Source organism: Pseudooceanicola sp. (genome assembly GCF_041987405.1).
In the GTDB taxonomy this organism is placed as follows: domain Bacteria; phylum Pseudomonadota; class Alphaproteobacteria; order Rhodobacterales; family Rhodobacteraceae; genus Pseudooceanicola.
This window is the reverse complement of sequence record NZ_JBHIWR010000002.1, coordinates 547,501-659,045: the sequence shown is the minus strand read 5'-3', so window position 1 is coordinate 659,045 and position 111,545 is coordinate 547,501. Positions and strand designations below refer to the sequence as shown.

General features: G+C 64.5%; 105 protein-coding genes, 2 tRNA genes and 2 rRNA genes (2 of these 109 only partly in view). 49 read left to right on the top strand and 60 right to left on the bottom strand.

Annotation, left to right across the window (positions count from 1 at the left end):
• Positions 1-317, top strand: partial view of a ketopantoate reductase family protein gene (locus ACFC2Y_RS08005; protein WP_375173784.1) — the 3' end only. It extends 616 nt beyond the left edge of the window; the window shows 317 of its 933 coding nt (coding positions 617-933); its start codon lies beyond the left edge, outside the window; it ends in the stop codon at positions 315-317.
• 4 nt (positions 318-321) lie between these two features.
• On the opposite strand, the gene ACFC2Y_RS08000 is transcribed toward ACFC2Y_RS08005, so the two are convergent.
• From ACFC2Y_RS08000 to leuB, 3 genes are all read right to left on the bottom strand, one after another.
• Positions 322-1,275, bottom strand: a complete 954-nt coding sequence (locus ACFC2Y_RS08000) for a DMT family transporter (protein ID WP_375173785.1) — start codon at positions 1,273-1,275, stop codon at positions 322-324.
• A gap of 145 nt (positions 1,276-1,420) precedes the next feature.
• A complete protein-coding gene (locus ACFC2Y_RS07995; RefSeq protein ID WP_375173786.1) occupies positions 1,421-1,831 on the bottom strand; it encodes a cupin domain-containing protein in 411 nt (136 codons plus the stop codon).
• Between the two features lie 62 nt (positions 1,832-1,893).
• Positions 1,894-2,997: a 3-isopropylmalate dehydrogenase gene (gene leuB, locus ACFC2Y_RS07990; RefSeq protein ID WP_375173787.1), complete on the bottom strand. Its 1,104-nt coding sequence runs from the start codon at positions 2,995-2,997 to the stop codon at positions 1,894-1,896.
• A gap of 175 nt (positions 2,998-3,172) precedes the next feature.
• Here leuB and ACFC2Y_RS07985 point away from each other — a divergent pair, with 175 nt between their 5' ends.
• The gene (locus ACFC2Y_RS07985; protein ID WP_375186426.1) at positions 3,173-4,513 is read left to right on the top strand and encodes a protoglobin domain-containing protein; all 1,341 of its coding nucleotides are present in this window, start codon (positions 3,173-3,175) and stop codon (positions 4,511-4,513) included.
• Positions 4,514-4,541: 28 nt separating this feature from the next.
• On the opposite strand, the gene ACFC2Y_RS07980 is transcribed toward ACFC2Y_RS07985, so the two are convergent.
• Positions 4,542-5,453 carry a LysR family transcriptional regulator gene (locus tag ACFC2Y_RS07980; RefSeq protein ID WP_375186425.1) on the bottom strand — a complete coding sequence of 304 codons (912 nt, stop codon included), beginning with the start codon at positions 5,451-5,453 and terminating at the stop codon, positions 4,542-4,544.
• 102 nt (positions 5,454-5,555) lie between these two features.
• On the opposite strand from ACFC2Y_RS07980, the gene ACFC2Y_RS07975 reads away from it, so the two are divergent.
• A complete protein-coding gene (locus ACFC2Y_RS07975) occupies positions 5,556-6,458 on the top strand; it encodes an epimerase (RefSeq protein WP_375173790.1) in 903 nt (300 codons plus the stop codon).
• Here ACFC2Y_RS07975 and ACFC2Y_RS07970 read toward each other — a convergent pair.
• The 6 genes from ACFC2Y_RS07970 to ACFC2Y_RS07945 all read right to left on the bottom strand — a co-directional run bounded on the left by ACFC2Y_RS07970 (position 6,419) and on the right by ACFC2Y_RS07945 (position 12,153).
• Positions 6,419-7,330 carry an endonuclease/exonuclease/phosphatase family protein gene (locus tag ACFC2Y_RS07970; protein ID WP_375186428.1) on the bottom strand — a complete coding sequence of 304 codons (912 nt, stop codon included), beginning with the start codon at positions 7,328-7,330 and terminating at the stop codon, positions 6,419-6,421. The two genes, ACFC2Y_RS07975 and ACFC2Y_RS07970, sit on opposite strands and share 40 nt — an antisense overlap.
• A gap of 113 nt (positions 7,331-7,443) precedes the next feature.
• Positions 7,444-8,286 carry a hypothetical protein gene (locus ACFC2Y_RS07965; RefSeq protein WP_375186424.1) on the bottom strand — a complete coding sequence of 281 codons (843 nt, stop codon included), beginning with the start codon at positions 8,284-8,286 and terminating at the stop codon, positions 7,444-7,446.
• A 296-nt stretch (positions 8,287-8,582) separates the two neighbouring features.
• Entirely contained in the window at positions 8,583-9,188 is a 606-nt protein-coding gene (leuD, locus tag ACFC2Y_RS07960) for a 3-isopropylmalate dehydratase small subunit (protein ID WP_375173792.1), read from the bottom strand.
• Positions 9,189-9,432: 244 nt separating this feature from the next.
• Positions 9,433-10,125 (bottom strand): DUF429 domain-containing protein, encoded by a 693-nt coding sequence (locus tag ACFC2Y_RS07955; RefSeq protein ID WP_375173793.1) that lies wholly within the window; start codon positions 10,123-10,125, stop codon positions 9,433-9,435.
• Positions 10,125-11,528: a 3-isopropylmalate dehydratase large subunit gene (gene leuC / locus ACFC2Y_RS07950; RefSeq protein ID WP_375173794.1), complete on the bottom strand. Its 1,404-nt coding sequence runs from the start codon at positions 11,526-11,528 to the stop codon at positions 10,125-10,127. The genes ACFC2Y_RS07955 and leuC overlap by 1 nt, the downstream gene beginning before the upstream one ends.
• Before the next feature lie 220 nt (positions 11,529-11,748).
• A complete protein-coding gene (locus ACFC2Y_RS07945; RefSeq protein WP_375173795.1) occupies positions 11,749-12,153 on the bottom strand; it encodes a hypothetical protein in 405 nt (134 codons plus the stop codon).
• Between the two features lie 117 nt (positions 12,154-12,270).
• Here ACFC2Y_RS07945 and ACFC2Y_RS07940 point away from each other — a divergent pair, with 117 nt between their 5' ends.
• The 6 genes from ACFC2Y_RS07940 to ACFC2Y_RS07915 all read left to right on the top strand — a co-directional run bounded on the left by ACFC2Y_RS07940 (position 12,271) and on the right by ACFC2Y_RS07915 (position 19,084).
• The gene (locus ACFC2Y_RS07940; protein ID WP_375173796.1) at positions 12,271-13,596 is read left to right on the top strand and encodes a mechanosensitive ion channel family protein; all 1,326 of its coding nucleotides are present in this window, start codon (positions 12,271-12,273) and stop codon (positions 13,594-13,596) included.
• A gap of 175 nt (positions 13,597-13,771) precedes the next feature.
• Entirely contained in the window at positions 13,772-14,134 is a 363-nt protein-coding gene (gene rsfS, locus ACFC2Y_RS07935; protein ID WP_375173797.1) for a ribosome silencing factor, read from the top strand.
• Positions 14,135-14,149: 15 nt separating this feature from the next.
• Positions 14,150-14,620, top strand: coding sequence for a 23S rRNA (pseudouridine(1915)-N(3))-methyltransferase RlmH (gene rlmH, locus ACFC2Y_RS07930; RefSeq protein ID WP_375173798.1), 471 nt, complete (start codon positions 14,150-14,152; stop codon positions 14,618-14,620).
• Positions 14,621-15,084: 464 nt separating this feature from the next.
• A complete protein-coding gene (gene gpmI / locus ACFC2Y_RS07925; RefSeq protein WP_375173799.1) occupies positions 15,085-16,602 on the top strand; it encodes a 2,3-bisphosphoglycerate-independent phosphoglycerate mutase in 1,518 nt (505 codons plus the stop codon).
• On the top strand, positions 16,599-17,744 hold the full coding sequence (locus ACFC2Y_RS07920) for a murein hydrolase activator EnvC family protein (protein WP_375173800.1): 1,146 nt from the start codon (positions 16,599-16,601) through the stop codon (positions 17,742-17,744). The genes gpmI and ACFC2Y_RS07920 overlap by 4 nt, the downstream gene beginning before the upstream one ends.
• A 5-nt stretch (positions 17,745-17,749) precedes the next feature.
• On the top strand, positions 17,750-19,084 hold the full coding sequence (locus ACFC2Y_RS07915; protein ID WP_375173801.1) for a S41 family peptidase: 1,335 nt from the start codon (positions 17,750-17,752) through the stop codon (positions 19,082-19,084).
• 175 nt (positions 19,085-19,259) lie between these two features.
• Here ACFC2Y_RS07915 and ACFC2Y_RS07910 read toward each other — a convergent pair whose 3' ends face one another.
• Both ACFC2Y_RS07910 and hemN read right to left on the bottom strand, forming a co-directional pair.
• On the bottom strand, positions 19,260-20,081 hold the full coding sequence (locus ACFC2Y_RS07910; RefSeq protein WP_375173802.1) for a PhzF family phenazine biosynthesis protein: 822 nt from the start codon (positions 20,079-20,081) through the stop codon (positions 19,260-19,262).
• Positions 20,082-20,147: 66 nt separating this feature from the next.
• Positions 20,148-21,503: an oxygen-independent coproporphyrinogen III oxidase gene (gene hemN, locus ACFC2Y_RS07905; protein WP_375173803.1), complete on the bottom strand. Its 1,356-nt coding sequence runs from the start codon at positions 21,501-21,503 to the stop codon at positions 20,148-20,150.
• A 66-nt stretch (positions 21,504-21,569) separates the two neighbouring features.
• Between hemN and fnrL the strand changes: the two genes are divergently transcribed.
• A complete protein-coding gene (gene fnrL, locus ACFC2Y_RS07900) occupies positions 21,570-22,316 on the top strand; it encodes a transcriptional regulator FnrL (protein ID WP_375173804.1) in 747 nt (248 codons plus the stop codon).
• A gap of 6 nt (positions 22,317-22,322) precedes the next feature.
• Here the strand turns inward: fnrL and ACFC2Y_RS07895 are convergent, their stop codons facing one another.
• Together ACFC2Y_RS07895 and ACFC2Y_RS07890 are read right to left on the bottom strand one after the other, a co-directional pair.
• Entirely contained in the window at positions 22,323-22,697 is a 375-nt protein-coding gene (locus tag ACFC2Y_RS07895) for a DUF1428 domain-containing protein (RefSeq protein ID WP_375173805.1), read from the bottom strand.
• A gap of 59 nt (positions 22,698-22,756) precedes the next feature.
• On the bottom strand, positions 22,757-23,596 hold the full coding sequence (locus ACFC2Y_RS07890; protein WP_375173806.1) for a universal stress protein: 840 nt from the start codon (positions 23,594-23,596) through the stop codon (positions 22,757-22,759).
• 201 nt (positions 23,597-23,797) lie between these two features.
• Between ACFC2Y_RS07890 and ccoN the strand changes: the two genes are divergently transcribed.
• From ccoN to ccoP, 4 genes are all read left to right on the top strand, one after another.
• Positions 23,798-25,408 carry a cytochrome-c oxidase, cbb3-type subunit I gene (gene ccoN / locus ACFC2Y_RS07885; RefSeq protein ID WP_375173807.1) on the top strand — a complete coding sequence of 537 codons (1,611 nt, stop codon included), beginning with the start codon at positions 23,798-23,800 and terminating at the stop codon, positions 25,406-25,408.
• A gap of 75 nt (positions 25,409-25,483) precedes the next feature.
• Positions 25,484-26,212, top strand: a complete 729-nt coding sequence (gene ccoO, locus ACFC2Y_RS07880; RefSeq protein ID WP_375174410.1) for a cytochrome-c oxidase, cbb3-type subunit II — start codon at positions 25,484-25,486, stop codon at positions 26,210-26,212.
• Between the two features lie 9 nt (positions 26,213-26,221).
• Positions 26,222-26,413, top strand: a complete 192-nt coding sequence (locus ACFC2Y_RS07875; protein ID WP_375173808.1) for a cbb3-type cytochrome c oxidase subunit 3 — start codon at positions 26,222-26,224, stop codon at positions 26,411-26,413.
• Between the two features lies 1 nt (position 26,414).
• Entirely contained in the window at positions 26,415-27,281 is an 867-nt protein-coding gene (ccoP, locus tag ACFC2Y_RS07870) for a cytochrome-c oxidase, cbb3-type subunit III (RefSeq protein WP_375173809.1), read from the top strand.
• A 135-nt stretch (positions 27,282-27,416) separates the two neighbouring features.
• On the opposite strand, the gene ACFC2Y_RS07865 is transcribed toward ccoP, so the two are convergent.
• Positions 27,417-28,118, bottom strand: coding sequence for a class I SAM-dependent methyltransferase (locus tag ACFC2Y_RS07865; protein ID WP_375173810.1), 702 nt, complete (start codon positions 28,116-28,118; stop codon positions 27,417-27,419).
• Between the two features lie 64 nt (positions 28,119-28,182).
• Positions 28,183-29,040 carry an N-formylglutamate amidohydrolase gene (locus ACFC2Y_RS07860; protein ID WP_375173811.1) on the bottom strand — a complete coding sequence of 286 codons (858 nt, stop codon included), beginning with the start codon at positions 29,038-29,040 and terminating at the stop codon, positions 28,183-28,185.
• 146 nt (positions 29,041-29,186) lie between these two features.
• Here ACFC2Y_RS07860 and ACFC2Y_RS07855 point away from each other — a divergent pair.
• From ACFC2Y_RS07855 to ACFC2Y_RS07840, 4 genes are all read left to right on the top strand, one after another.
• Positions 29,187-29,261: transfer RNA gene (locus ACFC2Y_RS07855), tRNA-Val, on the top strand.
• 82 nt (positions 29,262-29,343) lie between these two features.
• Entirely contained in the window at positions 29,344-29,469 is a 126-nt protein-coding gene (ykgO, locus tag ACFC2Y_RS07850) for a type B 50S ribosomal protein L36 (protein WP_007255499.1), read from the top strand.
• Between the two features lie 197 nt (positions 29,470-29,666).
• Positions 29,667-30,638 (top strand): FG-GAP repeat protein, encoded by a 972-nt coding sequence (locus ACFC2Y_RS07845; RefSeq protein ID WP_375173812.1) that lies wholly within the window; start codon positions 29,667-29,669, stop codon positions 30,636-30,638.
• Entirely contained in the window at positions 30,635-30,964 is a 330-nt protein-coding gene (locus ACFC2Y_RS07840) for a hypothetical protein (protein WP_375173813.1), read from the top strand. Before ACFC2Y_RS07845 ends, ACFC2Y_RS07840 begins: the two co-directional genes overlap by 4 nt.
• A gap of 68 nt (positions 30,965-31,032) precedes the next feature.
• Here the strand turns inward: ACFC2Y_RS07840 and ACFC2Y_RS07835 are convergent, their stop codons facing one another.
• The 7 genes from ACFC2Y_RS07835 to ACFC2Y_RS07805 all read right to left on the bottom strand — a co-directional run bounded on the left by ACFC2Y_RS07835 (position 31,033) and on the right by ACFC2Y_RS07805 (position 37,810).
• The gene (locus ACFC2Y_RS07835) at positions 31,033-32,250 is read right to left on the bottom strand and encodes a phenylacetate--CoA ligase family protein (protein ID WP_375173814.1); all 1,218 of its coding nucleotides are present in this window, start codon (positions 32,248-32,250) and stop codon (positions 31,033-31,035) included.
• A gap of 37 nt (positions 32,251-32,287) precedes the next feature.
• Positions 32,288-33,112 carry an ABC transporter ATP-binding protein gene (locus tag ACFC2Y_RS07830; RefSeq protein ID WP_375173815.1) on the bottom strand — a complete coding sequence of 275 codons (825 nt, stop codon included), beginning with the start codon at positions 33,110-33,112 and terminating at the stop codon, positions 32,288-32,290.
• Positions 33,113-33,187: 75 nt separating this feature from the next.
• A complete protein-coding gene (locus ACFC2Y_RS07825; protein WP_375173816.1) occupies positions 33,188-34,474 on the bottom strand; it encodes an ABC transporter substrate-binding protein in 1,287 nt (428 codons plus the stop codon).
• A gap of 86 nt (positions 34,475-34,560) precedes the next feature.
• On the bottom strand, positions 34,561-35,637 hold the full coding sequence (locus ACFC2Y_RS07820) for a branched-chain amino acid ABC transporter permease (protein ID WP_375173817.1): 1,077 nt from the start codon (positions 35,635-35,637) through the stop codon (positions 34,561-34,563).
• Between the two features lie 4 nt (positions 35,638-35,641).
• On the bottom strand, positions 35,642-35,857 hold the full coding sequence (locus ACFC2Y_RS07815) for a hypothetical protein (protein WP_375173818.1): 216 nt from the start codon (positions 35,855-35,857) through the stop codon (positions 35,642-35,644).
• A 4-nt stretch (positions 35,858-35,861) separates the two neighbouring features.
• Positions 35,862-36,848 carry a branched-chain amino acid ABC transporter permease gene (locus ACFC2Y_RS07810; protein ID WP_375173819.1) on the bottom strand — a complete coding sequence of 329 codons (987 nt, stop codon included), beginning with the start codon at positions 36,846-36,848 and terminating at the stop codon, positions 35,862-35,864.
• Positions 36,849-36,991: 143 nt separating this feature from the next.
• The gene (locus ACFC2Y_RS07805) at positions 36,992-37,810 is read right to left on the bottom strand and encodes an ABC transporter ATP-binding protein (RefSeq protein ID WP_375173820.1); all 819 of its coding nucleotides are present in this window, start codon (positions 37,808-37,810) and stop codon (positions 36,992-36,994) included.
• Positions 37,811-37,988: 178 nt separating this feature from the next.
• Here ACFC2Y_RS07805 and ACFC2Y_RS07800 point away from each other — a divergent pair, with 178 nt between their 5' ends.
• Positions 37,989-38,732: a VPLPA-CTERM sorting domain-containing protein gene (locus ACFC2Y_RS07800; protein ID WP_375173821.1), complete on the top strand. Its 744-nt coding sequence runs from the start codon at positions 37,989-37,991 to the stop codon at positions 38,730-38,732.
• 74 nt (positions 38,733-38,806) lie between these two features.
• Here the strand turns inward: ACFC2Y_RS07800 and ACFC2Y_RS07795 are convergent, their stop codons facing one another.
• On the bottom strand, positions 38,807-40,780 hold the full coding sequence (locus ACFC2Y_RS07795) for an AMP-binding protein (RefSeq protein ID WP_375173822.1): 1,974 nt from the start codon (positions 40,778-40,780) through the stop codon (positions 38,807-38,809).
• A 202-nt stretch (positions 40,781-40,982) separates the two neighbouring features.
• On the opposite strand from ACFC2Y_RS07795, the gene ACFC2Y_RS07790 reads away from it, so the two are divergent.
• The 3 genes from ACFC2Y_RS07790 to ACFC2Y_RS07780 are packed head-to-tail and all read left to right on the top strand — an operon-like array spanning position 40,983 to position 44,274.
• Positions 40,983-42,881 (top strand): PAS-domain containing protein, encoded by a 1,899-nt coding sequence (locus ACFC2Y_RS07790; RefSeq protein WP_375173823.1) that lies wholly within the window; start codon positions 40,983-40,985, stop codon positions 42,879-42,881.
• Positions 42,878-43,582: a response regulator transcription factor gene (locus tag ACFC2Y_RS07785; protein ID WP_375173824.1), complete on the top strand. Its 705-nt coding sequence runs from the start codon at positions 42,878-42,880 to the stop codon at positions 43,580-43,582. The genes ACFC2Y_RS07790 and ACFC2Y_RS07785 overlap by 4 nt, the downstream gene beginning before the upstream one ends.
• The gene (locus ACFC2Y_RS07780; RefSeq protein WP_375173825.1) at positions 43,573-44,274 is read left to right on the top strand and encodes an alpha/beta fold hydrolase; all 702 of its coding nucleotides are present in this window, start codon (positions 43,573-43,575) and stop codon (positions 44,272-44,274) included. Before ACFC2Y_RS07785 ends, ACFC2Y_RS07780 begins: the two co-directional genes overlap by 10 nt.
• A 388-nt stretch (positions 44,275-44,662) precedes the next feature.
• Here ACFC2Y_RS07780 and ACFC2Y_RS07775 read toward each other — a convergent pair whose 3' ends face one another.
• From ACFC2Y_RS07775 to ACFC2Y_RS07755, 5 genes are all read right to left on the bottom strand, one after another.
• Entirely contained in the window at positions 44,663-45,865 is a 1,203-nt protein-coding gene (locus tag ACFC2Y_RS07775) for a hydantoinase/carbamoylase family amidase (RefSeq protein ID WP_375173826.1), read from the bottom strand.
• Positions 45,866-45,937: 72 nt separating this feature from the next.
• The gene (locus tag ACFC2Y_RS07770; RefSeq protein WP_375173827.1) at positions 45,938-46,264 is read right to left on the bottom strand and encodes a DUF3775 domain-containing protein; all 327 of its coding nucleotides are present in this window, start codon (positions 46,262-46,264) and stop codon (positions 45,938-45,940) included.
• A gap of 62 nt (positions 46,265-46,326) precedes the next feature.
• Positions 46,327-47,058: an SDR family NAD(P)-dependent oxidoreductase gene (locus tag ACFC2Y_RS07765; protein ID WP_375173828.1), complete on the bottom strand. Its 732-nt coding sequence runs from the start codon at positions 47,056-47,058 to the stop codon at positions 46,327-46,329.
• A gap of 58 nt (positions 47,059-47,116) precedes the next feature.
• Positions 47,117-47,854, bottom strand: coding sequence for a DUF1365 domain-containing protein (locus ACFC2Y_RS07760; RefSeq protein WP_375186117.1), 738 nt, complete (start codon positions 47,852-47,854; stop codon positions 47,117-47,119).
• A gap of 26 nt (positions 47,855-47,880) precedes the next feature.
• Positions 47,881-49,182, bottom strand: a complete 1,302-nt coding sequence (locus tag ACFC2Y_RS07755) for an NAD(P)/FAD-dependent oxidoreductase (RefSeq protein ID WP_375173830.1) — start codon at positions 49,180-49,182, stop codon at positions 47,881-47,883.
• Between the two features lie 262 nt (positions 49,183-49,444).
• On the opposite strand from ACFC2Y_RS07755, the gene ACFC2Y_RS07750 reads away from it, so the two are divergent.
• Both ACFC2Y_RS07750 and ACFC2Y_RS07745 read left to right on the top strand, forming a co-directional pair.
• Positions 49,445-49,951, top strand: coding sequence for a sigma-70 family RNA polymerase sigma factor (locus ACFC2Y_RS07750; RefSeq protein ID WP_375174411.1), 507 nt, complete (start codon positions 49,445-49,447; stop codon positions 49,949-49,951).
• A gap of 5 nt (positions 49,952-49,956) precedes the next feature.
• Positions 49,957-50,604, top strand: a complete 648-nt coding sequence (locus ACFC2Y_RS07745) for a ChrR family anti-sigma-E factor (RefSeq protein ID WP_375173831.1) — start codon at positions 49,957-49,959, stop codon at positions 50,602-50,604.
• A gap of 120 nt (positions 50,605-50,724) precedes the next feature.
• On the opposite strand, the gene ACFC2Y_RS07740 is transcribed toward ACFC2Y_RS07745, so the two are convergent.
• Complete coding sequence (locus ACFC2Y_RS07740; protein WP_375173832.1) at positions 50,725-51,960, bottom strand: DNA recombination protein RmuC; 1,236 nt, start codon at positions 51,958-51,960, stop codon at positions 50,725-50,727.
• Complete coding sequence (mutL, locus tag ACFC2Y_RS07735; RefSeq protein WP_375173833.1) at positions 51,957-53,894, bottom strand: DNA mismatch repair endonuclease MutL; 1,938 nt, start codon at positions 53,892-53,894, stop codon at positions 51,957-51,959. The genes ACFC2Y_RS07740 and mutL overlap by 4 nt, the downstream gene beginning before the upstream one ends.
• A gap of 182 nt (positions 53,895-54,076) precedes the next feature.
• Here mutL and ACFC2Y_RS07730 point away from each other — a divergent pair, with 182 nt between their 5' ends.
• Genes ACFC2Y_RS07730 through ACFC2Y_RS07720 form a run of 3 tightly spaced genes read left to right on the top strand, consistent with a single transcriptional unit; the run spans position 54,077 to position 55,737 of the window.
• Positions 54,077-54,886: a division plane positioning ATPase MipZ gene (locus ACFC2Y_RS07730; protein WP_375173834.1), complete on the top strand. Its 810-nt coding sequence runs from the start codon at positions 54,077-54,079 to the stop codon at positions 54,884-54,886.
• Positions 54,887-54,943: 57 nt separating this feature from the next.
• Positions 54,944-55,462 (top strand): DinB family protein, encoded by a 519-nt coding sequence (locus tag ACFC2Y_RS07725; RefSeq protein ID WP_375173835.1) that lies wholly within the window; start codon positions 54,944-54,946, stop codon positions 55,460-55,462.
• Positions 55,462-55,737 (top strand): hypothetical protein, encoded by a 276-nt coding sequence (locus ACFC2Y_RS07720; RefSeq protein WP_375186423.1) that lies wholly within the window; start codon positions 55,462-55,464, stop codon positions 55,735-55,737. Before ACFC2Y_RS07725 ends, ACFC2Y_RS07720 begins: the two co-directional genes overlap by 1 nt.
• A 9-nt stretch (positions 55,738-55,746) precedes the next feature.
• Here the strand turns inward: ACFC2Y_RS07720 and ACFC2Y_RS07715 are convergent, their stop codons facing one another.
• The 8 genes from ACFC2Y_RS07715 to ACFC2Y_RS07680 all read right to left on the bottom strand — a co-directional run bounded on the left by ACFC2Y_RS07715 (position 55,747) and on the right by ACFC2Y_RS07680 (position 64,080).
• Entirely contained in the window at positions 55,747-56,499 is a 753-nt protein-coding gene (locus ACFC2Y_RS07715) for an SDR family NAD(P)-dependent oxidoreductase (protein WP_375173837.1), read from the bottom strand.
• Positions 56,500-56,553: 54 nt separating this feature from the next.
• Positions 56,554-57,159, bottom strand: a complete 606-nt coding sequence (locus tag ACFC2Y_RS07710; protein WP_375173838.1) for a nucleoside triphosphate hydrolase — start codon at positions 57,157-57,159, stop codon at positions 56,554-56,556.
• Complete coding sequence (locus tag ACFC2Y_RS07705) at positions 57,160-57,801, bottom strand: DUF1523 family protein (protein ID WP_375173839.1); 642 nt, start codon at positions 57,799-57,801, stop codon at positions 57,160-57,162.
• 12 nt (positions 57,802-57,813) lie between these two features.
• Positions 57,814-58,086 (bottom strand): hypothetical protein, encoded by a 273-nt coding sequence (locus tag ACFC2Y_RS07700; RefSeq protein ID WP_375173840.1) that lies wholly within the window; start codon positions 58,084-58,086, stop codon positions 57,814-57,816.
• 1 nt (position 58,087) lies between these two features.
• On the bottom strand, positions 58,088-59,461 hold the full coding sequence (locus ACFC2Y_RS07695; protein ID WP_375173841.1) for a DUF6638 family protein: 1,374 nt from the start codon (positions 59,459-59,461) through the stop codon (positions 58,088-58,090).
• Between the two features lie 181 nt (positions 59,462-59,642).
• Positions 59,643-61,580 carry an ATP-binding protein gene (locus tag ACFC2Y_RS07690; protein WP_375173842.1) on the bottom strand — a complete coding sequence of 646 codons (1,938 nt, stop codon included), beginning with the start codon at positions 61,578-61,580 and terminating at the stop codon, positions 59,643-59,645.
• Positions 61,581-61,631: 51 nt separating this feature from the next.
• Positions 61,632-62,753, bottom strand: a complete 1,122-nt coding sequence (locus ACFC2Y_RS07685; protein ID WP_375173843.1) for a hypothetical protein — start codon at positions 62,751-62,753, stop codon at positions 61,632-61,634.
• A gap of 253 nt (positions 62,754-63,006) precedes the next feature.
• On the bottom strand, positions 63,007-64,080 hold the full coding sequence (locus tag ACFC2Y_RS07680) for a hypothetical protein (protein WP_375173844.1): 1,074 nt from the start codon (positions 64,078-64,080) through the stop codon (positions 63,007-63,009).
• A 182-nt stretch (positions 64,081-64,262) separates the two neighbouring features.
• On the opposite strand from ACFC2Y_RS07680, the gene ACFC2Y_RS07675 reads away from it, so the two are divergent.
• On the top strand, positions 64,263-64,820 hold the full coding sequence (locus ACFC2Y_RS07675; RefSeq protein ID WP_375173845.1) for a hypothetical protein: 558 nt from the start codon (positions 64,263-64,265) through the stop codon (positions 64,818-64,820).
• A 91-nt stretch (positions 64,821-64,911) separates the two neighbouring features.
• Here ACFC2Y_RS07675 and polA read toward each other — a convergent pair whose 3' ends face one another.
• The 3 genes from polA to ACFC2Y_RS07660 all read right to left on the bottom strand — a co-directional run bounded on the left by polA (position 64,912) and on the right by ACFC2Y_RS07660 (position 69,449).
• Positions 64,912-67,719 (bottom strand): DNA polymerase I, encoded by a 2,808-nt coding sequence (gene polA, locus ACFC2Y_RS07670; RefSeq protein ID WP_375173846.1) that lies wholly within the window; start codon positions 67,717-67,719, stop codon positions 64,912-64,914.
• 76 nt (positions 67,720-67,795) lie between these two features.
• Positions 67,796-69,001 carry an MFS transporter gene (locus ACFC2Y_RS07665; protein ID WP_375173847.1) on the bottom strand — a complete coding sequence of 402 codons (1,206 nt, stop codon included), beginning with the start codon at positions 68,999-69,001 and terminating at the stop codon, positions 67,796-67,798.
• Between the two features lie 271 nt (positions 69,002-69,272).
• Positions 69,273-69,449 carry a zinc-finger domain-containing protein gene (locus tag ACFC2Y_RS07660; RefSeq protein WP_375173848.1) on the bottom strand — a complete coding sequence of 59 codons (177 nt, stop codon included), beginning with the start codon at positions 69,447-69,449 and terminating at the stop codon, positions 69,273-69,275.
• Between the two features lie 161 nt (positions 69,450-69,610).
• Here ACFC2Y_RS07660 and ACFC2Y_RS07655 point away from each other — a divergent pair, with 161 nt between their 5' ends.
• On the top strand, positions 69,611-70,696 hold the full coding sequence (locus ACFC2Y_RS07655) for a CaiB/BaiF CoA transferase family protein (protein WP_375173849.1): 1,086 nt from the start codon (positions 69,611-69,613) through the stop codon (positions 70,694-70,696).
• A gap of 63 nt (positions 70,697-70,759) precedes the next feature.
• Positions 70,760-71,932 (top strand): MFS transporter, encoded by a 1,173-nt coding sequence (locus ACFC2Y_RS07650; protein ID WP_375173850.1) that lies wholly within the window; start codon positions 70,760-70,762, stop codon positions 71,930-71,932.
• Positions 71,933-72,053: 121 nt separating this feature from the next.
• Here ACFC2Y_RS07650 and ACFC2Y_RS07645 read toward each other — a convergent pair whose 3' ends face one another.
• Positions 72,054-73,532, bottom strand: a complete 1,479-nt coding sequence (locus ACFC2Y_RS07645) for an NAD-dependent succinate-semialdehyde dehydrogenase (RefSeq protein WP_375173851.1) — start codon at positions 73,530-73,532, stop codon at positions 72,054-72,056.
• Positions 73,533-73,596: 64 nt separating this feature from the next.
• Entirely contained in the window at positions 73,597-74,586 is a 990-nt protein-coding gene (locus ACFC2Y_RS07640; protein WP_375174412.1) for a P1 family peptidase, read from the bottom strand.
• 226 nt (positions 74,587-74,812) lie between these two features.
• Between ACFC2Y_RS07640 and ACFC2Y_RS07635 the strand changes: the two genes are divergently transcribed.
• From ACFC2Y_RS07635 to ACFC2Y_RS07620, 4 genes are all read left to right on the top strand, one after another.
• Positions 74,813-76,576, top strand: a complete 1,764-nt coding sequence (locus ACFC2Y_RS07635; RefSeq protein ID WP_375186422.1) for a SulP family inorganic anion transporter — start codon at positions 74,813-74,815, stop codon at positions 76,574-76,576.
• A gap of 142 nt (positions 76,577-76,718) precedes the next feature.
• Complete coding sequence (locus ACFC2Y_RS07630; protein ID WP_375186421.1) at positions 76,719-77,288, top strand: 2-dehydro-3-deoxygalactonokinase; 570 nt, start codon at positions 76,719-76,721, stop codon at positions 77,286-77,288.
• 90 nt (positions 77,289-77,378) lie between these two features.
• Positions 77,379-78,368, top strand: a complete 990-nt coding sequence (gene deoC, locus ACFC2Y_RS07625) for a deoxyribose-phosphate aldolase (RefSeq protein WP_375173854.1) — start codon at positions 77,379-77,381, stop codon at positions 78,366-78,368.
• A gap of 41 nt (positions 78,369-78,409) precedes the next feature.
• Positions 78,410-80,752: an aldehyde dehydrogenase family protein gene (locus ACFC2Y_RS07620; RefSeq protein WP_375173855.1), complete on the top strand. Its 2,343-nt coding sequence runs from the start codon at positions 78,410-78,412 to the stop codon at positions 80,750-80,752.
• A 307-nt stretch (positions 80,753-81,059) separates the two neighbouring features.
• Here ACFC2Y_RS07620 and ACFC2Y_RS07615 read toward each other — a convergent pair whose 3' ends face one another.
• The 9 genes from ACFC2Y_RS07615 to ACFC2Y_RS07575 all read right to left on the bottom strand — a co-directional run bounded on the left by ACFC2Y_RS07615 (position 81,060) and on the right by ACFC2Y_RS07575 (position 89,285).
• The gene (locus ACFC2Y_RS07615) at positions 81,060-81,380 is read right to left on the bottom strand and encodes a YciI family protein (protein WP_375173856.1); all 321 of its coding nucleotides are present in this window, start codon (positions 81,378-81,380) and stop codon (positions 81,060-81,062) included.
• 42 nt (positions 81,381-81,422) lie between these two features.
• Positions 81,423-81,902, bottom strand: a complete 480-nt coding sequence (locus ACFC2Y_RS07610; protein WP_375173857.1) for an SRPBCC domain-containing protein — start codon at positions 81,900-81,902, stop codon at positions 81,423-81,425.
• A complete protein-coding gene (locus tag ACFC2Y_RS07605) occupies positions 81,899-82,231 on the bottom strand; it encodes an ArsR/SmtB family transcription factor (RefSeq protein WP_375173858.1) in 333 nt (110 codons plus the stop codon). Before ACFC2Y_RS07605 ends, ACFC2Y_RS07610 begins: the two co-directional genes overlap by 4 nt.
• Positions 82,232-82,290: 59 nt before the next feature.
• Entirely contained in the window at positions 82,291-83,157 is an 867-nt protein-coding gene (gene serB / locus ACFC2Y_RS07600; RefSeq protein WP_375173859.1) for a phosphoserine phosphatase SerB, read from the bottom strand.
• Between the two features lie 293 nt (positions 83,158-83,450).
• Positions 83,451-84,242 (bottom strand): heme ABC transporter ATP-binding protein, encoded by a 792-nt coding sequence (locus ACFC2Y_RS07595; protein ID WP_375173860.1) that lies wholly within the window; start codon positions 84,240-84,242, stop codon positions 83,451-83,453.
• Position 84,243: 1 nt separating this feature from the next.
• Positions 84,244-85,320 carry a FecCD family ABC transporter permease gene (locus ACFC2Y_RS07590; RefSeq protein ID WP_375173861.1) on the bottom strand — a complete coding sequence of 359 codons (1,077 nt, stop codon included), beginning with the start codon at positions 85,318-85,320 and terminating at the stop codon, positions 84,244-84,246.
• A complete protein-coding gene (locus ACFC2Y_RS07585; RefSeq protein ID WP_375173862.1) occupies positions 85,321-86,175 on the bottom strand; it encodes a hemin ABC transporter substrate-binding protein in 855 nt (284 codons plus the stop codon).
• Entirely contained in the window at positions 86,172-87,221 is a 1,050-nt protein-coding gene (locus ACFC2Y_RS07580; RefSeq protein WP_375173863.1) for a hemin-degrading factor, read from the bottom strand. The genes ACFC2Y_RS07585 and ACFC2Y_RS07580 overlap by 4 nt, the downstream gene beginning before the upstream one ends.
• A gap of 78 nt (positions 87,222-87,299) precedes the next feature.
• Complete coding sequence (locus tag ACFC2Y_RS07575) at positions 87,300-89,285, bottom strand: TonB-dependent receptor domain-containing protein (protein ID WP_375173864.1); 1,986 nt, start codon at positions 89,283-89,285, stop codon at positions 87,300-87,302.
• A 317-nt stretch (positions 89,286-89,602) separates the two neighbouring features.
• On the opposite strand from ACFC2Y_RS07575, the gene ACFC2Y_RS07570 reads away from it, so the two are divergent.
• The 4 genes from ACFC2Y_RS07570 (at position 89,603) to ACFC2Y_RS07555 (ending at position 93,259) form a co-directional block, all read left to right on the top strand.
• Positions 89,603-90,181 carry a rhomboid family intramembrane serine protease gene (locus tag ACFC2Y_RS07570; RefSeq protein ID WP_375173865.1) on the top strand — a complete coding sequence of 193 codons (579 nt, stop codon included), beginning with the start codon at positions 89,603-89,605 and terminating at the stop codon, positions 90,179-90,181.
• Between the two features lie 289 nt (positions 90,182-90,470).
• Complete coding sequence (locus ACFC2Y_RS07565; protein WP_375173866.1) at positions 90,471-91,688, top strand: ABC transporter substrate-binding protein; 1,218 nt, start codon at positions 90,471-90,473, stop codon at positions 91,686-91,688.
• A gap of 82 nt (positions 91,689-91,770) precedes the next feature.
• The gene (locus ACFC2Y_RS07560) at positions 91,771-92,523 is read left to right on the top strand and encodes an ABC transporter ATP-binding protein (RefSeq protein WP_375173867.1); all 753 of its coding nucleotides are present in this window, start codon (positions 91,771-91,773) and stop codon (positions 92,521-92,523) included.
• A complete protein-coding gene (locus ACFC2Y_RS07555) occupies positions 92,516-93,259 on the top strand; it encodes an ABC transporter ATP-binding protein (RefSeq protein ID WP_375173868.1) in 744 nt (247 codons plus the stop codon). The genes ACFC2Y_RS07560 and ACFC2Y_RS07555 overlap by 8 nt, the downstream gene beginning before the upstream one ends.
• A 6-nt stretch (positions 93,260-93,265) precedes the next feature.
• Here the strand turns inward: ACFC2Y_RS07555 and ACFC2Y_RS07550 are convergent, their stop codons facing one another.
• On the bottom strand, positions 93,266-94,120 hold the full coding sequence (locus tag ACFC2Y_RS07550; protein ID WP_375173869.1) for an AraC family transcriptional regulator: 855 nt from the start codon (positions 94,118-94,120) through the stop codon (positions 93,266-93,268).
• Between the two features lie 101 nt (positions 94,121-94,221).
• On the opposite strand from ACFC2Y_RS07550, the gene ACFC2Y_RS07545 reads away from it, so the two are divergent.
• The 5 genes from ACFC2Y_RS07545 to ACFC2Y_RS07525 are packed head-to-tail and all read left to right on the top strand — an operon-like array spanning position 94,222 to position 98,588.
• The gene (locus ACFC2Y_RS07545) at positions 94,222-95,112 is read left to right on the top strand and encodes a branched-chain amino acid ABC transporter permease (RefSeq protein ID WP_375173870.1); all 891 of its coding nucleotides are present in this window, start codon (positions 94,222-94,224) and stop codon (positions 95,110-95,112) included.
• Position 95,113: 1 nt separating this feature from the next.
• Complete coding sequence (locus ACFC2Y_RS07540) at positions 95,114-96,097, top strand: branched-chain amino acid ABC transporter permease (RefSeq protein ID WP_375173871.1); 984 nt, start codon at positions 95,114-95,116, stop codon at positions 96,095-96,097.
• Positions 96,084-96,917, top strand: coding sequence for a phosphoenolpyruvate hydrolase family protein (locus ACFC2Y_RS07535; RefSeq protein ID WP_375173872.1), 834 nt, complete (start codon positions 96,084-96,086; stop codon positions 96,915-96,917). The genes ACFC2Y_RS07540 and ACFC2Y_RS07535 overlap by 14 nt, the downstream gene beginning before the upstream one ends.
• A 19-nt stretch (positions 96,918-96,936) precedes the next feature.
• A complete protein-coding gene (locus ACFC2Y_RS07530; RefSeq protein ID WP_375173873.1) occupies positions 96,937-97,386 on the top strand; it encodes an SRPBCC family protein in 450 nt (149 codons plus the stop codon).
• Positions 97,383-98,588, top strand: a complete 1,206-nt coding sequence (locus ACFC2Y_RS07525) for a Tm-1-like ATP-binding domain-containing protein (protein ID WP_375173874.1) — start codon at positions 97,383-97,385, stop codon at positions 98,586-98,588. The genes ACFC2Y_RS07530 and ACFC2Y_RS07525 overlap by 4 nt, the downstream gene beginning before the upstream one ends.
• Positions 98,589-98,875: 287 nt before the next feature.
• Here the strand turns inward: ACFC2Y_RS07525 and ACFC2Y_RS07520 are convergent, their stop codons facing one another.
• Both ACFC2Y_RS07520 and ACFC2Y_RS07515 read right to left on the bottom strand, forming a co-directional pair.
• Positions 98,876-99,337: a hypothetical protein gene (locus ACFC2Y_RS07520; protein WP_375173875.1), complete on the bottom strand. Its 462-nt coding sequence runs from the start codon at positions 99,335-99,337 to the stop codon at positions 98,876-98,878.
• Between the two features lie 152 nt (positions 99,338-99,489).
• Complete coding sequence (locus ACFC2Y_RS07515) at positions 99,490-100,833, bottom strand: plasmid recombination protein (RefSeq protein ID WP_375173876.1); 1,344 nt, start codon at positions 100,831-100,833, stop codon at positions 99,490-99,492.
• Between the two features lie 277 nt (positions 100,834-101,110).
• On the opposite strand from ACFC2Y_RS07515, the gene ACFC2Y_RS07510 reads away from it, so the two are divergent.
• The 4 genes from ACFC2Y_RS07510 to ACFC2Y_RS07495 all read left to right on the top strand — a co-directional run bounded on the left by ACFC2Y_RS07510 (position 101,111) and on the right by ACFC2Y_RS07495 (position 104,221).
• Positions 101,111-101,923 (top strand): hypothetical protein, encoded by an 813-nt coding sequence (locus ACFC2Y_RS07510; RefSeq protein WP_375186118.1) that lies wholly within the window; start codon positions 101,111-101,113, stop codon positions 101,921-101,923.
• The gene (locus ACFC2Y_RS07505) at positions 101,904-102,611 is read left to right on the top strand and encodes a pentapeptide repeat-containing protein (RefSeq protein ID WP_375186420.1); all 708 of its coding nucleotides are present in this window, start codon (positions 101,904-101,906) and stop codon (positions 102,609-102,611) included. The genes ACFC2Y_RS07510 and ACFC2Y_RS07505 overlap by 20 nt, the downstream gene beginning before the upstream one ends.
• 612 nt (positions 102,612-103,223) lie before the next feature.
• Positions 103,224-103,775, top strand: coding sequence for a hypothetical protein (locus tag ACFC2Y_RS07500; protein ID WP_375173879.1), 552 nt, complete (start codon positions 103,224-103,226; stop codon positions 103,773-103,775).
• Entirely contained in the window at positions 103,772-104,221 is a 450-nt protein-coding gene (locus ACFC2Y_RS07495) for a hypothetical protein (RefSeq protein ID WP_375173880.1), read from the top strand. Before ACFC2Y_RS07500 ends, ACFC2Y_RS07495 begins: the two co-directional genes overlap by 4 nt.
• A gap of 232 nt (positions 104,222-104,453) precedes the next feature.
• Here ACFC2Y_RS07495 and ACFC2Y_RS07490 read toward each other — a convergent pair whose 3' ends face one another.
• A complete protein-coding gene (locus tag ACFC2Y_RS07490) occupies positions 104,454-105,353 on the bottom strand; it encodes a hypothetical protein (RefSeq protein WP_375173881.1) in 900 nt (299 codons plus the stop codon).
• A gap of 498 nt (positions 105,354-105,851) precedes the next feature.
• On the opposite strand from ACFC2Y_RS07490, the gene ACFC2Y_RS07485 reads away from it, so the two are divergent.
• Positions 105,852-106,262, top strand: a complete 411-nt coding sequence (locus ACFC2Y_RS07485; protein WP_375173882.1) for a recombinase family protein — start codon at positions 105,852-105,854, stop codon at positions 106,260-106,262.
• Positions 106,259-107,956: a recombinase family protein gene (locus ACFC2Y_RS07480; RefSeq protein ID WP_375173883.1), complete on the top strand. Its 1,698-nt coding sequence runs from the start codon at positions 106,259-106,261 to the stop codon at positions 107,954-107,956. The genes ACFC2Y_RS07485 and ACFC2Y_RS07480 overlap by 4 nt, the downstream gene beginning before the upstream one ends.
• Here the strand turns inward: ACFC2Y_RS07480 and ACFC2Y_RS07475 are convergent.
• From ACFC2Y_RS07475 to ACFC2Y_RS07465, 3 genes are all read right to left on the bottom strand, one after another.
• Positions 107,935-108,011 (bottom strand) — tRNA-Met (locus ACFC2Y_RS07475). The two genes, ACFC2Y_RS07480 and ACFC2Y_RS07475, sit on opposite strands and share 22 nt — an antisense overlap.
• Positions 108,012-108,112: 101 nt before the next feature.
• A 5S ribosomal RNA gene (gene rrf, locus ACFC2Y_RS07470) occupies positions 108,113-108,227 on the bottom strand.
• A 121-nt stretch (positions 108,228-108,348) separates the two neighbouring features.
• Positions 108,349-111,545, bottom strand: a 23S ribosomal RNA gene (locus tag ACFC2Y_RS07465); it runs 246 nt beyond the window's last position.

Here is a 111,545-nt window from a genome sequence, read left to right as displayed (position 1 = left end):
CGATCCGCGACTGCCCGGAGTCGCGTCAGCTCTTCCGCGACGCGATGCGGGAGGCAGAGGCGGTCGGACGCGCCGTCGTCCCGGATCTGCCGCAGGATACGCTGGCCAAGTCCTGGACCTTCGTGGAGAACCTGCCGCCAATCATGCATGCGTCCATGCTGGACGATTTCCGGAAGTTCAAACCGATCGAGCATGAGTATCTGAGTGGCGATGTGGTGCGCCTTGGGGCGCGTCACGGGGTGCCGACCCCGATCCATTCGGTGCTCTATGCGGCACTGAAGCCGACGGCGGACCGGCTGGAGGCCGCGGCGGGCTGAGCCCTCATCGCGTCCATCCACGCAGGCGCAGGATAGGGCCGATGCGCAGGGCCGCCGGCGTGCCGATGCGCGACCGGGACCGCAGAACCGGGGTGTTTTGCGACACGCCCGCGCGGCTTTCACGGAAGACGATATAGAGGCCCGAGGCGATGACGATACCCGCACCGGCCAGCGTGGTCGTATCGGGGCTCTCATCGAAAAAGAGCGCGCCGAAGAGCAGGGCCCAGAGGATCTGCGAATATTGCATCGGCGCGATCAAGGCGGCCTCGGCGTGGCGGTAGGCGTAGATCATGCAGTTCATCCCGATAAAAGCCAACAAAGCGGTCAGGGCGGTGCGGCCTAGGTCGGAGACCGGCATGGGCTCGTAGACGAAGGGGATCGCCGCGCCCATGACGACGAAATTCGCGACCAGCGGATAGAGGAGGAGGACCACCGAACGTTCCTCCGCCCCGATGCGGCGGACGACGACCGAGGAGAAGGCCCCCCCGATGGCGGCCGTGAGCGCGGCGAGATGGCCGAGGGTCGGAACCGCCTGCCCGGGCCGCAGGACGACAACGATGCCGATCAGCCCGACGATCACCGCCAGGCCCCGGTTGAGGCGCACCTTCTCGCCCAGGATGGGAATGGCGAGAATGGTGATCAGCAGGGGAGAGGCGAAGAGGATGGCATAGACCTCGGCCAGCGGCAGGACACTGAAGGCGTAGAAGGCGCAGATCGTGCCGATGACAGCGGCGAAGGTGCGGGCAGCGACCCACCCCGGGTGGACCGGGCGCAGGGTGCCGGGCGTCGCATCGCGCATCAGCATGATCGAGGCGATCGGGAAGGAGAAGAGGACCGAAAAGAAGATGATCTGGAACGGCGCGTAGACCCCGCCCAGGGATTTCACCACCACGTCATGGGTGGAGAACAGGGCGAACCCCAGAAGGGCGAACAGGATACCGGGCAGCGGTTCGCGCATCGCAACCTCCGTGATATGCCCTCCCTTTGGGGTAGTTTAGGGGGTTGGGGCCGGGGGGCAAGTGGTCGATGGCCCCGGGCGGGTGCGCAATCCGGTTCGCGGGTCCCGCCCATGGCCCGATGCGGCGATCATGTCGCGCCGCAGCTCAGCCGTTGTCGCGAAACCAGTCGACGATCTTGGGCATGTCGCGTTCGAACCCGCCGGGGATGAAGAGGTTCAGCAGGCGCGCTTCGCTGTCGCCCCGGTTGCGAAAGTCGTGGGTGACACCGGCGGGGATGCGGACGAAGGCCCCGGGGGACAGGGTGTGCCAGTCGTCTCCGGTCAGGATATCGGGATTGCCCGACAGGACGAAGAACATCTCGTCGTTGGCGTCATGGCTGTGGGCGCCGACCCCCGGCTGACCGGGCTGCAGAATCCATTCCGAGATGCTGTATCCCGCGTCCGTCTCGTCCTCGTCGGCGAGGAAGCGCGCGGCCAGCAGCCCCATGTCGTACCTGCGGCCGTCCTCCGGTCCACACAGAAGGACGCCGGTCGCGGGCTTGGATATCTTTGTCATTCGGATCTCCCCGTGGTCGCGTCACTGTAGACCACGGGGAGATCCGCGCAATCGCTTGCGGGTCAGAGCGAGGCGTCGAGCGCCTTGAGCACAGCATCGCCCATTTCGGTCGTGGTGGCCGGGGTGATGCCCTCGTCGTTCAGCAGGTCTGCGGTGCGAATGCCCTGCCCCAGCACATCGTTGACGGCCTTTTCCACACGGGTCGCCTCGTCACCCATGTCAAAGCTGTAGCGCAGCGCCATGGCGAAGCTGAGGATGCAGGCGCAGGGGTTGGCCTTGCCCTGCCCGGCGATGTCGGGGGCGGAGCCGTGGACGGGCTCGTAAAGCGCCTTGGGGCGGCCGTTTTCCATCGGCGCACCGAGGGAGGCAGAGGGCAGCATGCCGAGGGAGCCAGTGAGCATGGCAGCGAGGTCCGACAGCAGATCGCCGAAGAGGTTGTCGGTCACGATGACGTCGAACTGCTTGGGCCAGCGGGTCAGCTGCATGGCACCGGCGTCGGCGTACATGTGCGAGAGCTCGACCTCGGGGTAGTCCTTGCCGACCTCGGTCACGACCTCGCGCCAGAGGATCCCGCTCTCCATCACGTTGGCCTTTTCCATCGAACACAGGCGCTTGTCGCGCTTCATGGCGAGGTCGAAGGCGGAGCGTGCGACGCGGTCGATCTCGCTCTCGGTATAGCGCTGCGTGTTGATGCCGACGCGTTCGTTGCCCTCTTCGAAGATGCCGCGCGGTTCGCCGAAATAGACGCCCGAGGTCAGTTCGCGCACGATCATGATGTCGAGGCCGGCGACGACGTCCTTCTTGAGCGAGGAGAAATCCGCCAGCGCGTCAAAACACTGCGCGGGGCGGAGGTTGGAGAAGAGGTCCATCTCCTTGCGCAGGCGCAGCAGCCCGCGCTCGGGCTTCACCGAGAAGTCGAGGGTGTCGTACTTGGGACCACCGACGGCACCGAGGAGGACGGCGTCGACCTCTTGTGCCTTGGCCATCGTGTCGTCGTGCAGGGGTGTGCCGTGCTTGTCGTAGGCGCACCCCCCGACGAGATCCTCGCTGACGTCGAAGGTGATGCCGCGCTTGGCGCCGAACCAGTCGATGATGCGGTTCACTTCGGCCATGACTTCGGGGCCGATCCCGTCACCGGGGAGGATGAGAAGCGAGGGGTTGGTCATTTGGCGGTCCTTCCTGTGCGCGGCGGGCCTTTGGGCCCGTTGCACGCGGCGTAAACCGACCGGCGGGCGGGGTCAAGGAAGGGTGAAACACGGGGGACCGAACGGTGACTTTAGAACCTGGAAAGGGGTGATCGGATAAAGCAGGGGGCGCAATGGACCAGAGATGGAATCGACGATGAAAGTCACCCACGAACAGCGGCTGAAACTGCATGGGATCACGGACGAGATACGCGCCGATCTGCGCCGCGCCGGGGCGATCATCATCCCCCGGATGGAGGAGCTGCTGGAAGGCTTCTATGCCTTCATCAAGGCCGATCCTGCGCTGGTTGAACGATTTCCGAACGCGGACTCCATGCGCCGCGCGCGCAATGCGCAGAAGGCCCACTGGACGCGCATGTTCGCCGGCACGTTCGATGCCGAATACCTCGCCGGGGCGGAACGGATCGGGGAGGTGCATCATCGGATCGGGCTGGAACCCTGCACCTATGTCGCCTTCTACAGTCGGCTTGAGGTGGAGTTGCAGCGCCTGATCCTCGACCACGGGCGGTCGCGGGTCGGGCGCTACCGCATGGCGGAGACGCTATCGGCGCTGCAGGCGATGACGATCGCCAAGAACATGGATATCGAGATTACGGTAACCGCCATGATCGACGCGCAGCACAGGGATTTCGAGATCAAGCTGGCGGAGATGGCCAAGACCTTCGAGGCAAGCATCGGCGGTGTCTCGCAATCGGTGATGGAGGCGGTGACGCATCTCTCCACCTCGGCCGACAGCATGAAGGGCAGCACCGGCACCGCCCTGACGCGGGCCGACAGCGCGGCCTCGGCGGTGCGGGCGGCGGTCAGCAGCCTGATATCGGTCTCCGCCGCGGCGGAGGAATTGCAGGCCTCGATCACTGCGATCAACGAACGCTCGAAGGAGGCCAGCAGCCTGTCCCATCAGGGCGCGGCCCAGGCGGCGGAGACAAACGCGCTGATGCAGGCGCTGAAATCTTCGGGCGATGAAATCAGCGGCGTGGTCGAACTGATCTCCGACGTGGCGTCGCAGACCAACCTGCTGGCCCTCAACGCCTCGGTCGAAGCCGCCCGCGCCGGTATGGCGGGCAAGGGGTTCGCCGTGGTCGCGAGCGAGGTGAAGCAATTGTCCCTGCGCATCTCCGAAGCGACGGAGGATATCAGCAGGCGGATCGGTCGGATGCAGGACGACACCTCCCAGGCGGTGAAGGCGATCCGCTCGATCACCGGCACGCTGGAGAAGATGTCGGATATCTCCTCCGCCATCTCCGTCTCGATCGAGGAACAGCGCCTCGCGACCGAGGATATCGCGCGCAATGTCACGGATACCGCCCAGACGGCGGAGCATTTGACGCAGGACATCGAAGGGGCGGAGACGGTGATCCGCAGCGCCAGCGATTCGACCATGGTCGTGGTCGACGCGACACAGCAACTGTCGCAACACTCCGGCACCCTGAACAGCGAGGTCGGCAAATTCCTGGACGGGTTCCGCGCGGCCTGACTGGCCGCGGACTGGCGCCCCGGCGTGGCTACCCCCGTGCGACGGGGCCGAGGATCGGCGCCAGTTCCTCCTCCAGGATGCGCCAGGCGAGGGCGACGCGCGGGGTGCGCCGCATTGCCTCATGCGCAGCCAGCCAGACCGGCAGGGGCGGGATGGGCAGGTTGGGAAACAGTTCCACCACCTCCGGACATTTGGCGGCCACCGCATGCTGGCCAAAGCCGATGCCATTTCCGGCGCGCACCAGTTCCCAATAGGTCACCTGATCGTCGCAGCGCAGGGCAAAGCTGTCGCGGTCGACCGTCAGACCCATCTGCCGCATGCCGCGCAGGATCAGGTCGGCGCGGTCAAAGCCGATCAGGTCATGCTCCATGATCTCCTCCGGCGTGGTCGGCATGCCACGCCTCTCCAGATAGTTGCGGGCGGCAAAGGCCCCGATGGAGAGGGTGCCGATCTGGCGCGTCACGATATCCAGCTGATCCGACCGGTACATGCGGATGGCGATATCGGCCTCGCGGAACAACAGGTTCTCGCTGCTGTCGGTCGGCAGCAGGACCACGGTCATCTCCGGCGCCTCGGCGCGCATCCGGGCCAGGATAGGCGGCAGGTGGTGATAGGCCACGATTTCGGAGGCGGTGATCCGCAGGGTGCCGGTCAGCCCCCGCTCCTCCCCCGCCATGGCGAGGGCAATCTGGCCGGAGGCCTCCGCCATGCGCCGTGCGGCGGGCAGCAGGGCCCGTCCATGGTCCGTCAGGTCGAGGCCGCGCGGCTGCCGGGCGAAGAGATCGAGACCGGTGTTGTCCTCCAGCTTCCTGATCTGTCGTCCGAGGGTGGGCTGCGACTGCTGCAGCCGCCGGGCTGCGGCCGACAGGGATCCGGTTTCGGCCACGGCCAGGAAGGCCTGCCAGAGAGACCAGTCCAGGGTCTCCGCCTCTTTCACCATGCCATACCCATTCAATATTGAATACCCAATCAACCTTCTTGGTCAATTTATTTATGATAATGAATAGATCATTCTCGATGTCAGAGACAAGGAGACATCGACATGAGCACCGAGAAAACAGTTCTGATTCTGGGCCCGACGGGCAAATTCGGGCGGCACGCCGCCAGGGCCTTCGACGCGCGCGGCTGGACCGTGCGCCGCTTTGACCGGGCGCGGGATGATTTGGCCACTGCCGCCCGAGGGGCGGAGGTGATCGTGATGGGCTGGCACCCCGCCAGCTACAACACCTGGGCGCGGGACCTGCTGCCCATGCATCGTAAGGTGATCGCGGTCGCCAAGGCCGAAGGGGCCACGGTCATCCTGCCCGGCAATATCTACGTCTACGGTGCCGGGTCGCCGCAGATACTGGGGGCGGAGACCCCGCATCGCGCGGCCAACCCGCTTGGCCGAATCCGGATCGAGATGGAGGAGATGTATCGCACTGCGGGGGTCCAAACGATCCTGCTGCGCTGCGGGGATTTCATCGACGACCAACCCAGCGGCAACTGGTTCGACAGGTTCATCACCGCGCGGGCCAGCCGCGGGTCGATCGCCTACCCGGGGCCGCGGGACATTCCCCACGCCTGGGCCTATCTGCCCGACGCGGCGCGGGCGGCGGTGCTGCTGGCAGAGCGGCGGGCAGATCTGGCCACCTTCGAGGATGTGCCTTTCCCGGGATACACCCTCAGCGGTGCGCAGCTGGCCGAGGCGATCGGCTCGGCCCTGAACCGGCCGGTGCGGGCCAAGCCCTTTGCCTGGTGGATCCTGCACCTGCTGCGACCGGTGATGCCGGTGCTGGGGGGCGTGTTCGAGATGCGCTACCTCTGGGACATGCCGCATGAGATCGACGGGGCGAAGCTGCAGGCGCTTGCCCCGGAGTTCACCCCGACACCGCAGTCGGTCGCCCTGCGCTGCGCCCTGGCCCATCAGTTGCCCGCCGCGGGTCGGGTGGCGGCGGTGGCGTGATCCTCGATCTCCACCCAGATGAGCGCATGGCGGCTGGCCTTCGGGTCGGCCGTCATGACCTTTGCCGCGCCCAGGGTCAGATCGGCAGAAGGCAGGATGTAATCGACGCGCAGCGCCCCCGGCCCCGGGTCGGGCCAATCGACCGTCGGCAGGCCCCGCAGCGCGGGCGGATCGGTCAGGCGCGGATCAGTTAACAAAGCGTTAATAGCTGGAGCGCGGCCATCCCCTCCGGCGGGGGCCAGGTTGGCGGCGCCGATTATGACAGGCGCGGGGGGCGGCGGGCCGAAGGCCCCGTCCAGCCGGTGCTTCCAGAACAGGACCTCGTCATGGTTGCGGCGGCCGTTGCGATCCTCCGGCCCGTCGAAGACCGGGGGACCGGCGTGAAAGATCATCATCGTCAGGGGCTGGCCCGAGGGGGTCCGGACCCCAAGTTCAAAATGCGACGTCGAGGAGAGGCGCTGAACCCCCGCGCCGATGGCCTTGGCGCCTTCGCGCCCCTGATGGTCGATCAACAAGCTACCGGGGATGTCGCGCCAGAGCATGGTGGAGTGATCCGGCCCCGGCTCCAGCGGAAATCGCGACAGCACGGCCAGCCCGCCTTGCCCGGCAAATCGTCCGTAGCCCTGTGCATCCGCCGCCCAGCCGAACTCGCCGTCGCCGTTCAGGTCCAGGCCTGTGTCGATCCCGGTATTGGGCCGGGGCGCGAAGAGATGGGGGTAGTCGGGACCGCCGCCCGCGCCAATGGCATCGCGCAGGGCCGTGAGCGTGGCGAGGCCGTGGTCATAATCGAGATCGGCCAGCACCAGAACATCGGCCCGGGCCGCCGCGATGGTATCCACGACGGTGCCAATCTGGTCTTCCCTCTTGAGAATATCGGCAAGCAGTATCCCCGGCCCCTTGCGCGACAGCTCCGTATGCCAGAAGGCCAGGCGCAGCGGTTCGGCCCCGGCGGTCGGGGCGCATAGCAGAAGGACAAGGAAAAGGATCAGACGGCTTGAAGCCCGTCCTCGCTGCTCGCCTCCGCATAGGTGCGGCGGCGCTTTTCTTCGATGATGTCCGCCACGCGGAACAGGGCCACGCCACGAATGATCAGATTGGCCGGAACAAAGGCCCATAGTGTCATCACCCAGATCAGGGTGTGCGGGTTGCCGATCACCGACAAATCCACCAGCGCCCCTGCCAGTTTCACGAATGCTGGCAACAAGAATGGCAGAAGAAAGCCTAAAACGACGTTAATCACCGCATCGCGTTTCAAACGGGTCAGAACATCGCCGCCGCCGGTCGGGTCGAAGAGGGGGAGGTTGATCCAGACGTTGAAGGCGCCGTAGCGCACCGGCCAGGCGTAGATGCGGACCAGCAGGCCAAAGGCAACCAGCCCGGCCAGCGCCAGCACATAGGCGATCCCAGCGGCGTCGCGGACCATGGCGACGGTTTCCGCGGTCGTGTCAGCGGGCAGGGACAGGATGACCAGCCGCACCGGCGAGAAGGGGAAATCCACCGCCTGGGCCATGAGGCTGGCGAGTTTCATCAACAGGATCGCGATCGGGGTTTCCAATGTCGCGCCGGAGAAATGCACCGTCAGCATCAGCACCATGATGAACATGGTGAAATAGCGCAGGCGGTTCACCGGCGGAGCGAAGCGGAATTCGAGGATCGAGGGGAACTGGCAGTAATATTCGGCGAAGGTGAAGGCCCCGGCCGCGAGGGCAACAAGCACCACGACCTGCGCCGTATCCGTCCCGACATCGGGCAGGAGTAACGATGGAGTGGCGATCGCCAATGCGATCAAGAGGGCACGTAAAAACGCACCTGTCAGACGGACGATCACTGCTCTTTCCCCTCAAACTGGTCCGGGGTGATACGTTGCCGCCCCTGTATCCCAACTTGATGCCGCATTTGCGGTGCCTCATTGTTGCCCCATTCTTGCCGCCTTCGCGCCGTGCGCTCAAGACGTGTTCCCATAAGAGGCTGAAAATCAGGCGATTCCTTGGCCTAACTGGTGCGTTCTTGCATCAATCGGGGCACAAAAAGGGGACCAAGAGGCCCCCTTTTACTAAATATTGTGGTTTGTTTGATGTGTTGCCATAGACGCCGCGATTATCGGTCGCCTGACGGAATGTGTCATCACACCCACGGACGGGCCTGGGAAGCACTCTCCTCAAAGGTGTCGATGGCGGAGGCCTTGGCCAGCGTCAGGCCGATGTCATCGAGCCCTTCGAGCAGGCAATGCTTCTTGAAACTGTCGACCTCGAAGGAGAAAGTCTCTCCATCGGAGGTTGAAATCGTCTGCGCCTCCAGGTCGACTTCCATCCGGGCATTGGCGCCCTTCTCGGCATCCTTCATCAGCACGTCCACCTGCTCCTGCGGGAGGACGATGGGCAGCATGCCGTTCTTGAAGCAGTTGTTGTAGAAGATGTCGGCGAAGGAGGTGGAGACGATCACCTTGATGCCGAAATCCGCCAGCGCCCAGGGGGCGTGTTCGCGCGAGGAGCCGCAGCCGAAATTGTCGCCCGCGACGAGGATCTGCGCCTCGCGGTAGGCGGGCTGGTTGAGGACGAAATCGGGGATCTCGTTGCCCTGTCGATCATAGCGCATCTCGTCGAAGAGGTTCACGCCGAGGCCGGAGCGTTTGATCGTCTTGAGGAACACCTTGGGGATGATCATGTCGGTGTCGATGTTGACGAGCGGCATGGGCGCGGCGATGCCGGATACTTTTTCGAATTTTTCCATCTTGGTCCTTCCTGACCGCGGGAAACCGCATCGGTGGCACGTCGGTATTACGTCGGTGCCTTGTCGGTCTGCGGGTCTCCCGAATCCTAACGATTGGTTAAGGTTAATTTTGTGTAAGCGTACGGTGGGGCATCCGGTCGCACGGCGGGGTGGTCGCCATGAGTGCGGATGGATTTGCGTTGGTTTCCATGGGAATTATCCTTCGGTTGGTCGGGGTGGGGTAAAACCCCACCCTACGTGCTGTTCAAGCCAAGATAGCCATTTCCAGCCCCAGTTCATCTCGGTTTGGGGCTATCGGAAATGATTGATGTTCGTTCTTTGATACGCGCAACGCCGACCAGGACAGGATTGCAGCATCGGCTAGGTCATCGGCTTTTGCGGCATGGTTCGCAGGCAACTGTGACGACACCGAAACCAGATCAAAACCTAATTTTGCCAAATGACCGATCCGCGCAAAAAGTCCAGCGGAGGTTTTCTTGCCTGCAAAGATCGGAGCACCGTTCAACACCGCAAATGAAACTTCGGGATGGCCCTCTCGGATAACGTGTTGCCCCAATTTCCGTGCGAGGATATCTGCCTCGACGATTTTCGGGAATATCGACCACGACTGCTTTGAGAGTTTCTTCCCGCTGACGGAATAGTTCATTTCAGACGCTTCAGCATAGGTTTGTTCAGCTAAGGCTTGTCGACAAGGGCTGTTGAATACCGATGAGGACTTACCAACGAGAAGCTTTCTCACTGCTGCCTCAACGTTGCGACCTTCCGGTTTAGAGCTCAGTCCAATTGGAACATCGACGACAGCCGTTTTCACCCCACCTGACTGAATCAGACTCTCCAGACTTTCATTCCACAGCACTTGCGCATCGTTGAAATTGCCGGAGTCGATAACGACAGCAATCCAGCCGCCTTTATAGCCATCCACTCCGGCAACCCGCATTAGATCATCTCCCGCACATCCGTCAGCTTGCCGGTCACCGCCGCCGCCGCCGCCATGGCCGGAGAGACGAGGTGCGTGCGGCCCTTGTAGCCCTGACGGCCCTCGAAGTTCCGGTTGGAGGTGGAGGCGCAGCGCTCGCCCTCGGCCAGCTGGTCGGGGTTCATGGCGAGGCACATGGAGCAGCCCGCGAGGCGCCATTCGAAACCGGCGTCCTGGAAGATCTGGGCGAGGCCCTCTTCTTCGGCCTGGGCGCGGACGAGGCCGGAGCCGGGAACGACCATGGCGCGGAGGCCGTCCTTGATCTTCTTGCCCTTCAGGATCGCAGCGGCGGCACGCAGGTCCTCGATCCGGCCATTGGTGCAGGAGCCGATGAAGACCGTGTCGATCTCGATGTCCGAGAGCTTCTGACCGGGGGTCAGGCCCATGTATTCGATGGACCGGCGGGCGGCGTCGACCTTGCCGCCCTTGAACGACTCGGGTGCGGGGACCACGGCGTCGATCGGCAGCACGTCCTCGGGCGAGGTGCCCCAGGTGACGACCGGTGCGATGTCTTCGCCCTTGATGGTGATGACCTTGTCCCACTGGGCGTCGTCATCGGAATAGAGCGTCTTCCACCAGTTCAGCGCGGCTTCCCATTGGGCGCCCTTGGGCGCATGGGGGCGACCCTTGACGTAGTCGAAGGTCTTTTCGTCCGGCGCGATGAGGCCGGCGCGGGCGCCGCCCTCGATGGCCATGTTGCAGACGGTCATCCGGCCTTCCATCGACAGGTCGCGGATCGCCTCACCGCAGTATTCGATGACGTAGCCGGTGCCGCCGGCGGTGCCGGTTGCGCCGATGACGCTGAGGGTGATGTCCTTGGCGGTCACACCGGGGCGCAGCTTGCCGGTGATCTCGACCTTCATGTTCTTGGACTTCTTCTGGATCAGCGTTTGGGTGGCCAGAACGTGTTCCACCTCCGACGTGCCGATGCCGTGGGCCAGCGCGCCGAAAGCGCCGTGGGTGGCGGTATGGCTATCGCCGCAGACCACGGTCATGCCCGGCAGGGTCCAGCCCTGTTCCGGCCCGACGATGTGCACGATGCCCTGGCGGACGTCGGAGACAGGGTAGTAATGCACGCCGAAGTCCTTGGCGTTGTTGTCGAGGGCTTCGACCTGGATGCGGGATTCCTCGTTCTCGATCCCCTTGGCGCGGTCGAGCGTGGTGGGCACGTTGTGATCCGGAACCGCGATTGTCTTTTCCGGGGCGCGGACCTTGCGGCCAGCCATGCGCAGGCCTTCGAAAGCCTGGGGGCTGGTCACCTCGTGGACGAGGTGGCGGTCGATATAAAGGAGGCTGGTGCCGTCTTCGTCCTCATGGACGACATGGGCATCCCAGATCTTGTCATAGAGCGTTTTGGGGGACATGGCGGTCCTCTCCCGTTCTTAGCTGGTTTGGAAACGTGGCTCGGGGTGCGTCCGCACGAACGGACACGGGGCGCGGGTCATAGAGAGGCCAGCACCGTACGGGCGGCACCGTAGAAGCGCCAGGGCAGGCGCGCGCGGTCGTCCATGTCGAAAATCCGTGTCATGGCGGATGGGATACTACTCCGGACGGTTTCCCGCAAGAGCGGGACGCATGCCGCGCTCACGCCTGGCGCAACCAGTTCAGGGCGGCGTCCCGATCGGTGGCATGGTGCACCTGCAGATGTGGCAGACCATAGGCATGGCCCACGGTCATCCGCGCGATGCCATGGCCGAAGGTGTCGGCATCGGAGAGCAGGGCGATGCGCAGCCTGTCGGGGGTTTGACCTGCCGCGGCGTGTCGGGCGATGCTTCTGTCCAGGTGATGCAGGAGTCCGCGCACATCAGAGGCCTGAAAATCGCTGCGCTCCAGTTCCCGGCAATCGACCAGAAGACGCGCGAAACCGAGGCGCGAGAGGTCGGCCAGCATGGCTGTGTTGAGGACCTGCGCCCGCTCCAGCGACGGTGTTTCAATCACCCGAAGAAGGAGCGCGCGGTCAGCGTCTAACGTCAGCAGCTCGTACTGCATGGGGGTCTCCAGCCACTAAAGGTTAATATTGAGCATATCTTATGTCCAGCTTTGTGACGCAGCCGGGGGTGGACAGGACGGCAGCCGGTGTCAAAGATACCTGCGGGCGGAGGTGGCATGGCGACACAGACAGACACGACGGAACAGGCCGCACATGACATAGCGCAGAACATCTGGCTGCAGGGCGAGGCCTTTGTCAGCGGACTGGTCCGGCCCTGGAACGCCTATCAGCTGCTGATCGCATTGGGCCTGATCCTGTTGGCGCTGCTGGTGTCGCGCTACGTCGGGCGGCATTTTCACGATTGGCTGCGGGCGCGCGACGGCTGGCCCAAGTGGCGGCTGCGCGCGGCGCTGATCGTGCACAAGCGGATGCGGCTGATCGTCTTCGTGGCGCTGATCTGGCCCGTCATCTGGATCATGCGGGAGTTCACCTGGCCTTCACGCTCCTACCTGCTGACGGTGATCGGCAGCCTGGCCTTTGCCTGGCTGGTGATTGCCTTGGCCACGCGGATCATCGCCAACAACGCGCTGCGCGCGGTTGTCCGGCTGGGCGGCTGGATCTGGGTGACGCTGGTGATTCTGGGTCTGACCGACGAGGCGCAGGCGCTGTTCAGCAGCATCGGCATCGGCATCGGCGAGACGCATCTGACGCTGTGGATGGTGATTCAGGCTATCGTCCTGCTGACCGCCCTCTTCACCCTGGCGCGGTTCCTCAGCCATGCGTCGGCGGCGAATATCAGCCGGGTGGAGGATATCAGCCCCTCGATGCGGGTGCTGGTGGTGAAGTTCCTGCAGATGCTGCTCTACGGGATGGCGCTGTTCATCGGGCTGAAGACCGTGGGGGTGGACCTGACCGGGCTGGCGGTGCTGTCGGGCGCGATCGGCGTGGGTCTCGGCTTTGGTTTGCAGAAGGTGGTGTCGAACCTCGTGTCGGGGGTGATCATCCTGCTCGACAAGTCGGTGAAGCCGGGGGATGTGATTTCGCTGGGCGAGACCTTTGGCTGGATCAATTCGCTGGGGGCGCGTTACGTGTCTGTGGTCACGCGGGACGGCAAGGAGTACCTGATCCCGAACGAGGATCTGATCACCGGGCAGGTGGTGAACTGGTCGCATTCGGACGATTTCGTGCGGCTCGATATCTATTTTGGCACGGCCTATGGCGACGATCCACACCTGGTGCGGCGCGTGGCGATCGAGGCGGCACAGAGCGTCAACCGGGTGCTGAGCAACAAGCCGCCGGTCTGCCATATCGTGGGCTTCGGGGACAGTTCGGTGGATTACATCCTGCGGTTCTGGATCCGCGATCCCACGGGCGGGCTGACCAATATCCGCGGCAATGTCTACCTGGCGCTCTGGGATGCGTTCCAGGCCAACGGCATCTCCATCCCCTTCCCGCAGCGCGAGGTCCGGATGCTGAACGACCCTGCAAAAGTGCCGGATTGACGGGCGCTTACCCGCGTTGCCCGCACGGCACAGGTCTGTTTCATTGAAATGACATCGGGCCGATGTTATTTTAGAGGTACGTCCAGCGCCGGGACATTGGTCGGCGCGTCACAAGGAGGACAATGTCCTGTCACTTGAACTTGCTGCGGCGAGCGCCGCTACCAAGGGCGCCGGAATGACGGCGCAATCCCGCTCGATCAGCGCAGAGCTCCTTGAGCTGATCCTGACCTCCCTCAATGACGACAAAGCCGAAGACATCGTGCAGATCGACCTGCGCGGGCGGTCTTCCATGGGTGATTTCATGGTCATCTGCTCCGGGCGTTCGACGCGCCAGGTTGCGGCGATCTCGGAAAAGCTGGTGGACCGGATCAAGCAAAAGTTCGGCTTTACCGCCAAGATCGAGGGCAAGGAGACCGGCGACTGGGTTCTGATCGACACCGGCGATGTGGTGGTTCACGTATTCCGCCCCGAGGTCCGCGACTTCTACCAGCTGGAGAAGATGTGGATGCCCGCCGGAACCGACGCCAACCAGGCGTGATCGGAGCCTGATCGGGTGAAGCTGACGATCTGCGCCGTCGGGCGCCTGCGCAGGGGGCCCGAGGCCGATCTGATTGACGACTATCTGACCCGTGCCGGTCGCACGGGCCGCTCCCTCGGTCTGGGCCCGGCTACGGTGTCCGAGGTCGAAGACAAGAAGGGCGGCGGCAGGACGGCAGAGGCCGCACTGCTGGAGAAGGCCCTGCCGGGCGGGGCCAGGATCATCGCCCTGGATGAACGCGGAAAGCTCATGACATCGCCGGAGTTTGCCAACCTCCTCGCCGGATGGCGGGACGAAGGGGTGTCGGACTGTGCCTTTGTCATCGGCGGTGCGGACGGGATCGACCCGGCGCTGCGGGGGCGGGCGGATGCGAAGCTGTCCTTCGGCAAGATGGTCTGGCCGCATATGCTGGCCCGGGTCATGCTGGCGGAACAGATCTACCGGGCGACGACGATCCTGGCCGGGTCGCCCTATCATAGGGTTTGAGGGACGCGTGTCGGATGGGCGGGCGTCGTCACCGGATTTGATTTGGGGGGCCTGTTGCCATGGGGGATGGCCCTGGCGTGGGAGATCCCCGGGTCAAGCTCGGGGATGACGGGGCGAGGTGGGGGACACACTCTCCCCCTGCCGTTCTGTTTCGTGTGGTTCTCGACGGGATCAAGTCCTTGCCGAGGGCAGCGACCGACCCGAGGGTGGCGCGAAAGCGCCGCCCTGGGGGGCGGGTCGGCGCTGCCCGGCGTTGCCGCCGGGCGGTGCGTTTGATCAGTGTGGCGACAAAATCTTCGAAGACTGAAGCCAATAGACGTCCGACTGCACAAGAGCTTGCGTAGGAACCTTCCACATTAGTCAGAACGGCTGACACACTCTCCCCCCGCCCCCGCGACGAAACCTGCCTTCACCCGCGTCCCCTTCCCCGTTAAACAGGCCGCGACACAGGCCGGAGCAGCATCATGACCACACCCAGACCCGTCGTCCTTTGCATTCTCGACGGATGGGGCCTTTCGGAGCGGACGCAGGACAATGCGCCTTATCTGGCCGAGACGCCGACCTATGACCGGATCATGGCGACCTGCCCGAACGCCACGCTTGTCACCCATGGGCCGGATGTCGGCCTGCCGCGCGGGCAGATGGGCAATTCGGAGGTCGGCCATACCAATATCGGGGCGGGGCGCGTGGTAGCGATGGACCTGGGCCAGATCGACCTGGCGATCGAGGATGGGTCCTTTGTGAAAAACGCCGCGCTGAATGACTTCATCGACCGGCTGAAGGCGTCGGGGGGCACGGCCCATGTCATGGGGCTTTTGTCGGATGGCGGGGTGCATGGGCATATTACCCATATCCAGGCCGCCATTGCCGCCATTGCCGGGGCCGGGGTGCCGGTGGCTTTTCACGCGGTGACCGACGGGCGCGATGTGGCGCCGAAATCGGCCTATGGGTATCTGAGCGATCTGGAAGATGCGCTGCCGGACAATGCCCGCATCGCCACCCTGTCGGGCCGCTATTACGCCATGGACCGCGACAACAGATGGGACCGGGTGGCGGAGGCCTATGGCGCGATGGTGCGGGGCGATGGTCCGCATGCCGCCACCGGTCATGCCGCCGTGACCCGGGGCTATGAAAACGGCGAGACGGATGAATTCATCACCCCGACGGTGATCGGCGATTACGCGGGGGCGCGGGATGGCGATGGCCTCTTCTGTCTGAATTTCCGGGCCGACCGCGCGCGGGAGATCCTGCGCGCCGTGGGCGAGCCGGGGTTTGATGCCTTTGACACGGGGGCGCGGCCCGCCTGGGCCGGGCTGCTTGGCATGGTGGATTATTCCGAGGCCCACAGTGCCTATATGACCACCTGCTATCCCAAGCAGGAAATCGTCAACACGCTTGGCGAATGGGTGGCGAAACAGGGCAGGACCCAGTTCCGATTGGCCGAGACGGAGAAATATCCGCATGTGACCTTCTTCCTCGACGGCGGGGTCGAGGTGGAGAAGGCGGGCGAGGATCGCTACATGCCGCTGTCGCCCAAGGTGGCGACCTATGACCTGCAGCCCGAGATGTCGTCGGAGGAGGTCACCGACCGTTTCGTGGCGGCGATCGAAAAGGGCTATGACCTGATCGTGACCAATTACGCCAACCCGGACATGGTGGGCCATACTGGCGACCTGAAGGCGGCGATGGCGGCCTGTGCGGCGGTGGATCGGGGGCTGGCCCGGGTCGTCGCGGCGCTGGAGAAGGCGGGGGGCGCTATGGTGCTGACCGCCGATCATGGCAATTGCGAGGTCATGGTCGATCCAGAAACCGGCGGGCCACATACGGCGCATACGACAAACCTTGTGCCGGTGGCCTTGATCGGGGGGCCTGCGGGTGCAAGGTTGCGCCCGGGGCGGCTTGCCGACCTGGCGCCCACCCTGCTGGAGCTGATGGACCTGCCCAAACCGGACGAGATGACGGGGGAAAGCCTGATCGCATGATCCGCCTGCTGCGCCTGTGCTGCCTGTTGGCCCCGCTTGCCCTGCCCCTTGTGGCACGGGCCGAGGGGGAGACGGCCCAGGCGGCCCGCGCGGCCATGGCTGCCATCGAGGAGGCGACCGGCATGCTGGACCGGGCGGAGAACGCCCCGGACCGGGTCGAGGCGCTGACCGAAACGACCCGCGCCTTCGAGGAGGGGCTGGCGGCGATGCGCGAGGGGCTGCGGCAGGTATCGGCGCGGGAGGCCGCGCTCTCGGCGGATCTGGCGGCGCGAGATGACGAGATTGCCCGGTTGCTGGGCACGCTGGAGGCCATGGGCGGAACGCAGACGCCTGTGGTGTTCCTGCACCCGTCGGGGGCGGTCGGTACGGCGCGGTCGGCGATGATCGTGGCGGATGTCTCGCGCGCGCTGGATCAGCGGGCGGCGCATCTGCGGGCGCAACTGAACGAGGCGCGGGTGCTGCGCCAGCTGCAGGAGAGCGCGGCGACGACCCTGGCCGAGGGGCTGCGCGGGGTGCAGGAGGCCAGGACGGAGCTGAGCCAGGCGATAGCGGAACGCACCGACCTGCCACGCAAGTTCAGCGAGGATCCGATCAAGACCGCGCTGCTGATCGCCTCGACCGAGACGCTTGGCGCCTTTGCCTCCGGGTTGACGGATATTGCCGAAGACGAGCGGGAGATCGACCTGCCATCGGTCTCAGAGCGCAAGGGCAGCCTGCCCCTGCCGGTCCAGGGCCGTCTGCTGCGCCGCGCGGGAGAGGCCGATGCCGCCGGGATCGCCCGGCAGGGCGTGGTCCTGGCGACGCGGCCCCGGGCGCTTGTCACCTCGCCCACGGCGGCGACGATCCGGTATCGCGGGCCGCTGCTCGACCTCGGGAATGTGATCATCCTTGAACCGGAAAGCGGGATACTGTTTGTATTCGCCGGTCTGGACGTCGTTTATGGTGCCTCCGGTGATATCCTGCCCGCGGGCGCGCCGATCGGGCTCATGGGGGGGGCGGACCCGGATCTCGGGGCGGTCCTTTCGGTGGCGGGAACGCAAGAGGGCTCTGGCAATGGGCGGAGCGAAACGATCTATATGGAAGTCAGACAGGACAATTCTCCGCAGGACCCGGCAGCGTGGTTTCGCGGCATCGAGGAATGAGGCACATGAAAAAGCACATCGTGGCAGGAATCGTCGGCGTGACGGCAGGCCTGCTGGCATCGACGCAGGTCGCCGCGCCCCTTCTGGCGCAGGACAGCGGCCGCAACGCCAATGTCTATGAACAGCTGGACCTATTCGGGGACATCTTCGAACGGATCCGGGCGCAATATGTCGAGGACGTGGAACCTTCGGAGCTGATCGAAGCGGCGATCGACGGGATGCTGACATCCCTCGATCCGCATTCCAGCTATCTGTCGCCCGATGACGCGGCGCAGATGCGGGTGCAGACGCGGGGCGAGTTCGGCGGCCTGGGGATCGAGGTGACGCAGGAAGAGGGCTTTGTCAAAGTCGTGTCGCCGATGGATGGCACCCCGGCGGACGAGGCCGGTGTCGAGGCGGGGGATTTCATTTCCCATGTCGACGGTGAAAGCCTGCTTGGTCTGACCCTGGACGAGGCGGTCGATCTGATGCGCGGGCCTGTCGGGTCGGAAATCGTGGTGACCATCGTGCGCGAGGGCGAGACGGAACCCTTCGACGTGTCGATCATCCGCGACACGATCAAGCTGACCGCCGCGCGGGTGCGGACCCAGGGCAAGGCGGTCGTCGCGCGCGTGACCACCTTCAACGACCAGACCACGCCCAACCTGACCGAGGGGCTTGAGAAGCAGATCGAAGAGGCCGGCGGTCTGGACAAGATCGACGGTGTGGTTCTGGATCTGCGCAACAATCCTGGCGGGCTGCTGACCCAGGCGATCAAGGTGGCGGATGCCTTCCTGGAAAAGGGAGAGATCGTATCCACCCGGGGCCGCAATCCGGAAGACGGCGAACGGTTCAATGCGACCGAGGGCGATATCATCAACGGCAAGCCGATCGTGGTTCTGATCAACGGCGGCTCGGCCTCGGCGTCGGAGATCGTCGCGGGCGCACTGCAGGATCACCGCCGCGCCATCGTCGTGGGCACCAAGTCCTTCGGCAAGGGGTCGGTCCAGACGGTGATGCCGCTGCGCGGGGACGGCGCGATGCGCCTGACCACGGCGCGCTATTACACGCCGTCTGGCCGATCGATCCAGGCGCTTGGCGTGTCGCCCGACATTGTGGTCGCCCAACCGCGCCGCGCGCCTGACGCCGAAGAGGAGGAAGAGACCTCCTCGGCCCGCCGCAACCGGTCGGAGGCGGACCTGCGCGGGGCGCTGAACAACGACAGCCTGACCGAGGACGAGGTCCGGCAGATCGAAGAGGAGCGCGAAGCCGCCGACGCGGCCGCCAAGCTGCGCGACGAGGATTATCAGCTGGCCTATGCGGTCGATATCCTGAAGGGGCTGGTGGCGTTGAAGCCGTAGGGGTTTGGGCCGGGGCGGCTGTGCCCCGGCCTTTTCGCTTGAGCGACCCACAACGGTCCCGGTTTTTTTCGCTTAGCGCAGCGATGTCCCGCGAGGGGGCGTGAAAGCTCCGCCCGTCACGCCAAAGGCGTGCCAGTCTATTTTGGCACACCTTTGGTGCGGCGGAGGCGGGCCCCTACAGCTCCACCGTCCCCCGGATACAGGCCGCGACATCCCCGCCGACCCAGACCTCTCCGCCGTCCTGCGTGACATAGACACGCCCGTCGCGCCCCAGGGCGCTGCCCTGGGCGGCGATGTAATCGCCGCTGGCCACGCCGGTCCGCAACAGCCATTGCCCGACGGAGGCGTTGAGCGACCCGGTCACCGGGTCCTCGTAGCTGCTGGTGAAGGCGCGCAGTTCAAAGTCCCACTCCGCCCCGGAGGGCGCGGGGGCAACGAGGCCAAGTTTCAGACCGCCGAGCGCCGCATAGTCCGGCACCACCGCGCGCAGAACCTCCGCATCCCGCAGCAGCGCGCCGCACCAGCCGGGGCCGTTGTCGATCCATTCCACAGCCTCCAGCGCCGCCGCCGGAATGCCGGTCCCGGCCAGGATGCGCGCGCGGGTTTCCTCCTCCGCCGGGCCGGAACGGATCAGGGGCGGGGCGCGGAAGGCCAGACGCGTGCCATCGCGGCGGATCGGGATGATCCCGGCGGCGCAATGCTGCAGGATCGTTTCGCTCTTCGGCTGCCCGCCTGCCTCCAGCCAGGCCTTGCAGGAGCCGAGGGTCGGATGTCCGGCAAAGGGCAACTCCCGCGAAGGGGTGAAGATGCGCAGCCCGTAGTCCGCGCCTTCGGGCGGTGGCAACAGGAAGGTGGTTTCCGAAAGGTTCGTCCAGTTGGCGAAGGCGGCCATCTGCGCCTCGCTCAGCCCGGCGGCGTCATGTACGACGGCCAGGGGGTTGCCCTTGAGCGGCAGGGCGGAGAATACATCGAGCTGGGAGAAGGGATATTGTGTCACGGGGCCGGTCCTTTGCGGGTCATTCCGGCAAGGTGGCCCGGTCGGTCGCCAGAGGCAAGCCGGCTGTCAGATGGCCGAGGAATGGCGCGCGTCGGCGCTGTCGTAGCGGTCGAAATACCGCGCGATCATCCGGGTCAGGGGCCGGGCCGCGGGCGGGATTTGCAGCCCGGCGGGGGTGACACTCAGAAGATGATCGAAAGCGGCATTGGCCCCTTCGAAGAGCGCGCGGGCGCCGTCGGAGGTGAGGCCGAACTCCGCTACCAGCTCCTTGGTGGAGACGAAGAAATCGCACAACAGCGCCTCGATGATCCGGGCGCGCAGGCGGTCTTCGCCAGTAAAGGCATGGCCGCGCAGGGCAGAGAATCGCCCGTCGCGGATCGCCCCGATATAGGCCGAGGTCGCCGGGGCATTCTGGGTGTAGCCCTGCGGGAAGCGCGAGATCGAGGAGGCCCCGACCCCGATCAGCACGTCGGATGGATCGTCGGTATAGCCCTGGAAATTGCGCCGTAGCCGACCTGCCGTCTGCGCCCGGGCGAGGCCGTCCCCGGGCAGGGCGAAATGGTCGATGCCGATCTCCTGATAACCGTCCCAGACGAAAAGCTGCCGCGCGGTCTCGAACAGATCCAGCCGCTCCGCCGGGGTTGGCAGGGCGTCGGAGGGCAGCATCGACTGACGGCGCGCCATCCAGGGCACATGGGCATAGCCATAGAGGGCCACGCGATCGGGCGAGAGCGACAGGAGCTTCTGGACCGAGTCGGTGATCTTGAGCCGGGTCTGGTGCGGCAGGCCATAGAGGATATCGGCGTTGAGGCTGTAGACCCCGGCCGCGCGCAGGGCCTGAACGGCATCACGGGTCACCTCGTAACCCTGTTCACGGCCGATGCAGGCCTGGATGTCGGGATCGAAGTCCTGCACCCCGATGGAGGCGCGGTTCATTCCCGCCCTGGCCAGCACGGCGAGTCGCGCCTCGTCGATCTCGTTCGGGTCAATTTCGACCGAGAATTCGTACCCTTTGGCAAAGGGGGCGAGGTCGGCGATGGCGCCAAGCAGATCCTGCATCATGGCGGGGCTCAGCAGGGTTGGCGTGCCGCCGCCCCAATGCAGCCGCGCCAGGCGGACGCCCTGTGGCAGGGTCCGACGCAGCAGCGCGAGCTCGGCCTTGAGGACCTCGAGATAGGCGGCGACGGGCGCGTCGCTTTGCGTGCCCTGGGTCCGGCAGGCGCAGAACCAGCACAGGCGGCGGCAGAATGGCACGTGGATATAGAGCGAGATTTCGCTGTCTTCGGGCACGGCACCCACCCAGGTCTCGAACTGCCCCGCCCCGACCGAGGCGTCGAAATGCGGCGCGGTCGGGTAACTGGTGTAGCGCGGCACTTTGACGTCGAAGAGGCCCAGCCGCTGAAGTTGCGTTTTGCCGATCATGAGCTTAGCTTTAGGGGCAGCGTCAGGCCGGTTGCCTTGACGCAGATCAAGCGCGCGAAGTCACATATGCTAGTCAAAGATCAAACGGCCACATTCCACGATTGCGCGGAATGCCCCATCCGCCACCGTGCCGTCTGCGCGCGGTGTGATGCGGATGAGTTGGAGTTGCTGGAAGGTATCAAGTATTACCGCAGCTACGAAGCCGGTCAGCGGATCATCTGGTCGGGCGACCGGATGGAATTCGTCGGCTCCGTCGTGTCCGGCATCGCCTCGCTGACCCAGACGATGGAAGATGGACGGACCCAGATGGTGGGGCTGCTGCTGCCGTCGGATTTCGTCGGGCGTCCGGGCCGGGCCGAGGCGGCCTATGACGTGGTCGCGACCACCGATCTGGTGATGTGCTGTTTCCGCAAGAAGCCCTTCGAACAGCTGATGGAAACCACGCCACACATCGCGCAGCGCCTGTTGCAGATGACGCTGGACGAGCTGGACGCCGCGCGGGAGTGGATGCTGGTTCTGGGGCGCAAGACCGCACGGGAAAAGATCGCCTCGCTGCTGGCGATCATCGGGCGGCGCGACACCTCGCTGCACATGGGCAAGCTGAGCGAGCGGGTCACCTTTGACCTGCCGCTGACGCGGGAGGCCATGGCGGACTACCTGGGCCTGACGCTGGAAACCGTGAGCCGCCAGATGACCGCGCTGAAAAAGGATGGCGTGATCGAGCTGGAGGGCAAGCGGCACGTGGTCGTGCCCGACATGGATCGCCTGCTGGCGGAGGCGGGCGACGACAGCGACGGCGGGCTGCTGGACTGATCGAAGCTACCCGGCCGCTTCGCCACCCTGAAAGATCGGGGTGAACCCGCCAAAGATCATGCGTTTGCCGTCGAAGGGCATCGTCTGTCTCTCTTCCAGCTGCTCCCATCGCGGGTCTGTCTCGGCCGAGGCCATGCAGCGGTCCGACGTGGCCTTGTCCGGCCAGATGATCCAGCTGAAGACGACCACCTCGCCCGCCTTGCGTTTGACCGCCATGGGAAAGGAGGTCAGTTCGCCGTCCGGCACGTCTTCTTCCCAGCATTCCCAGTTCGACAGGGCGCCGTAGTCCTCGAACAGGGCCCAGGCCGCTTTCGCGGCGTCGACATAGGCCTCCTTGTTGGCGGCGGGCACCGCCAGGACAAACCCCGAAACGTAGGCCATTGCGACCCTCCCCTATGACGAGGGGCAGACAGCCCTGCCCCTCGCTGCTTCAATATCCGTCAATGGGCCATGAAGACAGGGATTTTCGCGTCTTCCAGCATGTTGCGCGTTGCCCCGCCGAGGATCGCCTCGCGGAAGCGGGAATGGCCGTAGGCGCCCATGACGATCATCTCCGCCCCCTTGTCGTCGGCCTGACGCTGGATCACGTCCGAGACCTTGGGAAGGGTGCGGGCGATGACGTCTATTTCCGCCCGGATGTCGTGGCGGGCGAGCCAGGAGGCCAGCATGCCACCGGGATCGGAGCGGCCGGGGCCGTGGACCGGCGGGTCGATGATGCAGATGTGCACGGTGTCGGCCTCGCCCAGCAGCGGCAGAGAGGCCTTGATGGCGGCAAGCGATTCGGAGCTTTCGTTCCAGCAGAGCAGGACCGATTTCGGCATCCGGGACAGATCGGCGGCATCCGGTACGATCAGGACGGGCACGCGGCCTTCGAACATAGCTGCCTCGACCACCGGTTCCAGTTCGACCCCGCGGTCCTGGCCATAGGGTTTCGGCAGGACGACCAGATCGGAATAGCGGGCGTGTTGTGCCACCTGACGGCCAAGATCGACCATCTGGGTCACCCCGGTGTCGGTGCCCCAACGGATATCGGTGCGACCGAGCAGCCGTTTGGTTTCGGCCTCGATCTCCTCCGCCTCCTGGCCGGCGCGGGAAATCGCCTCCTGCAGCACCATGGCATTGGCGCCGGCGTAGTAATATTCCATCTGGCTCCGATCGACGCCCAGACACAGGGCGTCGAGATGTGCGTCATGTTTGGCGGCAACGGCGGCCGCGGCCTCGATCACGGATTTGGCGAGGGTTTTTTCCGTGATGACGGTAGAGATAGATTTCAACGACATGTTATTCTCCTAGGAGGTATCCCTGTGCTGGTACGAGGATGACCACCTATAAGATGGGCCGCTTTGACACCGGTCAATAACTCAGGGCCCGTAGATTGACGCAGATCAAAGCCGGTCGGGTCGTGAAAATTTGATAAGCGGCTCGTCTATATGCCTGAAGACGGGGGATTCCCCTGCCAAGGACTGACGAAGGGACGCGAAATGACAAACACAGTTAAGCTCGTCGCGCTTGGCCTGACCGCCCTTTTCGGGGCGATTGCGGCCAATTATGCGCGCGATCTGGCGTATATGGTGAACATGCTGGTGGTCATGCTGACTGCCGCTCTGCTGTTCCTGATTACGCTGAGGAATTCCGGGGAATCGGAACTGACCCCGCAGCCCGACCTGTCGGGTGAGTACATGGACGGGGTCGTGCGCTATGGCGTGATTGCCACGGCCTTCTGGGGGGTCGTCGGCTTCCTGGTTGGGATCGTGATCGCGGCACAGCTGGCCTTTCCGGTTCTCAACTTCGAATGGGCCCAGGGCTATCTCAACTTCGGCCGCCTGCGTCCGCTGCACACTTCGGCCGTGATCTTTGCCTTCGGGGGCAACGCGCTGATCGCCACCTCCTTCTATGTCGTGCAGCGCACCTCGGCGGCGCGCCTCTGGGGCGGGAATGCGGCCTGGTTCGTCTTCTGGGGGTATCAGCTGTTCATCGTCATGGCGGCGCTGTCCTATGTTCTGGGCGGGTCCCAGTCCAAGGAATATGCGGAGCCGGAATGGTACGTGGACCTGTGGCTGACCGTGGTCTGGGTCGTCTACCTTGGCGTCTTCCTGGGCACGATCATCAAGCGGAAAGAGCCGCATATCTACGTGGCCAACTGGTTCTACCTGTCCTTCATCGTCACCGTCGCCATGCTGCATGTGGTCAACAACCTCAGCATCCCGGTGTCGATCTGGGGGTCCAAATCGGTGCAGGTCTTTGCCGGTGTGCAGGATGCCATGACGCAGTGGTGGTACGGCCACAACGCCGTGGGCTTCTTCCTGACGGCGGGCTTCCTGGGCATGATGTACTATTTCGTCCCGAAACAGGCGGGGCGTCCGGTCTATTCCTACAAGCTGTCGATCATCCACTTCTGGGCACTGATTTTCATCTACATCTGGGCCGGTCCGCACCATCTGCACTATACCGCGCTGCCCGACTGGGCCTCGACGCTTGGCATGGTGTTCTCGGTCGTGCTGTGGATGCCGTCCTGGGGCGGCATGATCAACGGTCTAATGACCTTGTCGGGGGCCTGGGACAAGCTGCGCACGGACCCGGTCATCCGGATGATGGTGATCGCCATCGGCTTCTACGGCATGTCGACCTTCGAGGGGCCGATGATGTCGATCAAGGCGGTGAATTCGCTGTCGCATTACACCGACTGGACCATCGGTCACGTGCATTCCGGCGCGCTTGGCTGGAACGGCATGATCACCTTTGGCGCGCTCTACTTCCTGGTGCCCAAGCTCTGGAACCGGGACCGGCTCTATAGCCTGTCGATGGTGTCCTGGCACTTCTGGCTCGCCACGATCGGGATCGTCCTCTACGCGGCGTCGATGTGGGTGACCGGCATCATGGAAGGCCTGATGTGGCGTGAAGTGGATGCGAACGGCTTCCTCGTGAACTCCTTCGCGGACACGGTGGCGGCCAAGTTCCCGATGTACGTGGTGCGTGCGCTTGGTGGCGTGCTGTTCCTCGCGGGGGCGGTCATCATGTGCGTGAACCTGTGGTTCACCGTGACGCGCCAGCCGGCCATCGAGAGCAACAACGGCCTCGTGCCCGCCGAATAAGGAAACAGGACAATGGCTCAAGAAAAAGAACCCCTTCCGGCGTCGGCGACAGGTATCGGAGAGCGTCCGAAACGCATGTCCATCCTCGACCGTCACAAGATCCTGGAAAAGAACGCGACGCTTCTGCTCGTCTTCTCCTTCCTTGTCGTGACAATCGGCGGACTGGTGCAGATCGTGCCGCTCTTCTACCTCGAGAACACGATCGAGGAAGTGGAGGGCATGCGCCCCTACACGCCGCTGGAACTGACCGGCCGGGACATCTACATCCGCGAAGGCTGCTACGTCTGCCACAGCCAGATGATCCGGCCGATGCGGGACGAGGTGGAACGCTATGGCCACTATTCGCTGGCGGCGGAGTCGATGTACGACCACCCGTTCCAGTGGGGCTCCAAGCGGACGGGGCCCGACCTCGCCCGGGTGGGCGGCCGCTATTCGGATGAATGGCACGTCGACCACCTGCGCGATCCGCAGTCGGTGGTGCCGGAATCGGTGATGCCGAAATACGGCTACCTGGAAAACACGCTGATCGACGGCAGGTATATCCAGGACGTCATGGCCACACATGCCTTTGTCGGCGTGCCCTACACGGAGGAGATGCTTGAGAATGCTCGGGCGGATTTCGCCGCGCAGGCCGATCCGGACAGCGACTACGATGGTCTGGTGGAACGGTACGGCGACAAGGTGCAGGTGCGCAACTTTGACGCCCGGCCGGGGATTTCCGAAATGGATGCCATGATCGCCTATCTCCAGATGCTCGGTACGCTGGTCGATTTCTCGACCTTCACGCCCGACGCAAGCCGATAGGGGGGCAACATGGACACCTATTCCATCCTTCGGGAATTCGCGGACAGCTGGATGCTGCTGGCGCTCTTCCTCTTCTTCATCGGCGTGATTGTCTGGGTCTTCCGACCCGGCAGCCGGAAGACCTACGACGACACGGCCAACATACCGTTCCGGAACGAAACCAAGCCCGCGCAAGCGGACCGGGTCACAAAGGAGACCTGAGATGAGCGACCTGAAAGAGCAACATGGCACGACAGGCCATAGCTGGGACGGTATCGAGGAACTCAATACCCCCCTGCCCCGCTGGTGGCTGTGGACCTTCTATGTGACGATCGTCTGGGGGATCATCTACACGATCCTCTACCCGGCCTGGCCGCTGGTGAACCAGGCGACCTCCGGTGTCCTGGGCTATTCGACCCGGGCCGAGGTGGCCGCCGAGATCGAGGCGGTGAACCAGTCCAACGCCGCGATCACCGAAAGGCTGGCCTCGGTCGAGCTGACGGAGATTTCGGCGGATGCGGAGCTGAACAGCTTTGCCCAGAATGCAGGGGCTGCGGTCTTTCTGACCTGGTGCGCGCAGTGCCACGGCTCCGGTGCGGCCGGGGCCAAGGGCTATCCCAACCTGCTGGACGACGACTGGCTCTGGGGCGGTGACATCGAAGCCATCCACGAGACGATCACCGTCGGCATCCGTCAGCCGGCCGATGCGGAAGGCGACTGGCTGCGCCAGTCGGAAATGCCGAAGTTCGGGGCGGATGACCTGCTGGAGGATGCCGATATCGACGCGGTGGTGAACTACGTCATGTCGCTGTCCGGCACGCCGCAGGATGCCGCCCTCGTCGAGGCGGGTGCGACCGTTTTCCAAGAGAACTGCGCCTCCTGCCATGGGGAGGAGGCCATGGGCGACCGTGATCAGGGTGCGCCGAACCTGGCGGATGCGATCTGGCTCTACGGGGGCGACTATGCGTCGATCCACGAGTCGGTCTACAACGCCCGCTACGGCCAGATGCCCGCATGGGACAACCGCCTGACCGAGGCGCAGATCCGCGCCGTGGCGACCTATGTGCACCAGCTTGGCGGGGGGGAATGACCCCCGCGCCGCGTCATCCCCGCCGGATAGGTGGGGAGGCGCCGGCCCGTTCGTCCTGTTCGCGCGTTTCCTGAACGGCCGGTGCCACTGACCGACCCCCCGGAGACATCCGGGGGGTTTTTCTTTGGGCGGGCGTCAGCCCCTGGCGATGAAGCCGCGGATCATGATCGCCTGGAAAAATTCGGTCACCGAGGTGAAGCCGGCAGCGGTCAGGAGGGCGCGGGTTTCCTCCGGCGAAATGACCCCAAGGTTCGCGCGCAACAGCTCCGGCAGGTTTTCCAGCGACTCGGGTGTCGCCCCCATGCGGGATTGCACGCGTTTCCAGTATGTCAGCATCTCGGGATACTCTGGGCTGGTGAGGTCCTGACAGATCTCGGCGGTGACATAGACGCCGCCGGGTTTCACCCGCTCGCGGATGGCGGTGTAGAAGGCCGGGCGATCCTCGCGCCGGATGAAATGCGCCACCAGCACCGACAGGACGACATCGCAGGTGTCGGAGGGGGCGTCCTGCACATAACCTTCGATCAGGTCGCAGCGGTCCATCAGCCCCTCGGCCTGCAGGCGGTCCCGGCAGACGGAGAGCATCGCAGGCGACGGATCCACCCCGATAAAGCGCCAGCCGGGACGCGCGCGGGCCAGCGACAGGATCTCGGCCCCTGTGCCGACACCGACACAAAGGACGCGGGCCCTGTCGGGCAGATCTTCCAGCGCGAGCCGGATCAGGAAATGCATGTTATCGGAGATCGGTGCCAGCGCGCTGTTGCGCGCGTCATAGGCGCTGGCCATCTCGGTATCGAAAGCCACGGAGGGCGCGGCGGGTCGGGTGTCTTGCGGCATGGGATATCCTTCGGGGCGGGATCAGGGATATCGGGTGCCCGGGCCGAGCGATCAACCCGTACGGTTATTCCGCCGCCAGCGGCAGGGCGCGGCCGATCTCGGTCATCTCGGCGACGACCTGGGCCATGAGCGCGCGGAAAGCCTCGAAATCCTCGCGTGGTTCTATCCGGCGTTCGTCCATGTAGAGAGAGCGGTCGATTTCCAGCTGCACCGCGTGCTGGCGGCGCGAGGGGCGGCCGTATTGCTGGGTGACGAAGGCCCCGGCGAAGGGGGCGTTGCGCGCCACGGTCAGGCCCGCGCGGATCAGGATCGCCTCGATCTCGTCCACGACGGCGGCGGAGGCGGAGGCACCGAAGCGGTCGCCCAGCACCACGTCGGGCCGTTTGGCACCGGAGCGGATCACGCAATCCACCGCCTCGCGCGGCATGGAGTGGCAATCGAGCAGGATCGCCTCGCCGAACATCTGATGCGCGCGGTCGAGTTGTTGCTGAAGCGCGGCGTGGTAGGGAAACCAGTAGGTTTCCAGCCGGTGCTTTGCGTCGGCCAGCGTCAGTTTGCCGCGATAGATGGCGCGGCCGTTGGCGACGACGCGGGGGATGACGCCAAGGCCCGAGGCGACGCGGGGATTGTGGCCGTTCCGGCGCACGCCCTCGACAACGGCGGGGTCAAGCTCATCCGCGCCACGGTTCAGGTCGACATAGGCGCGCGGCACCCGGGCCGTCAGCAGCGGCGCGCCGCAGTCCAGCGCGGCCAGAAAGACCTGATCTATGAAGGCATCTTCGGAGGATCGGATCTGATGTGCATCCAGGACCGACTGGTCCAGAAACGACGCCGGATAGTCCCGCCCCGAATGCGGAGAGGAAAAGACGACGGAGGTCGTCAGCCGTTCGGGCAGGTGCAGGTCGAATCCGGGTGTTGTCATCTGTCTTCCATCAGCATGACCATAGCGCGAAAAATTCCGCTTCCAAAAGGCTTGATCCCCCCTGCGACTCTTATTATAGACCAGCGAACCGGCGCGGGACCCCCGCGCCCCTTTTGATTAGGGGGTGCGTCCCGAGACGGTAACATGGGCGGTTAGCTCAGCGGTAGAGCACTTCGTTGACATCGAAGGGGTCACAAGTTCGATCCTTGTACCGCCCACCATGTTTCACCGGCCCCCGGCCACTAAGGCCCCGGGTCATAACGCGAATCAGGCGCTCGCCGCGCCGCGAAGAAGGAGATGGCCATGAAGGTCCGCAACTCGCTCCGCTCGCTCAAGCAGCGCCATCGCGATTGCCGTGTCGTGCGCCGCAAGGGCCGCGTCTATGTGATCAACAAGACGCAGCGCAAGTTCAAAGCCCGCCAGGGCTGAGAGTTTCGAGCATATGCACGAAAAAGCCGTCCTTTGGGGCGGCTTTTGCTTTTGGGCCCGTATGCGCGCCCAAAATACCCCCTAACGTTGCGTCAGTTTCCGATTGCGAAACGCTGCGTCCCCTCTCCTTAAAATTGACACAATTTCGCCAAGAGCGTAGGGTCGTGGACCTGCCATTTATCGGGTAAGAGTGCATAATGACCATGATTTCCAGAACAATCGCCGTGTTTGTCGCGATATTGTCGCTCGTTTCGGGCGCGCAGGCGTTGACCGTACAACCGGACAACCGCGGGGAGAGCTATGGAAATGTGCTGGCGCCCTCTGCCCTGTCCTGGGTTCTGGGTCACAGCCCGAGCAATGCTTTTGCCTTCGACACCTTCGTCCGGACCGCGATCTGCCGTCTGACCACCGGATGCGGTGGCGCGTCGGGTGTCGATCTGGCGCAATCCGGCGCCTTCGGTCTGCTGGAGGACGGCGGGGCCACTTATGTCTTCGACACAGCGACCGGCGATCGTCTGCTGCGCCTGGCGGTGGATGGTGTGGATGACGGCTTCGGGACCTCCGTGTCCGTCGGCGATGATGTGGTCGCGGTTGGCGGTGTCGGCCTGGATGGCGACGGCAATCCGATTTCCGGCGCGGTCTACCTGTTTGATCGCACCACCGGGACGGCCGTGGGCAAATTCACCGATCCCGATGGTACGGGCGGCTCCGGCTTTGGCTATTCCGTCGCGCTCAGCGGGTCGCGGCTGCTCGTCGGCGCGCCCTCCGGTAACGGGTTTGCCTATCTCTTTGACACCGAGACGGGCGATGTTCTTCAGCGCCTGACCCCGCCCGCAGGTCTTGGCCTGGCCGGGTTCGGCGGCGATGTCGGTTTTGTCGACGGGTTCCTGGCCGTGGCGGGTGATGTCCCGCAGGCCGGTGGCGGCACCACGCCCGGCGGTTTCCTGTTTGATGCCAATACCGGTGAATTCGTCGGTCAGGCCACGCCCGGTCAGGTCGCCGCCGCCTTTGGGGGCGGGTCGGGGATCACCTCCGGCGGCAGCACTGCGAATTCGCCCTCCAACGGCCTTGCCGGGAGTTCCCTGCCTGCGGTACCGTTGCCTGCGCCATTTATGCTGCTCTTCGCAGCACTTGGCGGACTGGCACTGGTGCAAAGGAAACATGTATGACACGGCTAATCCTGGGCTCGCTGGCCGCGCTCACTCTCACAGCATCGGTCGCGACGGCCCAAACCGCCGGGCGCTGTTCCCTGGTCGGACAGATGGCAAGCTCCGTCTGGCTGGAGATGATCCAGGCCCTGGGCGACAACAAGGCCCCTGTCGTCGAGTCCGCGATCACCCGTCTGGATGCGCTGACGGCGACCTATGATCGGCTGGATTGCGATCAGGACGCGTTGAATGCAGTCTTCGACTGTGTGCTGACCGAAGATCCCAACTCCGCACCGCGCGTGCTGTTGCGCCAGTGCATGACAAAGGCGGGTATCGCGGGCGAGTGATCCGCCCGGCCCTGCTGGTCTGACATTCTGAACGAGAGGCAGGCGCGGGATAACCCCGCGCCTTTTTTTCAGTCGTAGCTGCGCTGATCCTCGATCACCTTGCCATCGTTCGGCAGGGCCCCGAGAGGCAGCAGTTCGATGCGGCCCTTCATCTTGAGAAGATCGACGACGGATTTCTCATAGGCCGGGCTGTCGCCGCCCTCGGCCTCGATCTGGACGACCATCACATCCATCTCACCGTCCCGCTGCGCCAGAACGCGGGCGCGCTTGATCTCGGCATGTTTGGCTACCAGTTGTGCCACCTGTTCCGGACGGACGAACATGCCCTTGATCTTGGTGGTCTGGTCGGCGCGGCCCATCCAGCCCTTGATCCGCATGTTGGTGCGACCGCAGGGCGAGGTGCCGGGCAGGACGGCCGACATGTCGCCGGTGGCGAAGCGGATCAGCGGGTAATCGGGGTTGAGCGTGGTGACGACAACCTCGCCAACCTGACCGGGTTCGACGGGATCGCCGGTGCCAGGGGTGACGATTTCGACGATCACCCCCTCATCCACGATCATGCCTTCCATCGCGTCGCTTTCGTAGGCGATGTTGCCAAGGTCGGCGGTGGCGTAGCTTTGCAGGCAGGCGATGCCGCGATCGGCGTATTCCTGGCGCAGCGAGGGGAAGAGCGCCCCGCCGCCCACGACCGCGCGCATGAACTTCAGCGGCAGGCCCATCTCGTCGGCCTTGTCGAGGATGATCTTGAGGTAGTCCGGCGTGCCCGCGTAGACGGTGCAGCCGATGTCATGGGCGGCCTGGACCTGCAGTTCGGTCTGGCCGGTGCCCGCGGGCAGCACCGCGGCCCCGACGGCCCGCGCGCCGTTTTCAAAGATCATGCCGGCGGGCGTCAGGTGATAGCCGAAGCAGTTCTGGACGATATCGCCCTTGCCGACACCCGCCGCATGCAGGAAGCGGCCCATGCGCCACCAGTCGTGGCCCACGCCGCCCGGTTCGTAGATCGGGCCGGGGGACTGGAAGATATGCGCGAAACCGGCGGTCGGCAGGGCAGTCAGACCGCCAAAGGGCGGCTTGGCCTTCTGCGCCGCGCCCAGGTCGGATTTCCGCAGGACGGGCAGACGGGCCAGGTCGGCCACGGACTGGACATCCGCCGGGGTCACATCGGCAAGGGATGCGGCAAAGCCCGGCAGGGCCTTGGCCGCCGCGATCTGACGGGGCAGCTCGCCTGCGATGGCCTCGGCCCGTTCGTCGGCGGACCGGGTTTCCAATGTGTCGAAGTAGGTCATCGGTCGCATCCCTGTGTCGCGGCTCTGGTTCATGAGATCAGCTCAGCCAACGCTTGCGGCGGCGGTAGGAGCGGACATCGCGGAAGGACTTGCGCCCCTCGTCCGACATGCCGAGGTAGAATTCCTTCACATCCGGGTTCTCGCGCAGTTCGGCGGCGGGGCCGTCCATCACGATGCGGCCGGATTCCAGGATGTAGCCGTAATGCGCGAACCGCAGGGCCACGTTGGTGTTCTGCTCGGCCAGCAGGAAGGTCAGCCCCTCCTTCTCGTTGAGGTCCTTCACGATGCCGAAGATCTGTTCCACCAGCTGCGGCGCCAGCCCCATGGAGGGTTCGTCCAGAAGCACGGTTTCGGGGCGGGACATGATGGCGCGACCGATGGCGGTCATCTGCTGTTCGCCGCCGGAGGTGTAGCCCGCCTGCGACTTGCGGCGTTCCTTGAGGCGGGGGAAGTAGCTGTAAACAAGGTCGAGGTCGGCGTCGATATCGCCCTTGGACACGCCGCGGGTGTAGGACCCGGTCAGCAGGTTTTCCTCCACTGTGAGGTGTTCGAAGCAGTGGCGGCCTTCCATCACCTGGATGACCCCCTTCTTGACCATCGAGGCAGGGTCGAGACCGGCGATCCGTTCGCCGCGGTAGGTGATCGAGCCCTTGGTCACTTCGCCGCGCTCGGAGTGCAGCAGGTTCGACACGGCCTTGAGCGTGGTGGTCTTGCCCGCGCCATTGCCGCCGAGCAGCGCAGTGATCCCGCCCTTGGGCACGGAAAGGGACACACCTTTCAGCACGAGGATCACATGGTTGTAGATGACCTCGATATTATTGACCTCAAGAAGCTTTTCCTGGGTATGGCCAGCATCCAGCATCTGGTTTGATCCTCTTGCAAAAAGGCTGTTGGTTGGGGTGCCCCGGCCGGACGAACCGGCCGGAGCAAGGTCAGATTATTCGCAACCCGGCGTGATGCCGTTTTCCTCGGCATAGGCCTTGGAGTCGGCGTCGATCAGCGGCTGGATCACGTCCTGGTTCGACTCGATGTAGTCGGTGATCATGACGAACTTGTCCTCTGCCGCGTTCCACTGGGAGACAGCGCCGAGGCCCTGACCGCCGTGGTTCTGGCAGGAGCCCTTGATCTCCGGACCGAAGCCCGGCAGGCCGAGCGACTCGTAGGTCGCGGCGGTGATGTCCAGGTTCTCGTAGCCGTCACGCACCATTGCGGGCGTCACGTCAGGCGTGCCGTGGATTTCCTGCGCCTTCTTGATCGCTTCGGCGGTCATCAGCGCGGAGTAGAGACCGCGCATGTAGAGCACCGTACCGACCTGATCGCCCGCGCCTGCGCCCTTGCCGGCGTCATGCACGTACTTCTTCAGGTCGTCGAAGATCGGGTAGTCCTTTTCGAGACCGTTGAAGGTCAGCGCCTTGTAGCCGTCGGCACCTTCGCCAGCCGGACGCACGTCGTTTTCGGACCCGGACCACCAGATGCCGATGAAATGATCCATCGGGAACCGGATGTTCACGGCTTCCTGCACGGCGACCTGGTTCATGACGCCCCAGCCCCACATGATGACGTAGTCGGGACGCTCACGACGGATCTGCAGCCACTGGGACTTCTGCTCCTGACCGGGGTGGTCAACGGGCAGCAGGGTCAGTTCGTAGCCGTGGATCGCGCCCAGCTCTTCCAGGGTCCGGATCGGTTCCTTGCCGAAGGCGGAGTTGTGGTAAACCAGCGCGACCTTCTTGCCGCTCAGATCGCCACCTTCCTGATCCAGGATGTGGCTGATCGCATGGCTGGCACCATCCCAGTAGTTGGCCGGGTAGTTGAAGATCCAGCGGAAGACTTCGCCGTTCTTGGCGGAGGTCCGGCCATAGCCCACGGAGTGGACCGGGATACCGTCAGCCGTCGCCTTGGGGATCAGCTGGTAGGTGATGCCGGTGGACCAGGGGTGGATGGTCAGCGGGTCCTTGGATTTGACCGCCTCGTAGCATTCCACGCCTTTTTCGGTGTTGTAGCCCGTCTCGCACTCTTCAAAGACGATCTTCGCGCCACCGATGCCGCCGTCACGTTCCTGCAGCAGGGTGAAATAGTCGGCGTAGCCATCCGCGGTCGGGATGCCGTTCGCGGCGTAGGGGCCGGAGCGGTAGGTCAGCGAGGGGATATAAAGATCCGCCAGCGCCGGGGCGGCGGCCATCATGGCGGCCGCGGCTGCGGTGATAAGGGTCTTGGTTTTCATCGGTCAGGTTCCTCCCTTGATATCTCCGATGGTTTCGTGGTGCCGGGGGCTCCTCTCCCCCGGTCTTTATGGGGCCAACCCCTTCCTCAGTGCGGGAAGGGCCAAAGCCGGAGTTTCTCTTTCGTGACACGCCAGAGCTGGGCCAGGCCATGCGGTTCGGCGATCAGGAAAACGATGATAAGCAGTCCGACGATCATCAGTTCCAGGTGCGCGGCAAGGTCCGTGGGCCAGCCCATGACGCCGACCAGCAGGTTCTTGAGCAGAACCGGCAGCAGCACCAGGAAGGCCGCCCCGGCAAAGCTGCCGAAGATGGAGCCCAGGCCGCCGATGATGATCATGAAGAGCACCAGGAACGACTTGTTGATGCCGTAGACCTCGCCCACCTCGACCGCGCCGAGGTAGACCGCGAAGAACAGCGCGCCCGAGATGCCGACGAAGAAGGACGAGACCGCAAAGGCCGTCAGCTTGGACCTCAGCGGGTTCACCCCGATGATTTCCGCCGCGATGTCCATGTCCCGGATCGCCATCCATTTCCGCCCGACAGACCCGCGCGTCAGGTTGCGCGCGATGATGGCGGAGGCGACGGCGAAGACCAGACAGAAGAGGTAGACCGCCCAGGGCTCCGATGCGGGGCCGGAAATCGCATGGCCAAAGAGCGTGCGCTCGGGTGCGTTGATCTGGCCGGAGGCGGAGTAGTTGTAGAACCACGGCACCCGGTTGAAGAGCCAGACCAGGAAGAACTGCGCCGCCAGCGTGGCCACGGCCAGATAGAAGCCCTTGATCCGGAGCGACGGCAGACCGAAGAGGACCCCCACCACGGCGGTGATCGCGCCGGCGATGATGATGTGGAAGAAGAGGTTCACATCCGGAAAGGAGGTCATCAGCTTGTAGGTCGCATAGGCGCCCACGGCCATGAACCCCCCGGTGCCCAGCGACACCTGTCCGCAATAGCCCACGAGGATATTCAGCCCGATCGCCGCGATGGCGTAGATCAGGAAGGGCAGGAAGATCGCGTTGGCCCAGTAGTCGTTGATGAAAAAGGGCACGACGCAGAAGGCGACGAACAGCACCGCATAGTAGCGCCAGCGGTCGAACTTGATCGGAAAGGTCTGGTTGTCGTCGACGTAGGACGTCTTGAAGTCACCTGCTTCACGGTAAAACATCTATTCAGACCTCTTGTGCCTTGGCCGGGCGCGACACCATCAGGTGTCCGACACGGCAGATTTTCAGATAGCTTGCCAGACCGGTCGCCAGCGAGACGAAGGCGATCAGGGCGTAGACCGACATGCGGGCGCCGTTCTCGGCCGGTTCGCTGATCGCCAGGTAGCCGAAGATCCAGAAGGCGGACCAGGCGATCACGTTGAGGGTTGCGAGGGCCTTCATGCGATCACACCCTCTCGATGATCTTTTCGCCGAACAGGCCCTGCGGCCGGAAGACGAGGAAGAGGAGCGCGAGGACATAGGCGAACCAGTTCTCGGTCGCGCCGCCGACCATCGGGCCGATGAGGAATTCGAACAGCTTTTCCCCCACGCCGATGATCAGCCCGCCGACGATGGCGCCGGGGATCGAGGTGAAGCCGCCCAGCATGAGGACCGGCAGCGCCTTGAGCGCGATCAGCGAGAGGGAGAACTGCACCCCCGATTTCGCGCCCCACATGATGCCCGCGACCAGGGCGACGAAGCCCGCGATGGACCAGACCAGAACCCAGATGAAGTTCAGCGAGATGCCGACCGACAGCGCCGCCTGGTGGTCATCGGCCACGGCGCGCAGGGCTCGGCCCTGCTTGGTGTATTGCGAGAAGATCATCAGCGCGACCACGAGGATCGCCGCAATGACCGTGGCCCAGATGTCGAGGTTGTCGATGAAGAAGCCGTAGCCGAACATGTCGAAGGTGGCCTTGTCGATCGCCGAGTTGATCCCCTGCGGCAGGCCGACGTCCAGCTTCTTGATGTCCGCGCCCCACATCAGGTCGCCCAAGCCTTCCATGAAATAGGCAAGGCCGATGGTCGCCATGAACAGGATGATCGGTTCCTGGTTCACCAGGTGTTTCATGATCAGCGTGTTCACCAGCCAGGCCAGCACGACCATGACGCCGACCGTCAGGACGATGCCGACGAAGGCAGGCAGGTGCCAGCCGAAGTGGTGCACCTCTGTCCCCAGTGCAGCGTTGATGAGATGGGCGAAGGGCACCTGGCCCTCCATGATCCCGACAAGCGTCAGCGCCGCGAACAACGCCATGACGCCCTGGGCATAATTGAAGATGCCGGAGGCCTTGTAGATCAGAACGAAGCCAAGGGCGACGAGGGCATAAAGCACCCCGGCCATGAGGCCGTTCAGAAAAACTTCCATCCCGAAGAGGAGCTGATCAGGCATGGGTCGCCTCCTTGATAATACGTGCTGTCATGCCCCGGCACTGTGCCGGGGCCCCTGCCCGGATGGCACGGCGGTTGGTGCTTGGGGCGGTGCGCCCCGTGGGGTGGGGGCCCGGCGCGGGGCCGGGGCGGGTTGCGCATGCGTCAGTCATGGGCGACCCCCAGATAGGCGTCGATCACGGCCTGGTTGCTGCGCACCTCGTCCGGGGTGCCGTCGCCGATCTTCTTGCCGTAGTCCATCACGACCACCCGGTCGCTCAGGTCCATCACCACGCCCATATCGTGCTCGATCAGGGCGATGGTGGTGCCGAATTCGTCGTTCACGTCGAGGATGAAGCGGGACATGTCCTCCTTCTCTTCGACGTTCATGCCGGCCATGGGTTCGTCCAGCAGCAGCAGCGAGGGCTCCGCCGCCAGGGCACGGGCCAATTCCACCCGTTTTTTCAACCCGTAGGGCAGGCGCGCCACCGGCGTCTTGCGGATGTTCTGGATTTCGAGGAAGTCGATCACCCGTTCCACCGCTTCGCGGTTTTCGACCTCTTCCTTCTCTGCCTTGCCCTTCCAGATGGCCTGCTGGAACATGCCGGTCTTCATGTGGTTCAGGCGACCGGTCATCACGTTGTCCAGCACCGTCATCCCTTCGAAGAGGGCGATGTTCTGGAAAGTCCGCGCAATGCCCTGGCGGGCGACCTCGTAGGGTTTCATCGGCGGGCGCTTGGACCCCTTGTAGAGCACCTCGCCCTCCTGCGGGATGTAGAAGCCCGAGATGACGTTGAGCATGGAGGATTTGCCTGCCCCGTTCGGGCCGATGATGGCGCGGATCTCGCCCTCGCGGATGTCGAAGGAGATGTCCTTGATCGCCACCACGCCGCCGAAACGGAGGGTGATATTCTTCATCTCCATTACCACGCCGCCGATCTTGCGACCATCCTCGGTGGTGTAGCCTTCGGTCTGATCAAGCATGCGCAATCCCTCTGTTCATGTGCCGATGCCCATCGTGATTTCCCTTATTTTCTTGGCATTTTTGTTTGACGGGTCGATGGCGTGCCCTAGCTGGGCGTGATTGGCGAAAGTTCGTTTCGTCATTCCTGAACACGCCATTTCCCCGTTTCGCGGGTGATGGCAAAGAAAGGAGACTTATATGTCCGGAAAATTCATTTTCACTGCGGTCGCCCTGACCGCTGTTGGTGCCGCGGGGGGCGCTTATGCGCTGACCATCGACGCCTTCTCGAACGGACAATACACGCAGGATGCGCCCTCGGTCACGACCGATAGCCCGAACGAGCTCGACAGCATTCCGGTGCTCGGCGGGTCGCGAGACTTGGCGGCCGTGAACGCTTCGTCCATGAACGCCGACAGCTCTGATGATGTGACCGGCGGCACGCAAGCGACCGTCAACGCGAACAATTCCGGCAACTTCAGCGTGTCCAACGCGTCGCTCACATCCGGCATGGGCGTTCTGACCTATGACGGAGACGACAACGACGCGACTGTCGACGGTGTCGACACCTACGGTCTCGGCGGAGAAGATCTGACCGACGGTCTTGGTGCCGGGTCCTTCATGTTCGACGTGGTCGCGACGGATTCCCCGTTCGACTACACCCTGTCGGTCTGGGACAGCGCAACCACCGCGTCCTTCATGGGCTCGATCGCCACTAACGAAGCTGGCACGACCAAGTCGATCAACTTCAACCAGTTCGCAGGCATCGACTTTACCGATATCGGGGCTGTGCAGCTGTCGCTGATGGGCGGATCGGCCAGCGATATCTCGATCGACAACTTCCAGACGGCCGGCGCGGCCATTCCGCTTCCAGCCGGTCTTCCGCTGCTGCTGGCGGGCTTGGGCGGTTTTGCCGTCCTGAGACGCCGCAAGAGCCAAGGCTAAGCGGCCCTGGACCTCGCGCGTGGCACCCCCACTCTGCGCGCGGGGTCTCACACCCGGTTTCGAGACACCCAACATCATTCCGCAGCCACCTTCGCGGTTGCCACCGGCACGACCTTGGCGTCCCGGATTTCCAGCGTGGCCGAGATATAGCCCTTGCGCCCGTCCTCGTAGGTCACTTCGGTCCTGGTCGAGACCGTGTCAGACCCGTCGTAAAGCGCGGTGATCAGGTCGTCGTATTTGTCGGCGATGATGCCGCGGCGGACCTTGCGGGTGCGGGTCATTTCGCCGTCATCGGCATCCAGTTCCTTGTGCAGGATCAGGAAGCGGTGGATCTGGCAGCCCGAGAGCATCTCGTCCTCGGCGACCGATCTGTTGACCTCTTCGACATGCTCCTGGATCGTTGCCATGACCTGCGGGTGGCCGGCCAGTTCCTGATAGGAGGAATAGGCGATATTGTTGCGTTCGGCCCAGTTGCCAACTGCGCTCAGGTCGATGTTGATGAAGGCGCAGCAGCGGTCGCGTCCATTGCCGAAGACCACGGCTTCGAGGATGTTCGGATAGAACTTCAGTTTGTTCTCGACGTATTTGGGCGCGAACATCGACCCGTCGGCCATCTTGCCCACATCCTTGGCGCGGTCGATGATCCGCAGGTGGCCTGTGTCCGGCTCGAAGAAGCCCGCGTCGCCGGTGGCGACCCAGCCCTCGGCATCCTTGGTGGAGGCGGTGCTTTCGGGGTTCTTGTAGTATTCGACGAAGACGCCGGGCGAGCGGTAGAAGACCTCGCCATTCTCCGCGATCCGCACCTCGACCCCCGGGGAGGGCACGCCGACGGTATCCGCGCGGACCTCGCCATCGGGTTGCTGGGTGATGAACACACCGGCTTCGGTCTGGCCGTAGAGCTGCTTCAGGTTGATCCCGAGCGAGCGGTAGAAGGAGAAGATCTCCGGCCCGATCGCCTCGCCCGCCGTGTAGCCGACGCGCACGCGGCTGAGGCCGAGGGTGTTCTTGAGCGGCCCGTAGATGAACAGCTCGCCCAGCCAGTATTTGAACCGCGCGCCAAAGCCGACGTTTTTGCCGTCGAGGATCTGGCCGCCGACCTTGCGGGCATGGGCCATGAAGATGTCGAAGAGCTTTTTCTTGAACTTCGTCGCATCTTCCATCCGGATCATCACGGTGGTCAGCTGCGTCTCGAAAACGCGCGGCGGGGCGAAATAGTAGGTCGGCCCGATCTCGCGCAGGTCGGTCAGCAGGGTGTCTTCGCTTTCCGGGCAGTTCACGCAGAAACCGGTCCAGTAGGCCTGACCGATGGAGAAGATGAAGTCGCCGACCCAGGCCATGGGAAGGTAGGCCAGAACCTCTTCGCCGCGGCCGAGCGTATCGAAATCGGAGGAGGCGATGGAGGTTTCGATGATGTTCCGGTTTGACAGCACCACGCCCTTGGGCTTGCCCGTCGTGCCGGAGGTGTAGAGCATCACGCAGGTGTCGTCATAGGTGATTTCGCCGATGCGGCGGTCCAGTTCTGGGTTCAGCTCGTCCCGCAGGCCGTGGCCGGTTTCCTGAACGTGGCGGTAATCATGCAGCTGCGTGTGGTCGTATTTCCGCAGCCCGCGCGGGTCGAGGTAGATCATGTGTTCGAACTGATGCAGCGTTTCCTGCACCTCGATCACCTTGTCGACCTGTTCCTGATCCTCGGCGATGATGAACCGCGCACCGCAATGGTCGAGGACATAGGCCATCTCTTCGGCCGCCGCGTCCTGATAGAGCGGGACAGGCACCGCGCCCACCATCTGTGCGGCAACCATCGACCAGTAGAGGTGCGGACGGTTGGAGCCGATGATCGCGATGAAATCGCCCTTGTTGACCCCCATGTTGATGAGGCCGCGCGCAAGGTTTCGAATTTCCTTGCGGGCCTCGACCCAGCTCCAGGTCTGCCAGATCCCGAATTCTTTTTCGCGATACGCGGCCTTGTCGCCAAATTGCTCAGCGTTGCGGTCCAGCAGTGCCGGAATCGACACGTACTTACCCGCGTCCCGGGACGCAGATGCCATAGATTATCCTCCCCTTGTCCGGTGTCTCCTCACACCGGTCCGCGCAAAGGCGCGAATCCTTCCGTCTCCGGAAAGTCCCCAAGGGTTCGCGCCGAAGTTTTTCCGCATCATTTCCAAATTGTAACGAATTGTAACATGTCACATTTTCTTTCACCAACCCGGCTCCGGTGTTAGGTCTGGCGGGGAAAAACGGGGGGAGTTCATGGAGTTCGCCACACGCGATGCCCTGACGCGGGCCGGGCTGAACCTGATCCAGCAGGCTTTGTCGATCTATGACGAGGACCTGCGCCTGGTGTTGTGCAACAGGCAGTTCAGGGAGATGTTCTCGCTCCCCTCCGTGTTGACCCGTGCGGGGGCACCGTTCGAGGAGTCCATCCGGTTTCTGGTGGAAACCGGCGAATATGGACCGGTCGAGGATGTGGACGCCGCGATCGAGGAACGGGTGGAGCAGGCCCGGACCTTTCAGCCGCATTACTTCGAACGCACTCGCGCAAATGGACGGGTGATCTCGGTCGAGGGGGCGCCGCTGCCGCAGGGGGGCTGGGTGACGGTCTATACCGACATCACCGACATCAAGCGACAGGAGGAGCTGCTGCGCGCGCGGTCGGCGGAGCTGTCGGGGCAGTTGCTGGCCCATACGGAGGATCTGGCTGCGACGAACCGCAAGCTGCAGGCCACGAACGCCGCACTTGAAGAGGCCCGGCGGGAGTTGACCCAGATGGAGGCGCGCATTCGCCTGACGACGGAGATGATGCCGGCCCATATCGCCCATATCACCCGGAATGAGACCTACAGCTATTCCAACCGGCGGCTCGGCTCGATCATGCCGGGGCGGCCGACGAATATCCTGGGGATGCATATGGCGGATGTCCTGGGAACCCAGGCCTATGCCGCGGTGAAACCCTATGTCGACGGGGCCTTTGCAGGGCGCAATGCGACCTTCGAATTCACAGATGCCCTCAGCTCCCGCCGGATCCGCACGGCGTTGACCGCCGATGGCGAGGGGGGCTGTTACATCATGTCGATGGATGTGACGGAGGAAACCCAGACCCGCGCCGCCCTGACCCAGTCGCGGCGGCGACAGCTGGCGGCGCAGGTCACCAGCGGAATGGCGCATGATTTTTCCAACCTGCTGACCATCATCCTGGGCGCGCAGTTCCAGCTGGGCAAGATGGAGCTGGCGGACGAGGCGCACCGTTTGATCCGGGCGACGCTGGCTGCGGCGCGGCGCGGAGGCGAATTGCTGAACGGGCTGGCCAACATGACGGCGGACAGGCGGCCCGCGCCGACGGTGGTGGCCCTGTCGGAGTTCCTGACGGAGCTGGCGACCCTGGCGCGGCCGACCCTGGGGATGGACGTCACGCTGGACATCCTGGACGAAACCGAAGGCGCGCGGCTGATGTTGGATGCCTCGATGCTGCAGGACAGTTTGCTGAACCTGATCCTCAATGCCCGCGACGCGGTGTCGGGCAAGGGGCAAGTGACGATCACGGCCCGCAATCTGCAGGACACCTGGCTGGAGATCACGGTGCAGGATGACGGCCCGGGCTTTACCGAAGCGGCGCTGGAGCATGCGCTGGACCCGTTCTTCACGACCAAGGGGGATGCAGGGACCGGGCTGGGCTTGTCGACGGTCTATGACATCACCCAGACAGTCGGGGGGCGGATGAAGGTCGCCAATGCCCGGGGCGGCATCGTCACGCTGCAGCTGCCCTGGCGCCCGGCACAGCCCGCGCCCACCCCCGGCCTGGCGCTGGTGGTGGAGGACAGCCCCGACCTGCGCCAGACCGTACGCGGGATGCTGCGCGACGAAGGCTACACCGTCATCGAGGCCGCCAGCGTGGAGGAGGCCCGCAACCTCGTCGCTCAGGTGCCCGGGCTGACCCTGATCCTCAGCGATATTACCCTGGAGGGGACGCTGACCGGCATCGACTTTTTCGACAGCTTGCCCCCGGAGGCGCCGCCCTGCTACATGATGACGTCGCTGCGCCCGGACCATCCGCTGCATGCCGAAGCCGCGCAGCGCACGCCCGTCCTGCGCAAGCCCTTCACCCCGAAGGCCCTGTCCCATCTTCTGGCCACCGGAGGCCTCCCGACATGACCGATGCGCCCCTCGTCACGATCCTGGATGACGAGCCGGAAATCCGCTCAATGCTGGCTGACGCGCTGGAGGAGGCGGGCTATCGCACCCTCGGCTTTTCCCGCGCGACGGAATTCGAGGCGGCGTTGCAGTCGATCACCCCGGATCTCTGCCTGCTTGATCTGTCGCTGCCGGATCGCGACGGGCTGACCCTGATCCATCGGCTGGCGTTAGAGAAGGGCGCGACGGTTGTGATCATCTCGGGCCGCGCGCAGGTGCAGGATCGGGTCACGGGGCTGGAGCTGGGGGCGGATGACTACATCATCAAACCCTTCGACCCGGCGGAGGTCGTGGCCCGGGTGCGGGCGCGCCTGCGGCGAGACCGGCCCTCGGCCGCGGCATCGCAGACCGCGCGGTTCAACGGCTGGACCGCGCATTTCGACAGCTTCCTGCTGGAGGATGCCGAGGGGGCAGAGGTGCCGTTTTCCCATGCGGAGGGCGAGGTGCTGCGGCTGTTCCTGGAGCGGCCCAAGCGGCTGATCACCCGGGCGTTGATGCAGGAGACCCTGGGCGGCGCGGCGGGCGACAGTTTCGACCGCGCGATGGATGTGCGGATTTCCCGGCTGCGCACCAAGCTGCGGGAGGACCCGAAGAACCCCCGCCTGATCAAGACGATCTACGGGGCGGGCTATATCTTCCTCGGTGACGTGAAATGGAGCTGACGCATTTCGTCCTGGTAACCGGGCCGTTCGTCGGCCGCAGTTCGATGCTGGATACGGCACAGGCTTTGCGGGACGGCGGCGCATGGGTGACGGAACCGGATCCGCATGAGCTGCATTCCGACCGGTTGCCCACGCTCGAGGACTGGGCGCTGTCGATGCTGCCGGCGATCCCGCGCACCCCGGCCCCGATCGTGGTGGGCTATTCCGCCGGGACCGTCCTGGCCACCTGGCTGGCCCCGCGCGTCGGGGCGGCGGGACTAATCCTTGTGGACGGGGAAATCCCGCCCGGGCACGGCCCCTGCCCGATCCTGCCGGAGCGGGTCGCGGCATTGCTGGCGAAACGCGCGGGGCCGGAGGGGCTGCCGCGTTGGTCGGACTGGTGGCCGGAGGACATGTCCGAACCGCTTGGCCTGGGTCCACTGGCGCGGCTGCGGCCCGATCTGGCGGATGTCATGCGCGCGGAGGAGCGGGCCTTTCCGGCGGACTGGCTGTCGCAGACACTCGATCTGGAGCCCTGGGGGGCGATCCCGACCGGCTATCTGCGGTTGTCGCATTTCTTTGACGCCCAGGCGGCGGAGGCGGCCGCGCGCGGCTGGCCCGTGGAGCACATCGAGGGCAGTCACCTGCATCCGGCGATCATGGGGACGGAGACGGCGGGAGCGTTGATGGCAGTGGCCGGGGCGTTTGGGTGAGCGGGGTCGCGTTTGGCGTGTCGTCATCCTCGGACTTGATCCGAAGATCTGTTGTTCCGGGGGGGCTCGATCAGGCGGTGCCTACGTTGGATAGGGGCGGCTCTGGCCCCTCTCCCTAACCCTCTCCCCCGCGGGGAGAGGGGACCTGTTGTGCTGTTGGGGTGGGGGGTTCTGTCGCAGGTGATTAAGGTGAAGTGGTGAGGCACTTGCCTTCGCGCCTCGTCATCCTCGGACTTGATCCGAGGATCTGTTGGTCAATGGGTCAGGATCAGGCGGTACCAACGTTGGAGACGGCGCTGCCCCCTCTCCCTAGCCCTCTCCCCCGAGGGGAGAGGGGACCTGTTGCGCTTTGGGCGGGGGCTGTCGCGCTTGCGGCAGAGTCGGGCGCTTACCCCTCGGCCATCACCTGGGCGGCCTGGGCGAGGATGTGGAGGCCGATCACCAGGTCGGCGTCGGCGGTGTCCTCCTCGAACGCGTGGCTGATGCCGTTGATCGAGGGGACGAACAGCATCGCCACAGGCATATGCGCGGCGACGGAGGTGGCGTCGTGCAGCGCGCCGGAGGGCATGCGGCGCCAGCGGCCCGGGGCGATCTCCTCGGCCGCGCTTTCCAGGGCGGCGCGGAAGGCAGGGTCCATCGGAACGGGGTCGAGGGCCAGCATTTCCGACGTGTCCGCCGTCAGGCCCAGTTCCTGCGCCGTCTCCTCGATCGCGTCCCGGATGATCGCCTCCATCCGCTCCAGCCGGTCCTTGTCGCCATCGCGCCACTGCATGGAGAAGGTGCAGCGCCCTGGCACGATGGAATGTGAGCCGGGATGCAGATCGACATGGCCGGTGGTCCAGACGGTTTCCGGGGTCACGACATTGCGGAACCGGTCGGCGATGATCTCCTGAAAGCGCAGCATCCCGCGAAAGGCGTCGCGCCGCAGGTGCATGGGTGTGGTGCCCGCGTGGTTCTGTTCGCCGTTGAAGGTCACGCGCATGTCACGGATGCCGACGATGGAGGAGACGACGCCCGCCGCCTCCCCCGCCTTGTCGAGCCAGGGGCCCTGTTCGATATGGCATTCGAGGAAGCCCTTGAAGCGCGCTGGATCGACAAAGTCGCCCGCCATGTCGGCCATGCGCGCCCGCGCTGCGGCAAAGGTGGTTCCGGTTGTGTCGGTCAGCCTGTCGGCCTCATCGAGCGAGGTGAATCCGCCCCAGACCCGGCTGCCGGTGGTCACGCCAAAGCGCCCCTCCTCATCCTGGAAGGAGACGGCAGAGATCGGCACGCCCACCTCCGCCCCCGCCCGCGCCAGTTCGAGGCCACAGATCACCCCGAGCGCGCCGTCCAGCCAGCCGCCCTCTGGCTGGGTGTCGGAATGCGAGCCGACCAGCAGGGATTTGCCCGGGGCCATCCCCCAGACGGAGCCGACGGGATCGACCCGGGTCTCCAGCCCGGCCGCCGCGTATTGGTCGACCAGCCATTTGCGGGCGGCGATATCGGGATCGGAGAAGGCCTGACGGACCACCCCCTTGCCGACGCCCGCCGCGCCAAAAGTGCGGAGGTGGTGCAAATCGGCGAGGAACCGGTCGGGATTGACGGGCAGCATGGGGCATCCTTTCGGGGCTGGAATTTATCATGATAAATTCACGACAACCCTAGCCATGGCACGCGCCAGAGGTCAACCGCCCCGGATCAGGTCATCCTCGTCATCCTGCGCCGAGAGGCCGAGCACATCCAGACCGTTTTCAAGGTGATCCGACAGATGCGGTGAGCCAAGCAGGTAGTCGGCCGCGGGGTGGTCCGCCTCCTCGCGCGCCGTGCGCAGGGCTTCCTCCAGTTCCTCGGCCTCGAAGGTGCCGCGGCCGATCCACATGAGGGCGACGAGGCTCACCGCCTCTTCCTCGGCCAGGGCGTCGATGAAGGCGCGCAGTTCCCCCTCCGCGCGGTCCAGTTCCCGCGCCATGAGGATCACCTGGGCGACTTTTTGTGTCGAAATGTCCAGCATCGTGTTTCTCCCGTCTGGTCCGGGCATCACGATGGCAGGGACTCATCCGGGCCGCTTTGATCCTAAGCAAATAGGCGGAAGTAGAGCCAGTCAGGCAGGAACCGCGCACCGCGGAAGACCAGCGAGAACCAGGTCGGGAAGGGGCGGCAGAAGCCATTGGTGTTCATGTGTTCGAAGGTGATCCGGGCCGCCTCCTCCGGTTCCATGATGCCGGGCATGGCGAAATCGTTCTTGTCGGTCAGACGGGTGCGGATGTAGCCGGGGTTGATCAGCTGCACCTTGATCCCGCTGCCCTGCAGATCGCATCGCAGGCTTTCGGCCAGTGCCATGATCCCGGCCTTGGTCGCGACATAGGGGGCCGCACCGGGCAGTCCGCCGTAGGCCGTCAGGGACCCGGTCAACAGGATATGGCCGGTGCCGCGCGCCTGCATCCCGGGCAGCACCGCGCCGATCGCCCGCATCGCGCCGCCGAAGTTCACATCCGCCATGGTTTCTGCCTTGTCGGCGTCCCAGCCTTCGGCGCCGAAGGGCCAGTAGGTCGCGGCGAGGTAGACGAGGCCGTCGATCTCTCCGGCCTCCTCGGCCGCGCGGCGCAGGGCGGTGCTGTCGGTGACGTCGACGGGCAGGACGCGGGACGGGCCCGGCAGGTCGTTGGCCAATCGGGTCAGCGCGTCTTCGGAGCGGGCGGAGAGGATGACACGCACCCCCGCCTTGCTGAGCTGTTTCGCCAGCGCGGCGCCCAGCCCCTCGCTCGCCCCGATGAGCCAATATGTCTTGCCTTGCCAGTCTGTCATCGCGTCCTCCGTTCCGAGTTCATCCGCGGGTCCTGAGCGCCCCTGCGCGCAGGGTCGCTCAGCGCGACACGGTCTGCGACGGGGCAGCGGGCCGTCTGCGGTAGCCCGCCCCTTTGCGCCAGAGCTTCAGCGCCTGCCAGTGGATCAGCGCAAGCACCCGCAGCGACCCGAAAGGTCGGCGCAGGAAGGCCGCCAGCAGACCGCGATTGGTCAGGGGCGCCAGCCGCCCTGTCAGCGTTGCGATCACCCCGCCCCCCTCGCGGTCATAGTCGATGCGGATGCCGATCCGGTCGGGTTGAATATCGAACCGGAAACGATAGCGCCCCTCGACCGGTTGGAAAGGGGAGACATGCATGAGCTTGCGCGCGGTCAACTCGTCCTCGCGCGTGATCGGGGCGTGGTCGTCACGGTGGCAGAGATAGGCATGACGGTCGCCAAAGGTGTTCGTCACCTCGGCCACGACACATCGAAGATCGCCGCGATCATCCTCGCAGAGCCAGAAGGACACCGGGTTAAAGACAAAGCCCAGAAGGCGGGGCTGGGTCAGCAGGCGGATGCGGGCGGGCGCGGGCAGGTCGTGGTCCGCCAGCACCTCGCGCAGCCAGGCCGGTCCGCTCCCCCGCCCCGGCGGCCCGCCATGATCGCGGTCCTGCACGGCGGCAAAGGCACGGGCATTTCGGGCGAAGAGCGACGGGCCGTCGGCCGCACTTTCCGCGTCGATCAGCACGTAATCCACGCCGTAGCGAAAGGCGTTTTCGACCGCGCCCTTGCGCCCGTGCCAGCTGTGGCCGGTCATCAGTAAGGGAGGGGTGTCGTTGCGCCTCATCTTGCCGCCAGTGCCGCCCTGTGTGGGGTCAGACGCAGGGCCCCGGCGACATCCGCCGCGCTGGCCAGACCGTCTTCGTGGAACCCGTTCTTCATCCATGCGCCGCAGAACCAGGTGTTGTTCTGTCCGTTGATCTGCCGCATCTCCTCCTGCGCCGCGAGGGCGGCCAGGTCGTAGACCGGGTGGCGCAGGGTGACGCTGTCATAGATTTTGGTCGGGTCGATGCGGCGGGTGGCGTTGAGGGTGACGAACATCGGGTCGTCCTGCGGGATCGGCTGCAGCCGGTTCATCCAGTAGGTCAGGTCGATGCTGTCGCCGACACGCCCCTCGGCCTCGCGGTAGTTCCAGGAGGCCCAGGCGCGGCGGTTGCGGGGCATCACGCCCTCGTCACAATGCAGCACGACCTCATTGGGCTGATAGCAGATGGCGGAGAGGGCGGCGCACTCCTCCAGCGTCGGGTCCAGCAGCAGGCGCAGCGTGTCGTCGGAGTGGGTGGCGAAGATCACCTCGTCGAATGTGGTCCAATCCGCGCCGTCCGCTTTGACCTGCGGCCCGGTCAGCGCGCGGCGCACCCCCTGCACGGGAGCCGCGAGGCGAATGTCCACGCCGTCGCGCTTCAAAGCGGCGGCGACCCGGTCGACATATTGCACCGACCCGCCCTGAACCGTCATCCACTGATGCTGACCGGTGTGGTGCAACAGGGCGTGGTTGTCGAAGAACTGCATCATGGCGTGCGCCGGGAAGTCGAGGATCTTTTCCTTCGGCGTCGACCAGATCGCGCCGGAGAGCGGCAGCAGATAGTAGTCGCGGAACCAGACCCCGGTGCCGAGCGCCTCCAGCAGGCCGCGGATGGTCATGCCGGGTGCCTGCGCGGTGGCGAGCGCGCGGGAATTGAACCGCATCACGTCGCGCAGCATTCCGATGAACCGCGGGTTGGCGGCGTTGCGGGCCTGGGCAAAGACGGCGCGCAGGTTGGCCAGGCCGTACTCCATCCGCCCGCCCCGGACCGAGGCACCGAAGCTCATGTCGGATTTGGTGGTCGGCACGTCCAGATCGTTGAAGAGGCTGGTCAGCAGGGGGTAATTCGCGTGGTTGAAGACGATGAAGCCCGTATCCACCGGCTGATCCCCCCGCTTGCCGGCCAGAACCGTCCGGGCGTGCCCCCCCAGACGCGGCGCGGCCTCGTACAGGGTCACGTCACTGTCGGCGGACAGCATGCGCGCGGCGCCGAGGCCGGAGATGCCCCCGCCGATCACGGCAATGCGGCGGCGGGAGGGGGGGAGTGCTTCAAACGGCATGCAGAGGGCCCTTGTTCGTCGTTGTTTGAGAGAGTTACGGGCGGCGCAGGCAATCGGATGCACCTTGGCGAGAAAAAATGTTCATCCGCGTGATCCAACCGGGCGTGTGCCGCGTACTCAAAACATGTTGCAGCACGTGGCCCAGACCCGGGAAAGCCCCTCGCCCGCCCCTCCCCCGCATGTTAGGCAGAGGAGGAAGACGAAGGATTTCGAAGGCTTGGCACAGGACCCGTCCAGCGACCCCGCCCCCTGGCTGCGAGAGATGACCGCGATCCGCGATCATCGCGACAGGGAGGCTTTTGCCCGGCTTTTCGGGCATTTCGCCCCTCGGGTGAAAGGGTTTCTGATGAAGGGGGGCACCGAGGCCTCGGTGGCCGAAGATTGCGCCCAGGACGTCATGGTGACGGTCTGGAACAAGGCGCATCTCTTCGATCCGTCGCGGGCCAGTGTCGCCACCTGGGTCTTCACGATCGCCCGGAACCGCCGGATCGACCTGGCGCGGCGCGAAAGACGGCCCGAGCCGGAAGACCTGGGCTGGGGCCCGGAGCCGGAGGTGGCGCAGGAAGACAGCGTCGCCCTGCAACAGGAGACATCGCATCTGGGCCGCGCGCTGGCCGAGTTGCCGGACACACAGCGGGAGCTGATCGAGAAGTGCTACTTCGGGGATCTCTCCCACAGGGAAATCGCCGACGTGACCGGGCTGCCGCTCGGCACGATCAAATCGAGAATCAGGCTGGCGCTGGACAAGCTGCGCCATGCCATGGGGTGACGCAAATGACGATCAAGCATCATCTGACCGAAAATCTTCTGATGGGCTATGCCGCGGGCACCCTGCCCGAAGCCTTCAACCTGATTGTCGCCTCGCATGTGTCGATGTGCGACGACTGCCGGGCCGCGCTGGAAAGCTATGAAGCCCTGGGCGGTGCCGTGCTGGAAGAGCGCGGCGTGGCCATGGCCGAAACCGGGCTGGCCGATTGCCTAGCCCGGCTGGACGATGTGCCGACGCCCGCGCCTGTCGCGCGTAAGGCCCCTGTGTCCGATGGCACGCTGCCTGCGCCGCTTCGCGATTATGTGGGTGGCGATGTGGACGCGATCCGCTGGCGGCATGTGGGCGGCGGTGTGAAACAGGCGATCCTGTCGACCTCCGACAGCGCCTCGGCCCGGTTGCTGTTCATTCCTGCCGGGGCTGCAGTGCCGGACCACGGCCACCGCGGCATGGAGTTGACCATGGTGCTACAGGGCGCCTTCGCGGATGAGACCGACCGCTTCGCCCGGGGTGATGTGGAAATCGCCGATGAGGATCTGGAGCATATGCCTGTGGCCGACATCGGCGAGGATTGCATCTGCCTTGCCGTGACGGACGCGCCGCTGCGCTTCCGCTCGCTTATCCCGCGTCTGTTGCAGCCCTTGTTGAAGATCTGATCGGGGCGCGGTGCGTGCAAGCACGCACCCTACGGGGACATTGGCGCAACCGTTCCCTCTCCCCTTGGGGGAGAGGGCTAGGGAGAGGGGGCTCGCCCCTCACCAGACAGACCGCCCCTCTCACGACCCCCGCGTCAGCTGCGCCAAGGGCGCTTCGCCGTCCGGCGCCAGCTCCTCGAAATCGAAATTGTCCAGCTTTGCCGCGCGCTTGCCCGCCCGCTCTGCCGCGATGCCGATGCCTTCGACATCCCGCCGCGCCTGGTCGAAGTGTGTGTCCAGTTTCTGCACCCGTTCCACCACGATCTCCACATCCCGGTGAAGCTGTCGCAGCATGTTGCGGATCGCGCCGGCCTGTTCGCGCATCCGCGCGTCCTTGAGGATGGCGCGCATGGTGTTCAGCGTGGCCATGCAGGTGGTGGGCGAGACGATCCAGACCCGGGCGTTGAACCCCTCGCGGACGATGTCGGCGAAATTGGCGTGCAATTCGGCGTAGACGGCTTCGGACGGCAGGAACATCAGGGCGCCGTCGGCGGTTTCCCCTTCGAGGATGTATTTCTCCGAAATCGCCTTGATGTGGTGCCGGACGGAGGTGCGGAACTGCTGTGCCGCCGTCCTCAATTCCGCTTCGCCGGTGGCGTTGCGCAGGGCCTCGTAGGCCTCCAGCGGGAATTTGGCGTCGATGACAATCGGGCCCGGCGGGTTCGGCAGGTGGATCAGACAGTCCGCGCGCTTGCCGTTCGAGAGCGTCGCCTGCAGCGAATAGCTGTCCTTCGGCAGGGCCTTGGAGACGATGTCGTTCAACTGGATCTCGCCAAAGGCGCCGCGCGTCTGCTTGTTCGACAGGATGTCCTGCAGGGACAGAACATCGCCCGAAAGCTTGGTGATGTTCTCCTGCGCCTTGTCGATGGTGGCCAGCCGCGCCTGCAGTTCCGTCAAGGATTTGGTCGTCTTTTCCGAGCCGCCGCGCAGCTGTTCGTTCATCCGCTCCTGCATCTCGCTGAGCGACCGCGCGGTCTTCATCGCGTTCTCGTGCAGACGGTCGGTCATCTGCTGTTGAACCGCAGCTAGCCGGGTTTCCATCGACTGGAGAACCTGCGCCTGTGCCGTGGCTTGCGCATTGGAGACAGAGGTCAGCCCGCCGGTCAGCTGTTCCTGCCCACGGCCCAGCCCTTCGACGGCGCGGCCCATCTGGTCCATCTGGTAGATCAGCGGCTCGGTCGCGCGGGCGGCCTTGCCGACACCGCGCAGGGCGACGACAAGCAGGATGACGATGAGCAGGCCGAGGCCGAGTGCGAGGGCGGCCGCCAGCGTCACCGGGTCGGAGAGGTCGTAGGTTGTGGTGCCGATCTGGATCATGTGCGTCCGAATAGCCGTTCAATATCAGAGAGTTTCAGCTCCACATAGGTGGGGCGTCCGTGGTTGCACTGGCCTGAAAGCGGGGTCGCCTCCATCTCACGCAGGAGGGCGTTCATCTCCTCCACCCGCATACGGCGGCCGGAGCGGATGGAGCCATGGCAGGCCACCCGGCTGAGGATCGCGTCGATGCGGGCCTTCAGCGTGGCGCTGTCGTCGGCGTCCGCCAGTTCGTCGAGAATGTCGAGGACCAGCGCCCGGGCGTCGACCTTGCCGAGGATCGCGGGGGTTTCGCGCACGGCGACGGCCCCGCCGCCGAAGGGTTCGATGCTCAGGCCGAGGGCCTTGAGGTCTTCGGAAAACTCCTCCAACCGGGCGCAATCGCCGTGGGACAGCTCGACGATCTCGGGGATCAGCAGGGCCTGAGCGGCGACACCGTGTTCGGCCATCTGGGCCTTGAGCTTTTCGTAGACGAGGCGTTCGTGGGCGGCGTGCTGGTCGACCAGCACCATGCCGCGGTCGGTCTGGGCGACGATGTAGTTCTCGTGCACCTGCGCGCGGGCGGCGCCGAGGGGGAAGCTTTCCAGGCGCTCCGGCGTGTCCTCGACCACCTCGGGTTCGAAGCGGGCGGAGGGCTGGTCGGCGAAACCATCGAAGGTGGCGTGCGGCCCCGGCGCGGGGGCCGGGGCACGGGGCGTGGCCTGCCCCGGCCATTGTGCCGGGGCCTCGCCCGATTGATCGTCATACCCGGTGGCGGGCATTTGCCCCTGATAGCTCATCGCCCGTGCCGCCAGCGACGGGCGGTCCATCTGATAGACCCGCGCCGGGCCGGTAGGTTCGGGGCGCATCGCGCCAAGCGTCGCCCCCGCCACGGTGGTGGAGGCGCGGTGCCCGGCCTCGGCGAGGGCGTGCCGCAGGCCCGAGACGATCAAGCCCCGCGCGGTCCCGGGATCGCGGAAGCGGACCTCGGATTTCGCGGGGTGGACGTTCACGTCGACCAGCGTGGGGTCGCAGTCGATGAAAAGCGCGGCGGCGGGGTGCCGGTCGCGTGACAGCACGTCCATATAGGCCGCACGCAGCGCGCCGGTCAGCAGCTTGTCCCGCACCGGGCGACCGTTGACGAAGAGGAACTGCGCCACCGCCGCGCCGCGCGAATAGGTCGGCAGGGCGGCATAGCCTGTCATGTGCAGGCCCTCGCGCTCGGCGTCGATGCGCAGGGCGTTTTCGGCAAAGTCGCGGCCCAGGATATTGGCCAGCCGTCCGTGCAGCGCGTCGAACATATCGCCGCTTTCGGGATCGGAACGGAAGGTCACGCGTCCCTCGCCGCCGCCGGTGACATCGCGCAGGGTGAATCCGACGTAGGGTTCCGCCATGGCGAGGCGTTTGATGATATCGGTGACGGCCTGCCCCTCCGCCCGGTCGGTGCGCAGGAACTTCAGCCGGGCGGGCGTGGCAAAGAACAGATCCCGCAGCTCCACTACCGTGCCGGAGGTGAGCGCGGCGGGGCGCACCTCCTCCATCCGGCCGCCGCTGACGGCGATCTCTGCCGCCGGGGCGCCGGAGGTACGGGAGGTGATCCGCAGGCGGCCGACGGCGCCGAGCGACGGCAGCGCCTCCCCCCGGAAGCCGAAGGTGTGGATGTTGAGCAGGTCGGAGCCGTCGATCTTGGAGGTCGCATGGCGCGACAGGGCGAGCGGCAGGGCCTCCGCCTCGATCCCGCAGCCGTCATCCTTGACCCGGATCAGGGCCTTGCCCCCCTCGGCGATCGTCACCTCGATCCGCGTCGCGCCCGCGTCGAGGGCGTTTTCCACCAGTTCCTTCACCGCAGAGGCCGGACGTTCGACCACTTCGCCCGCCGCGATCCGGTTGATGGCGGCGTCATCCAACTGCCGGATGATGGGGCGGTTTTCGCTTATTTTGGGGTCGGGGCGCATCATGACCCCAGACCTAGCATGTGACAGTCGATTCGACCATGGGCGACAGCTGCCCCCGGCGCAGATGCGCAACGCCCGGTTGTTAATGCATTGGAAACGGCGCTGGCCCCTTTCCTTGAGGGGCCCCGCAACATATAGTTGCCGCAACAAATAACCGGCCAAATCGCCGGAAAGGGGACACGGGCATGGCGCATATCATTGTCGTCGGAAACGAAAAGGGCGGTGCGGGGAAATCCACTGTCTCGATGCATGTCGCGACGGCTCTGGCCCGCATGGGGCACAAGATCGCCACGCTGGACCTGGACCTGCGTCAGAAAACCCTGGGCCGGTACGTCGACAACCGCAGACGGTATCTGGCCAAGGAAGGGGTAGAGCTGCCCTCGCCCGATTACATCGACCTGCCGGAGATCGACAAGGCGCAGCTGCAGCCCGGCGAAAACCCCTATGATCACCGGCTGTCCGCCGCGGTATCGCAGCTGGAAGCCGAGGCGGATTTCATCCTGATCGACTGCCCCGGGTCACACACCCGCCTCAGCCAGGTGGCGCATTCGCTGGCCGATACGCTGATCACGCCCCTGAACGACAGTTTCATCGACTTCGACCTGCTGGCCCATATCGACAATGACGGCGAACGGATCCTCGGCCCCTCGGTCTATTCCGAAATGGTCTGGAATGCGCGGCAGTTGCGTGCGCAGGCCGGGCTGAAGCCGATCGACTGGGTCGTACTGCGCAACCGTCTTGGCGCGCAGCAGATGGTCAACAAGGCGAAGATGGAAAAGGCGATCGAGAAGCTGTCGAAACGGATCGGCTTTCGCGTGGCCCCCGGCTTCAACGAACGTGTCATCTTCCGCGAGCTGTTCCCGCGTGGCCTGACACTTCTGGACTTGAAGGACATCGGGGTGCAGCAGCTCAACATCTCCAACGTGGCTGCCCGGCAGGAGTTGCGCGACCTCATCAAGGCGCTGGATTTACCCGGGGTTTCGGTCAGGTTCTGACATGGCACGCCGTCCCGGATATCGCAGGCCGAGACGGACCAGAGCCGGAGGCGACAGATGACGCCCTATCTCCAGATGGCGCTTAACAATGCCTGGGCGAATTCCACGCTCTACGCCGCGCTGGCCGGTCTGAGCGAGGCGGAATTCGCGGCCCCGCGCCCGGGGTTCTTCCCCTCGATCAGCGAGACACTGAACCATATCCTTATTGTCGATCTCTATTACCTCGACGCGCTGGAAGAGGGCGGGCTGGGGCGGCGCATCCGTGAGCAACCGCCCGAGACGACCCCGGCCGGGCTGGGTGCCCGCCAGGCGGAGGCGGACATGCGGCTGGCGACGTTCTGTGGCAATCTGACAGAGGCCCAGCTGACCCGACGTGTCCGCACGGAACGGGACGAGGACCCGGAGATGACGGAGCGGGTGGACCGGCTGCTGCTGCATCTTTTCCAGCACCAGATCCATCATCGCGGGCAGGCCCATGTCCAGGTTCAGGACGCCGGGATCGCGCCGCCGCAACTGGATGATTTCTACCTGGACCATGACCGCGCCCCGTCGGCGCGCCCCTATTGGACGGAGTGATGACCATGAACCCAATGGTTGTTTTTGTACTTGTAGCCCAAACAGTTATCTTCCTCGCTTGGGCATTCGTGGCATTTCGGACGCTGATCCGCCTGAATGCCGTGGCCACCGAACGCCGGACGGCCGAAGGGCTGGGCCCGGTCGGGTTCTCGCAGACGCTGGCCGCCTTTTCCGATTTCGCGCGCGGACGGGTGTTGCGCGAGGACCGGATGATGCTGCTTCTGCTCACCCTGGCCCTGTTCGCCAGCATCGCGATCCGCGGCACCCTCGGCTGAGGGGGACGGTCAGCGCCTGAGCGCCGGCAGACCGACCCCGGTGCTCTGAAACCCGCCATCCGCGGCGATGCATTGCCCCGTCACATAGCTGGCCCTGTCGGAACAGAGAAATGTGATCAGCTCGCCGATCTCCTGTTCCGACCCGTAGCGGTTCAGCGGAATGGCGTCGTGATAGGCGTCTATGATCTCCTGCGTGTGGACGGCCATGGCCAGCTTGGTCCGGACCGGCCCGGGGCAGACCGCATTGGCCCGCACACCCCATTCCCCCCATTCCGCCGCCTGCTGCTGCGTCAGGTGAATGACAGCTGCCTTGGAGGTGCCATAGGCCACGCGCAGGGTGGAGGCCCGCAGGCCGGAGATCGAGGCGATGTTGACGATGGCGCCCTTCACCTCCTTCAGCGCAGGGGCGAGGGCCTGAGAGCACAGGAAGACCCCGTCGAGGTTGGTCGCCATCACGCGCCGCCACATCCGGAAATCGCAGTCGTCTATCGGGCCGAATTCCGCCACGCCGGCATTGTTCACCAGGGCATGGACCTCGCCCAGCTCGGCCCGGGCGGTTCGTACCATGGCGTCGACCTGATCGGGATCGGAGACATCGCAGGCGATGGCGATGACATTGTCCCGCTCCGCCGCGACCTTTTCCAGTTCATCGGCATCCCGGTCGATCATGGCGACTCGGCGCCCCTCGGCCCGGAACAGATCTGTCGTGGCCAGCCCGATCCCGCGGGCGGCGCCGGTGACGATGGCGGTTGATCTTGTCATGCTGTCCTCCGCATTTTTGCGAAGGATGCGGGAAAACCGCGACGGGCGAAAGAGTTATCCGTTGACGACAACCAGATCCGCGTCGCAGCTTTCTTCGCGGACCGTATCGCCGTTCGGCAGGTCGTTGGTCTCCAACTTGCGGGCGATCTCCTCCGCCGTCAGCCCGTAGTGCTGCCACCTGCCCGTCAGACGACGGGCCAGTTCGTCGCGTGGCACGCGGAGCATCACGGTCAGGTCGAAACAGGGGGCGAGCCCCTGCCAGGGCGTGCGGTCCAGCAACAGGTAGTTCCCCTCAACCAGTATCAGCCGGGTCCGATAGGGAATGATCCGGGCGCTGCCGCGGCTGATCTCCAGGTCGCGGTCGAAAACCGGCACGGCCACGTCGGAGGTGGCCTCGCGCAGACGCTCCAACACCGACAAAAGCCCGCCGACGTCAAAGGTATCCGGCGCGCCCTTGTGCGCCAACCGCCCCCGGTCGCGCAGGATGGCGTCGTCGTAGTGAAAGCCGTCCATCGGCAGGATCGCAGTATCGGACAGCTTGCCTGCCAGGGCCTCCGCCAGAGTGGATTTGCCAGCGCCGGGCGGTCCGGCGATGGCCACAATACTGCGCATGGGAAGCGCGGCGAGCCGCTCGGTCAGTTGGGTGACCGTAGCCTCCACCTAGCGCCGCCAGGTGGAGAGCCAGCGGCCCAGCCGGCCCCGTTTCTCCCGGGCGCTGTCGGTCAGGTTGTCCCAGCCCTCGTCCATATTGTCGACCATCGGGTCGATGCGGCGCTGACGGAAGCGGATCCATCGGACGCGGATGGCCCAGACGATGGCAAAGAAGATCAGCAGGATGATGATGTTCAGCCAGGGGATGATCGTCATGTCCGGATCGGCGACCTGCTTGACACCGATGGCGTTCGGGAAAACAGACCAGAATTCGATGCGCCAGCCATAGTGCGTGACCATGACCCATTTCGGGTTCTCGGAGGTGGATTTCAGGTCGCTCGCCTGGGTCTGCAGGTTGGAGGTGTCGAACTTGAAATAAGGCGGCCAGCCCCAGCCGGTATCCTCGTTGCGGTAGACCAACGGCTTGCCGTTCTGCTTGATCGTCTGGATGAAAAAGACATCCCGGTTGATCGTGCCGGTGGCATTGCCGGTGTCTTCCTTGGCCCAGAAGATCGAGTTCTCGCCGAAATCCACGCGCTTTTCATAGGTATCCGCAATGCGCACGATGTCACGCTGCGGCAGCGTGTAGTGGAAGAAGGCGACCAGAACCAGCGTGACGATGCCCCAGAAGGTCCATTTGATGTACTGCATATGCTCGGCCCCTCAGGTGTAGTTCACGACGTAGATGATATAGGCGATGACAGCCACGGGGACTATGTAGACCAGCAGAATTAGTTTGCGGCGAAAGCTGTCGTCGTAGTCCTCCAGCCCCCGGCGCACGTAAAGGTCGCGCTCCTCCCCGTACTCCCGGTCGCCCTCGTCATAGGCCGCGCGTAGCTTGCCCTTGCGGACCTGCCGCGACCAGAGCGAGACGGAGGCATAGACCACCGTCAGCACGACAAACAGGACCAGTCCGAGGCGCATAAGGCTCAGCATCCTATTTCCTTTCCTTCAGCACCGCGCCCCAGGGGCCGACGCGGGCGATCATCTCTTCCGCCGGTGCGGGCGATTGCGCAGGCTTTGGCGCGGGCGGCGGCAGCAGGGCCATCGGCGCCTCATGTCCAAAGAGTGCCGCGCGCGTGCCCGCCTTGTCCACGGCATATTCGGTCGCAAGGAAATCAGCGACATAGCTCTTCTTCGTCTCGCTCCAGGTGGCGTAGAGGCGATAGAAGAGCTCCTTGTGGCAGATGAAGAGCTGGCGGACATCCTTGGGCGTCAGCTCGGCCAGCAGCATGTTGATCAGATCGGCGTCAGGATGGTCCGCCGCGCGCAGGGTGTAGAAATAGGCCGGGTGGTCCGAGGTGATCTTGGGCCACTCGCCCCCGTCCTCCGCCCAGGCGACCAGACGGCGCAGGGCGTGGTATTCTTCCGGCAGGTCGTCGGCATGGCGCCGCGCCAGCAGGCGGATGTCGCGCCGGGTTGCACCGGTCAGGTCCATCTTTGCCTCCTGCGCCGCATCCACGACGATGAAGTCCATCTTCTGGCGCAGGATCGCGCTGGCGTCGATGCCCCGCGCCTTGACGATCGGCTCCACCAGGTTGTTGTCGCTGAGGAAGCGGGCGATCTTGTTCGTCTCGCCCTTCTCTATGACCCGGCCGAGGCCCGCCTCCTCCATCGCGTCGTCATCCTCGGTGATCACCGTCGGCGCGGTCGAGCGGAAGATGTAGCTGCCGCCGAAATGCGCGGTCCAGAAGTTCTCCTGCTCGAAGCTCATCTTCTTGAGCCGCACCGGGTTGCGCGTCACGTCCCCGGTCTTCTTGGCCACGGAGATCATCTCGGCGATCAGCACGTCGTCGAACCAGCCGTCCTCCTCCTGCAGGAAGCGGTCGGAGAGCTGGCCGAGCTTTTCCGCATCGCGCACCAGCCCGGTGGTCGTGTCTGCCTCGATCTCGATCTTGCGGATGTCGTTCAGCCGCGCCGGGTTGGTGACGGAGAAGACGGAATTCAGGAGTTCGCCGGCCACCGCGTCGCGCGCGGTCAGGGCAAAGAGCTGCGCCTCGTTCTCCTCGATGAACTGCCGCAGGATCTGGCGGGAGGTCGAGAAGCTGGCGTTCAGCAACGGCGCGGTCTTCTGCGCGGTCGTCAGCAGGATGAACTGCCGGTTGCATCCGTTTTCGTTGAGGTAGAGGGGGTCGCCCAGTTCGTCGCCGATCTCGGGCGAGTAGCCGGAGATGTCGATGTGGAAATCGGTGAGTTGGGTCTGTTTGCCGGTGAGATGTTTGAGCGCCCGGTTGTACCGCTCGACCAGCGCGGGGCTGTCGACGGGGATCAGATTGCCGAACATGAGGCCGAGTTTGATCAGACGTTGCACGGACGCCCCCTCTCCCTAACCCTCTCCCCCGCAGGGAGAGGGGATTGTGTTGCGCTGGTGCCCGAGGTGCCGCGCCCTCCCCCTGCAGGGGGAGGGCCGGGGAGGGGGGCCACCGCACCGCTCCATCCGCTATCGCCCCCTCTCCCCGCGGGGGAGAGGGCCGGGGTGAGGGGCAGGCCGATCACCCCTTCCCCTCCAGATACCGCCGCCGCGCCGCGTCCTGACGCCCCATGTCCCGCACCATCCCCTCGATCGCGACCTCGTCGGACTTGTCGGCATAGCGGAATTCGCTGTCGGCGTAGCGGTTGATCTCCTGCACGACCATGTCGATGGTGATCGGCCGCCGCAGCTCCTCGATCATCGCGCTCTTCTCGTCGTAGGGTTTGAAGAGGAAGAGTTCCGGCTCCTCCATCCATTCGTCGGGCAGTTCGAAATCCATGGCGCGAACCTTCACCGCGTCGGTGATGTTCTTGATCGCGCGGCCGGTAAAGCGTTCATCCGCCTCCTGGATCGCCTTCAGATAGGTCCCTAGCTTGGCAATCGTGTCGAACCCGCCGATCCGCGCCTCGACTTCGGCGAAGACCTTCACCAGCCCCTCTTCCTTCGGCCTCCCATGCGCCTCGAAGGAGGCGGCGACGGCGCGCTTGATCTCCTGCGCGGCGTAGAGTTCGTGATCGCCGAGGGGAATGTCATGCCGCTTGCCCATCAGCAGGGCGAGGATGTCGATATAGTCCTCCCGCGTCTGCGGCCCGTCGACGAGGAACCGCGCCCCGGCCCGCTGCCTTAACGCATCGTCCACGTTTTCAGGGTAGTTGGAGAACATGCCGAAGGTGCAGTTGCCGCGCACCACGGTGTTGGCCCCGGCAAAGGCCTCCATGAAGACGGCCGTCACCTCCTGCTGCCCGGCGGAGGACTGGCGGTCGCCCCGCTTGCCCGCGATCTGGTCGATGTCGTCGATTGTGCCGAAACCAATGACGGAAGGATCGAGTATGTTCTGTACAAAAGCCTTGGCGTTCTGGCCTGACTTGCCCTGATAGCTGTCGATATTGTCGATACCGAAGTTCTGATAGCGGAAAGGATAGCCCGCATTCTGGCAGTAGTCGTTGATCAGCCCGGCCATCATCTGGATCAGGGTGGTCTTGCCGGTGCCCGGCGCGCCGTCGCCCATGAAGGTGAAGATGAAGCCGCCAAGCTCCGCAAAGGGATTCAGGCGGCGGTCGAAATCATAGGCCATGACCATCTTGGCCAGCTTCATCGCCTGATACTTGGCGATATGGTTGCCGACGACCTCATGCGGTTTCTTGAACTGCATGACCAGCGCCGGGCCGCCCGCCTTGCGTGCCGGAGTGAACCCCCGGATCGTCAGATCATCCGCCTCGACCCGGTAGGAGGCATTGGCAAAGGGCGCCACCCGCGCCAGCCCCTCGGCCCGGCGCGCGGCTTTCTCCATCAACGCCTCGGCGAAGGCGGTGACCGTGGGCACCAGTTTTTCCTCGTCACCCTCGGCATGGGCGCCGAGGTCCTGGTCCAGCTCCCAAAGCGCGCCGTGCAGGGCGAGGGATGCGTTGTCGGTCAGAAACTCCTCGACCTCGCCGACCTCGACCGTGACCTCCCCCGCGTGATCCGCCAAGAGCGAGACCAGCGCATTGGCCGAGGCATGCATCACGATCAGCGCTTCGGCGGCGAGCAGCTCCGAAAACTCCGCCTTCCGGTCCACGCCCAGCCCCCCTTCGAGGTTCTTGCGCTTCAGATCTGCCAGACCGGTCTGTTCCGCAAACCCCTCGCCCAGGGCCAGCCCGATCGCCAGGGCCCGGCGCAGGGCCTGCAGAACCGCCGCCTGCCGGGAGGACATCAGCGGATCGTCCCCGTCGCAGGCCGCGACCCGGTCGATCAGATGCACGCCCTCCGGCCGCTCCTCTCGCCGCGTCACCAGCCCCGGCGTGGTCGAGCGGAACCGCCGACGTGTGCCGACCCCGGGCGAGCGTTCCGCCACCGGCGCGGCCGTGGGTTTGGCCACCCGCGGCGCATGATCGAACCCGTCCAACAGAGCCAGGGCGGCGTCGTAGTGCTTCGCGATCTCCTCTTCCCGCAGTTCCATCAGATCGGACGTCAGGGTCATGCCCGCCCCTCCCGTTTCATCTTTCCAAAAATACTCATACCCGGGCCTCCGTCAGCGATAGCTCAGAACACGGCCGGACCGGCCCACCACGAATTTCCGCACCTGGGCAAAGCCCGGCGGGTCGCGCTCGGCCAGCACCTGATAGGGGCGTTCGGGCAGGATGATCGCGCGGGTTTGTTCCGTCGCACCCGTCTCCGGCCCGCCGGTGAGCGGATCGATCTGGAATATCTCGCGTTCGTTGGTGCCGAACCATCCGGCGCGTTCGGTGCGCACGCGTTCGGAAACCAGCACCTCATCCGTCCAGGCCAGCGCCCAGTCCTCGCCTTCGCGCGAACCGGCGTTTTCCAGCACATCGCGGATCGGGCCGGACTGGCGGGTGTAGGCGTGGGAATACATCGGGCCGATGTGGAAGCGGCGCAGGCGTTTGGGGTGGAGCTCGTCGAAATCCTCGTCAAATCCCTTGGCGATGGTCAGCAGTTTCAGCCCGCCGAGGCTCTGCGCCATGAGATGCGCCTGCACCTCCGGCCAGCGGCGTTCATCGCGGGGGAGCGCGGTCGGGTCGGTGTCCTCCAGCTCCATCAGATAGATGACGGGCAGGTTGAGCTGGCTGTCGTAAACCGACCAATGCAGCATGTAGCGCCGCCGCTTGTCGTCGATGTCACCGAGCCAGAGCGCCTCCGGATCGTTGCGCGGCCAGAACAGGCCGCCGCGGGTCAGCTCCTCATAGTAGAGGCGCTGCGACAGGGCGAACTGCAGGCGGGTCGGGATCTCCAGATCCCCGATGATCTGGGCCAGCATGTCGCGTTTCAACGCGTCCCGACCGGCCATTTCGCGCAGGTGCCGTTCGGCCTGCTGCGCGTCATTGGCCATGACCATCAACTCCTGCGCGGCCGGAAAGCCGCTTTCGTGGTTGTCGATGGTGAGAGAGCCGAAGAACTTGCCCGTGTCGCGCCCTGTCAGCAGGTATTTCATGCTGAGCGCGCGGAAGGTGATGGTCAGCGCGGTCAGATGGCGGGTCAGCACCTCCGTCTCGCGGCGGGAGAGGGATTTTTCCGCCTCCATCGTTCCGGCGACGCGGGCGAGGTGGGCCATTATCCCTTCGAACTTCCGGAAGTATCGACGCGAGGCATAGGTGTCGGAGAGGCCGACGTGGTCGTGGGCGGGCTCAGCCACGGGAGGCGTCCTTTGTCAGGCAGACCATGTTCGGGGCGCGAAGCGGCCCGGACAGCGCCCGTCCGCCCCCCCGGGCGGGCGCTTCGCACCCACCCGCGGACGGGCCCAGTCCTCTGTTGTGCAAGGTCCGGCGGGTACAGCAGTGAATTGGCTGAGGTCTCATGGCTTTCCGATCCAATGACGGGTCATGCAGAACCGGCCCTCTCGCGGTTGCGATGCAACCGCTGCCGGGCGCAGATTGCTGCGCAACCTGCTATCCGTAGAGGTTCTTGTCGTGCTTCTCGACGATCTTCTGGAACCGCCGGGCAAAACGTTCGTCGGCCTTGGCCTTTTCTTCCAGCACCTTGCGGGCAAAGACCATGTGGTCCTCGTGCGCCTCCAGCATGTCGGCCATCCGGGCGTTGGTTGCGGCGCCAATCTGGGCCATGGCCTGTTGCGCCTGCTTGTCCGTCTGGGTGCCGATCTCGTTAATCTTGTGGGCGACGTCCTGTTGCTGCGCGGTTTTCAGCGATTTGGTCAAAGCATCGTAGAGGACCACGCGTTGCTGCGTGTCCGTCTTGAGCTTGTTGATGAGCACCATCTGCGTCGCCGCCTGGTTCTGCAGGCTGTCGACCCAGCTCTTGCCCTTTTCGATATAGCGTTCCAGCGTCTGGGACTTGGCCAGCTTGACCTGCTCCTCCTGCACCAGCGCATTGTATTCCTTGTTCAGATCCGCCAGCTCGGTTTCCAGCTTGGTGCGGGCAGCGGCGTCCTGTTCGACGGAGATCTTGTTCTCCAGCTCGATGATCTTGGGGTCCATGGCGAGGATCTTGGCTCGGGTGTCTTCAAGCTCCTGCACCGTCATCTCGCGGTCGTCGAGGGTGGCGGTCAGGTTGACCTCGACCTTCTCCTTCTGCTCGTTGAGCACGGCCAGCTGCCCTTCGAGCAGCTTGGTGATGACATCGGATTTCGCGATCAGATCCTGCAGCTTGTCGTCGATCGAGGCGGTGCGGATGCGTTCCTGCCGCATGCTGTCCGCCTTGGCGCCCGAGAAGATGCCCACGAAGCTTTCCCAGCCGGTCTTTGACCGCATCTCGTCGAAATCCTTGGAAAATGCGGCGGTGACATCGTCCAGTCCCATGATCAGCTCGGCGATATTGGCGTTCATCACCTCGGTCTGGGCGTGGACATCCTCCAGCGTCGCGTTTTCGATGTCGACGCTGATGTCCTCCCCCGTCTCCATCTTCTGGCGGGCCAGTTCGATCCGGCTGCTCAGTTCGGCAATCTTGCTCTGGGCGGCCGCCACCTGTTCCTGGCTTTCGCGGACCTGTGCGTCGAAATCGGACATCCTCGTCTCCGTTGGCAAATACTGACCGTAATATGGGGTCACTTAACGTCATTTTCAGGATGGCGTCACCGGAAAAGGAAGGGAAGGTCGTGTATCCCTGACTTGATGTGCTGCCGTGCGCCGATCAGGATGACGCCGTGTAACCCCCCGCATATTCCGCGGGGCTAAGGGAGTGAAGATTCATGAAGACATCCATTTTCTCCGCCGTGCTGGCCCTGGCCATGACCGCAGGAGCCGCGCAGGCCGATGAGGTCACCGACACCTTGCAAAGCGCGCTGGAGGCCTATGAAGAGGGCGACCTGCAATATGCGCTGGAAGAGCTGGACTATGCCAAGCAGTTGATGCTGACGATGAAGACCGACGCCCTGTCGGGCTTCCTGCCCGCGGCGCCGGACGGCTGGACCCGCGAGGTCAATTCGGAAATCAACGCCAGCCTAGGCATGATGGGCGGCGGCGTCGGGGCCGAGGCGGAATATTCCGGCGGCGGGGACAGTATCACGCTGACGATCCTGGCCGACAATCCGATGGTCGGCGCGATGAGCGCGATGATCGGCAACGCCGCCGCCATGGGCATGAAGGTCGAACGGATCGGGCGCGAGAAGTTCGCGGTGCAGGACGGTACGGTCCAGGGGCTGATCGACAGCCGAATCCTGGTGAAGGCCGAGGGCGGCGATATGGATATGATGCTGAAGCTTCTGGAAGAGATCGACTATCGCGAGTTGGGCCGGTTCGGTCAGTGAGCGCGGGGTGAGAATTCGTCCGGTCGGAGGTCGGGGGCGCTGCCCCCGGCGCTGACGCGCCTCCCCCGAGATATTTTCGGCAAAAAGAAAGTCAGTGCGCCTGCGCCCAGTTCAGGCCGGAGCCCGCGTCGACCACCAGCGGCACGTCGATCTTCACGGCAGGGGCGGCGGCGCTTTCCATCACGCGGCGGGCGACCTCGGTGACCTCCTCGACCGCGCTCTCGTCGACCTCGAAGATCAGTTCGTCGTGGACCTGCAGGAGCATCTTGGCCGGCAGTTTCTCGATCGCCTCGGGCATGCGGATCATGGCGCGGCGGATGATGTCGGCGGCCGTGCCCTGAATGGGCGCGTTGATCGCGGCACGGCGGGCAAAGCCGGCACGGGGGCCCTTGGCGGCGATTTCCGGCGTGTGGATGCGGCGACCGAACAGCGTTTTGACATAGCCGTTGGCTTTGCCGAATTCGGTGGTCTCGTCCATGTAGGTCCGGATGCCGGGGAAGCGTTCGAAATAGCTGTCGATGAAGCCCTGCGCCTCGGCCCGGGGAATGCGCAGATTGCGGGCGAGGCCGAAGCCGGAGATGCCGTAGATCACGCCGAAGTTGATCGCCTTGGCCTGACGGCGGATGTCGGGGGTCATGTCCTCCATCGGGACGTTGAACATTTCCGACGCGGTGGCGGCGTGAATGTCCTGCCCCTCCTCGAAGGCCTGTTTCAGGGCGGGGATGTCGGCGATATGGGCCAGGATGCGCAGCTCGATCTGGGAATAGTCGAGCGAGAGCAGGCGCTTGCCCTCCTCCGCGATAAAGGCCTCGCGGATGCGGCGGCCCTCTTCGCTGCGGACGGGGATGTTCTGCAGGTTGGGGTCGGTTGACGCGAGGCGGCCGGTGTTGGCGCCGGTCTGCACGTAGGAGGTATGGACGCGGCCGGTGTCTGGATTGATGTGTTCCTGCAGGCTGTCGGTGTAGGTCGATTTGAGCTTCGACAGCTGCCGCCAGTCGAGCACGCGGCCGGGCAATTCATGTTCGGTGGCGAGGTCTTCCAGAACGTCGGCGCCGGTGACATAGGCGCCGGTCTTGCCCTTCTTGCCGCCCTCCAGCCCCATCTTGTCAAACAGGATCTCACCCAGTTGCTTGGGCGAGCCGACGTTGAAATTCTCACCGGCGAGTTCGTGGATCTCCGCCTCCAGCCCCGCCATTTTCTGCGCGAAGGCGTTGGACATGCGCGAAAGCGTGTCGCGGTCAACCTTGATGCCATGCATCTCCATCTGCGCCAGCACCGGAGAGAGCGGGCGTTCGAGGGTTTCGTAGACCGTCGTGACCTTCTTGGCGTGGAGCTGCGGTTTCAGCACCTTCCACAGGCGCAGGGTGATGTCGGCGTCCTCGGCGGCATAGGCGGTGGCCTTGTCCAGCGGCACCTTGTCGAAGGTGATCTGGCTTTTGCCGGAGCCGAGCAGATCCTTGATCGGGATCGGCTGGTGATCGAGGTACCGGTCGGAGAGCGCATCCATCCCATGCTGGTGCAGCCCGGCATTCAGCGCGTAGGAGATCAGCATTGTGTCGTCGATCGGGGCCACCGCGATCCCGTAGCGTTTCAGGATCTTGGCGTCGTATTTCATGTTCTGCCCGATCTTGAGGATCGACGGGTCCTCCAGCACCGGTTTCAGCATCGCCAGCGCCTCGGCCTCCGCCATCTGCCCCTCGGCCAGCGTGTCGTCGGCAAAGAGGCCGTCGCCCTCGCTGTTCTTGTGCGCCAGCGGGACATAGCAGGCCTGGCCGGGGTCGGTGGCGAGGCAGATGCCGACAAGGTCGACCTGCATTTCGTCGAGGCCGGTCGTCTCGGTATCGAGCGCGACGTAGCCGCGTTCATAGATCCGATCGATCCAGACCTGCATCGCCGCGGCGTCCGACACCATTTCGTAGGCCTCGGGGTCGATCGGCGGCATCTCCACCGTTTCTGGCGCATCCTCTCCGCCCTGTATGTTGACCTCCGGCAGGGCGGGGGCTTCGACCCCCATCTGGTCTGCGATGCGCTTGGTGAGGGTGCGGAACTCCATCTCGTTCAGGAAACCGAGGAGGGTCTCGGCATCCGGGTCGCGGACCTCCAGATCGTCGAGGGTGAAGTCGAGCGGGGTGTCGCAGTCGAGCTGGACCAGTCTCTTGGACAGTTCGATCTGGGCGCGGTTGTCGATCAGTGTCTGGCGGCGCTTGGGCTGCTTGATCTCTTCCGCGCGATCCAGAAGCTCCTCGAGGGAGCCGAATTCATTGATCAGCAGGGCCGCGGTCTTGATCCCGATGCCCGGCGCACCCGGTACATTGTCGACGCTGTCCCCGGCCAGGGCCTGCACGTCCACCACACGATCCGGACCGACGCCGAACTTGGCCTCGACGCCTTCGATCCCGATCCGGGTGTTCTTCATCGCGTCCAGCATCTCGACCCCGCCGCCGACCAGCTGCATCAGGTCCTTGTCGGAGGAGATGATGGTGACCCGCCCGCCCGCGTCCCGGGCCTGGCAGGCGAGGGTGGCGATGATGTCGTCGGCCTCAAAACCCTCCAGCTCCTTGCAGGCGATGCTGAAGGCCTCCGTCGCGCGGCGCGTCAAGGGGATCTGGGGGCGCAGGTCTTCCGGCATGGCCTCGCGGTTGGCCTTGTAGAGGTCATACATGTCATTGCGGAAGGTGTGGCTGCCCTTGTCGAATATCACTGCCACGTGGGTTGGCGCGTCGGGGCCGGTGTTCCCTTCGACATAGCGGTGCAGCATGTTGCAGAAGCCCGAAACAGCCCCCACCGGCAGGCCGTCGGATTTCCGGGTGAGCGGCGGCAGCGCGTGATAGGCCCGGAAGATGAAGGCCGATCCGTCGATCAGGTGCAGGTGACAACCTTTGCCGAATTGCTGGGACATTCTGGCCTCCACGTCTTGGGTCAGGACGGTTCTGCCATGAACCGGCAGAGGGGACCAGCGGGCATTTCCGGTTGGCTCAGACCGCGTGCCCCCGGCGCAGGCGCAGGGCCAGGGCGACGGTCAGCCCGGGCGGGATCACGGCCAGCGCGACGAGGAAGGCCAGGGCGCCCTCCGCGCCGAAGGTTTCGCTGATCATCCCGGCCACCCAGGGCCCGGCGGCAGAGGCGATCAGCGCCAGCGGGGCGATGCGTCCCATGATGCGCGGATAGTCGGCGGCGCCGAAGACCGCCAGCGGCAGCGACCCGCGCGCGATGGACCACAACCCGTTGCCCGCGCCAAAGGCCATGACCGCCGCGCCCGCCGCCAGCCCGGCCCAGAGGGCCACCATCCCGGCAAGGGCCAGCGCGGCAGAGACGGCCATGGTCCAGATCGGGTGGTGACGGCCCCGGCCCGCCATTTCGATCACCCGCGCGGCGACCTGGGCAGGCCCGAAGAGCGCGCCGATCCCGACCGCGGCAGCCAGGGTCAGCCCCTGCCCCGTCAGGATTGGGATCAGCGTCAGGGTCAGCACGGAGGCCATGGCGGAAAAGCACATGCCTGCCAGCGCGACCAGCCAGAACCGCGGATCGCGATAGAGCCAGCCAAGCGCGCCATCACCGCCCCCACGCACGGTGGCATGGGGCGTCTCCGCCCGGGGGAGGCCCCAGAGGCAAAGGGGGATCGTCACCAGCACATGGAACCCCGCATAGGCCAGGAGCGCGCCGCGCCAGCCGAGGTATTCCACCAGAACGGCCGAGATCGGCCAGCAGACCGTGCTGGCGAACCCACCGAACAGCGTGAGCGCGGTGATCGCGCCGCGCGCGCCCTCGCCATAGAGCCGCCCGAGGGCCGAAAAGGCCGCGTCATACAGGCCCGCGCCCATGCCCAGGCCGGTGATGATCCAGGCGAGCAGATACACCGGCAGGGAGTGGGCCATCGCCATGACGACCTGCCCCAGGGCTATCAGCGCCATGCCAACGGCCAGCACCCGTCGCCCGCCATGCCGCTGGATCAATGTGCCGACGCGAGGCGAGGCCAGCCCCGACACCAAAAGCCCCAGGGAGAAACCGGCGGAGAGCTGTGCTGCGCTCCACCCGGTGTCGCCCGCCATGGGGTCGTGGAAGATCCCCGGCAGGTAAAAGCTGCTCCCCCAGGAGAAGATCATCACGATGCCCAGCACGGTAACGGTGCGCAGGAATTGCGGCGACGGCGGGGTCGTGTCGGGATCGGTTTTCAGGGGCACGGGGTCAGGAGTAAGGGGTCAGAGTCCAGTCGGTCGGCGCTACCCTACCCATGGCGGTGGCGAAGGCCAGCCTTGTTGCGGACAGGCCCTACTCGAATGAGGCTATGGGAGGCGGCGCGCTGGACAGTGAGCCAAGCAATGCGGCCGACCCGGAAGCCCCGTCAGCAGTGGACGTCAATCGAACAACGGATTGGAAAATCCGGAATAGTTAGAGCCGGGGCGACCGGTGATCCGGGAGGTGCAGTTTTTCAGAAACAAGAGAGGGACGCGATCAGGCCGCCTCGGACCCTTTCAACACGTATTTCGCGTCGCAATAGGGGCATTCCACGAAATCGGTCTCCACCGGGATATGCAGCCAGACCCGGGGATGACCCAATGCGCCCTCACCGCCGTCGCAGGCGATCTTGCGGCTTTCCACGATCTTGGTTTCCGGGGCCTCGATGGTCATTGGCGATCCTCGTCAGGGGGCTTGCTGCACTGCAATATGGTCGAAAGGGCGCCTTGGGGCAAGACCTTGCGGCCCGCGGGGATGCGACGAAACGGCCGCCATCACGTCACCTTGCCCTCGCCGCCGGTTTCGTCTCTGATCCCGCGAAAAAGGAGACCCCAATGCTGCAATCCATCCGTATCGTCGAGATCGAGGGCATCGGCCCCGGCCCCTTCGCCGCCATGACGCTGGCCGATCTTGGCGCCGAGGTGATCACCATCCACCGTGCCGAGGCGCCCGAGGCTCGCGCCGCCCAGTCCGCCAATCCGCTGGACCGGGGCAAGCGGTCGATCACGCTGGACCTCAAGGATGCCGAAGACCTGAAGGTCGCCAAGGCCCTGATCGCCAGTGCGGACGGGCTGATCGAGGGGATGCGCCCCGGGGTGATGGAGCGCCTTGGGCTCGGGCCAGCGGAGATGCGTGCGCTGAACCCGCGGCTGGTCTATGGCCGGATGACAGGCTGGGGTCAGGACGGGCCGCGGGCGAAACAGGCGGGGCATGACCTGAACTACATCGGGCTGTCGGGCGCGCTCTGGTATGCCTCCCTGCCCGGTCAGCCGCCGGTGACGCCGCCGACGCTGGTCGGCGATATCGGGGGCGGCGCGCTCTACCTCGTCATCGGGATGCTGGCGGGGCTGATGCGGGCGAAGGAGACCGGCGAGGGCACGGTGGTCGATGCGGCCATCGTGGATGGCTCGGCCCACATGATGAACCTGCTGATGTCGATGGCATCGGTCGGGGGCACGGTCACGGAACGCGGGCAGAGCCGGTTGGACGGGCCGCATTGGTCGCGCAGCTATCGCTGTGCCGATGGCGGCTATGTCTCCGTCCAGGCGCTCGAGGCGAAGTTCTATGCCATCTTCCTCGACCGGCTCGGCCTCTCCGATGATCCGGAGTTCTTGCGTCAGAACGACAAGGCGCTTTTCCCACGATTGACGGAGCGGCTAGAAGAGATCTTTGCCAGCAAGCCGCGCGATCACTGGGTGGCGCTGTTCGAGGGGCTGGATGCCTGTGTCGCCCCGGTGCTGCCCCCGGCCCAGTCGGCCAGCGATCCGCATATCACGGCGCGGGGCATCTGGCATGGCGCGGGCGAGGTGCTGCAAGCCGCCGCCGCCCCCCGGTTCGACGGTCAGACCCCGCCGGAGCCTCCCGCTGCCTGCGAACGCGGGGCGCACAACGACGAGATCAGGCGCGAGCTGGGCCTCTGAGCGCAGCACCGGCGCTGCGCATTCCGGACTTGCCAGCGCCGCGCCGCTCGGTCACTGAACCTCATGGATCGTGACACCTCTCCCTTCGGCCTGCTGGCCTTGCTGCTGCTTGCAGGCATGACGGCGGCCGGGCAATTCGCCAAAGTCTCGGTCATCTTTCCGGAACTGGGGCTGGCCTATCCGCAGGCCGGGGCGTCGCTTGGGTTCCTGGTGTCGATCATCAGCCTGACCGGCGTTGTGACCGGATTGGTGGCGGGCATGCTGGTGTCGCGCCTAGGCATGCGGCGGGTGCTGGTCGGTGGGCTGGTGCTGGGCGCGGCCATGTCCGCGCTGCAATCGCTGATGCCGCCGATGCCGGTGATGCTGTTGACCCGCGCGGTGGAGGGGATCAGCCATATCGCGCTGGTCGTGGCCATCCCGACCCTGATCGCCCAGCTGTCGGCCGTGCGGCACCGGCCCTATACGATGACCCTCTGGGGCAGTTACTTCGGCGTGACTTTCGCCCTGGTTGCCTGGCTCGGCACGCCTTTAGCCCGCAGTCAGGGGCCGGGGGTGCTGTTCCTGATCCATGCGGGGGTGATGCTGTTGCTTGCGGCGGCATTGGCCCTGCGCCTGCCGCGCGGCGTCGTGGCCCGCAGTACCGCGCCCCTTCCCGGGCTGCGGGACATCCTTGCCCGCCACCCCAAGATCTACGCCTCGCCCTACATCGCGGCCCCGGCGCTTGGCTGGTTCTTCTACACGCTGACCTTCGTCGCGCTTTTGACCGTCCTGCCGCCGTACCTGCCCGATGCGACCCGGGCGACCTTGTCGTTCTGGATGCCAATTGCGGGGATCATCGTTTCGCTGACCTTGGGCGCGCAACTGCTGCGCCATATGGCGGCGGTGCGCATTGTGTTGATCGGGCTCGGGCTGGCGATGCTCTGCGTTCTGGCGATGTGGATTCTGCCCGGAGCCTTCCTGCCGCCGATCCTGCTCTTCGGCTCTCTGGGGCTGGTGCAGGGGGCCAGCTTCACCGCGATCCCGCAACTCAACCCCGACCCGGCGGATCAGGCGCTGGCCAACGGGGCGCTGGCGCAGATGGGCAACCTTGGCAATCTGCTGGGCACGCCGATCTTGCTGATGATGGCCGCGCCACTGGGGTTCAACGGCGCGGTGCTCTTTTCCCTGCTGGCCTACCTCGGCTGCGCGGCGGTGCATCTGCACGCCGGGGCAAGGCGTCAGCGCATTCTAAAATAAGCGCGCCTCCCGGCTTCACCTTTCCTAAAATACTCCGGGGGAGTCCGAAGGACGGGGGCGGAGCCCCCCGGTGTGATCTCACTTATCGCCATCCGGCGACGGGGGCGGAGCCCCCACCACGTCAGACGCTCATGCAGACGTATTTCATTTCGAGGTAATCCTCGATCCCGTGGTGCGACCCTTCGCGGCCCAGACCCGATTGCTTGACCCCGCCAAAGGGGGCGACCTCGGTCGAGATGATGCCGGTGTTGACGCCGACGATCCCGTATTCCAGCGCCTCGGCCACCTTGTACACGCGGCTCAGGTCCTTGGCGTAGAAATAGGAGGCCAGGCCGAAGATCGTGTCATTCGCCATGGCGATCACATCATCCACATCCTCGAACTTGAAGAGCGGCGCCATCGGACCGAAGGTTTCGTCCTGGGCGACCTGCATGTCTTGGGTGACACCGGTCACGATGGTCGGCGGCAGGAAATAGCCCGTGCCCTGTATCGGCTCTCCATCGCCCAGGATCACCTCGGCACCCTTGGACCTGGCATCGGCCAGATGCTCCTGCACCTTGGTGATCGCGTCGGAATTGATCAGCGGGCCGAGGTCCGTGCCGTCCTCCAGTCCGTCGCCGACCTTCATCTTCTCGACCCTGGCCTTCAGACGCTTGGCAAATTCGTCATAGACCCCGGCCTGCACGTAGATCCGGTTGGCGCAGACGCAGGTCTGACCGTTGTTGCGGAACTTGCACATGATCGCACCGTCGACGGCGGCGTCCAGATCGGCGTCGTCAAAAACGATGAAGGGCGCGTTGCCGCCCAGCTCCATGGAGCATTTCATCACCTGGTCGGCGGCCTGGCGCAGCAGGATGCGCCCGACCTCGGTCGAGCCGGTGAAGGTCAGCTTGCGCACCTTGGGGTTCTCGCAGAATTCCTTGCCCGCATCGGAGGCGCGCGAGGAAGTCAGGATCGAGAAGACACCCTTGGGAATGCCCGCGCGCTCGGCCAGGACGCCCATGACCAGGGCGGAGAGCGGCGTTTCCTTGGCCGGACGCCCGACAAAGGCACAGCCCGCGGCCAGCGCGGGGGCGGCCTTGCGGGTGATCATCGCATTGGGGAAATTCCACGGCGTGATCGAGGCGGCGACGCCGATCGGCTGCTTGATCACCATGATGCGTTTGTCGCGCTGGTGGCCGGGGATCATCTCGCCGTAGACCCGCTTGGCCTCTTCGCCGAAGAATTCGATGAAGGACGCGCCATAGGCGATCTCGCCCTTGGCCTCGGCCAGCGGCTTGCCCTGTTCGGCGGTCAGGATGGTGCCCAGATCGTCCTGGTTCTCCATCATCAGGTCGAACCATTTGCGCAGGACGGCGGCGCGTTCCTTGCCGGTCCACTTGGCCCAGTCCTTCTGCGCCTCATAGGCCTTGTCGATGGCGAGAGAGAACTGCGCGCGGCTGAGGTCGGCGACCTTGGCAATCACATCGCCACGGGCGGGATTGGTGACGTCGAAGGTGCCCTCGTCGCCCTCCACCCACTCGCCGGCCAGATAGGCGGCCTCGACCAGCAGTGTCGGGTCCTTGAGCAGAGATTTGAGATCTGTGGATTGGTCGAGCATATGTGCCTCCCTAGGTTTCGGCATCGTTGGATCATTTAGCGCGCGCCCTGTCCAGAGCCAGCCCTCAGCCGAAGCGGGCGGCCCAGGTCGGGAAAGGGTCACCGGGGGCGGCGGTCGCGGCAAAGACCCCACGCGCCACGGCCCGCGCCATGCAAATCGCCGCCGCGTGACCGATCAGCAGGGAGTCCGCCACAGGGTCGGTAAGCGGCTGCGCGCCGGTCGCCGCGGCAAAGATCAGATCGCCGTCCATCGGGGTATGGCTGGGCACCAGCGCGCGGGCGTAGCCGTCGTGGGCCGCCGTGGCCAGGCGGGTGCATTGCGCCTGGGTGAGGGACGCATCGGTGGCGACGATCCCGATGGTGGTGTTGCGATGTGCGCCCCGCTTGGTCACCGGCAGATGCGGGTCGGGATAGCTGCGCGCCGCGCCCAGCCCGCCGAACTCCGCCTCGACCTCCCAGGGGGCGGCCCAGAATTCCGGCCCGTCGCCGACAATGGCCGAGCCAAGGGCGTTCACGGCGACCAGCGCCCCCACGGTGATCCCGCCGGGCAGTACGACGGAGGCGGAGCCGAGCCCGCCTTTGAGCTGCGCCGTCACCGCGCCCGTGCCGGCACCTACGGTGCCTAGGGCAAAGTCCTCCGTGGCGGCGTCCAACGCGGCGCGGCCCAGGGCCTTGTAGGGGTTTTCGGTCCAGGCCTTGTCGCCGCCGTTGATCAGATCGAACAGGATGGCGCCCGGCACGATCGGAACGGTCATCCCGCCGACCTCGAACCCGCGCCCCATGCTGCGCAGCCCGTCCGCCACGCCCGACGCCGCGTCGAGCCCAAAGGCCGACCCGCCGGACAGGACCAGCGCATCCACCTGCTCCACCGTCTTGTCGGGGGCCAGAAGGTCGGTTTCCCGGGTGCCTGGCGCGCCGCCCATGACATGCACGCCCGCGGTGAAGGGCGCATCGGCTAGCAGCACGCTGACCCCGGTCTTGATCCCGGCATCCATGGCATTGCCGACACGCAGCCCCGCCACATCGGTTATCAGGTTGCGTTGCCCTGGTTTCATCATCGTCCCTGTCCCTCGCGGGCCGACATGCGGGGCCCCGGCGCCGATCCGCCCCGGCCCTTGCCGACCGCGCTCACCTTTCCCCCTGCGGTCCCCGGGTGCAACCCCGGGACCTTGCAAAACCGGCTGATGAGAGCAGCAGTCCGGGGCCGTACCTGGGGGTTGAAATTCATATTCATATTCCTTTATATGAATGGAACCCGAGTCCCCCCGAAGGAACCTGCCCGTGTCTTCTCCTGCCCCTTCACGCCATGGCTTGCGGCGCTATTTCCCGATCCTCGACTGGTCCCGCAGCTACAACCGGGCGGTCCTGACCTCCGATCTTGTCGCCGCGCTGATCGTCACGATCATGCTGATCCCGCAATCCCTGGCCTATGCGCTGCTGGCCGGGCTGCCGCCGGAAATGGGGCTATATGCGTCGATCCTGCCGCTGGTGGCCTATGCGATCTTCGGCACGTCGCGGGCGCTGGCCGTGGGGCCGGTGGCGGTGGTGTCGCTGATGACGGCGGCGGCGGCGGGCAACCTCGCCGCGCAGGGCACGCCGGAGTATATCGCGGCGGCGATCACCCTGGCCTTCCTGTCGGGCCTGATGCTGATGGTGATGGGGGTGTTCCGTTTGGGTTTCCTCGCAAATTTCTTGTCGCACCCGGTGATCGCAGGGTTCATCACGGCCTCCGGCATCCTGATCGCGACCTCGCAGCTGAAGCACATCTTCGGCGTCTCGGCGGGCGGCCATAACCTGATTGATCTGGTCCACAGCCTTGTCCGGCACCTGCCTGAGACCAACCTGATCACCCTGGCCATAGGCGGGGCGACGATTGCCTTTCTCTTCTGGGTGCGTCGGGGGTTAAAGCCCCTGCTCTCTTCCTTAGGGCTCAAGCCGCGCCTGGCCGATCTGCTGGCCAAGGCCGGGCCTGTGGCTGCGGTCTTCGTGTCGATCCTTGCCGTCTGGGTCTTCGGGTTGGAGGCACGCGGCGTCGCCGTCGTCGGCGATGTGCCCATGGGGCTGCCGCCGCTGACGCTGCCCAGCTTCTCCATGGATCTCTGGGGGCAGATCTTCGTCTCCGCCCTGCTGATCTCGATCATCGGGTTCGTTGAATCGGTCTCGGTCGCGCAGACGCTGGCGGCCAAGAAACGCCAGCGCATCCAGCCGGATCAGGAGCTGATCGGCCTGGGCGCGTCCAATATCGCCGCTGCCATGTCGGGGGGGTATCCGGTAACGGGGGGCTTCGCCCGCTCGGTCGTGAATTTCGATGCAGGCGCGGAAACGCCGGCCGCCGGGGCGTTCACCGCCCTGGGCATTGCGCTGGCGGCGCTGGTGCTGACCCCGCTGCTCTACCTGCTGCCCAAGGCGGTGCTGGCGGCCACGATCATCGTTGCGGTGCTGAGCCTGGTGGATTTCTCGATCCTCAAGCGGACCTGGGGCTACAACCGGGTGGATTTCGCCGCTGTGGCCGTCACCATCCTGCTGACCCTGGCCATCGGGGTGGAAGTCGGCGTGTCGGCCGGTGTTCTGCTGTCGATCGGGCTGTTCCTCTACCGGACGTCCAAGCCGCATGTGGCGGAGGTCGGGCTGGTCCCGGGCACCCAGCATTTCCGCAATATCACCCGGCATGAGGTGGAGACCTCTCCGGAACTGCTGACGATCCGCATCGACGAGAGCCTCTATTTCGCCAATGCGCATTTCCTGCAGGACCTGATCTACGACCGCCTCGCCTGCGACCAGCCGATCCGGCATGTCGTCCTGATGTGCTCGGCAGTGAACGAGATCGACACATCGGCGCTGGAGAGCCTGGAGGCGATCAACACGCGGTTGGGCGAGATGGGGATCAAGCTGCATATGTCCGAGGTCAAAGGCCCCGTGATGGACCGGCTCAAGCGGTCGCATTTCCTGCAGGAGATGAGCGGCGAGGTCTTCCTGTCGCAATACGATGCCCATGTGGCGCTGACCGGATCGCCGGTGCGGGATCTGCGGGGGGCGGCGGAGTAGGGGGGCACAGACAGCGGTTCTGACCCGCGCCTCCGTTGACCCTGCTCGCCCCGCCGCCTATCTCGCGGGGATGGACTGGTGCGGACAGATCATTGGCGATGACAGAAGCTGGGGAAGCCCGGGGGCGGACCGGCGTCTGATCGTGGGGGATGCGAATACAGCGGCCGCTCCGGCAACCGGCCCGCTGATCCCCGACCCCCTGCCCGACGCCGCCGCCTATCACCTGCCCGCCCTTGGAAGCATTCCGGCGGTGGACAGGTTGGCACTGATCGGGTTCCAGGCGCTCAACCCCCATTGGGACGGCGTGGCTGTGGTGGTCGGAGACGCGGCAACGAACTGGGCCACCCTCTCGGCGCGGGAGGTCATCCACCAGCAGGCCAGCGCCACCCCCCGGATTGCCCAGGCCATGGGTCTGGCAAACGCCCGGGCGGCGGGGCTGGAGGCCGCCCTGGACCGGCCGGAACGCCTGCCCCTGCTGCTGGCCGATGCGGGGTCAGAGGGGGCCCAGCTCGGCGCGCTTCTGGGCGCGGAGATCGGGGCGACACGAACCCTCTGGCTGGGTCAGCAGGCGGTGCTGATCGGCGAGGGTCCGCTGGCGCGGGGCTATGGAGCGGCGCTTCAGGCGGCGCATGTTCCGGTCACACTGACCGAGAGACGCGGGCTGCTGCAGAAGGGGTTCGAGGCGCTGGCGGCGGCTTTCCCTGAAGGCTGAGTGCCCCGGCCTTCCCCTGCGACGCGCTTGCCAAACGACGGGACCCCATGCGACGGTGCGCCGGTCCCGGTACCCGGTCTGGAGGAGCGTATGGAAACCAACGTGCACAGCGCCACGGCGCAGCTTCCGCAGATGGTGGATGCCCGCAACCCGGGGATGGAGCTGGACCTCGACTGGGTGATGAGCGCGCAGGCCAATCGTTCGGCGATCGAACGCCGCTGCGCCACCCTGCCCGGTCGGCGCTCGGTCAAGAAGGACCATCAGGCGGCCTGGCTGCTCAGGGCGATCACCTGCATCGACCTGACGACGCTGGCGGGCGATGATACCGAAGGGCGTGTCCGGCGGCTCTGCGCCAAGGCGCGGCAGCCGGTGCGGGCCGATATCCTCGCGGCGCTCGGGGTCACGGGCGTCACCACCGGCGCGATCTGCGTCTACCACGAAATGGTTCCGACTGCGGTCAAGGCGCTGGAGGGCTCGGGCATCCCTGTCGCCGCCGTCTCCACCGGTTTCCCGGCGGGCTTGTCGCCCTACCACCTGCGCGTCGCGGAGATTGGTGAGTCGGTCGCGGCGGGGGCCGAAGAAATCGACATCGTGATCTCCCGCCGCCACGTTCTGACCGGCAACTGGCAGGCGCTCTATGACGAGATGCGGGAATTCCGCGCGGCCTGTGGCGAGGCGCATGTGAAGGCGATCCTGGCGACCGGAGAGTTGGGCACGCTGCGAAATGTTGCCCGCGCTTCGCTGGTCTGCATGATGGCCGGGGCGGATTTCATCAAGACCTCGACCGGCAAGGAAACTGTCAACGCCACGCTGCCGGTGTCTCTGGTGATGATCCGCGCCATACGGGAGTATTTCGAGCGCACCGGCTACCGCATCGGCTACAAGCCCGCAGGCGGGATTTCCAAGGCGAAGGACTCGCTGGTCTATCTCTCGCTGATGAAGGAGGAGCTGGGGGATCGCTGGTTGCAGCCCGACCTCTTCCGCTTCGGCGCCTCCTCGCTTCTGGGCGATATCGAACGGCAGCTGGAGCACCATGTGACCGGTGCCTATTCCGCAGGGTGGCGTCATGCGGCGGGGTGAGGGCCGTTTGAGTATTTATGGAAAGATGAAGGGTTAAGGGCATGACCGTCAAAGAGATCTTTGAGACCATGGACTATGGCCCGGCCCCGGAAAGCGCCGGCGATGCGCTGGCCTGGCTGGTCGATCAGGGCGACCGGTTCGGGCATTTCATCGGCGGCGACTGGACGGAGGTTGGCGAGACCTTCGAGAGCCGGAACCCGGCGACGGGCGAGGTGCTGGCGCATCTGACGCAGGGGACGCAGGCGGAAGTGGATGCGGCCGTGGCTGCGGCGCGGAAGGCGCAGCCGAAATGGGCGAAGCTGGGCGGCGCGGGCCGGGCGCGGGTGCTTTATGCGCTGGCGCGGCTGGTGCAGAAACATGCCCGCCTGCTCGCCGTGCTGGAGACGATGGACAATGGCAAGCCGATCCGGGAGGCGCGCGACATCGACGTGCCTCTCGTGGCGCGGCATTTTTATTACCACGCCGGGCTGGCGCAGCTTATGGAAAGCGAGGCGCCGGGGATGGAGCCTTTGGGTGTCTGCGGGCAGGTGATCCCCTGGAACTTTCCCCTGCTGATGCTGGCATGGAAGATCGCGCCGGCGATCGCGGCGGGCAACACGGTGGTGCTGAAACCGGCGGAATATACCTCGCTGACCGCATTGTGTTTTGCGGACATCTGTCGTCAGGCCGGGGTGCCTGCGGGCGTCGTGAACATCGTCACCGGCGATGGCGCCGTGGGCGAGATGATCGTGACGCATGAGGGTGTGGACAAGGTGGCCTTCACCGGCTCCACCGACGTGGGGCGGATCATTCGCCGCGCCACCGCCGGCCAAGGCAAGTCCCTGACGCTGGAGCTGGGCGGCAAGGGTCCCTACGTGGTCTTTGACGATGCGGATCTGGACAGCGCCATCGAGGGGCTGGTGGATGCGATCTGGTTCAATCAGGGGCAGGTCTGCTGCGCCGGGTCCCGCCTGCTGGTGCAGGAGGGCGTGGCGGAGCGGTTTCACGAGAAGCTGAAGGCGCGGATGGACAAGCTGCGCATGGGCAACCCGTTGGACAAGTCCATCGACGTGGGCGCGGTGGTCGATCCGGTGCAGCTGGAGACGATCAAGGGGCTGGTGGACAGCTCCGGCGGCGAGGTCTACCGCGCCGCCTGCGAGGTGCCGGAGGGGTGCTTCTATCCGCCGACTTTGATCACCGGGCTCTCGCCCTCGGACCGGCTGATGCAGGAGGAGATCTTTGGCCCGGTGCTGGTCTCGACCACCTTCCGCACGCCGGAAGAGGCGGTGCAGCTGGCCAACAACACGCGGTTCGGTCTGGCGGCGTCCGTGTGGACCGAGAACCTGAACCTCGCGCTCGGCATGGCGCCGAAGCTGGTGGCGGGGGTCGTCTGGGTCAACGGGACCAACATGTTCGACGCGGCGGCCGGGTTCGGCGGTGTGCGGGAGTCGGGCTTTGGGCGTGAAGGCGGATGGGAGGGGCTTTCGGCCTACCTGAAACCCGCGGGCAAGGCGAAGCCGCTGGCGCCGGTCAAGGCCATGGCGGGCAAGGGTGATCCGGCGGGCGATGCACTGGACCGGACCGCCAAGAACTACGTGGGTGGCAAGCAGGCGCGGCCTGACGGCGGCTATTCGCGCGGCGTCTTCACCCCGCAGGGCAAGCTGATCGGCCATGTCGGCATCGGCAACCGCAAGGACATCCGCAACGCGGTGGAGGCCGCGCAGGGGGCCAAGGGGTGGTCGGGGACGACCGGGCACCTGCGGGCGCAGATCCTGTATTACATCGCCGAGAACCTTGAGGCGCGGGCGGACGAATTTGCCAACCGGATCAACACGATGTCCGGCGCGCGTAACGGCAAGGCGGAGGTGGCGGCGGCTGTTTCGCGGCTCTTCACCTATGGGGCCTGGGCGGACAAATATGCGGGCGATCTGCGGTCGGTTCCGATCCGGGGCATGGCCCTGGCGGTGCGTGAACCGGTCGGGGTGATCGGCGCGCTGTGTCCGGACGACGTGCCGCTATTGGGCCTTGTGTCGGTCATGGCCCCGGCCATCGCCATGGGGAACCGGGTGGTGCTCGTGCCGTCGGAGCCCTTCCCTCTGGCGGCGACGGATTTCTACCAGGTGCTGGAGACCTCCGACGTGCCCGGCGGCGTGGTGAACATCGTGACCGGCGCGCATAAGGAGCTGGCCGGCACGCTGGCCGCGCATCTGGATGTAGATGCGGTGTGGAGCTTCTCCTCCTCCGACCTCTCTGCCGAGATCGAGGAGAAGAGCGCGGGCAACCTCAAGCGGACCTGGGTCAACAATGGGCTCGCGCGCGACTGGATGGGGGCGGCGGGCGAAGGCCGGGTGTTCCTTGACCAATCGACCGAGGTGAAGACGGTCTGGGTGCCTTACGGGGAATAGGCGTCTTCCGAACGGAAATACTTCGGGCGAATGGGGGGCAGCGCCCCCAGCCGTTCTGACTAATTCGGAAGGTTCCTATGCAAGCTCTTGTGCAGTCGTACGTCTATTGGGTTCAGTCTTCGAAGATTTAGTCGCAACACTGATCGAACGCACCGCCCGGCGGCAACGCCGGGCAGCGCCGACCCGCCCCCCAGGGCGGCGCTTTCGCGCCACCCTCGGGTCGGTCGCTGCCCTCGGCAAGGACTTGATCCCGTCGAGAACCCCACGAAACAGAACGGCTGGGGGGCAGCGCCCCCCTGCCCCGGTCTCACATGCTGATCGGCACGATCTCCGCCACTTCGACGCCGCCGCCGTCCTTGACCATCGGGTTGCCCTTGGCCATTTCGCAGGCCTCCTCGATCGAGGCGGCTTCGACGATGGAGAACCCAAAGCTCGGGTTCGGGACCTGATCGGTCACGCCCTTCCCGGTCACCAGTTTCGAGGTTCCGACCGGCTCGCCCGGGTTCACCAGCTTGTCGCCGATCCCGCCCATCCAGTCGCCCCATGCCTTCATCGCGGCCTCCTGGTCTTCGGGCGTCGAGGGAACCTGCGATGCGTCACCGCGGTAGATGTAAAGATACTGGGGCATGGGATGTCCTTTCCTTGGAAGTGATCGGGCCGCCGCTGCAGGTCACTCCTGCAGCGAGGCGTCGGGATTGAGGAAGAAATCGAGCTTGCGCAGGGTCGAGAGCCAGCCTCTGGTGTGGTTCTGGGCGGATTCCACATCCTGCAATTCGCGATGCGAGAGGGTCAGGCGGGCGCCGGATGCGGTTTCCTCGACCGTGAACATGACATGGCTTTCCGGGCCGCGCCGATCCTCGTCATCGTGCCAGGCCCAGGTGAAACCGACGGAGCCCTTGCCGCCGTCCGGCGCCTGCACATGGGTGATCTGGCCGGAAACCTTGAACCGGTTGCCACTCTCCTTGCCGCGCATGGTGCAGGTCCAGGGGCCCGTGGTGGTGAAATCCATCTCGCAGGCGTCCAGATAGGTGCCCTCGGGCCCGAACCATTGGATCAGCTGCACGGGTTGCGTCACCGCCCGCCAGAGACGGGTCAGCGCGACCGGGTACTCGCGGATGAATTCGATATCGGCGGTTTCGGTGTCTTTCATGTCCCGTCTCCTTCGGGGTCGATGGCCAGCAAGGTGTCGAGCCGGTCGAGGCTGCCCGCCCAGAAGGCGCGGTGGTCCATGGTCCAGCTGTTGATGCCCTGCAGGGCCTCGGGATTGGCGGAATAGTAGCGATGCGTGCCCTCCGCCCTTTGCAGGATCACCCCGGCCTCGCGCAGCACCTTGAGGTGGCGCGAGATCGCGGGGGCGGAGATCGTGGCCTCATCGGCCAGGGTCCCGGCGGGAAGTTCGCCCCGGCGCAGGAGTTTTTCCACCAGGCTCAGGCGTGTCGGGTCCGCAAGGGCGGCAAAGGTTCGGCTCAGGTCAGTCATGGGGGTAGTCTGGCCCGATTCTTTATTTCGCGCAACAGTTAATTAACTGTGGTGCGAATTTATGTCGTGACGAAGTCGGTGCGGCTGTAGCCCTGCAGGTAAAGCAGGCTTGTCAGGTCACCGTGGTTCACCCGGATCTCGCATTGCGCGGCAACCGCGGGTTTGGCGTGCAGGGCAACGCCCGTGCCCGCCCGCCCCAGCATGCCCAGATCGTTGGCCCCGTCGCCCACGGCGATGACATCGGCCTCGGTGATCCCGAGGCGGGCGGTGATCTCCTCCAGCGCCTGGACCTTGGCCTCGCGCCCCAGGATCGGGCGGCCAACCTCTCCGGTCAGGGTGCCGTTCCCGGCCATCAGCGTGTTGGCGCGGTTCTCGTCAAAGCTGAGGGTGGCGGCGATTTTCGCGGTGAAGGCGGTGAAGCCGCCGGAGACGAGGGCGCAATAGGCGCCGTTCGCCTTCATCGTCGCGATCAGCTCCGGCCCGCCGGGCATCAGGGTGATGCGGGTGTCGATGACCCGCTGGATGACGCTTTCCGGCAGGCCCTTGAGCAGGCCGACACGTTCCGTCAGCGCGCCGTCGAAATCCAGCTCGCCATTCATCGCGCGGGCGGTGATCTCCTTCACCCGCTCGCCCACGCCTGCCTCTTCGGCCAGTTCGTCGATGCATTCCTGCTGGATCATGGTGCTGTCCATATCGGCCAGCAGCATCTTCTTGCGGCGATTGTCAGCGGGCTGGATGTTGAGGTCGATCTGCAGGGACTGGAGGTCGCGCCAGGTGTTCCGGAAGGTCGAGGGCACCTCGGCCAGCTCGAATTCCGCCGCCTCGTCAGGGGAGAGCCATTGCAACACACCGCCGCCCCAGGCGTTGCGCAGCGCCTCCGCAGCGGCGGGGTCAAGGTGGCGGGCGGTGAGCGTGGCGATGAACATGGGCGATCCCGGTCTGTGGTCGGAGGCCATAAAGCACGGGACGGGGCCGAGGGCCAGAGGGCCGACCGGTCTGATGCCTGACGTCTTCCTCGGAACTCAGGCTCGTCATGAGGGCGGCGCCGACCCGCGGGGTGGCGCACAAGCGCCGCCCCAGGGGGGCGGGTCGGTGCTGCCCGGCGTGCCGCCGGGCGGGACAGATGATCAGTGTTCCGAGACAATCTTGGAAGGCTGCCTAGGAAAAAACATGCGCAGATACATAGACCAGAAGAGAATTTGGTTGGGCGAACCGCCCTTCACACCATGGATTGCGGCAGGACCCAGGGGCTTCCGTCGGGCGGGGGCGTGTTCACCCGGACCGGGCAGTTGTAGCAGGCGCTGAGGTCCTGATCGTTCAGCACATCGGCGGGCCGCCCGCTACGCCGCAGGCGACCATCGTAGAGCAGATTGACCTGATCGGCGAACATGGCCGTGAGGTTCAGATCATGCATCACCGCAATCACCCCTCCCCCGGCGCGCGCATAGTCTTGCGCCAGATGCATGATCGTCAGCTGGTGCCGGATATCCAGCGCCGAAACCGGCTCATCCAACATCAGCCAGCGCGGCTGACCATCGAGCACGGGCTGCCAGATCTGCACAAGAACCCGGGCCATCTGGGCGCGCTGCCGTTCGCCACCGGAGAGCTCCTGCACCATGCGGGTCTCGTAGCCCTCCAGCCCGACGCGGGCGATGGCGGCCAGGGTGATGCGGTCGGCCTCGCCCGGATCATCGGAGGAGAGGCCGGCGGTCAGGCCGAGGCGGACAAGCTCCAACACGTTGAAAGGGAAGGCGATGCTGCCGGATTGCGGCAGCACCGCCCGGTGCAGGGCCCGCTGGCGCGCCGTCATCGCATCGGCATCCGCGCCGTTGATGCGGACTTGCCCCTGATGCGGGGTCTCGCCGGACATGGCGCGCAGCAGGGTTGTCTTGCCCGATCCGTTCGGCCCGACAATGGCCGTCACCTCGCCCGCGCGGGCGGTGAAATCGACCTGGTCCAGAACCCGGCGCGGGCCATAGGACACGGTGATCCCGGTTGCCTCATACTGCATGTCAGATGTCCAGAATTCGGCGGTTCTTCAGCAGGATCCACAGAAAGAACGGCCCGCCCATGGTGGCGGTGATGATCCCGATCGGCAGTTCGGCCGGGGCGACGACGGTGCGGCTGATCATGTCGGCGGCCAGCAGGGTGATCGCGCCCAGGATGGCGCAGTTCGGCAGGAGGTTGCGGTGCTCCGGCCCTTGCAGCAGGCGCAGGATATGCGGAACGACGATCCCGATGAACCCGATGCCCCCGGTGATCGCGACCGAGGCCCCGACAGAGGCGGCGACCGACAGGATGGCGATGCGTTTCATCAGCTGCGTGTCGATGCCCAGGTGTGCGGCCACGGCCTCCCCCAGGGCGAGGGCGTCGAGGGCGCGGGCCAGGAAAGGGGCGGCGATGAGGCCGAGGGCGATGATCGGGCCGGCCGTCATCAGCTTGGTCCAGGTCGCCCCGGCGACGGAGCCCATGCCCCAGAAGGTCAGGTCCCGCAATTGATCGTCGGTGGCGCGGTAGACGATGAAGCCGGTCAGCGCCCCGGTCAGCGCGCCAAGCGCGATCCCGGCCAAAAGCATCGTGGCGACAGAGGTTCGCCCGCCGCGCGTGGCGATGACATAAAGGATGAGGGTCGAGGCCCAACCGCCCAGGAAGGCCGCAAAGGGGATCAGGTACGGACCCGCCCAACCCAGGATCGCGGCCGGCAGGAAGCCGCCCAGGACGATGGCCGCCACAGCGCCGAACCCGGCACCGGCGGAGACGCCGACAAGACCCGGGTCCGCCAGGGGGTTGCGGAAGAGGCCCTGCATGACCGCGCCCGACACGGCCAGCGCCGCGCCGACCAGCATGCCGGTCAACACGCGCGGCATGCGGATATCCCAGACGATGGTCATGTCGCGCAACGTGGCCTCGCCCAGCCCGACCCGCGCGCCGAGCGCGCCCAACACCCGGGTATCCCCCGCCGCGCCCCAGCCCAGGGCAAGCAGGGCCGTGACGCCCAGCACCGCCAGCAGGAAGACCCGCAAGGCGGCGGCGCGGCGGCGGCGGTCACCCGCCGGGGCCGCCGCGGCGGGGGTGGTCATCGCAACCATCTACTCCACCGCGTTAGCGAATTGCCCGTGCAGCTCCAGCGCGAATTGCGCCGTGCGGGGGCCGAAGCCCAATGCGGCGGGCGGCACGCGGATCAGCGCCTGATTGGCACCGGCCGGGGTCTGCTGGATCGCGGGCAACTCCATCACGCCGTCGCGCAGGTCGTCGAGTTCGGAGGTGCCGGTCCGCTCCATCATCACGATCAGATCCGGGGCGGCGGCGATGATCGCCTCGTCCGAGACGATCTTGTAGCCCTGAAAAGCCTCCGCCATGACATTGTGCCCCCCGGCGAGGGAAAGCAGGCCGTCGGCCCCGGTGCCTGCCCCGGCCACGTTCAGCCGCCCGCCCTGATTGGAAAGGACGAACATCACCCGGGCGACGGGGCCGGTTTCGGTCTTTTCTGCCAGCGCGGCGAAATCGGCTTCCGCCTGTTGGGCCAGCGCCTCGCCCTTGTCAGGCAGGCCCAGCGCCGCGCCGACCTCGCGCATCGCGGTGACGACGGCGGCGGGCGAGAAGCCGTCATGAACCTCCACCATTGGAATGGCGGCGGCGCGCAACTGGTCCATCGCCTCGGCCGGGCCAGCGGTGTCGCGGGTCACGATGAGGTCGGGGTTGACCGACAGGACGCCCTCTGCCGAGAGCTGGCGCATGTAGCCGACGTCGGGCAGATCGTTCACCGCCTCGGGGTAGGTCGAGGTGGTGTCGCGGGCGATCACCCGGTCCCCGGCGCCGAGCAGGTAGATCAGCTCTGTCACCGGCCCGCCGATGGCGACAATGCGGCTGGCGTCCGGATAGGGCTGAGCCAAGGCCCCCAGGGGCCAGGCGCAGAGGGTCAGGATCAGGGCAAGGCGGCTCATTCCGCGGCCTCCTTGACGCCGGGCAGATCGGCCAGGATCTGGTGCCAGGTGTCCATCGGATCGCCCTCCTCCTCACGCTGGCCAAAGCACTGGAAGATCAGCCCGCCGTCCACGTCGAAACACTCCAGCGATACGGCATCGCCGCGCTTTGTCGGCTTGGTCACGACATAGGCCTCGGCCACGCGGTCCGCCCGCAGGTGCAGGTTGAACATCGGGTCCAGCACGTTCAGCCAGGGCCCCATGGGTTTGATCGTGTCGACCGTGCCCCAGTGGATCTGGATGTGACCCCGGTTGCCGACGAACAGAACGACCTTCTGCTGCGCCGCGCTCAGCGCGTTCAGCCAGCCCTCGACACTTTGCGGATCGACCAGACGGACATAGGGCGCGCCCGCCAGGCGATAGGCGCCCAAGCGGTTCATCCCCAGCTTGGAACACAGCCGGTTGAACTGATGCGTGTCGGTCATCTTCTGCCATTCCTCGACCAGCGTATCGCGCTTGTCGGGGTTGGCCTTGGCGCCTTCGGGCAGGATGGCCGGGTCGGGGGTGATGGTGTCGGACTGATCCTCCAGCGTCAGCTCCGCCACCAGCGGGGCCCAGGCCTCGGCATCGGAGGTGTCGCGCAGGTAGATCTTCTGCAGCGCCTCGCCCGTCGTGTCGAAGAACTGCAAGGAGCGGCGGGTGCCGCGGTCGGTCTCGGCCTCGACCGCAAAGCCGTAGGCCCAGTGTTTCGGGAAGATGCGGGTGTCGATATCCTTGCCCAGCACCATCGCGGCATGGGGGCCGGAGCGGTATTCGCCGAAGGTGCCGACGCGTTCATGCACGATCGATTCGTTCCGGGTCAGCGACATGACCTCGCCCAGGCGGGGGATCAGCGGCATGACATCGTCGGGGTGATGCTGGATGCGGGTCGCGCGGAACGCACCTGTGGCCCCGGTATGGGCGGCGACCAGCTGTGCCTCGCTGATGTTCAGGCTGGCGGCGAGATCGCGGTCACGGGTCGTGGCGTCGGTTTTCGCCTGGCGGATTTCCTGTGGGCTCGGGGACATCTTATCCCTCCTTTGGCAGGTGGCTGAGTGTGGTGCCGCGGGGGATCGGACCGCCCCCCCGCCGCGTGTGCGTGGTGGTCAGAAGACCTTTGCGATCGAGAACTTGAAAGTGCGGCCCGGGGCGGGGCGGCTGGAGAGGTAGGGCGTGTATTGCGCGTCGAACAGGTTCTCGACACCGCCACGGAACTGCACCCCCTCCATCGGGCCTGAGTTGGGCGTATAGGCCGCGGCCAGCGCATAGGTGGTGAAGGCCGGGCTGGAGGTGACCCCGCCGCCGAACTGCACGTTCCGGCTGGTCGCCCAGTCGTGGCGCATCTCGACCGACAGATCGAGCTGATCATCCATAAACCGCTTGCCGAGCGTCAGCTGCAGCGAGTCCGCAGGCGCGTTATTGAACCAGCTGCCATCGCCCCATTTGGCGCGGATATGTGAGGCATTGAGATCGACATAGAACTGCGGATGCGCGTAGGAGAGTTCCAGCTCGACCCCGGTGATGCCGATCGCGTCAGCGGCGGCGGAGTTGAAGTTGGAATAGGTGGTGTTGTCCCAGATCTCCGTCCGGAAGGCCGAGAGTTTTGCCGCCAGCCGGTCTTCGGCGGCCAGGACATCGGTGCTGTCAAACGACAATCCCAGCTCGTAGGTCATGGCCTTTTCGGTGATGGCCATGTTGGCGGCCGAGGTCAGGTCGTCGATGATCGGCAGGTTGGTGTTGTAGGCGACGGTGCCGAAGGCGGACCAGTCCGGGGTGAAGGCATAGCGGGCGGAGACGGCCCCGGCCCAGTCCGACGCGGAATAGCGGGTACCATCCGCAATTCCTGCGTTGCCGGAGGAGGTGATCCTCTGCGCCTCGTACCGCAATTGCGGCGTGACCGTCAGGGCCCCGATATTGATCTCATCCGTGAGATAGAGCGCGACATAATCATCCGTCCCGCCCGGCGTGGACCCCGCATTCGTCCCCGTATGGCTGACGGAGCTACGGTCACGGCTGCCGATTTCGAACCCCGCAAGCAGGGTGTGGTCGGCCGCGCCGGTGGTGAATTCGGAGGTGTTTTCCAGAACGAACGCCAGGCGCTTCGTCCGGTTGTCGGCGTTATAGATGGTCGACGACGTGGTGGCGGAAAGGTTCTCGATCAACTCGTCGGAATAAAGGAGCTTGGCGGAAAGGTTGATCAGCGGGGCGTCAATCGGTTTGTATTCCAACGCCAGATAGGCCGTGACATCCGTGATGTCGGCATCCACCCGCGCGGGAAAGAGCGAGCCGATGAAGTCATAGCTGACGTCCCGCAGAGAGTTGCTGGTCTTCGAATAGGACGCGGTGAAACTGAGGTCGTCGCTCAGGCGATACTTAGCCTTCACCAGATAGGAGGGCAGCTTGTAGCCCGTATCCGCCTGGATCGCACCGGTGCCGTCCTCGTAATCCTGCGCCTCGCGGTAGCCATAGAAGGCGATGAGGTCGAGGTTGTCATCTGGCCGCCAGGCAAGGATCGAGGTGGAGACGACACCGTCGCCGTTGCTTTCGAAGGCCAGCTTCTGGCGGAAGGCAAAGCGGTCGTCGCCTTCGAGAAAATCTGCGGCATCCTTGGTCACCGCTTCGACCGTGCCGCCGATCGCACCGGAGGAGAACCGGAAACTTTCGCCCGGGCCACGGATCACCCTGACCTCCTTGAACAGTTCCGGCTCGACCGTCAGCAGGCTGCCCTGACGGTACAGCTCCTCCTGCCCCTTGGAGACGCCGTCGATCACGACATTGACCTTGGTGTTGGAGCCATAGGTGCCTGCATCGGCGCCTAGCCCGCGGATGTTGATGGACGAGCCCTGCGGCGTGGCGGCGTTCGACAGGGTCACGCCGGGAACGGTCCCCATGAGTTCCGCCAGGGTGGAGGCCTGCCGGGAATCCAGCTCCTCCTGATCGAGAGTGGTCTCGGCGGTGGCGGTGTCCGTGGACACGCCCCGCATGCTTTCGACGCGGATCGTATCCAGAACGAGGGCCTGGGAGAGAGCGGGAAGAGGAAGGGCAATAGGCACCAGCAGGCTGGCACCAGCGAGAAGCTGCGAGCGTGTCATAAGGCATTCCGATGTGAGTATTTTCGGCTGGCTCGTCGACACGAAGCTGGCGTTCGCGGCTTGGCTACCCATCCCAAGTAAAAGAGTCAAGTATAGGATATCTTTTTTCGGATCTATCGGAGGGCACGCCTGCAAACCTGCCCCCGGACCACGCAAAAATGGGCGCCGACAGGGCAAGGTCGCTGAAACGGCGACCGGCGCGCAGGGCCATGCGGCCTGTCGGGTCTCGCCACATGGTTGGGGAGGTGTCGCGCGCGAAACCCGTTGAAGGCGCCATTGAGACGTCTACCTTCGCGGACATGGGGAATCGGGATCACATGCGCACCTTCCTGCGGCGCGCCGGGGCGCTCGCGGGTTTTGTCGCCCTCCTCTGGGTGGTGCAGGGACTCAACTGGGTCACCGGCTACAGCTTCAACCGGGCCTTCGGACTGATCCCCCGGCATATCGGCGGTCTGGACGGCATCGTTGCAATGCCTCTCCTGCATGGCAGTTTCGCGCACCTGATGACCAATACGCCACCGCTGCTTGTGATGGGTGGCCTGCTGGCAGCCACGGCGACACGAAAATTGCTCGCCGTGAACGCGGTGGTGGTCGGACTGGGCGGCGGTCTTGTCTGGCTGCTGGGAAGCAGCGCCATCCACATCGGCGCATCCGGCCTGGTCTTCGGCTGGTTCGGCTTCCTTGTGGCCCGCGGAGTGGTGGATCGCTCGCCCGTCACGCTTGGCGCGGCGCTGCTGGTCGGGTTTCTCTATGGCTCAATTCTCTGGGGCGTTCTGCCGGGCCAGCCCGGTGTGTCCTGGGAGGCGCACCTGTTCGGCGCCCTGGCCGGCGCGGCGACTGCTTTTGTTGTCCCGACACATGTCCACGCCCCGCGCCTCAGAAACATGCGCAAGTAAGACGCTTTTCCACGCATGGGTCAGTCACGGGCCTGCGCCGCGACAGAGGGTGTTCACAGCAAAAGGAGCTGTCGGCGCCCCGCTCTGCCCGGACCGAACATCGGCCCGCAAATCCCCCTCTGTATGAGCGGAGGAACACCAGCGCTTCGGGGGAAACCCCGCAGGTCGAGATGTGCATTTCGGATATTTTATCTTGCGGAATGCACATTGTGAGGCGGCTACGAGACGGTAAAGTGGTGGAAAACACTACTAGACCGATACGCGAGTCCAACCTGAGGAGGAGGAAAGAATGCGTGGAATGTTTGGGCGTCTGCTGGCGTCAACTGCCTTTGTCACCGCCGCTGCGGCGGCACAGGCCGAGGTCTCGGACAATGTCGTCCGGATCGGTGTCCTGACCGACATGAGTGGAATATACAGCGATCTCGCCGGGGAGGGCGCGGTCGAAGCCGTACGCATGGCGGCCGAGGATTTCGGCGGCGAAGTGCTCGGTGCGCCGATCGAGGTGATCTTCTCGGACCACCTCAACCAGGCGGACACCGCTGCGGCCAAGGCGCGTGAATGGTTCGACGTGGAAGGCGTCGACATGATCAACGATCTGTCCAACTCCGGCGCGGCGCTTGCTGTCGCCGCGGTCGCGAAAGAGGCCAAGCGCCACATCATCGTCAATGGCGCCTCGAATATCGGCATCACCAACGACATGTGCTCGCCCTACGCGATCCACTATGCCTACGACGCCTATTCCCTGGCCCACGGCACCGGCAAGGCGGTGGTCAAGGATGGCGGATTGTCGTGGTTCTTCCTGACCGTCGATTTCGCCTTCGGCATCGGGCTGGAAGAACAGGTCACCGCGGTTGTGGAGGAAGCCGGCGGCAAGGTGCTGGGCTCGGCCCGTCATCCGCTCTCCGCCAGCGACTTCTCGTCCTATATGCTCAACGCCCAGTCCTCGGGCGCCGAGATCATCGGGATCGCCTCGACCGGCGGCGACGCGGTCAATGCAATCAATGCCGCCGCTGAATTCGGCCTGACCCAGAACCAGACCCTGGCGGCCCTGCTGCTGTGGCTCAACGATATCCATTCGATCGGACTCGAGGCCGCCCAGGGGCTGATGCTAACCAATGCCTGGTACTGGGACATGAACGAAGGCTCGCGTGAGTTCGCGCAGCGCTACTTCGAGCGGGTCGGCTCGATGCCCAACATGAGCCAGGCGGCGAACTACTCGTCCACCATGCATTACCTGCGGGCGATCGAGCAGGCCGGCACCGATGACGCCGATGCGGTGTCGGAGGCGATGCGCTCCATGCCGATCAACGACTTCTTCGCAAGCAACGGCTCTGTCCGCGAAGATGGCCGGATGATGCATGACATGTACCTGTGGCAGGTAAAGAGGCCGGAGGAATCCGAAGGCGAATGGGACTATCTCAAGCCGGTCTCGACCATTCCGGCAGAAGACGCGTTCCGGCCGCTGGATCAAAGCACCTGCTATCTCGTGACCGGCGACAAAAGCTGATCGCGATACCCCTTGAAGACTGGTATAGCCGGGCCACCACCGCATGGCCCGGCATCCTCATCCCCTCGTGCGAGACCACCCCATGACTGCCACCGTGCTAGAGGCAAAGGGCCTTACCAAGAGCTTCGGCGCCTTCGCCGCCGTCGGCGGTGTCGACCTTGCGCTTCGCCGCGGCAGCATTCACGCCCTGATCGGCCCCAACGGGGCTGGCAAGACCACCTGCTTCAATCTCCTGACCAAGTTCCTGACGCCGAGTTCGGGCACCATCCATTTCAACGGTCGCGACATCACGGCGCTCGACCCCGGGTCCATCGCGCGCATGGGGCTGGTGCGGTCGTTCCAGATTTCGGCCGTCTTCAACAGCATGACGGCGCAGGAAAATGTCATGCTCGCGCTTCAGCGACGGCGCGGCGAATCCTACGATTTCTGGACCCGGAAATCCGCCCTCGCCGCCAATCGCGGCGCCGCGATGGAGCACCTCGCCAGCGTCGGCATTGCCGATCTTGCCGGGGTGGCGGCGGGCGATCTGTCCTATGGCCATCGCCGGGCGCTCGAAATCGCCACCACGCTTGCGCTTGAGCCCGAGGTCATCCTGCTTGACGAACCCACGGCCGGCATGGGCATCGAGGACGTCGATCGTATCACCCGCCTGATCCATGACGCCGCGCAGGGCCGCTCTGTCCTGATGGTCGAACACAACCTCGGCATCGTCTCCGAAATCTGCGACGAGGTGACGGTTCTCGCCCGCGGCCGTATCCTGGCGCAGGGCGACTATGCCAGCATCGCCGCGAACGACCAGGTCATCGAGGCCTATCTGGGGGGCACCCATGTCTGAGGCGCAGATCGAGGCCGAACAGGCCGACACCACCACGCAGACCGTGCTCGACGTCTCCGACCTGCGGGCGTGGTACGGGCCCAGCCGGGCACTGCATGATATCGCCCTCTCCGTGCGTACGGGCGAACTGGTGACGATGCTGGGCCGGAACGGCGCGGGCAAGACAACGACCCTGCGGTCCATCGTCGGCATGGTCCCCCGCCGGTCCGGGTCGATCATCATCAACGGAACGCAGACCATCGGCCTGCCCTCGCACCGGATCGCCCGCACCGGTATCGCCTTCTGCCCCGAGGACAGGGGCATCTACGCCAGCCTCAGCGCCGAGGAAAACCTTGTCCTGCCCCCCGTCGTGGCGCCGGGCGGCATGAGCGTCGAGGACATCCTGACGTTGTTCCCCGGCCTGCGCGATCGGATGAAAAGCCCCGGCACCAAGCTGTCGGGCGGCGAGCAGCAGATGCTCGCCATCGGCCGTATCCTGCGCACCGGGGCGCGTCTTCTGCTGCTCGACGAGCCGACCGAGGGGCTGGCCCCTGTCGTGGTTCAGCAAATCGGCGCCGCCATCGCCGACCTGAAGGCGCGCGGCTATACGATCCTGATGGTCGAACAGAACGTGCGCTTCGCCTCCACCGTGGCTGACAGACACTATGTCATCGACCGGGGCCAGGTCGCCGAAACCTTCGACAATGCCACCCTGCTGGCGGACTTCGACCGGATCAGCGCGCGGCTCAGCGCCTGACCGGCCTCAGCCCCCCTTGGCCACCACGACCGGATTGCGCCGTCGCTGGAACCGCGAGGGACGGAAGCCAGTCATCCGCTTGAACGCATTCGAAAAAGCAAAGGGGTTCTGATACCCCACCTCAAAGGCCACGTCCTCCACCCGCATGTCCGTCGTCGCGAGAAGCTGCGCCGCCTGCTGCACGCGCAGATAGGTCAGCTGCTGCATCGGACTGCGCCCGAGACGGGTCTGGCACAGGCGGCGCAGATGCTCGCCACTCATCCCGGCGATCCTGGCCAGTTGGTCAAGGGTCCAGGGATGGCCCAGCCCGGCGGTAACTTCGGCCCAGAGCTTGCTCAGCCGTTCCTCGTTGCGCAGCGGTTCCGTGTAGCGTTTCACATAGTGTTCGATGAGGTCGATCCATAGCGCGGTCGCCGCGATATCACCGCCGCTGTTCACTTCGTGGTAGAGGCCCAGGATCGCATCCGACAGAGGCTTGGGATCGACCCGCGCGACCAGCGGGGTCATCCCCTCGATCACCGACCGGGGCGATTGCGGCATGTAGCGGACCCAGCAATATTGCCACCGCTTGCCCGGCACGGCGTGAAAGGCGTGCAGCACATGCGCGGGGGCCAGCGTGACCATGCCGGCGCGGTGCGGGCGCCAGCGACCATCCAGCAACATCCGCCCCTCGCCGCCAAGACAGGCGTGCAGGTAGGCGCCGCTCAGGTTCGTCCGCACCACGCGGTAGGGCGGTGCGGCATCGCCGACGCCCACATGCGACAAAAGCCGCCGTGCCAGTGGCGGGCAGTCTTCGGCGCGCACGATCTGCTGATGCGTATCCTCTCCGACGATGTGGGTTTCGGATAGATTCTCGTGCATGATGACTATTGCCCGGACGTTTGCCGCGACCATAAAGTGCGGAACAGTAATATCAAGGCGCAACGCATCGCGCCGACTGAGGCGTTCGAGGAGGGGGGCCGATGATCGAGATTTTCGGCGTTCCATTGGTCGCGCTGACCGGGCAGATCATGCTGGGGATCGTCAACGGCGCGTTCTATGCCGTGCTCAGCCTCGGGCTTGCGATCATCTTTGGCATCGTCAAAGTGGTGAACTTCGCCCATGGCGCCTTTTTCATGATGGGCGCCTTCCTGTCCTTCCTGCTGCTCGACACGCTTGGCATCGGCTTCTGGGGGGCGATCTTCGTGGCGCCGCTGATCGTCGGGGCGATCGGCATCGTCGTGGAACGGCTTCTGCTGCGGCGCATCTACGGGCTCGATCCGATCTACGGGCTGCTTCTGACGTTCGGCATGGTGCTGGTGATCGAAGGCAGCTTTACCGTATCTTTCGGGTCGTCCGGTCAGATCTACACCGCGCCCGATCAGCTGCGCGGGGCGGTCAACATGGGCTTCATGTTCATGCCCATCTACCGGCTTTTCGTGATCGCGGCGGCTGTGGCGATTTGCGTCGCCACATGGCTGGTGATCGAGCGGACCTCCATGGGCGCCAAGCTGCGCGCCGCAACCGAACGCCCGCAGCTGACCCAGGCCTTCGGGATCAACGTTCCCCTGCTGATGACCCTGACCTACGGCGCCGGCGTGGCGTTGGCCGCGCTTGCCGGGGTGCTGGCGGCGCCGATCCAGAACGTCAGCCCGTCAATGGGCTCGGAACTGGTGATCATCGTCTTCGCCATCGTCGTGATCGGCGGGCTGGGCTCGGTTTCGGGCGCAGCGATCACCGGGTTGATGCTGGGGGTTGTCGAGGGGCTGACCAAGGTCTTCTATTCCGAGGCCTCGACCATCATCGTCTTTCTGATCATGGCGATCGTACTGCTGGTCCGCCCCGCCGGCCTCTTCGGCCGCGAGGAGGGCTGAGATGGCTCGCACGCTCCTCCTTGCGTTGGCCGCGCTGCTGCTGCTTGGCCTCGTCCTCGTGCCCTTCTATCCGCAGGTGATCTACCCGGTCTTCGTGATGCGCGTGATGTGCCTCGCGCTCTTCGCCTGCGCCTTCAACATCCTGCTGGGCCACACCGGCATCCTGTCCTTCGGGCATGCGGCCTTCTTCGGCAGCGCGGCCTATTTCTGCGGCTACATGCTCAAGGAACAGGGGCTGTCACCTGAAATCGGCCTGCTGACCGGGGTGGGCAGCGCGGCCCTGATGGGGGCGATCTTCGGCGCGCTGGCGACGCGGCGCTCGGGCATCTACCTGGCCATGATCACGCTGGCGCTGTCGCAACTGGTCTACTTCCTCTTCCTGCGCCTGCCCTGGACCCACGCCGAGGACGGCATGCAGCAGGTCCCGCGCGGCACCCTTCTGGGGGTCCTCGATCTCAACAATGCCATCACGCTCTATTTCGTGGTTCTGGTGCTGACACTGGCGGGGCTGGGCCTGATCCACCGCATCGTGCATTCGCCCTTCGGCGAGGTGCTGCGCGCCATCCGCGAACATGAACCCCGGGCGAAATCCCTCGGCTTTCCGGTGGCCCGCTACAAGATCCTTGCATTCACCCTCTCGGCGGCGCTTGCAGGGCTGGCCGGGTCGCTCAAGGTGATCATCTACCAAGTGGCCTCGCTCCGGGACGTGCACTGGAGCATGTCGGGCGATGTCATCCTGATGACGCTCCTCGGGGGTATGAACTCCGTCTTCGGCCCGGCGCTTGGCGCGGCGCTCATCTCGGCCCTCTACCACTATTTCGACTCGCTCGGCGGATGGGTGACCATCACTGTCGGCGGCATCTTCATCGGTTGCGTCCTGTTGTTCCGCAGGGGGATCGTGGGCGAAGTCCACGCATTCCTGTCGAACAGCCGCGCCGCCCGGGCTTCCCATGACGAAAAGGACAACGAGAATGCCAAGAATTGACCGCTCCGAGATCCTGGAGCGCCTGAACAGGCAAATCGCTGACGGCATCCCCGTCGTGGGGGGCGGTGCGGGCACCGGCATTTCCGCCAAAAGCGAAGAGGCCGGCGGCATCGACCTGATCATCCTCTACAACTCCGGGCGTTACCGCATGGCCGGCCGGGCCTCCTCGGCGGGGTTGCTGGCCTATGGCAATGCCAATGAAATCGTCAAGGAAATGGCGCTCGAGGTGCTTCCGGTCTGCAAGACCACCCCGGTGATTGCCGGCGTCAACGGCACCGACCCCTTCATCATCATGCCCAAGTTCCTGCGCGAGCTGAAGGAACTGGGCTTTTCCGGCGTGCAGAACTTTCCCACCGTCGGGATCATCGACGGCACCTTCCGCACCAGCCTGGAAGAGACCGGCATCAACTACGCCTCCGAGGTCGACATGGTCCGGCAGGCGCGTGAGCTGGACCTGCTGACAACCCCTTACGTCTTCGACCCCGATCAGGCGGTGGACATGGCCAAGGCCGGGGCCGATATCATCGTGCCGCATATGGGCGTCACCACCGGCGGCACGATCGGCGCCACCACGTCGAAAACGCTGGAAGATTCGGTGCGCCTGATCGACGAATGCGCGGAAGCCGCCCGAAAGGTCCGGAAAGAGATCATCATCATCGCCCACGGCGGCCCTATCGCCACCCCGGATGACGTGGCCTATGTTCTGGAGCACAGTGAGCATTGCAACGGCTTCTACGGCGCCTCCAGTGTCGAGCGGCTGCCGGTCGAAACCGCGATCAAGGCGAACATCCAGGCATTCAAGGCGCTGAAACTGAAGTAATCCACCAAGGGAGGAGACCATGGCGAGAGTATATATCAGCGCGGTCATAGACGCGCCCGTCGAAAAGGCATGGGAGGTGCTGCGCGATTTCAACGCGCTGCCGCGCTATCACCGGTTCTTCAGCAAAAGCGAAATCGAGGACGGCCTGCCGGCTGACAAGATCGGCTGCGTGCGCAACTTCTACACGCATGACGGGGGCCACATCCGCGAACAGCTGCTGACCCTGTCGGACCGCGAGTACCGCTGCTGCTACTGCATCCTCGAAGCGACGCTGCCGGTCCGGGGCTACGTCTCCGAAATGACGCTGAAGCCGATCACCGAAAGCGGCCAGACCTTCGGCGAATGGTGGGCGGAATACGAGGTGGACGAGGCCGACGCGGCGGAGGTCTTCCAGACGGTGTCCGACACGTTCCGCTTCGCCTTCGAGGGCGCCGAAGACGTGATCCATGGGCGTGAGGTCCAGCGGTGACCGGAAACAAGGTCTACGTCGTCGGAACTTTCGACACCAAGGCCGAGGAACTGTCCTATGTCGCCCGCCTTGTCCGTGGGGCAGGTGTCGCCGTTACCACCGTCGATGTCGGCACCACGGCCGGGCCGGGGGGCGCCGATGTCTCCGCCGCAGAGGTCGCCGCGCATCATCCTGACGGTGCCGCCAGCGTCTTCGAGGCCCCCGACCGTGGCGCGGCGGTGATCGCCATGTCCGCGGCGCTGACCCGCTTCGTGGCGACGCGGACCGATATCGCGGGCATCCTCGGGCTTGGCGGCTCGGGCGGCACCTCGCTGATCGCACCCGCGATGCGGGCCCTTCCACTCGGGGTGCCCAAACTCATGGTATCCACCGTCGCCGCGGGTGACACATCCGGCTATGTCGGCGTCTCGGACATGACGATGATGTTCCCGGTGACGGATATCGCGGGGCTCAACACCGTCTCGCGGCGTATCCTGGCAAACGCGGCGCATGCGATCGCCGGCATGGCGTCGGGCAACGAGGCCGACACCACGGCCGACACGCGCCCGGCCCTCGCCCTGTCCATGTTCGGCGTGACGACAAAGGCTATCCAACAGCTGCGCGCACGGCTCGACACTGACTTCGACTGCATCGTGTTCCACGCGAACGGCGCGGGTGGCAAGGCTCTGGAGGCCATTGGCGACAGCGGCATGGTCTCTGCCATCGTTGATGTCACCACCACGGAGGTCGCGGATTATCTGATGGGGGGCATATGCTCCGCCGGGCCGGAGCGCTTCGACGTTCTGGCGCGGACCGGCATTCCCTGGATCGGCTCCTGCGGCGCGCTGGACATGGTCAATTTCGGCCCGCGCGCGACGGTGCCGGAGAGGTATGCGGACCGTCAGTTCATCGTGCATAACGCCGATATCACTCTGATGCGGACCACGCCGGAAGAGAACGTGGATATGGCGCGGTGGCTGGCGGCCAAGCTGAATGCCTCGCCCGGTCCCGTGGATCTGGTCCTGCCCCTGGGCGGCGTCTCCGCACTAGATGCCCCGGGCGGAGCCTTCTGGCACCCCGAGGCGGACGAGGCCCTGTTCGAAACGCTCGAGGCGACGTTCGACCGGTCGGAAACCCATCAATTGCATCGTCTCGACGCCCATATCAACGATGTGGCCTTTGCGGATTTCGTCCAGGATCTCGTTCGCGCTCGTCAGAAGTAAAGACGGGGGTCTCGTGGCAGTTGCCATCGAAGTCCCTGATCTCTTCGCGTTCGGGTTTTGAAGCTGGGGTCCTCGGGAGTTTCGAAGCCTGCAGCAAGCTCATGGATATGTTGATCCGTACGACAGCAAAAAAGCCGCGGCCCTTTCGGGTGCGGCTTGATCGCTAAGATTGGTTGCGGGAGAGCGGTTTGGACTTTGGCGAAAACCACGCTGTTCATCCCGGTTGCCCGGTAGGTTGCGTGTCGGGCGGAGGCGCAGCGTGACGCCCCCTGCCCGGCTGGGTTCCATCAGGACCCGGACTCGTCTTCAGTCCCGTCACCTTGCGGCGTAGCCTTCGCGGCCTTGGCATCTCGCTCGGCTGCCTTGGCCGCTGCCCTCAGCTCTTCCTCGGCCGCCCGGGCTTCCTCGGCATCCGCCTCTTCGTGCCACTCATCGACGATGTCCGGACGCAGGGGATGCGTGGCAATCCGGCGGCGGTTCGCGGCGGTCGCGAGCCGCTCCAGCCCGAAGAAGAACGGAGCCAGGACTTCATCGTCCATGGCCGCGATGAACTCGGGCATCGTGTCGTTGATCGCCTTGGATCGCAGGCGTTCCTCCTTGTCCTCCTTCTTCACCTGCTTGTCGAGCGAGCGACGGAGGGTCGCCAGGGCGCGGGCCGTAGCCGCCGTGTCGGGCAACCCCGCGGACTGCTGGCGCTGCTTGCGCGAGGCTTTGGAGGCGGCGAGTTCGGAGTTGAGAAAGTTGGTCATCGTGCTGTCCTTCGTTGATGCGATGGCCTCCGCGGAGGTCCGGGTTTGAGGGGCACCCTCCGGTGCTGGCCATCACATCGCCCTCTTTCCTCCGATCGAGTCGCCGATTTCGTGATTTTTTCTGCGGGTTTCACGCAAACCATTGCCAACGTTCACAACTTTTCTTCATCTCCGGGATCTTCGCGCCGCGGCAAACCCTCCTGAGGACCGGCGGAGTGCCCCTTCCCTGACCGCTCCAGCTTGCGCAGCATCGCCGGGATCGTTTTGCGGATGCCCGCGATCAGCGTCCGTGTCGGCAACGGCAGGCGAAGCGCTGCTTCGACAATGACATCGTCGGCCCGTCCGATCTCTTCCATCGCATCGGAAACGCGGGCGTTGGCCTCGGCAGTAGCCTTCGAACGAGCCTGCCTGAACAGGCGCCCCCACGCGCGTCCGAATGCGCCCGCGGCGCGGGCGAAGCCGGATGGCGATCGTCGCCGCAGGTCTTGGAGGGTCTTAGTCTCCGCCGGCTTGGCATCTGCCGCCTCGATCAGGACCGGCTCTTCATCATCGCCATCGTGCGCTATGAAGTCGCCGGACGCGACGCCCTCCGCGACAGCGAGCACGGTCTCGGCCTCATCCTCACGCTCGACCACCCGCGCGGTCCGTTTGTCGAGTGCAGCCTTCTCGGCCTCCAGTTCTTCGGCCTTCGCTTTCAGGCGCAGCTCTTGCTCGGCGCGCCATTTCCAGGTCTTCGCGTGATATCGGCGCTTCGGCGCCTTCTCTCCGTTCTTCCGGGCTTCCCGGATCTTCGCAGCACGGCATTCGCCACGGACCAACCCGAGATCGGCGAACCACTGGCCGACGCTGTCCTGTGCCGCCTCGTAGTCCTTGATGAGCGGGTGAATCGAAGGTTGCAGCATCCGGCGCGTCGCGCTGGCTGTCGGCACCTTCGCATTGGGCTTCGCGATCTCGACCGTCGCTCGCGGCATGATCACCGCGTGGATGTGATAGGCAGCTTCGTCCCGGTCTGCGCGGGCGTGGATGACATCACCGCCGAAGTTCTTCTTTAGCCAGGCAACTGCATGTGTTCCGAACTCGTCCTCCCGTGACACCTGCTCCTCGCCGAAGAACGCAGCATCACCGTCGAACCAGTCCTTGTTGACCGTCAGGATCACCTCTCGCATCGGCCCGTGGCGGGTCGGACGCCAGGGCTGCTTCGGCCCCTCGATGATGCGCCGCTCGATGTCTTTCTTCCGGTTGCGCTTCTCCAACGAAGCCAGCTCCGCCGCGAAGTTCTCCGCAGTCATATCGCGGATCTCGGCCAGCGCCTGCGCCGCCCAGTCCTCGGGGCCGATCAGGGGCGGGCCGTTCAGCTTTGTGCGGGCCCAGTCGACATGGCTGAGGTCGCCGCCCTTCCGGAGGCGGTGAGCCTCGTAGCCGGCAAGGTGGTGGGGATAGAGCCCCTGGAACCGCAGCACCACGGGGTAGTCTGTCTTGATGTTTGAACCGTCCATCGGTGATCTCCTGAGCACAAGAGCTCAGGAGTTCGGTCGATGTCAGCCAATCGAGGAACAAGTTCCCAGCAACGTCGCCATAAGTTGCGTATCCTGAAAGGTCCGTTGCCTATTATGACGCAAAGTAACATCGCTGATGAAGGAATTAGCATCCTCCATACAGACGGAAATTGACCTCCCCACCCCAATAAAGTCTAAAGAGTGAACTTTCCGAGAGATCGCAGCGATCTACAAGAACGACAACCTAAGGCGCTGCATACGAAAAGGTATGGGGACGTTGACTGAACTTAAATCCACCACCCACTCAATACCATCAAGTCAAGAAGTCTGCGAACTGGAGATCTGGAGCCCGCCACAAGGCTCCCTTAAAGAAGCAGTCCCTATTTCCATAGACTTAGATTTTTTCGCCGAGCAGGTAGCGCTGCCAAACTTTACATTCATAGCATCGGCGAAACGCGCAACGCTATATGTCAGAATTGATAATGCAAATATAGCGAGAGGCTCGCGGTTGGGTGAGTATCCGCTTGACCCCGAAATGGTAGCTGAAGTCACACAGAGCGTAAGAACCGCAATTGAAAATGCAGTCGACACCTCCGGCTCCATGGAGGTTGGAGTACGACCTGGATTTTTTGGAAAACTTACTGGAATTGTTAAGTGGACAAAGCGGAAATCCAAAAAATATGAACGCGATCAGATCGTCAAAACCGCAGCAAGAATTGCAAGAATCTCGCCGAGGCCAAAACTTAAGTGGGATGTTGTGGAACCCATATCACCATATCTACTCAAAGGCCGGTATATCGGCAGCTCCGGAGAAAAAGAGGTTGGACCGCTGTTCCTGCTCACAATGGAGAAGAACTCTTGCATAGTAGAAGTATGCGTCGCGATTCAGAGACAGGATGTAGTCGTTAGTAACCTTGTTATCGGGGGCGCTTACATCAACAGCACCAATAAGAAGGCAGTCTTAGACCAGCTGGCAAGGAGAAGTATCGAAGGAAGTCAGTTAGCCTCAGGCGGCGCTAGCATTCACACTGACCCCGAGAGCATACTTCTTTGCAGCAGCAAGATGGAGATTGAAATTGAAAACAAATGATAACTTCACCGGAGTTGCCTCCAAGGTCGCGTCATCCGATAGCGACATATTTTCTGATCTAGTAGAAATATCTGGGCTTAATCCGGCCACGGATTTTCGCGGCGCCAGATTGAATGGCGTCGACCTTGGCGAATCTCATCTTGAAAGCTTCAATTTTGATCTTGCCGATCTAAGAGGAGCGAACTGGCGGGGACTGCTGACTGAACCAAGTAGCACAACCCACTGCCTTAGAGGCAATGGAGAGGACAATGTGAGCGGCGCCGACTTTCCACAACTTTCTGCGGTATGCGTGTCGAGAGAGAATTGGGGTGAGAGGTTTTTGGCCTTTAAGCTTATTATTGACAATTGGGGAGAGAACACCGAGACTGCCGACCTTCTCGTGAATATCTTAAAGACGGACAAAGGAACCTACCTTAGACTTTGCACCTTTATTTATTTTTGCGCATCATACGCCAGAGACGAAAAGATGATGAACCGATGCATAGAGATGGCAAAGGCTGGCCGTTCACAAACCAACATGTTTCGGCTTAAGACGCTAAGGAAAGCTGTTAGAGATTACTCAAAGTATTTTGAAAGCGTGAACTTCGAAAAAAGGTATCCAGGAGATATAGATAGAGTTCACTTCACCCGTATACAGTATGCAATGGACACCGTCGAGGATCGAGAGCCGGATCGAAGGTTCATCTGAAATATGACCTGCTATCGAAAGCTTGCGGAGCAGCCGCCAAGATCTGCATAGCCAACTACTCACTAATCAGCTGGCACTCCGGCCCTTCGGGCCTGCGTTCCAGCTGTCGTTCGCCGGGGGCTGACGCCCCCGGACCCCGGCGCCGCTGACGCGGCGCTCGGGAGACGCTCCGCCCTCCCGAACCCGCCAGGGGCCTTCAGCCGGACCAGAGAGCGCGCCGCCCCTCTGGACTCCCAGGGCAGGGTCGTCGTTCGCCACTCCCCCTGCACCCCCTGGCGTCCCCCGACGGGCTCGGGTCATCGTTCCGCACTCCCCCAAGACCCCCTGCTCCCGGAGGGTGCCGCTCCGCGCTCGCCTCCGAACCTCCCCCGCTCCCGGGAAGAGCGTTCCGCACCTCTTCCCGAACCCATCTCCGCTCGTCTCCCGTCAGGGTCCAGAGGGACACCCTCTCGACGCTTTCCCACCGAGACAGGGGACAACGGAGATCAGGGGAGCAGGGCCTGCCCCTTTCGTCGTGCGCGCGCCTCTTGACGCGCACGACGGAAGGCCCCGGCCGAGAGGATAAAGGGGAAGATCGCGCGCGTCGGACATCCACCCTTCAAGGAGCCGACAATGCTCGACACGACCACCATCCAACTCACGATGACGCCGGCCTGGCGGGACCACCTGTTCCACGGCGACATCGTCTCGTTCCGCTTCCCACTCGCGGAGGAGGCAAGCACCGGACAGCCCAAGGCCCGGCCCTGTCTGGTCCTCGACATCGAGACGCGGGACGAGCAGCGCTATGCGCTGCTCGCCTACGGCACGACCTCACGCCGGCGCTCCAATGTCGGATACGAGGTTCACGTCCGCCGCCGCGACGAATACCTGCCCGCCGGGCTCGACGAGCCGACGCGCTTCGTCGGCGCGCGCCGCCTCCTGGTGCCGCTGACGCACAGCGGCTTCGCCATCTGTCGCGCGACGGGCTCCGCGGTGCTCGGCCGTCTCGACGGCGCCCCCTTCGACGCAATGAACGCGGTGCGCGGCCGCATCCACGCGGAGGCCGACATTGCGGCCGACCGCCGGTCGCGCCGGCGTCGTGGGCTCCGGCGCCCGCGCGATGTAGTCGTGGAGCACCGACCGCCGCGACGTGCCGGGCCTGCGAGAAAGGAGGTGCAGCAATGAGCGACATCGTATCGCGGACACTGTTCGAACAGCAGGTGGACCTCACCAAGAGCCTTCTGCAACGGATGCACGGCATCGACGGCCACCTGACGACGCGCGTAAGGCCGCACCTTCCCGAAGAGGCCAGATACACCGTGGCGCGCCTCATCGAAGCACTGGACGAGGAGGAGCAGATCGACCCGAACCTGCACTTCTATGTCGACGCTCTTCTCGGCGAGATGCGCCTGGCGATCGCCGCCGGAACGACCGAAGAGCAGGTTCCCATCCCGCGCGGGCAGCTCGTCGGCTGCACGGAGGCGTTCGATACGCACAAGGTGCTGAGCCCGACCGCCGAGGCGCTCCAAGCCGCGCTGCCGCCGCTGGAGGGCCTGTATTGTGCGGCTCAGCAGGCGCTCCACTTCGCCGAGGCGATCCGGCTGAGCTTTCGTCTTCTGCATCCGGACTGAACGCGACGGCGCCCCAGAACGGGGCGCCGCTCTTGAGGGCCCCTGCGGCCCCGATGACGGGATTGGATCCCCCGTCAGCCGGCGCGCCGGCGACCAAAGCTCCGTCGCTGCTACGACGATGCCGGCGCGCCGAATGCTTCCAACGAATGTGACATTCATAATTGCCTACACGCCGAAAATAATCCCCAAATGAAGTTGTTAGATGATTGCCTAAGTCAGTTGCGATGCTGCTTCACTCAAAGAAGCTACTATTATCAATCTGCAACTCTACATCCCCCCGCCCAATATCCAACGGCAGTCCAGCCTTAGACAATACAATGGCCCTGTAGGGGTAAGAGTCGCCCATTCTCATGCCAATGTCTTTTCTGACATCCGAGTTCGATCCATATTGAAGCTCAACACCCACTTCGCCAATAACTTCATATACAACCTGCTCTGCGTTTAACTCTATGACCTCGACCTTTTCGATAAAGTGACCATCAACTGTGGTATGTGTGGAAAGTTCTTCAAGTTCGTCGATACTTTCTGCAATCAGATTGTCGAAAACAGCATCATGCATTTTCGCCTCTATAGCTCTAACCAGGTCTGATCTTGCGTCAACCGCGCTTTCGGAAAGATGAAGAAAGGCTTCAAGGACTTCAGCAATAAGCCCTCGAACCTCTGCCGAATCGTATACAATAGTTTCAGGCCTGACGTGCGTAGCCTTGTTCAGGCTTTGGAATGCCTCCAATAGAGGAGCAACGTATTCATCGACTTCGAAATTCAAAACGTCTGCAACAAATTCCTCTGGCAAGCCAGCCTGAACAATGTATCGCGCTTTTTGCCGCCTCGTTACTGTCGGCGTGTTAGGGTCCTGCTCAAACCATACGCATTTTCTGACTTCTTTGTCGGGTGCGAGTGAATGCAAAAGATGGCCAAAAACCTCACGGAGCGCGCTTGCTACCAAATTACCTCGAATAGGGTTTCGTTTGTCTCGACCTACAAGCCAAACCCCCTCGAGCAACTTTTCAAGGAAATCATCACCTGGGAATTGGTCTAAGAGCTCCTGCCTCAACGAACGCAAGTGCTGCCATTTTCGGCGCCCAGTCATTAAACAAGCCTCTCTTCGAGTTGATGAAATTGTCGTCGCCATTTGCGCCCTCAAAGACGCAAGGCATCTACTCAGCATTCTGCCTTTCTGTCAAACTGTCTCGATAGGATAGCTCATGCCACCCGCTTTCCGTAAACTATATATTATCGTGCATCGGAATGAGTTCTTGATCGTGCGTGCCGCGATTATTGTTCTTCTTTTGGCGCACGCCGCGCTGCTATTTCGCTGAACGAGATGCGCCCGCGGGAGACCCACGGGCGCTTTTGGCCACCTCTGTGCGAAGGCTCGGATAGGCGTCCGCCATGTCGGTTGTTCATTGCCCGAACAGGAAAGGACTCCGCCGATGCCGCTCGACAGACTGATCGACCTTCTCGCAGAAGCCGCAGTCCGCAAGCTCTCGCAGGAGCGGGAGAAGCAGGAGGCGACGCCTGACGCGATGTTTCCACTCTACTCGGGATTGCGGCCATACGATGTCCTCATTCTCCTGAGACACAAATTTCAACGGCGCCGTGCGCGCCACAGCCCGACGACGAGACGACCATGACCACCCAGCTAAACGCCCTTCTCTACCTACGCGCGGCCAGCGCGAGTGACGCCGCCATCGCCGAGCAGCGCAGGCTCTGCACCGACTACGCCGAAGCCCGCGGCTGGCGCATCCTCGATGCTATCGTCGACAACGGTGTCGGCGGGATGGGGGATGCCCCCGGCCTGACGATTCTGCGGGACCGGATTGCGGGCCGCGAGGCACAGGCCGTCATTGCGACGGACCTGGCGCGTATTTCGCGCGATCCCGAGCGGCTTCGGGCCTTCGCCCGGTTCTGTCGGCAGCACGGGGCGGACTTGTGCTTCGCCGAGCACACGGTCAATCTCGACGCCCTGATAAGAGAGGCCGACTGCGCCGAAGCGGTCGATGACGACAGCCTCTACGCCGCCCGGGAGACCCGCCAATGACCACATCCCTCGAAGCCCCCCGCCGCGTCGCGCTCTACGCCCGCTACTCGACCGACTTGCAGAACCCGATGTCGGTCGAAGACCAGTTCCGCCAGGCCGAGCGCTACGCCAAGCAGCAGGGCTGGACGATCGTCGAGCGCTTCTCGGACAGTGCGGTCAGCGGCACGGCAGGTCGGACTCGGCCGGACTTTTCGCGCCTCTCGGATGCGCTCCACCACGGGACGTTCGACATCGTCCTCGCGGAATCCCTCGACCGGATTTCCCGTGATCAAGAGCACCTGGCCGGCTTCTACAAGGCCGCGAAGACCGCGCGTGTCGAGGTCCACACGGTCGGGCGCGGCAAGGTGGATGCGCTGACGCTGGGGCTCTCGTCGATGATGAGCGCCATGTTCCTCGAGGAGCTCTCGGACAAGGTGCGCCGCGGCATCGAGGGCAAGGTGCTGAAGGGCCTGAGCGGTGGCGGCCGCATCTACGGATACCGCCCCGGCACCGACGAGCGCGGTGCCCCTGTGAAGGGCACCCTGGCTATCGACGAGATCGAAGCCGCGGTCGTGCGGAGCATTTTCCACGACTACGCTGCCGGGGTCTCGCCCATCAAGATCGCCAGCCGCCTCAACGATGAGGGCATCCCCTTCCCTTCCGTGGGCTCGAAGCGCAAGTCGTCGGGGCACTGGAAGCAGAACACAATCAACGGCAACGCCGCGCGCGGCACCGGCATCCTGAACAACGAGCTCTATGTCGGGCGCCGCATCTGGAACCGCCTGTCCTATACCAAGCACCACCAGACCGAGAAGAAGCGTTCGACCCTGAACCCCGAGAGCGACTGGCATATCGTCGAGGTGCCGGAGCTCAGCATCGTCAATCAGGAGCTCTGGGACGCTGTGAAGGCGCGCCAAGCGGCGCAGACGAAGCGGCGCTCCAAGGTGGCAACCACCGACCGGAACGGCCTGTCATCGGGCCAGACGCTCCGGCGCCGGAAGTATCTGCTGTCGGGGTTGCTCCACTGCGGCCTCTGCGAGGGCCGGATGACCGTCGCCGGTTCGGGCAAATACAAGACCTACTACTGCGCCAACGCCAAGGAGAAGGGCCCGAGCGTCTGCACCGGCTTCCGGGGCCTCCGTGAGAGCGTTGCCCTGCCCTTGGTCCTGTCGGGCCTCCGGGACGACCTGATGAAGCCGGAGGCCTACGCGCGTTTCCGGGATCGCGTGCATCACCAGTTGCAGGCAGCCCAAGGCACCGCGGAGGATACGCTGCGCCTTCATGACGCGCGGGTGCGGCAGCTGGAGGTGGAAGAGCGGAATCTGGTCGCCCTGGCGAAGCAGGGGCTGGGCGTGCAAGCTCTCGTCGACGAGCTCAAAAAGATCGAGACGGATCTCGCGCGGCTCGCTGAGACCCGCGACAAGATCCTCCCGCCGGAGATCGAACTACCGGACGACCTGCCCGAGCTCTACCAGGAGCTAATGACGAACCTGGCTGCGAACCTGTCGGAAGAGACCGTCGCTGACCGTGCCGCCGACGAGCTGCACGAACTCGTGGATCGGATCGTCGTGCACTGGGACGAGAGCGCCCGCGGGCACTGGCTCGCGATCGAGGGCAACCTCGGCGAGATGCTACGCAAATCGGCGCCGGAGGAGCTCGGCGCCGTGCGTGATGGTGCGATTTTCGCGGAAGTTGGTTGCGGGAGCAGGATTTGAACCTGCGACCTTCAGGTTATGAGCCTGACGAGCTACCGGGCTGCTCCATCCCGCGACACTTGTGCGGCCTAACGCCGAAACGTTCTGACTGGCCGGGTATCGCCTCCCCATGCGGGGAGTGCATCGAAAGAGAGAAATCGTTGAGGGGCTTACTAGGTCTGGCGGTGACCTACTCTCCCACGTCTTGAGACGCAGTACCATCGGCGCTACAGCGCTTAACGGCCGGGTTCGGGATGGAGCCGGGTGTTTCGCTTGTGCTATGGCCACCAGACCAAGTAAGACCCTCAACCAGCCCGAAACCTCGTTTCGGGCCTGTTGTCCAAATCGTCTGATACACTGTGTAGTGTATGCTTTTGATAGTCCGTAGCTGCCATTCCTGGCTTCTACTGGATCAAATCAAGCCTATCGGGCAATTAGTACTGGTCAACTGAATGCGTTACCGCACTTACATCTCCAGCCTATCGACGTGGTGGTCTTCCACGGCCCTCAGGGATACCTTGTTTTGAGGGGGGCTTCCCGCTTAGATGCCTTCAGCGGTTATCCTGTCCGTTCATAGCTACCCAGCACTGCCGTTGGCACGACAACTGGTCCACCAGTGGAACGTTCACCCCGGTCCTCTCGTACTAGGGGCAACTCCTCTCAAGTATCCTACACCCACGGCAGATAGGGACCGAACTGTCTCACGACGTTCTAAACCCAGCTCACGTACCTCTTTAAACGGCGAACAGCCGTACCCTTGGGACCTGCTCCAGCCCCAGGATGAGATGAGCCGACATCGAGGTGCCAAACACTGCCGTCGATATGGACTCTTGGGCAGTATCAGCCTGTTATCCCCGGCGTACCTTTTATCCGTTGAGCGATGGCCCTCCCACTTGGGACCACCGGATCACTATGGCCGTCTTTCGACTCTGCTCGACTTGTCAGTCTCGCAGTCAGGCTGGCTTATGCCATTGCACTCAACGAGCGATTTCCGACCGCTCTGAGCCAACCTTCGCGCGCCTCCGTTACGCTTTAGGAGGCGACCGCCCCAGTCAAACTACCCGCCACACAGGGTCCCGGAACCCGATAAGGGATCGCGGTTAGACATCAAGCAATGCAAGGGTGGTATCTCAAGGGAGGCTCCACCGAGACTGGCGTCCCGGTTTCAAAGCCCACCACCTATCCTGCACATGCATGGCCTGATGCCAGTGTGAAGCTGTAGTAAAGGTGCACGGGGTCTTTCCGTCTAACCGCGGGAAGCCTGCATCTTGACAGGCAATTCAATTTCGCTGAGTCGATGTTGGAGACAGCGGGGAAGTCGTTACGCCATTCGTGCAGGTCGGAACTTACCCGACAAGGAATTTCGCTACCTTAGGACCGTTATAGTTACGGCCGCCGTTTACCGGGGCTTCAATTCGACGCTCTCACATCTCCTTTTAACCTTCCGGCACCGGGCAGGCGTCAGACCCTATACGTCGTCTTGCGACTTCGCAGAGCCCTGTGTTTTTAGTAAACAGTCGCCACCCCCTGGTTTGTGCCCCCAGCCAAAACTTGCGTTGAAACTGGGCCTCCTTCTCGCGAACTTACGGAGGTATTTTGCCGAGTTCCTTCAACATCGTTCTCTCAAGCGCCTTGGTATTCTCTACCAGTCCACCTGTGTCGGTTTAGGGTACGATCTAATAGTGGGGCTATTTCCAGGAACTGCTAAACGGCCCCTCCAATCCGATAAGGAGGAACAATCTTCGCAATCCGTCACCACCACATGGCCCAGGAATATTAACCTGGTTCCCATCGACTACGCCTTTCGGCCTCGCCTTAGGGGTCGGCTTACCCTGCTCAGATTAGCTTTAAGCAGGAACCCTTGGACTTTCGGCGACAGGGTCTCTCACCCTGTTTGTCGCTACTCATGTCATCATTCTCGCTAGTGATCTCTCCACGGGATCGCTCACGCGCCCGCTTCATCGAAAACACCTCGCCTCCAATGCTCCCGAAGGAGCTAAGGAGGCATGGTGTTATGTCACACTACGCTCCGCTACCATGCACTACGTGCATCCTCAGCTTCGGCTCATGGCTTGAGCCCCGTTACATCTTCGCCGCAGGACAACTTATTTAGACCAGTGAGCTGTTACGCTATCTTTAAAGGATGGCTGCTTCTAAGCCAACCTCCTGGTTGTTTTGGTCGTCCCACCTGCTTTCCCACTTAGCCATGAATTGGGGGCCTTAGCTGGAGGTCAGGGTTGTTTCCCTCTCCACCATGGACGTTAGCATCCATGGTGTGTCTGCCATCTAGTACTCCCGGGTATTCGGAGTTTGGTTAGGATCAGTAAGCCTGTGGGGCCCCATTACCCATCCAGTGCTCTACCCCCCGGGGTATTCGGATGACGCTCTACCTAAATAGATTTCGCGGAGAACCAGCTATCTCCGAGTTTGATTGGCCTTTCACCCCTAGGCACAACTCATCCCGACCTTTTTCAACAGGTGTGGGTTCGGACCTCCAGTAAGTGTTACCTTACCTTCATCCTGGTCATGCCTAGATCACTCGGTTTCGGGTCTGATCCATCTAACTCGACGCCCTATTAAGACTCGCTTTCGCTGCGCCTACACCTAACGGCTTAAGCTTGCTAGATAGACCAAGTCGATGACCCATTATACAAAAGGTACGCCGTCACAAGACTGGACACTAATGACAACCCCTGGGGTTGGTTATTTGATCGGTATCGACACCCGAAACTGCACCGTTTCGATGCCTGGGTTGTTGCGATAGATCCCTGCGTTCGACCTGTGGTCATAGCTGATCCCGAACCGCCATTCGTTGCGGTTCTCAAACCCGATCTCGATCCCCGATCTGAATTCGATCGGACCGCCGAGGTCGAACCCGCCATTGTCGAAGTATATCCCCGGCATGGCGTGTAGCTGCACATAGGCTGGGGTCTGCGCCAGGTTGTAGGTCAGCGTGGTGCCGAACCCAACCCAGGTTTCGCCAGCTTCACCGATCGAGAGACCGGCCGCGCTGCCGAAGGGGCCGCGTTTCCGTCCTAGATCGTATCGCAGGTAGATTTCGTTGGCCTTGCCTGCCTGTCTGGGCAGAACCTGGCCGCCTGAAACCGCAAATCTCGGGGTCACTTCCGTGCGTCCGAGACATCCGGTTTCCGATCCGCAGTAGTTTTGGCTCATATCGAGTAGACCGATAAGCCAAAGTGCTACTGCAAAAGTTCCGTCCGCCATCTTTGATCTCCGTTGTCTCGCGACTGCTGAGATCATGTCTGACGTCGATTGTCATTAGAGTCCAGTCAAGCTCCGACTGATTGTAGGCATTCGGTTTCAGGTACTGTTTCACTCCCCTCGTCGGGGTGCTTTTCACCTTTCCCTCACGGTACTGGTTCGCTATCGGTCAGTAAGGAGTACTTAGCCTTCGGGGGTGGTCCCCCGATCTTCAGACAGGATTTCACGTGTCCCGCCCTACTTAATACGTCCTATCGAGCTTCCTATACGGGGCTATCACCCGCTATGGCCACGCTTCCCAACGTGTTCTAGTCACTCTCAAGGTTCGGCTGGTCCCCGTTCGCTCGCCGCTACTAGGGGAGTCTCTATTGATGTCCTTTCCTCCGGG

What these genes read in the sequence shown, in the direction of transcription:
- ACFC2Y_RS08000 (WP_375173785.1), bottom strand. Translation starts at nt 1,275, where the DNA reads ATGCGCGAACCGCTGCCCGGTATCCTGTTCGCCCTTCTGGGGTTCGCC.
- ACFC2Y_RS07995 (WP_375173786.1), bottom strand. Translation starts at nt 1,831, where the DNA reads ATGACAAAGATATCCAAGCCCGCGACCGGCGTCCTTCTGTGTGGACCG.
- leuB (WP_375173787.1), bottom strand. Translation starts at nt 2,997, where the DNA reads ATGACCAACCCCTCGCTTCTCATCCTCCCCGGTGACGGGATCGGCCCC.
- ACFC2Y_RS07985 (WP_375186426.1), top strand. Translation starts at nt 3,173, where the DNA reads ATGAAAGTCACCCACGAACAGCGGCTGAAACTGCATGGGATCACGGAC.
- ACFC2Y_RS07980 (WP_375186425.1), bottom strand. Translation starts at nt 5,453, where the DNA reads ATGGTGAAAGAGGCGGAGACCCTGGACTGGTCTCTCTGGCAGGCCTTC.
- ACFC2Y_RS07975 (WP_375173790.1), top strand. Translation starts at nt 5,556, where the DNA reads ATGAGCACCGAGAAAACAGTTCTGATTCTGGGCCCGACGGGCAAATTC.
- leuD (WP_375173792.1), bottom strand. Translation starts at nt 9,188, where the DNA reads ATGGAAAAATTCGAAAAAGTATCCGGCATCGCCGCGCCCATGCCGCTC.
- ACFC2Y_RS07955 (WP_375173793.1), bottom strand. Translation starts at nt 10,125, where the DNA reads ATGCGGGTTGCCGGAGTGGATGGCTATAAAGGCGGCTGGATTGCTGTC.
- leuC (WP_375173794.1), bottom strand. Translation starts at nt 11,528, where the DNA reads ATGTCCCCCAAAACGCTCTATGACAAGATCTGGGATGCCCATGTCGTC.
- ACFC2Y_RS07945 (WP_375173795.1), bottom strand. Translation starts at nt 12,153, where the DNA reads ATGCAGTACGAGCTGCTGACGTTAGACGCTGACCGCGCGCTCCTTCTT.
- ACFC2Y_RS07940 (WP_375173796.1), top strand. Translation starts at nt 12,271, where the DNA reads ATGGCGACACAGACAGACACGACGGAACAGGCCGCACATGACATAGCG.
- rsfS (WP_375173797.1), top strand. Translation starts at nt 13,772, where the DNA reads ATGACGGCGCAATCCCGCTCGATCAGCGCAGAGCTCCTTGAGCTGATC.
- gpmI (WP_375173799.1), top strand. Translation starts at nt 15,085, where the DNA reads ATGACCACACCCAGACCCGTCGTCCTTTGCATTCTCGACGGATGGGGC.
- ACFC2Y_RS07920 (WP_375173800.1), top strand. Translation starts at nt 16,599, where the DNA reads ATGATCCGCCTGCTGCGCCTGTGCTGCCTGTTGGCCCCGCTTGCCCTG.
- ACFC2Y_RS07915 (WP_375173801.1), top strand. Translation starts at nt 17,750, where the DNA reads ATGAAAAAGCACATCGTGGCAGGAATCGTCGGCGTGACGGCAGGCCTG.
- hemN (WP_375173803.1), bottom strand. Translation starts at nt 21,503, where the DNA reads ATGATCGGCAAAACGCAACTTCAGCGGCTGGGCCTCTTCGACGTCAAA.
- fnrL (WP_375173804.1), top strand. Translation starts at nt 21,570, where the DNA reads ATGCTAGTCAAAGATCAAACGGCCACATTCCACGATTGCGCGGAATGC.
- ACFC2Y_RS07895 (WP_375173805.1), bottom strand. Translation starts at nt 22,697, where the DNA reads ATGGCCTACGTTTCGGGGTTTGTCCTGGCGGTGCCCGCCGCCAACAAG.
- ACFC2Y_RS07890 (WP_375173806.1), bottom strand. Translation starts at nt 23,596, where the DNA reads ATGTCGTTGAAATCTATCTCTACCGTCATCACGGAAAAAACCCTCGCC.
- ccoN (WP_375173807.1), top strand. Translation starts at nt 23,798, where the DNA reads ATGACAAACACAGTTAAGCTCGTCGCGCTTGGCCTGACCGCCCTTTTC.
- ccoO (WP_375174410.1), top strand. Translation starts at nt 25,484, where the DNA reads ATGTCCATCCTCGACCGTCACAAGATCCTGGAAAAGAACGCGACGCTT.
- ACFC2Y_RS07875 (WP_375173808.1), top strand. Translation starts at nt 26,222, where the DNA reads ATGGACACCTATTCCATCCTTCGGGAATTCGCGGACAGCTGGATGCTG.
- ccoP (WP_375173809.1), top strand. Translation starts at nt 26,415, where the DNA reads ATGAGCGACCTGAAAGAGCAACATGGCACGACAGGCCATAGCTGGGAC.
- ACFC2Y_RS07865 (WP_375173810.1), bottom strand. Translation starts at nt 28,118, where the DNA reads ATGCCGCAAGACACCCGACCCGCCGCGCCCTCCGTGGCTTTCGATACC.
- ACFC2Y_RS07860 (WP_375173811.1), bottom strand. Translation starts at nt 29,040, where the DNA reads ATGACAACACCCGGATTCGACCTGCACCTGCCCGAACGGCTGACGACC.
- ykgO (WP_007255499.1), top strand. Translation starts at nt 29,344, where the DNA reads ATGAAGGTCCGCAACTCGCTCCGCTCGCTCAAGCAGCGCCATCGCGAT.
- ACFC2Y_RS07845 (WP_375173812.1), top strand. Translation starts at nt 29,667, where the DNA reads ATGACCATGATTTCCAGAACAATCGCCGTGTTTGTCGCGATATTGTCG.
- ACFC2Y_RS07840 (WP_375173813.1), top strand. Translation starts at nt 30,635, where the DNA reads ATGACACGGCTAATCCTGGGCTCGCTGGCCGCGCTCACTCTCACAGCA.
- ACFC2Y_RS07835 (WP_375173814.1), bottom strand. Translation starts at nt 32,250, where the DNA reads ATGACCTACTTCGACACATTGGAAACCCGGTCCGCCGACGAACGGGCC.
- ACFC2Y_RS07830 (WP_375173815.1), bottom strand. Translation starts at nt 33,112, where the DNA reads ATGCTGGATGCTGGCCATACCCAGGAAAAGCTTCTTGAGGTCAATAAT.
- ACFC2Y_RS07825 (WP_375173816.1), bottom strand. Translation starts at nt 34,474, where the DNA reads ATGAAAACCAAGACCCTTATCACCGCAGCCGCGGCCGCCATGATGGCC.
- ACFC2Y_RS07820 (WP_375173817.1), bottom strand. Translation starts at nt 35,637, where the DNA reads ATGTTTTACCGTGAAGCAGGTGACTTCAAGACGTCCTACGTCGACGAC.
- ACFC2Y_RS07815 (WP_375173818.1), bottom strand. Translation starts at nt 35,857, where the DNA reads ATGAAGGCCCTCGCAACCCTCAACGTGATCGCCTGGTCCGCCTTCTGG.
- ACFC2Y_RS07810 (WP_375173819.1), bottom strand. Translation starts at nt 36,848, where the DNA reads ATGCCTGATCAGCTCCTCTTCGGGATGGAAGTTTTTCTGAACGGCCTC.
- ACFC2Y_RS07805 (WP_375173820.1), bottom strand. Translation starts at nt 37,810, where the DNA reads ATGCTTGATCAGACCGAAGGCTACACCACCGAGGATGGTCGCAAGATC.
- ACFC2Y_RS07800 (WP_375173821.1), top strand. Translation starts at nt 37,989, where the DNA reads ATGTCCGGAAAATTCATTTTCACTGCGGTCGCCCTGACCGCTGTTGGT.
- ACFC2Y_RS07795 (WP_375173822.1), bottom strand. Translation starts at nt 40,780, where the DNA reads ATGGCATCTGCGTCCCGGGACGCGGGTAAGTACGTGTCGATTCCGGCA.
- ACFC2Y_RS07790 (WP_375173823.1), top strand. Translation starts at nt 40,983, where the DNA reads ATGGAGTTCGCCACACGCGATGCCCTGACGCGGGCCGGGCTGAACCTG.
- ACFC2Y_RS07785 (WP_375173824.1), top strand. Translation starts at nt 42,878, where the DNA reads ATGACCGATGCGCCCCTCGTCACGATCCTGGATGACGAGCCGGAAATC.
- ACFC2Y_RS07780 (WP_375173825.1), top strand. Translation starts at nt 43,573, where the DNA reads ATGGAGCTGACGCATTTCGTCCTGGTAACCGGGCCGTTCGTCGGCCGC.
- ACFC2Y_RS07775 (WP_375173826.1), bottom strand. Translation starts at nt 45,865, where the DNA reads ATGCTGCCCGTCAATCCCGACCGGTTCCTCGCCGATTTGCACCACCTC.
- ACFC2Y_RS07770 (WP_375173827.1), bottom strand. Translation starts at nt 46,264, where the DNA reads ATGCTGGACATTTCGACACAAAAAGTCGCCCAGGTGATCCTCATGGCG.
- ACFC2Y_RS07765 (WP_375173828.1), bottom strand. Translation starts at nt 47,058, where the DNA reads ATGACAGACTGGCAAGGCAAGACATATTGGCTCATCGGGGCGAGCGAG.
- ACFC2Y_RS07760 (WP_375186117.1), bottom strand. Translation starts at nt 47,854, where the DNA reads ATGACCGGCCACAGCTGGCACGGGCGCAAGGGCGCGGTCGAAAACGCC.
- ACFC2Y_RS07755 (WP_375173830.1), bottom strand. Translation starts at nt 49,182, where the DNA reads ATGCCGTTTGAAGCACTCCCCCCCTCCCGCCGCCGCATTGCCGTGATC.
- ACFC2Y_RS07750 (WP_375174411.1), top strand. Translation starts at nt 49,445, where the DNA reads ATGACCGCGATCCGCGATCATCGCGACAGGGAGGCTTTTGCCCGGCTT.
- ACFC2Y_RS07745 (WP_375173831.1), top strand. Translation starts at nt 49,957, where the DNA reads ATGACGATCAAGCATCATCTGACCGAAAATCTTCTGATGGGCTATGCC.
- ACFC2Y_RS07740 (WP_375173832.1), bottom strand. Translation starts at nt 51,960, where the DNA reads ATGATCCAGATCGGCACCACAACCTACGACCTCTCCGACCCGGTGACG.
- mutL (WP_375173833.1), bottom strand. Translation starts at nt 53,894, where the DNA reads ATGATGCGCCCCGACCCCAAAATAAGCGAAAACCGCCCCATCATCCGG.
- ACFC2Y_RS07730 (WP_375173834.1), top strand. Translation starts at nt 54,077, where the DNA reads ATGGCGCATATCATTGTCGTCGGAAACGAAAAGGGCGGTGCGGGGAAA.
- ACFC2Y_RS07725 (WP_375173835.1), top strand. Translation starts at nt 54,944, where the DNA reads ATGACGCCCTATCTCCAGATGGCGCTTAACAATGCCTGGGCGAATTCC.
- ACFC2Y_RS07720 (WP_375186423.1), top strand. Translation starts at nt 55,462, where the DNA reads ATGACCATGAACCCAATGGTTGTTTTTGTACTTGTAGCCCAAACAGTT.
- ACFC2Y_RS07715 (WP_375173837.1), bottom strand. Translation starts at nt 56,499, where the DNA reads ATGACAAGATCAACCGCCATCGTCACCGGCGCCGCCCGCGGGATCGGG.
- ACFC2Y_RS07705 (WP_375173839.1), bottom strand. Translation starts at nt 57,801, where the DNA reads ATGCAGTACATCAAATGGACCTTCTGGGGCATCGTCACGCTGGTTCTG.
- ACFC2Y_RS07700 (WP_375173840.1), bottom strand. Translation starts at nt 58,086, where the DNA reads ATGCTGAGCCTTATGCGCCTCGGACTGGTCCTGTTTGTCGTGCTGACG.
- ACFC2Y_RS07690 (WP_375173842.1), bottom strand. Translation starts at nt 61,580, where the DNA reads ATGACCCTGACGTCCGATCTGATGGAACTGCGGGAAGAGGAGATCGCG.
- ACFC2Y_RS07680 (WP_375173844.1), bottom strand. Translation starts at nt 64,080, where the DNA reads ATGTCCGATTTCGACGCACAGGTCCGCGAAAGCCAGGAACAGGTGGCG.
- ACFC2Y_RS07675 (WP_375173845.1), top strand. Translation starts at nt 64,263, where the DNA reads ATGAAGACATCCATTTTCTCCGCCGTGCTGGCCCTGGCCATGACCGCA.
- polA (WP_375173846.1), bottom strand. Translation starts at nt 67,719, where the DNA reads ATGTCCCAGCAATTCGGCAAAGGTTGTCACCTGCACCTGATCGACGGA.
- ACFC2Y_RS07660 (WP_375173848.1), bottom strand. Translation starts at nt 69,449, where the DNA reads ATGACCATCGAGGCCCCGGAAACCAAGATCGTGGAAAGCCGCAAGATC.
- ACFC2Y_RS07655 (WP_375173849.1), top strand. Translation starts at nt 69,611, where the DNA reads ATGCTGCAATCCATCCGTATCGTCGAGATCGAGGGCATCGGCCCCGGC.
- ACFC2Y_RS07650 (WP_375173850.1), top strand. Translation starts at nt 70,760, where the DNA reads ATGGATCGTGACACCTCTCCCTTCGGCCTGCTGGCCTTGCTGCTGCTT.
- ACFC2Y_RS07645 (WP_375173851.1), bottom strand. Translation starts at nt 73,532, where the DNA reads ATGCTCGACCAATCCACAGATCTCAAATCTCTGCTCAAGGACCCGACA.
- ACFC2Y_RS07640 (WP_375174412.1), bottom strand. Translation starts at nt 74,586, where the DNA reads ATGAAACCAGGGCAACGCAACCTGATAACCGATGTGGCGGGGCTGCGT.
- deoC (WP_375173854.1), top strand. Translation starts at nt 77,379, where the DNA reads ATGGAAACCAACGTGCACAGCGCCACGGCGCAGCTTCCGCAGATGGTG.
- ACFC2Y_RS07620 (WP_375173855.1), top strand. Translation starts at nt 78,410, where the DNA reads ATGACCGTCAAAGAGATCTTTGAGACCATGGACTATGGCCCGGCCCCG.
- ACFC2Y_RS07615 (WP_375173856.1), bottom strand. Translation starts at nt 81,380, where the DNA reads ATGCCCCAGTATCTTTACATCTACCGCGGTGACGCATCGCAGGTTCCC.
- ACFC2Y_RS07610 (WP_375173857.1), bottom strand. Translation starts at nt 81,902, where the DNA reads ATGAAAGACACCGAAACCGCCGATATCGAATTCATCCGCGAGTACCCG.
- ACFC2Y_RS07605 (WP_375173858.1), bottom strand. Translation starts at nt 82,231, where the DNA reads ATGACTGACCTGAGCCGAACCTTTGCCGCCCTTGCGGACCCGACACGC.
- serB (WP_375173859.1), bottom strand. Translation starts at nt 83,157, where the DNA reads ATGTTCATCGCCACGCTCACCGCCCGCCACCTTGACCCCGCCGCTGCG.
- ACFC2Y_RS07595 (WP_375173860.1), bottom strand. Translation starts at nt 84,242, where the DNA reads ATGCAGTATGAGGCAACCGGGATCACCGTGTCCTATGGCCCGCGCCGG.
- ACFC2Y_RS07590 (WP_375173861.1), bottom strand. Translation starts at nt 85,320, where the DNA reads ATGGTTGCGATGACCACCCCCGCCGCGGCGGCCCCGGCGGGTGACCGC.
- ACFC2Y_RS07585 (WP_375173862.1), bottom strand. Translation starts at nt 86,175, where the DNA reads ATGAGCCGCCTTGCCCTGATCCTGACCCTCTGCGCCTGGCCCCTGGGG.
- ACFC2Y_RS07580 (WP_375173863.1), bottom strand. Translation starts at nt 87,221, where the DNA reads ATGTCCCCGAGCCCACAGGAAATCCGCCAGGCGAAAACCGACGCCACG.
- ACFC2Y_RS07575 (WP_375173864.1), bottom strand. Translation starts at nt 89,285, where the DNA reads ATGACACGCTCGCAGCTTCTCGCTGGTGCCAGCCTGCTGGTGCCTATT.
- ACFC2Y_RS07570 (WP_375173865.1), top strand. Translation starts at nt 89,603, where the DNA reads ATGCGCACCTTCCTGCGGCGCGCCGGGGCGCTCGCGGGTTTTGTCGCC.
- ACFC2Y_RS07565 (WP_375173866.1), top strand. Translation starts at nt 90,471, where the DNA reads ATGCGTGGAATGTTTGGGCGTCTGCTGGCGTCAACTGCCTTTGTCACC.
- ACFC2Y_RS07560 (WP_375173867.1), top strand. Translation starts at nt 91,771, where the DNA reads ATGACTGCCACCGTGCTAGAGGCAAAGGGCCTTACCAAGAGCTTCGGC.
- ACFC2Y_RS07555 (WP_375173868.1), top strand. Translation starts at nt 92,516, where the DNA reads ATGTCTGAGGCGCAGATCGAGGCCGAACAGGCCGACACCACCACGCAG.
- ACFC2Y_RS07550 (WP_375173869.1), bottom strand. Translation starts at nt 94,120, where the DNA reads ATGCACGAGAATCTATCCGAAACCCACATCGTCGGAGAGGATACGCAT.
- ACFC2Y_RS07545 (WP_375173870.1), top strand. Translation starts at nt 94,222, where the DNA reads ATGATCGAGATTTTCGGCGTTCCATTGGTCGCGCTGACCGGGCAGATC.
- ACFC2Y_RS07540 (WP_375173871.1), top strand. Translation starts at nt 95,114, where the DNA reads ATGGCTCGCACGCTCCTCCTTGCGTTGGCCGCGCTGCTGCTGCTTGGC.
- ACFC2Y_RS07535 (WP_375173872.1), top strand. Translation starts at nt 96,084, where the DNA reads ATGCCAAGAATTGACCGCTCCGAGATCCTGGAGCGCCTGAACAGGCAA.
- ACFC2Y_RS07530 (WP_375173873.1), top strand. Translation starts at nt 96,937, where the DNA reads ATGGCGAGAGTATATATCAGCGCGGTCATAGACGCGCCCGTCGAAAAG.
- ACFC2Y_RS07520 (WP_375173875.1), bottom strand. Translation starts at nt 99,337, where the DNA reads ATGACCAACTTTCTCAACTCCGAACTCGCCGCCTCCAAAGCCTCGCGC.
- ACFC2Y_RS07515 (WP_375173876.1), bottom strand. Translation starts at nt 100,833, where the DNA reads ATGGACGGTTCAAACATCAAGACAGACTACCCCGTGGTGCTGCGGTTC.
- ACFC2Y_RS07500 (WP_375173879.1), top strand. Translation starts at nt 103,224, where the DNA reads ATGCTCGACACGACCACCATCCAACTCACGATGACGCCGGCCTGGCGG.
- ACFC2Y_RS07495 (WP_375173880.1), top strand. Translation starts at nt 103,772, where the DNA reads ATGAGCGACATCGTATCGCGGACACTGTTCGAACAGCAGGTGGACCTC.
- ACFC2Y_RS07490 (WP_375173881.1), bottom strand. Translation starts at nt 105,353, where the DNA reads ATGGCGACGACAATTTCATCAACTCGAAGAGAGGCTTGTTTAATGACT.
- ACFC2Y_RS07485 (WP_375173882.1), top strand. Translation starts at nt 105,852, where the DNA reads ATGACCACCCAGCTAAACGCCCTTCTCTACCTACGCGCGGCCAGCGCG.
- ACFC2Y_RS07480 (WP_375173883.1), top strand. Translation starts at nt 106,259, where the DNA reads ATGACCACATCCCTCGAAGCCCCCCGCCGCGTCGCGCTCTACGCCCGC.